Raw genomic sequence first — 82215 nt, 5'->3', positions numbered from 1 at the left:
GGTCGCCGGCCCGCGCCGCCTCGATGGCGGCGTTCAGCGCCAGCAGGTTGGTCTGCTCGGCCACGCTCTTGATCACGTCCAGCACGCTGCCGATGCGCTGGCTGTCGGCGCTCAGCGCCTCGACGCTGGCGGTGGCCGCGCGCACCGCCTCGGCCAGTCGCTCGATCCGCTCCAGGGTCTGGCGTACCACCTCCTGGCCGACGCTGACCTTGCCGTCGGCGCTTTCCGCCGCCCCCGCGGCTTCCTCGGCGTTGTGCGCCACTTCATGGACGGTGGCGGCCATCTGGTTCATCGCCGTGGCCACCTGTTCGGTTTCCGCCCGCTGGCTGTCGATTCCCAGGCGGGTGCGCGTGGTAACGCCGGACAGCGCCTCGGAAGCGCCGGCAATCCGCCCGACGCCGTCCTGCAACTGGCTGACGATACCGCGCAGGCTGCCGGTCATGGCGCGCATCGCGGCCATCAGTTGGCCAACCTCGTCGCGCCGCTCGCTGTCGACCCGTACCGCCAGGTCGCCTTCGGCGATCCGCTGCGCCACACCCATCGCCTGGCGCAGCGGACGGACGATCAGCAGGCTGATGCCGAAGGCCGCGCCCAGGCCCACCAGCAGCGCCAGCACGGCGGCGCCGACGATCAGCAGGGAGTTTGTCCGCAGGCTGTGGAGCATGGCCTGCTGCTGTGCCTCCCAGCTACGGTCGACACGCGCCATCACCTGCCCGGCGCGCTCGCCCATGGCGGCGTACATCTGCCGCTCCTGGCGCTGGCTGGCGCGGTACTCGGCGAGCTTGTCGGCGAAACCGCGGATATTGGTCAGCACGTCCTTGACCACCGACACGTAGGCATCGTCGGTGATCGCCTGCTCCAGCAGGGCTGCCAGCTCCAGCGCCTCGCGCAGCGATTTCGGCGGCCCCTCCTGCGCATCCGCGGCGCGCGCTTCGAGACGCGAGCGGGCCTCGTCCAGCCCCTGCAGGACCAGGCGATTGACCTGGGCGACCTGGGCCGCCTGCTGCAACAGCGGTTCGCCGTCGCGTCCCTGGCTCTCCTTCAGCGCATAGGCGCCATCCTCGGCCAGGCTGGACTGGAGGATATCGAGGCTGTTGGCGGCGCCGTTCAGCGACCAGCTGGCGCTTTCCCAAGCCAACTGGCGTCCCTGGATGGACTGCTCGAAGCGGCCGAACGCTTCGAGGTATGCCGCCAGCACCTGCTCCACCTCGGCCATGCCAAGCGCCTGGTCGGCGTCGCCGTCGGCCTTGAGCCGGCCCACCCGTTCAAGGGTCGCGGCCAGGCGCTGGCGCAAGCGCTCGGCGTCGCTCTTTTCCCCGTGCAGGGCAAAGTCCTTCTCGGCCTGGCGAACCTCCAGCACGTCGCGATTGATCGCGCTCATTTCCTGCAGGCGCGCGAAGCGCTGCCCCAGCGCATGCAGCGAGAGCACCGCGAGCGCGGCCACCAGCGCGGTCAATAGCAGGACCAGGGTAAAACCGATGGCCAGTTTCTTCGCCGTGCCGAGATCGGCCAGACGCCTGCGCAGCAACCCCAGCATGACTCCCCTCCCCCGTGACGCGCCGTCTGCGTGCGCATTTCCCGCTGTGTCGCGCGTTTTTCGCCGAACCTGAGCGGCCGGGCAAGGTAGTAGCACGATAATGGCCAGGAGAGATATGCGCAGGTCGTTTCCAGGATATCCGGGCTGACGTCAGTCGAGCGCGGAGCCATACTGGGCGCCCCATGGAAAAAGGAGCTTGCCATGCGTCCCGTATTGCCGCTGTTGCTGTCGCTGAGTCTGTGCGCCCCCGCCCTGGCCGACTGGAGCGGCCCGATCGAGCAGCCGCTCTGGTCGTTGCCGGCGGCGCCGGGCCTGTCGCGCTGGCTGATCGTGCACAACCTGTCGAGCGCGGCGGCCGACGGCCTGTACCACGTCGAGGTCCTGGAGCGCCGCCAGGGCCAGCAGCCCTGGCAGTTCCAGCGCCTGGCCGCGCACCTGGCGCTGACCGAACAGGCGCTGCGCGCGAGTATCGTGGCGCCGCTGAAACGCGGCGGGGTGTATCCGGAAAGCTACCAGTTCGCCTATCGCCAGTGGCAGGAACGCCAGGCCGCGGGCCAGGCGCCGGTGTGCCGGCGCACGGTCGACGAGTGCCTGCGGGCGCCGGACTGAGCCCGACTACCTGGGCCGGATCATGCTGAACGTGTCGCGGGTATAGCTGTAGTGGCTGCCGCCCAGGCGACCGACCAGGTCGAGCCTGTCGCTATCCACATGGCGCTCGTCGGCCAGCACGGCATCGTCGACATGGGCCAGCAGCACGCGGGCGAAGATCAGGTGGCAATTGGGGTTCTCCGCCGGATACGGCTTGATCTCCGCCACCTCGCACTCGAAGGCCACCGCCGCCGCGGCGATCCGCGGCGGCGCCACGCGTACGCTGGACACGGTAGGGATGCCGACCGTCTCGATCTCGCTCACGCCATGGGGCAGCCAGGCGGAGGTGGCGTTCATGGTCTCTGCCTGGGCGGCGCCGACCAGGTGGATCACCAACTGCCCGGTGGCCTGGACGTTGCGCAGGGTGTCCTTGAGGCTGCCGTCGTCGCGCAGGCTGACGTTGACCATCAGGGTCGGCGGCTCGTCGCTGATCACCTGGAAGAAGCTGAACGGGGCCAGGTTGCTGGCGCCCTCGGCGGACAGGGTCGAGACCCAGGCAATCGGTCGCGGGGTGACGGTGGAAGCCAACCAGCGATAGGCCTCGGCGGGAGCGATGGTGGTGAAGTCCAGTTGCATGGCGGTCTCGCGGAAATCGACGGAGGGGACGCCGATTATGCCGCAGCCCCGCAGCTCTCGCGACCGTCTGCGCCGCGGCCCTGCGCCACCTGGAGGCAGCGGCTAGACTTACTCTACCCTCACCCAGGAGCCCTGCCATGAACTATCGAGGAAGCTGCCACTGCGGAACCATCGCCTACGAAGTCGAAGGCGACCTCGACCAGGTGATCCAGTGCAACTGTTCACTGTGCAGCCGGCGCGGCTGGCTGCTGTGGTTCGTCCCGCGCGACCGTCTGGCGCTGAAGACGCCGGCCAGCGCGATGCACACCTACACCTTCAACACCCATCGCCTGCAGCATCACTTCTGCCCCACCTGCGGCTGCGCGCCGTTCAGCGAAGGCATAGGCCCGGACGGCCAGGCGATGGCCGCGGTCAACGCGCGCTGCCTGGAGGACATCGACGCCAGCGCGCTCCCGGTACAGCACTACGATGGCCGCAACGCCTGACGCTGGCGCAGGTAGCCGATCACCTCGGCCTGGTTGCCGCGGAACTCGACGCGGTCTTCCTTGCTCTGCCGCTGGAAGGCGTACATCGGGTCGTAGTACTCCTTGAGCAGCCCCTCGATCCAGCCGCGATGGGTATCCACCGAGCCGTCGCGGCCCTGCTCTTCCAGCGCCTGCACGAGGATCGCCGCCAGCCGCTGGTAGCGCTCGCCGCCGAGGCGCTTGACGATGCCGGCGAGGCTCTTCTGCAGGTAGGCGGAGAAGGCGGCGAAGCCCTCCTCCACGCCCACCACGCGCTCGAACTCGCTGCGCAGGTCGATCACGTAGTCCCTGAGGATACGCTCGACACGCTGCTCGAAGGCATCCTCCAGCCAGACCAGCGGGTAGCCCTGCATGCCCTGGTACAGCTCCAGCGGCAAGGAGCAGCTGCCGACGATCCGCCCCTCGTCCTCGAGGACGAACTGGCCGACGCCACGATGACGCTTCTTCAGGATGTCGATGGCCAGGCGGTTCTCGAAGTCGATCTGCGCCGGCTGCGGCGTGGCTCGCCGGCCAAAGCTGGAGCCGCGGTGGTTGGCGTGGCCTTCGAGATCGAGGCTGTTGTCCAGCGCCGCGATCACCTCGGTCTTGCCGCAACCGGTGAGGCCGCCGACCAGCACGAAATCGCACTCGTCGACCGCCGCGCGGGTGGTTTCGAAAAGGAAGTTGCGCAACGCCTTGTAGCCGCCGATCACCCGTGGGTAGTCGATGCCGGCGTCCTGCTTCAGCCACTGCTGGACGATCTGCGAGCGCAGGCCGCCGCGGAAGCAATACAGGTAGCCGTTCGGGTTGGCTTCGGCGAAGGCTTTCCAGGCCGCCAGCCGTTCGGCCTTGAGCGCCCCGCAGACCAGTTCGTGACCAAGGGCGATGGCGGCCTGCTGGCCGTGCTGCTTATAGCTGGTGCCGACCTTCTGCCGCTCGATGTCGTTCATCAGCGGCCGGTTGACCGTGTTGGGAAAGGCGCCCTTGTGGTACTCCACCGGGGCGCGCACATCCATCAGGGGGATATCGTCGAGAAACAGCTCGCGGTAGTGCTGGGTGTTGTCGCGCATTACAGCACCTGTACCGCGAGACTCTGTCGCTCGACCAGTTCGCCGATCGGCGCCAGTTGCAGGCCGAGTTCCGCCGCCACGGCGAGGAACTCCGCCTCGCCTTCCGGAGCCACCGCCACCAGCAGGCCGCCGCTGGTCTGCGGATCGCAAAGCAACAGCTTCTGCACCTCCGGCAGTGGCGCGATGCGCTCGCCATAGCTGTCGAAGTTGCGCAGGGTGCCGCCGGGCACGCAGCCCTGCTCCAGGTAATATTCGGCACTGGCCAGGCGCGGCACCGCGGCGTACTCAACGCGCGCGGTGAGCTTGCTGCCATCGGCCATTTCCACCAGGTGGCCGAGCAGGCCGAAACCGGTGACGTCGGTCATCGCCTTGACCCCGGCCAATCGACCGAAGCGCGCGCCGGGCCTGTTCAGGGTGCACATCCAGTCGCGCGCCACGCCGACGTCCTCGGCGCGCAGCCTGGCCTTCTTCTCGGCAGTGGTGAGGATGCCGATGCCCAGCGGCTTGGTCAGGTACAGCCTGCAGCCGGCCTCGGCGGTGTCGTTGCGTTTCATGAAACGCTTCTCCACCACGCCGGTCACGGCCAGGCCGAAGATCGGCTCGGGGGCGTCGATGGAGTGTCCGCCGGCCAGCGGGATGCCGGCTTCCTCGCAGACCTTGCGGCCGCCGGCGATCACCTCGCGGGCGACTTCCGCGGCCAGCACGTTGACCGGCCAGCCGAGGATGGCGATGGCCATCAGCGGGTCGCCACCCATGGCGTAGATGTCGCTGATGGCGTTGGTCGCGGCGATACGGCCGAAATCGAAGGGGTCGTCGACGATCGGCATGAAGAAATCGGTGGTGGAGACCACCCCGCGCTCCTCGTCGAGGGCGTAGACAGCCGCGTCGTCGCGCGAGGCGTTGCCGACCCAGAGCTTCGGATCGAGGTTCTGCGCGCCGCTGCCGGCGAGGATCACCTCCAGTACCTTGGGCGAAATCTTGCAGCCGCAGCCGGCGCCGTGGCTGTACTGGGTCAGGCGGATCGCCTCGCTCATCGGTGTACTCCCGTGGATGTCGGAAAAGTGCCCATTCTAGCAAAGCCGGCGCCGCCGCCAGAGGGCCGATCGCCGCGCCCGGCTCAGCGCCCGGCGCGCGACTCGCGGATATAGAAGCGCGCCTTCTCGGCCTTGCTGGTGCAGCCCTCGTAGGCTTCGAACTGCTGCTGGGTCTTGGCCCCGGTGAGCAGGGTCAGGGCCTTCGAGTAGCTGACGGTGCCAGCGAAGCCTTCGGCCTTGGCCAGGTCGAGTTCCTTCCAGGCCGCGTCCAGCTGGTCGGCACAGTTCTCCCGGTAGGCGGTCTTGCCGGCGCAGCCGGCCAGGGTCAGGGCAAGGACGGGCAGAACGATCCAGGTTTTCATCGAACGATCTCCGGACAGGGAAAGGGCCGCGCATCGCCGCGACGCACTTGGCGGCGGCCGGGCGACACGCGTATCGTTTTCGCTTCGTCACGCAGTATTGGCAAGGGGTTGCAGATGAGCAAACAGGTCGCCCTGGTATTGGGCTCCGGCGGTGCGCGCGGCTACGCGCACATCGGCGTGATCGAGGAACTCGAGGCGCGCGGCTATGAGATCACCTGCATCGCCGGTTGTTCCATGGGCTCGGTGATCGGCGGCATCTACGCCGCCGGCAAGCTGCGCGAGTACCGCGAGTGGGTGGAAAGCCTGGATTACCTCGACGTGCTGCGCCTGCTCGACGTCAGCTTCCGCCTCGGCGCGATCCGCGGCGAGCGGGTGTTCGGCAAGATCCACGAGATCCTCGGCGAGGTGAACATCGAGGACCTGTCGATTCCCTACACGGCGGTTGCCACCGACCTCACCAACCAGCAGGAAATCTGGTTCCAGGAAGGCTGCCTGCACCAGGCCATGCGCGCCTCGGCGGCGATCCCCAGCCTGTTCACCCCGGTCATGCAGGGCAGCCGCATGCTGGTCGACGGCGGCCTGCTCAACCCGTTGCCGATCGTGCCGGTGGTGTCGGCCCACAGCGACCTGATCATCGCGGTCAACCTCAACGCCACCAACCAGAAGCAGTACCACCTGCCGGTGATCGAGCGTCCGGCAGCGCTCAAGGGGCGCTTCGACAGCATGATCGAGAGCCTCGGCCACAAACTCTCGTTCTTCCGCCGCCACGGCGACGACAATACCCCGCCGGAGCTGAGCGCCGACGCCCTGCTCCATCCGGTTCCGGCGGAATCCGAGGAGCCCGCCGAGCCGCAACTGCAACAGCCGGCCGCGGCGCCGCAAGGCAAGGACTCGCCGAAGTCGGCCAGCGGCACCACGGTGGTGGAAAGCAGCGGTCCGGCATCACTGCTGGAACTGGTCAACCAGAGCTTCGAGGTGATGCAGACCTCGCTGGCGCAGTACAAGATCGCCGGCTACCCGCCGGACATCCTGATCAACGTGCCGAAGCGGGTCTGCCGCTTCTTCGAGTTCTACAAGGCGCCGGAGTTGATCGCCCTCGGCCGGCAGATCGCCAGCGACACCCTGGACCGCTACGAGGAAGACAACGCCTGAGCCTCAGCGGCTGAACTCGAGGACCTCGTAGCCGCCGCGCCGTTCCGGGAACAGCAGGAGGAAGCCGCCGGCGTGCGGGCGCAGCAGCGCGACCACGTCGGACTCAGCCGGCGCGCCGTGGGCCAGGCCACTGAAGGCCACCTGGGGCTCGTCGTTGACCGTGGCGCCGCCGAGGAACACGTAGCGCTGCGTGCCTTCGCGGAACAGGTAGCCGCTGACCCGCTGCGAACCGCTGGTCTTCTCCAGGAACAGGCCGCGGTCGGTACGCCGGATGCGGCACTGGAAGTTCGGATAGCGATAGATGCCGTACTGGTCGGCCTGGGTCGAGCGGCACTTCCAGTCGCCCAGCAGGCCTTTCTCGTCGACGGCGACGACGGGCTGCGCCAGGCTGAGTTCCAGTTGCTCCAGTTCCGGCAGGAATTCCTCGAAGGCACTGTCGTAGTAGCGCTTGTTGATGGCCTCGGCGTCCTGCTCGACGGCCAGCACGCTGCGCTGCTGCTGGTCGCTGGTGTAGCCACGCCAGTCCGGCTCGGCGGCGCCGGCGTGCGCGCAGGCGGCGAGAACGGTGAGGCAGGCGAAGACACGGGAAACGGGAATCGGGCGGGACATGGCGACCATCCTGGCGAGTGGACCGGCGCATCCGGCGCCGGCAAGCGGTAGCCGCAGAACATAGCGCAGCGGCGCCGGGAATTCGAGCGCCACCACGACGGGCGGCGGTTTCAGAAGATCGACCAGCCGATCCGCTCGCTGAGTTTCTCCAGCGCGGCGATACCCGCCAGCGAATTGCCCGCGGCGTTCAGCTCCGGCGACCAGACGCAGACCGTGAAGCGCCCCGGCACCACCGCGATGATGCCGCCGCCGACGCCGCTCTTGCCCGGCAGGCCGACCCGGTAGGCAAAGTTGCCGGCCTCGTCGTAGAGCCCGCTGGTGGCCATGATCGCGTTGACCTGCTTGGTCTGCCGCTCGTTGAGCACCTGCTCGCCGCTGTGCTTGCAGAAGCCCTTGTCGGCGAGGAAGCAGAACGCCCGCGCCAGGTCGACGCAGCTCATGCGCAACGCGCAATGATGGAAATAGCTGAGCAGCACCGCCTCGACGTCGTTGTGGAAGTTGCCGAACGATTTCATCAGGTAGGCCGCCGCCGCGTTGCGCGAGCGGTGCTGGTACTCCGAGCGCGCCACCACCGAGTCCGACACCACTTCCGGGTTGCCGCACAGGCGCCGGACGAAATCGCGCATCGATTGCGCCGGCGCGGCGAAACGCGACTGGTTGATGTCGCAGATCACCAGGGCGCCGGCATTGATGAACGGATTGCGCGGCTTGCCGCGCTCGAACTCCAGCTGCACCAGGGAGTTGAAAGGCTGGCCGGAGGGCTCGTGGCCGAGGCGTTGCCAGATGTCCTCGCCGGAATGCTGGATCGCCTGGACCAGGCTGAACACCTTGGAAATGCTCTGGATGGAAAACGGCCGCAGGGCGTCGCCGGCATGGAACAGCTCGCCGTCGCGGCTGTACACGGCGATCCCCAGTTGGTTCGGCTCGACGCCGGCGAGCGCGGGAATGTAGTCGGCGACCTTGCCGCGCCCGATCAGCGGGCGGACTTCATCGAGAATCTCGTTCAACAGTTGCTGCATGATGACCTTCGTCGTGACACCGGGGCGCCGACCCGGCGCATCCGGGCCAGCGCGAATGCGCGGCATCATAGGCGATGAACGCGCGGGAGGCATGCCCCTCGCGCAGAATTGCGCTGCGCGTCAGCTGTCGCGCAGGCGATAGCCGACGCCCGCCTCGGTCACCAGGAAGCGCGGGCTGGCCGGATCGTCGCCGAGTTTCTGCCGCAGGTGGCCGACCACGACCCGCAGGTAATGGGTGTCTTCGACGTGGGTCGGGCCCCAGATATCCTTGAGCAGTTGCTGCTGGGTCACTACCCGTCCGAGATGGCGTGCCAGCGCGGCGAGCACCGCGTACTCCTTACGCGTCAGCGCCACTTCCGCACCCTCCAGGGTGACCCGGCGATAGGCGAAGTCCACCTGCAACGGGCCGACCGCCACCGCCGCCTCCGGGCTTTCGCCCTGCGCCGCCTGGCGCAGCAGGACGCGCACGCGGGCGAGGAACTCCTGGATGCCGAACGGCTTGGTCACGTAGTCGTTGGCGCCACCGTCCAGGGCCAGCACCTTCTCGCCCTCGCTGGCGCGCACCGACAGCACCAGCACCGGCACCTGCGACCATTCGCGCAGGTCGCGGAGGATGTCCTGGCCGTCGCGGTCCGGCAGGCCGAGGTCGAGCACCACCAGGTCCGGCCGGTTCAGCGCGGCCTGGGCCAGCCCCTCTTCGCCGGTGCCGGCCTCGAGTACCCGGTAGCCCTGGGCATTGAGGCTGATACGGAGGAACTTGCGGATCTGCGGTTCGTCGTCGATCAGCAGGATGCTGTTCTGCAATTGGGTCATGGCACTCGGCACGGCAGGTGAACACGGCGACGAGCCAGCGGCGGCGTCGCGGAAACGGCAGGAATAGCGCGAGCGCGGGCGCCAGGCAAGTGCGCCGGGCTCATTCGTCGCCCTCCAGTTGCCCGAGGTCCGGCTGCGGATGCAGCGGCAGGTGCAGGACCAGCGTGGTGCCGCGACCGTCGAGGCCTTCGCCGACGCTGATGCGCCCGCCGTGGGCGCCGATCATGCCCTGGCAGATCGCCAGGCCCAGGCCGGTGCCCTGGCCACCGCGGTCGCCACGGGCAGCGGTGTAGAACATGTCGAAGATCTTCTCCCGCTCGGCCTCGGGAATCCCCGGCCCCTCGTCGCTCACCGCGAAACGCAGCTCGGCGGCATCCTGGCTGACCTCGATGCGCAACCGGCCGTGGCTCGGCGAGAAGCGCGCGGCATTTTCCAGCACGTTGATCAGCGCCTGTTCGATCAGCGCCGCATGCACGTAGAGCAACGGCAGGTCGTTGGCCACGATCGCCTGCACCCGGTACGGCGCCAGCACCGCGCGCAGGCGGTTCAGCGCGCTGCCGACGATGTCGCCCGGCGCCACCCAGTCGCGCGCCAGCTTCAGGCCACCGTGGCCGAGACGGGTCATGTCGAGCAGGTTCTGGATATAGCGGTCCAGTCGCTCGGCCTCGTCGCGGGTGCTTTCCAGCAGTTCGCGACGATCCGCCGGCGGGATCGCCTCGCCCAGCGCCAGCAGGCTGTCGATGGAACCGCGCATGGCCGTCAGCGGCGTGCGCAGGTCGTGGGACACCGAGGCGAGCAAGGCGCTGCGCAGTTGCTCGGTTTCGCCGTGCAGGCGCGCGGCCTCCAGGTCCTCGGCCAGGCGAGCCCGCGCCAGGGCCTGGGCCAGGGGCTGGCCGAGTGCGGCGAGCAGGCGCCGGCGCTGCGGGCTCAGCGGCTGGCCGTCCAGCGGCGCGACGCCGAGCAGTGCCAGCGGCCCCTCTTCCGCCGACAGCGGCCACCACCACCAGCGTCCTCCGGGCAGCGTGCCAGTACCGAGGCCGGCCGGCTGGTCGTGGGCCCAGGCCCAGTCGGCGGCGACCCGTTCCTGGTCGGCGAGTTGCCGCTGCACGCCGGCCTCGGTCTTCCACTCGCCATTGACCTGACCAAGCAGGCAGACCTCGACGTCCTTCCAGTCGTCGAACTGCTGGGCGGCGGCGGCCAGCACCGCCTGGCGGTCGGTGGCGGCGGTGAGCTTGCGCGACAGCTCCAGCAGCAGGCTGGTTTCCTCCTGGGTATCGCGCAGCGCCTCCAACTGGCGCCGCTGGCGTGCCGCCAGGTTGCCGGTGAGGCCGGCCATGAACAGGAAGAACGCCAGGCTCAGCAGGTCTTCGTGGCGATGGATGGCGAAGGAAAAATGCGGTGGGATGAACAGGAAGTCATAGGCCAGGAACGACGCCACCGCGCACAGCAGTGCCGGCATCAGGCTGCTGCGCACTGCCACCAGCAGCACCGCCATCAGGAACACCAGGGAGATGTTCGGCAGCTCCAGCAGGTGCGCCACGACCCAGGCCAGGCCGCTGGCCAGGGCGGTCGCCAGCAGCGCCAGCAGATAGTCGTTCCACACCACCGGATAGCGTGGCCGCGGTTCCGCCGGGCGCAGGTCGGCCTCGCTGTCCAGGGCACTGATCTCCAGGCCCTGGCCGTCGCGCAGCAGGCGCCCGGCGAGACCACCGCCGAAGGCCCGGCGGTACCAGCGGCGCCGCGACTGGCCAACCAGGACCAGGCTGGCGCGGCGCTCGCGGGCATGTTGCAGGAGGGTCCGCGCCACCTCGCCGGCGCGCAGCACGACGATCTCGCCGCCGAGCCGCTCGGCCAGTTGCTGCGCACCCTGCAGGCGCATCCGCGCCTGCTCGCTGCGCAAGCCGCCGGTATCGACGTGTACCACGCTCCAGGGCAGGTGCCGACGTTCGGCGACCCGGCAGGCGTGGCGCACCAGGCGTTCGGCCTGTTCGTCACCGTCGATGCCCACCAGCAGCCGCCCGCGCAACGCCGGCGCTTCCTCGCCGCGCTGGCGGTAGCGGTGGTTGAGGTCGGCGTCGACCCGCGCGGCGGCGGTCTGCATCGCCAGTTCACGCAGCGCGGTGAGGTTGGTCTGCGAGAAGAACGCATCGATCGCCGCCCGCGCCTGTTCCGGCACGTAGACCTTGCCCTCGCGCAGGCGCTCCAGCAGCTCGCGCGGCGGCAGGTCGATGAGGACGATCTCGTAGGCCTCCTGCAACACCCAGTCCGGCACCGTCTCGCGGACCTGCACGCCGGTGATGTCGCGGACCTGGTCGTTGAGGCTCTCCAGGTGCTGGACGTTGACCGTTGTGTAGACGTCGATTCCCGCCGCCAGCAACTCCTGGATGTCCTGCCAGCGCTTGGCGTGGCGGCTGCCGGGAACGTTGCTGTGGGCCAGTTCGTCGACCAGGGCCAGCGCCGGCGGGTCGGCGAGGAGACCGTCGAGGTCCATTTCCTGCAGTTTCATCCCTCGATACTCGAGGCTGCGCAGCGGCTGCTGCGGCACGCCTGCGAGGAGGGACTCGGTTTCCGCCCGCGAGTGGGTCTCGACCACCCCGGCGCGCAGTTTCACGCCCTGGCGCAACTGGGCCTGGGCGGCCTGCAGCATGGCGAAGGTCTTGCCCACCCCCGGCGCCGCGCCGAGAAAGACTTTCAGGCGGCCGCGCCCGTCAGCGGGCAGGTCGGCCAGCAGCGCGTCGGCGCGTGCGGTGTCGGTCATGGATCGGTCGTACTCCGTTGCTCTGCGCCGCGCGGGGCGGACGATCGCCGGCGATCATCCGCCGATGCGGCGATATTGCAAGCCCTTGCGTGGGTCTCTGGGGAAACCTAGCGCTTCAACCCCGCCAGCGCCATGTTCAGCGCCAGCACGTTGACCACCGCCGGCCCCACCAGCGGCCGCTCGGTGTGGCTTTCCACCAGGTCTTCCACCAGCCGCAGCGGCAGCCCGCGTGCCGTGGCCACCCGCAGCGCCTGGTAACGCGCGGCCTGCGGCGGCAGCTGCGGATCGAGTCCGCTACCGGAGGTAGTGACCAGCGCCAGCGGCACCGGCCCCTGGTCGGCGATACGCTCCTGCGCGGCGTCCCTGGCGATGCGCTCGGCCAGTGCCGGGTTGCTCGGCGCCAGGTTGCTCGCGGCACTGGAAACGGTGGCGTAGTCGCCCGCCGAAGGCCGCGAATGGAACCACTCCTCGCCGTCGAACTTCTGCGCGATCAGCCGCGAGCCGAGCACCTTGCCCTCGGCGTCGCGCAGCAGGCTGCCATTGGCCTGCTCGGGGAACGCCAGTTGGGCGATACCGGTGACCAGCAGCGGATAGGCCACGCCGGTGACCAGGCTCAGCACCAGCAGTGACGCCAGTGCCGGACGGAGTTGCTTGAACATGTGCAGATCCTCTCTTCAGTCCCAGGCCCTCGCCCGACGGCGAGGGCCGTTGTTCATGCCAGGCCGACGGCGGTCAGCAGCAGGTCGATCGCCTTGATCCCGAGGAACGGCGCCACCAGGCCGCCGACGCCATAGATCAGCAGGTTGCGCTGCAGCAGTTGCGAAGCGTCCGCCGCCTGCACCCGCACGCCGCGCAAGGCCAGTGGGATCAACGCGACGATGATCAGCGCGTTGAACACGATGGCCGACAGGATCGCGCTCTGCGGGCTTTGCAGGCGCATCACGTTGAGCACGTCGAGCTGCGGGTAGATGCCGACGAACAGCGCCGGCAGGATGGCGAAGTACTTGGCCACGTCGTTGGCGATGGAGAAGGTGGTCAGCGCGCCGCGGGTGACCAGCAACTCCTTGCCCACCTGGACCACGTCGAGCAGCTTGGTCGGGTCGCTGTCCAGGTCGACCAGGTTGGCCGCCTCGCGGGCGGCCTGGGTGCCGTCGTTCATGGCCATGCCGACGTCGGCCTGGGCCAGCGCCGGGGCGTCGTTGGCACCGTCGCCGCACATCGCCACCAGGCGACCTTCGCCCTGCTCCTGGCGAATCCGCGCCAGTTTCTTCTCCGGGGTAGCCTCGGCGATCACGTCGTCGACCCCAGCCTCGGCGGCGATGGCAGCGGCGGTCAGCGGGTTGTCGCCGGTCACCATCACAGTGCGGATGCCCAGCCGGCGCAGTTCGGCGAAGCGCTCGCGAATGCCCGGCTTGACCACGTCCTTCAGGTGAATGGCGCCGAGCAGCCGGCCGTTGGCTACCACCAGCAGCGGGGTGCCGCCGCTCTGGGCGATCTTGTCCACCTCCCGCGAAAGCACCTCGGGCATCTTCTCCCGCGGCAGGTCGATGAAGCGCAGCGCCGCATCCACCGCCCCCTTGCGGTACACCTGGCCGTTCCAGTCGACCCCGGACAAGCGGGTTTCCGCGCTGAAGGCGATCGGCGTCAGCTCCTCGCGGCGCGGCTCCTCGATCGGATGCAGGATGCGCAGGTATTCGACGATCGACTTGCCTTCCGGCGTGTCGTCGGCCAGCGAGGCCAGCAACGCGCCCTCGGCCAGTTCCTTGCCGCTCACCCCCGGCGCGGCGTACAGCGCGCTGCAGCGGCGGTTGCCGAAGGTGATGGTGCCGGTCTTGTCGAGCAGCAGCACGTGGACGTCGCCGGCCGCCTCCACCGCGCGACCGGACTTGGCGATCACGTTCAGGCGCACCAGGCGGTCCATGCCGGCGATGCCGATGGCCGAGAGCAGGCCGCCGATGGTGGTCGGGATCAGCGTCACCAGCAGCGCCACCAGGAACACCAGCGGCAGGTTGCCGCCGGCGAACAGGGCGAACGGCTTGAGGGTCACCACCACCAGCAGGAAGATCAGGGTCAGGCCGATCAGCAGGATGTCCAGCGCTACTTCGTTGGGGGTCTTCTGCCGCTTGGCGCCTTCCACCAGGGCGATCATCCGGTCCAGGGTCGACTCGCCCGGGTTGGCGCCGATCCGCACCAGCAGCCAGTCGGACACCACCTGGGTGTTGCCGGTCACCGCCGAGCGATCGCCGCCGGACTCGCGGATCACCGGCGCCGATTCGCCGGTGATGGCGGCCTCGTTGACCGCCGCCACGCCTTCGATGACTTCGCCGTCGCCGGGAATCATCTCGCCGGCCTGGACCCGTACCACGTCGCCCTTGCGCAGGCTGCTGGCAGCGACGCTCTCGAAACTGCCGTCGGCGCGCCGCTTATTGGCGGAGAGGCCCTGGCTGCCGGCCTTGAGACTGTCCGCGCGGGCCTTGCCACGCCCCTCGGCGAGCGCTTCGGCGAAATTGGCGAAGAGCACGGTGAACCACAGCCAGAGGGCGATCTGCAGCGCCACCGAGGTCGGCACCGCCTGGTCGGGGACGAAGCACAGCAAGGTGGTGAGCACGGCGGTCAGTTCGACCACCAGCATCACCGGCGAGCGCAGCAACTGGCGCGGGTCGAGCTTGACGAAGGCTTGCAGCAGCGCCGGCCGCCACAAGGCGGCGAGGCTGGTGGACGCGTTGTGGCGACGTTCGAGCGATTTGTGCAAGGCGTTCTTGGACGCCTGGGTCTGAGCGTTCATGTGCGATTCCTTCAGAAGCCGAGGCTCAGTTGTTCAGCGATCGGGCCGAGGGCCAGGGTCGGCAGGAAGGTCAGGCCGCCGACCAGCAGGATGGTCACGGTGAGCAGGCTGACGAACAGCGGACCATGGGTCGGGAAACTGTTCGGCCCCACCGGGCTGGCCTTCTTCGCCGCCAGGCTGCCGGCGATGGCGAGGATCGGCAGGATGTAGCCGAAGCGGCCAATGAGCATGGCCAGGCCGATCATCAGGTTGTGGAACGGCGTGTTGGCACCGAAACCGGCAAACGCCGAGCCGTTGTTGGCGCTCCCCGAGGTGTAGGCGTAGAGCAGTTGGCTGAAGCCGTGCGGGCCGGGGTTGGTCACCGCCGAGGCCGGTCCCGGCAGGCTGGCGGCAATGGCGCCGAGCACCAGCACGCCGACAGGCATCACCAGGAGGGTGAAGACCAGCAGGCGGACCTCCTTCGCCTCGAGCTTCTTGCCCAGGTACTCCGGCGTCCGCCCGACCATCAGGCCGGCGAGGAACACCGCGATCAGGACGAACAGCAGCATGCCGTAGAGGCCGGCGCCGACGCCGCCGAAGATCACCTCGCCGAGCATCATGTTCAGCAGCGGCAGCATGCCGCCCAGGGGGCTCAGGCTGTCGTGCATGGCGTTCACCGAGCCGTTCGAGGCGGCGGTGGTGGTGATCGCCCAGAGCATGCTGGCGGCGGTGCCGAAGCGACTCTCCTTGCCCTCCATCGGTGCGCCCTGCTCGACCGGCAACTGCGCCAGCGCCGGGTTCGGCTGGTATTCGGCCCACAGCGACAGGCCCAGGCCGAGGCAGAACAGCAGCAGCATGCAGCCGAGGATCGCGCGGCTCTGGCGCAGGTCCTTCACGTAATGGCCGAAGGTGAATACCAGCGCCGCCGGGATCAGGATGATCGAGGCCACTTCGAACAGGTTGCTCCAGGCGCTCGGGTTCTCGAACGGATGGGCCGAGTTGACGCCGAAGAAGCCGCCGCCGTTGGTGCCCAGCTGCTTGATGGCGATCTGGCTGGCCGCCGGGCCGAGCGGGATGGTCTGCTCGGCGCCTTGCAAGGTGGTGGCATGGACGTAGTCGAAGAAGGTCTGCGGCACGCCCTGCCAGACCAGCAGCAACGCCAGCAGCAGGCACAGCGGCAGCAGCACGTAGAGGGTGCCGCGGGTCAGGTCGACCCAGAAGTTGCCCAGCTGTCGTGTGGAGCGGCGGCTGATGCCGCGCGCCAGGGCCACCAGCACGCAGAGGCCGACCGCCGCGCTGACGAAGTTCTGCACCGTAAGGCCGACCATCTGGCTGAAGTAGCTCAGCGAGGCCTCGCCGCTGTAGGCCTGCCAGTTGGTGTTGGTGACGAAACTGACCGCGGTGTTGAACGCCAGGGTCCATTCCAGGCCCGGCAGGTGCTGCGGGTTCAGCGGCAGGCTGCCCTGCAGCATGAGGATCGAGAACAGCAGGACCAGGCCGGCCAGGTTGAATGCCAGCAGCGCCAGGGTGTAGGTCTTCCAGTCCTGCTCGCTCGCCGGATCGACGCCGAACAGGCGATAGCAGACGCGCTCCAGTGGCGCCAGCGGCGCGCTGAGGAGATTGCGTTGGCCTTCCATCACCTTGAAGCAGTAGCGCCCGAGGAACGGTGCAGGCACCAGGACCAGGGCGAAAAAGGCCAGGATCAAGAGAATCTCGTGGCTGTTCATGTGCCCTCCCCTAGGCACGGTCGGCGCGTAGCAGCGCCACCAGCAAATAGACGAACAGTCCCGTGGCCAGGGCCAGGGACAACCAATCCAGAACGGTCATGTGTGCGATCTCTCCTTCGAACGGCCTCTGCCGCTTGAGGGAAAGTCTCCGCAAAGGGGGCGTAAAGAAGCGATTCCGGGCCGCGCCGGACGGCATAAAGAAAGCGTAAAGAGTGGTGCGGACAGCGCCTGGGAGAGCAACCGGCCGGGGACTGCGCCACGGCCGGTGACAAGGCGAAGGATCGACGCTAGCCCTGGGCGGCGCGGATCATGTTGCGGGCGATCAGCAGTTGCTGGATCTGCGTGGTGCCCTCGTAGATGCGGAACAGTCGCACGTCGCGATAGAAGCGCTCGATCCCATAGTCGCCGATATAGCCGGCGCCGCCGAAGATCTGCACCGCGCGGTCGGCGACGCGGCCGCACATTTCCGAGGCGAACAGCTTGGCGCAGGACGCCTCGGTACCGACATCGCGGCCTTCGTCGCGCTGCCGCGCGGCGTCGATGACCATGCAGCGCGCCGCGTAGGCTTCGGCCTTGCTGTCGGCGAGCATTGCCTGGATCAACTGGAACTCGGCGATCGGCTGGCCGAACTGCTTGCGTTCCAGGGCATAGCGCAACGCATCCTCGAGCATCCGCTCGGCGACCCCCACGCAGACCGCGGCGATGTGCAGGCGGCCCTTGTCGAGCACCTTCATCGCGGTCTTGAAGCCGACGCCCTCGACCCCGCCGATCAACTGGCTGGCAGGCACCCGGCAGTCGTCGAAGATCACGTCACAGGTATGCGCGCCCTTCTGTCCCATCTTGCGATCCGGCTTGCCCAGGGACAGCCCGGGCGTACCGCGCTCGACGACGAAAGCGGAGATTCCGCCGGCGCCACGGATCGCCGGGTCGGTGCGTGCCATCACGGTGTAGATGCCGGCCTGCGGGGCGTTGGTGATGAAGCGCTTGGTACCGTTGAGCACGTAGTGCTGGCCGTCACGCACCGCCGTGGTCTTCAGCGAGGCGGCGTCGGAACCGGAGTCCGGTTCGGTGAGGCAGAACGAACTGAGCAGTTCGCCCGACGCCAGGCGCGGCAGGTAGCGCCGCTTCTGTTCTTCGGTGCCGTCGATGACGATGCCCTGGGAGCCGATGCCATTGTTGGTGCCCAGCAGCGAACGGAACGCCGGCGAGGTCCGCCCCAGTTCGAAGGCGATGCTCACCTCTTCCTCCATGGTCACCCCGAGGCCGCCGTAGGCCTCCGGGATCGACAGGCCGAACAGGCCCATCTCGCGCATGCGGGCGATGATCGCCTCGGGGATGCGGTCGGTTTCCGCCACCTCCTGCTCATGAGGCACCAGGCTTTCGCGGACGAACTGGCGGATGCTGTCCAGCAGCAGGTTCAGGGTTTCCGGATCACGAATCATGCTCACTCCAATAGGCCCTTAGGCCGGTTGCCATGATTCCGTCACCGGCCTCGGTCAGCGGGTGGCGGCCTCGATGTTGTGGACCATGTGCAGCAGGCGCGGGCCGATGTCGTCCTCCAGTTTCTCGCGCTTGAGGTGGAAACTCGGCCCGCCGCAGTTGAACGCCAGCAGCCCATGGCTCTCGTGGTGCAAGGCCACGCCCACCGCGTTGACGTCGCGTTGCCACTCGCCGAGCGACAGGCAGAAGCCGTAGTCGGCATAGTCGCGGAAGGCCCGCTCCAGCCCCTTGCGCACTTCCGGCCAGTCTTCCGGGTGGCGCTTGCGGATGTGCCCGAGGATGAACTCCCGCTCGTCCTCCGGCATCGCCGCCAGGCAGGCCCGGCCGATAGCGCTGCGGTGCAGCGAGAGGTGGCTGCCGACCTGGCGACGCATGGTCAGGTTGGCCTCGCCATGCACCACGTCGAGGTAGACCATGCTCAGCCGGTCGCGGGCCGCCATGGCCACCGCGGCCTTGGCGTAGCCGGCCATCTCTTCCATCAAAGGGCGGGCGAGCGCGCGAATCGACAGGTTCGAGAGCATCGCGTAGCCGAACGACATCACGCCCACTTCCAACTGGTACTTGCCGCTATGCGGCAGGTGACGCAGATAGCCCAGCCGGGTCAGGGTGTGGGTCAGACGCGACACCGTCGGCTTCGGCAGGCCGGTCTTCTTCGCCAGTTCCTGGTTGCCCAGCAGGCTTTCCCGTGGTGTGAAACAGCGCAGCAATTCCAACCCGCGGGCCAGCGCGGTGACGAACTGGCGGTCCTTGAGTTCCTCGTCTTTCTCCTGCATCGGGTCGATCAGCACAGCTTCGAAGGCGGACACTTCCGCTTCCGTACTGGCACCTTCCGCCGGACTCCGGCGCTCGTCGTTGCCGCGCATAGTAGGGACCTCTTTTTCAAAAAATCAATAAAACAAAATCATATTTCGCATAGCGAAACTAATAGAAGAGCCCATGCACTTTCAACAACTAAAATAAAATCCTTTTAAAACAGTAAATTGTATAAGTAGATCGTCCGAAATCCGACGCGAGTATTTACAACGCCCCGGCTGGCGCTGATTATTTTCGATAAATCATGAAACTATATTTCGTATAGCGAAATATCAATTCATCGGAGCTTCCATGTCCGCCGATCCTTCGCCCGTGGTTCTGCTCGAATTTCCCGCAGCCGATATCGCCCTGCTTCGCCTCAATCGTCCGCAAGCCAGGAACGCGCTGAACGACGAAGTGCGCCAGCGCCTCGCCAGCCACTTCCAGACGCTCGGCGCGGATCCGGCGATCCGCGTCATCGTGCTCACCGGCGACTCGCGCTGCTTTGCAGCTGGCGCCGATCTCCGCGATCTCTCGACGAGCACGGCGATCGGCCTGTACGGCCGCCACAGCGAGCGCTACTGGGAAGCCATCGCGCGCTGCCCGAAGCCGGTGATCGCCGCGGTCAACGGCTTCGCCCTGGGCGGCGGCTGCGAACTGGCGATGCACTGCGACCTGATCGTCGCCGGCGAGTCGGCACAGTTCGCCCAGCCGGAGATCAAGGTCGGGGTGATGCCGGGTGCCGGCGGCACCCAGCGCCTGGTACGGGCGGTGGGCAAGTTCCAGGCGCTGCGCATGCTGTTCACCGGCTGCCTGGTGAAGGCTCCGCAAGCGCTGGCCATGGGCCTGGTCAGCGAAGTGGTGGCGGACGAGTCGACGCTGGCGCGCGCCCTGGAACTGGCCACGGAGATCGCCCGCCTGCCCCCTCTGGCGCTGGCGCAGATCAAGGAGGTGGTCCTGGCCGGTGCCGACCTGCCGCTGGACAGTGCCCTGGCCCTGGAACGCAAGGCGTTCCAGTTGCTGTTCGACTCGCAGGACCAGAAGGAAGGCATGCACGCCTTCCTGGAGAAACGCCCGCCGAACTACCAGGGGAAATAGACGATGCCCGATATTCGTTGTATCGCCGTGGTCGGTACCGGTGCGATGGGCACCGGGATCGCCCAGATCGCCGCCCAGGCCGGCCTGACTGTGTGGCTGTTCGACAGCCGCGCCGAGGCCGCCGCCGAGGCACGCCAGCGCCTGCGGCAAACCTTCGAGAGTCTATGCGGCAAAGGCAAGCTGAGCGCCGCCGACGCCGAGGCCGCGCAAAACCGGCTGCGGGTGGCGGAACGCCTGGAACAACTGGGCGACTGCGAACTGGTGGTGGAGGCCATCGTCGAGCGCCTGGAGGCCAAGCAGGAATTGCTGCGCCGGCTGGAAGCCATAGTCGCGCCGGAGACCATCCTCGCCAGCAATACCTCGTCGTTGTCGATCACCGCCATCGCCGCCGCCTGCGAGCGGCCGCAGCGGGTCGCCGGCTTTCACTTCTTCAACCCGGTGCCGCTGATGCGCGTGGTCGAGGTAGTCGACGGCCTGGCCAGCGCTCCGGAAGTCGGCGACGCCCTGCTCGCCCTCGCCGCGCGCCTGGGCCACCGCGGCGTACGGACCAGGGACAGCCCCGGCTTCATCGTCAACCATGCCGGCCGCGCCTATGGCACCGAGGCCCTGCGCATCCTCGGCGAAGGCGTCGCCGAATGCGCCGAGATCGACCGTGTGCTGCGCGAGTGCGCCGGCTTCCGCATGGGGCCGTTCGAACTGCTCGATCTCACCGGCCTCGACGTGTCGCACCCGGTGATGGAATCGATCTACCAGCAGTACTACCAGGAACCGCGCTACCGCCCGCACCCGCTGACCCGCCAGTTGCTCGCCGCCGGCCGTCTCGGGCGCAAGAGCGGCCAGGGCTTCTATCGCTACGTCGACGGCCAGCCGCAGGACAAGCCCGGTCCGCAACCGGTGCCGCAGGCCGCCATCCGGCCCCCGGTGTGGCTGGGCTGCGAAAACGAGGACGACCGCCGCACGCTCGCCGAACTGCTGCATCGCCTCGGCGTCGAGCCGGAAACCGGCGAACGCCCTTCCGCCGCAGCGCTCTGCCTGCTGGCCGCCTGGGGTGAGGACCTGAGCAGCGCCGTGCAGCGCTTCGCCTGTCCCGCCGAGCGCAGCGTCGGCATCGACCTGCTCTGCGACCTCGAGCGCCGGCGCTGCCTGATGCTCTCGCCGCTGACTACCCCGGCCATGCGCGACGCCGCCCACGCGCTACTGGCTGGCGACGGCGCCGGGGTCACGATGCTGCGCGACAGTCCCGGCTTCGTCGTCCAGCGGATACTGGCGATGATCGTCAACCTCGCCTGCGACATCGCCCAGCAGGGCATTGCCAGCGTCGAGGATATCGACCAGGCGGTGCACCTCGGCCTCGGCTATCCCCACGGCCCGCTGGAATGGGGCGACCGCCTCGGCCCGCGGCGCCTGCTGAGCATTCTCCAGCGCTTGCAGGCGCTTACCGGTGACCCGCGCTACCGGCCCAGTCCCTGGCTGCGCCGACGAGCGCAACTGGGCATGTCCCTGCGCGCCGGCGAAACCGCCGCCGTAGACTGACGCATCGGCGACCTGGCGGCGCAGCGTCATGCGTCTCGCCGCCAGGCCAACGCTTTTTCCCCGAGCGACGCTTTCCGGGCTTGCAGCTGCCGAGGTATCCTGCGCGCAAATTCATCCGATGATTGGATGTTTCTTCCGTGACCATTCCCCTCAAGCGCTCCCTGGTGGACATCGCCCTGGAGCAGATCCGCCAGCGCATCGACGCCGGCCATTGGCCGCTCGGCCAGCGCCTGCCGCCGGAGCCGGAACTCGCCGAGCTGCTCGGCATGAGCCGCAACACCGTGCGCGAAGCGGTGCGCGTGCTGACCTTCTCCGGCGTGCTGGAAGTCCGCCAGGGCGACGGCACCTACGTGCGCGCCTGCGCCGATCCACTGGAAACCATGCTGGTGCTGGCGCGCAGCGCGGTGCAGCACTCCCTGGAGGCACGCGGGATGATCGAGATCGAGGCGGCGCGCCTGGCTGCCGTTCGCCGCGACGACAGCGACCTGAGCGCATTGCGCGAGTATCTCGACGCATCGCGCCAGCGCTACGGCAGCGACGACCTGCAGGACTACATCGAGCACGACGTCCGCTTCCACCAACGGATGGTCGATGCCGCCCACAATCCGGTGCTCAGCGAACTCTACCGCTACTTCTCGCAGGTCATCCGGACCTCGCTGGAACGCACCATGGCCGACCCACAAAGGGCCCAGCCCTGCTTCGAGCTGCACCAGCAACTGCTCGACGCCATAGAACGCGGAGACCCGGACGCTGCCGCCGCGGCCAACCGCGCACTGCTGATCTGAACCCGGGACAGACCCATGACTCACGCCTTGAATGCCCGGCCGGGAGCGCACCCCGGCCATCCTCCGGAAGAACTGCTGATCGATGCCGAAGTCGACGACGAACCAGCCCCGCCGGCGCCGCCGCTACGCCCCTGGCTGCTCCTGCTGGGCCTGGTGCTGGTGGCGCTGAACCTGCGCCCGGCGCTGTCCAGCCTCGCCCCCCTGCTCAACCAGGTACGCGACGATACCGGCCTCTCGGCCGCCGCCGCCGGCCTGCTGACCACCGCGCCGGTACTCTGCCTGGGATTGTTCGCGCCGCTCGCGCCGCGCCTGGCCCGGCGTATCGGCGCCGAACGCAGCGTGCTGCTGATCCTCTTCTGCCTGGCCGGCGGCATCGTCCTGCGCAGCCTGTTCCCGGTGTTCGGCCTGTTCGCCGGCAGCGTCCTGGCCGGCGCCAGCATCGGCATCATCGGCGTGCTCCTGCCGGGCATCGTCAAACGCGACTTCCCGCGCCAGGCCGGGGTGATGACCGGGGTCTACACCATGGCCCTGTGCCTGGGCGCAGCGCTCGCCGCCGGCGCCACCGCGCCGCTGGAGAAGCTCTTCGGCAACTGGGAACTGGCGCTGGCGTTCTGGTCGCTGCCGGCGATCCTCGCCGCCGCCTTCTGGCTGCCGCAGACCCGCCAGGGCCAGCACGCCCATCGCCAGGCCTTCCGTGTCGTCGGTCTGTGGCGCGACCCGCTGGCCTGGCAGGTCACGCTGTACATGGGCCTGCAGTCGTCCCTGGCCTACATCGTCTTCGGTTGGCTGCCGTCGATCCTGATCGACCGCGGCATGACTGCGGTGGAAGCCGGCCTGGTGCTGTCCGGCTCGGTGATGCTGCAACTGATCACCGCCCTGCTCGCGCCCTGGCTCGCCGCTCGCGCCAGGGACCAGCGCCTGGCGGTGGTGCTGGTGATGGCGACCACCCTCGCCGGCCTGCTCGGCTTCCTCTATGCGCCGCTGCCGACCATCTGGGGCTGGGCGGTCCTGCTCGGCCTCGGCCAGGGCGGCACCTTCAGCATCGCCCTGGCGCTGATCGTCCTGCGCTCGCGCGACGCCCACGTCGCCTCGCATCTGTCGGGCATGGCCCAGGGCGTCGGCTACACCCTGGCGGCCATGGGACCGTTCATGGTCGGCGTGGTCCACGACCTGACCGGCGGCTGGAACGCGGTCGGCTATATCTTCATCGGCGTCGCCATCGCCGCCACCCTGTTCGGCCTCGGCGCCGGGCGCAGCCAGTACGTGGGGGCCCGCAGCGAACACCTGTAGCCCCGCAGACGCAAAAAGCCCCGCATCGCGGGGCTTTTTCTCCTTCGTCACTCAGGCATCCGGGCCGCGCCCTTCGCCGGGCGGCGTCCGCGGCGTGCTGGCGATCCAGTCGCTGAGCAGGTTGTAGGCCACTGCCAGCAGGATCGGGCCGAGGAACAGGCCCATGAAGCCGAACGCCAGCAGGCCGCCGAACACCCCGAGCAGCACCACCACCAGCGGCAGGTTGCCGCCACGGCTGATCAGGTAGGGTTTGAGGATGTTGTCCACCCCGCTGATGATGAAGAAGCCCCACAGGCCGAGGAACACCCCGTGGCCATAGTCGCCCTTGAAGAACAGCCAGGCGGTGGCCGGGCCCCAGACCAGCGGCGGGACCATCAGCAGGCTGCAGGCGAAGGTCAGCAGGCCGAGCAGCATGGCTCCCGGTACGCCGGCGATCGTGAAGCCGATCCAGGCCAGCAGGGCTTGCGCCGCGGCGGTGCCGATCACCCCGTTGACCACCCGCTGTACGGTGCCGGCGACAAGGTCGCGATAGTGCTCCGCGCGGTTGCCGATCAGGCGTTCCAGGGCACGGTGGACGATGGACTCCAGGCGCGGCCCGTCGCGGTAGAAGAAGAAGATCAGGATCAGACTGAGGACCAGTTCCAGGATCCCTCCACCGATCTTCGCGCTGCGCGCCAGCAGCCAGTTGCCGACCTCGCCGACATAGGGCTTGAGCACGTAGAAGAACGCCACGCCCTGTTGGTCGATGGAGTTCCACCAGCCGATCAGGCGGTCGCCGATCAGCGGGACGCCGGCCATCCACGAAGGCGGCGGCGGCAGGCCCTCGACCTGGAGATTCTTCAATAGCTCCATCAGCGAACGAACGTTGTCCGCCAGGCCGAAGCCGAGCCAGATCAGCGGCAACGCCACCAGGACGATCCAGCCCAGGGTCAGCAGGCCCGCCGCCAGCGACTCGCGGCCACCGAGCAGGCGCGTGAGCATACGCATCAGCGGCCAACTGGCGAAAGCCAACACCGCGGCCCAGAACAGCGCCGACCAGAATGGCGCCAGCACCCAGAGACTGGCACCGAGCAGGCCGAACAACAGCACGCGAAGCAACAGCCGATCGTTATCGAACATCAAGGCAGGCCTTCCTCAAAGGGGGATACACCGATAGACAGCGCTCGGCGTGCGCCGTTTCCAGCCGGAGCGTGGGGCGCGGGGGAAAGGCAGTCTACTCTGGCGGGCGGCCTTGCCGAAGGCATTTTCGCCATCGCCCGGGCCCGCAGGCCCGGGCGAACGCGTTCAACGCAGCCAGTTGAGGTGCAGGCCCTCGACCTCCGACTGGCCCAGCTCCATGCGGCTGTTCAGCACGCCCTGCCCGCGCAGGGCGTCGCGCCACTCCTGGGCGTGCTTGCCGGACAGCTCGACCCGCACCCCGGTATCCAGGCGCAGGGTCCGCACCAGCAACTCAAGCCAGGAGCCGGCCGGCTCCGCCGGCACATGGCTGAGGGTCAGTTCGCCGTTGGCCTTGAGCAGGCGCAGCAGGGTCGCCGGGCTCGGCAGCAGTTCCCCCAGCGGCGCATCGGCCTTGAGTTCCTCGGCCTGCAGGTAGGCGCGGCGATTGCCGCGGGTGATCGAGTAGACCGCCACCAGGCTGTTCTCCTGTGGCGCCGCCAGGCGCACCAGCAGGTAGGCCTGCTGCTCGTCCGGGCCGTACAGCTTGGCATTGCCGAACACGGCGTTGGCCAGCAGGCTGCTGGAGCCGCAGTCGCGCCGCTCGCACCAGAACAACGGCGTGGCGTCGGCCTTGAGCAGCGCGGTGCGCGCCGCGGCGAACGCCTCCTGGCTGCTGTGCTCGGGCGGCAAGCGGTAGGTCAGCGCGGTCAGCTCGCCTTCGGCGCGCACCTCGCCCTCCATGCGCAGGCGACCGCTGATGCGGCTGATCGCCCCTAGCGGGTAGATCCGCTCCTCGCTCGGCGCCTGGCGGAAGTCGACGATCTCGGCGCGCGGGAAGCGCGGCAGGACGTCCAGGTCATGGCTGCCGGGAAGGTCGGCGGCCAGCGCCGAAAAGCTGAAAACGCCCAGGGATAGCAACAGGAACCCTCGCATACCGGCCCTCAACGGGTCAGCATCGACTGGGCGGTACGGATGGCGTCGTCGCCCTCCTTCTCCCGCCGCGGCACCAGCAGTCCGCGCTGCACCGCGGGACGCGCCTCGATGGCGGCGATCCAGCGTTGCAGGTTGTCCAGCCCGTCGACGGCGACACCGGACCAGTCGTGGATGCGCACCCAGGGATAGGTGGCGATGTCGGCAATGCTGTAGTCGCCGGCGAGGTACTCGGCCTCGCCCAGGCGACCGTCGAGAACTTCGTAGAGGCGCCGGGTCTCATGCTGGTAGCGGTCGATGGCGCCCTGCAACTTCTCCGGGAAATAACGGAAGAACACGTTGGCCTGCCCCTGCATCGGGCCGACCCCGCCCATCTGGAACATCAGCCACTGGATCACCCGCGAGCGACCCTTGACGTCGGCGGGCATCAGTTGCCCGGTCTTCTCGGCGAGGTAGATGAGGATCGCGCCCGACTCGAAGACGGCGAAGTCGTCGTTGTCGCGGTCGACGATGGCCGGGATGCGGCCGTTGGGATTGATCCTGAGGAATTCCGGAGCCTTCTGCTCCTTCTTGTCGAACGACAGCGCGTGCACCCTGTAGGGCAGGCCCATTTCCTCGAGGGCGATGGAAACCTTGTGGCCGTTCGGCGTGGCGGCGGTGTAGAGATCGATCATGCGGTGACTCTCCGTAACGATCCGTCCAGCCTTACGGCTGGACCCGGAATAGTCAAGGAAACAACGGCAAGCCGGTGTTTCAGCGCGCGAAGAAGGCCGCGAAGACCCTGGCCACCGCCTGCGCCCCGGCCTCATCGTCCAGATGCAGGTGATGCCCGCCCGGCAGGTGGTGCCGCTCGAACGGCAGGGTCTCCAGCAGCGCCCGCATGCGCGGCTCCACCGCCAGCATGCCCTGTTCGGCCAGTACCAGGCTGACCGGGCATTCCACGCTGCGCACGAAGTTCAGCGCGTGGGCCTGGGTCAGGCGCAGCGGCGACGGTAGGGTCAGGCGCGCGTCGGTGCGCCAGGTATAGCCGCCGGGCACCGGTTCCAGGCCGCGCTGGGCGAGCAGTTCGGCGGCCTCCCGGGAGATCTCGCCTACCCCGCGCATCCGCGCTTCCACGGCTTTTTCCAGCTCGGCATAGACCGGCTTGCGCTTGTGGCGTAGCGCCAGTTGCGCCTTCAGCGCTTCGCCGAGCTTCTGCGGCGCCTTGTCGGCTTCGCCAGTGTAGGGAATCAGGCCATCGATCAACGCCAGCCGCTCGATGCGCTCGGGCAAGGCCCCGGCGAGCAGCACCGAGACGATGGCGCCCATCGAGTGCCCCAACAGGGAAAACCGCTCCCAGCCCAGTTGCTCGGCCACCAGCAGCACGTCCAGCGCGTAGTCCCAGAGCAGGTAGCTGGCACCCTCGGCACGATGCGCGGAATGCCCGTGGCCGGCGAAGTCGAGGGCGACGATACGCAGCCCGGCGAGCTTCGGCGCCAGGCGCGAGAAGCTCATGGCGTTGTCCAGCCAGCCATGCAGGGCGATCACCGGCTTGCCGTCCGGCGGACCGAACAGATGCGCGGCCAGTTCGATGTGCGGCAGGCTGATGCGTACTTCCTCGACCTGCAGGCTCATGCCGAACGCTCCTCGGTCGCCCGCGACCAGCGATCGAACACGCCTTTCAGCAGTTCGGCGGTTTCCCGCGGGCGCTCCAGCGGGAACATGTGGCCGCCGGGCAGCGACATGAACTCGCCGCGCGGCATCGCCCGGATCAGCCGGGTGTGGTGCGGCAACACCACCTTGCTGTGCCGCCCGCGCACCATCGCCAGCGGCACCTGCAACTGCCGCGCACGCCCCGGACTGCTGTGCGGCACGCTGCGGTAGATGCTGATCTCGGTGGCCGGATCGAAGCGCAGGCGCAGGCCGGAACCGCCGCCGCTGTCGGCCAGCCCGTGGCGTACGTAGGCCTCCAGGCAGTCGGGGTCGAAACGGCGGAACAGCGCCTTGCCGGAGAAGTAGGCCCGCGCCTCCTCCAGGTCGGGAAACGCCTCGCGACGCCCCAGGGTGCGCCCGGCCGGAGTGATCCGGTCGATGAAGCCGAAGCGCTTGGCGGCACGGATCACCAGGCGGTCGGCGAGGGTCAGCACCGGCGAATCGAGCATCACCACGCCGCGGTAGAGTTCCGGCCGGCGCAGCGCCGCGTGGTAGTGCAGCACGCCGCCGAGGGAATGGCCGACGCCCCAGACCGGCTGTTCCAGGCTGGCGAGATGGTGCAGCAGTTCGTCCACCAGGTTGTCCCAGTTGTCGTTCACCGGGAAACGCGGGTCGTGCCCGTGCATTTCCAGGTGATCCACCCGGTACTCCGGCGCCAACGCCTCGAACAGCTTGGCGTAGGTAGCCGACGGGAAGCCGTTGGCGTGGGCGAAGAAAACCGATTGCGACATGCGCGACGTCTCGACAGGGCTGATGCCAGGGATTCTCCGGCAGCCTCGCCGAGGCGGCAATGGCTTTGCCGGCTGCCTTGCACGGCGAAGCGGCCAAAACCTCAGGCAGAGCGGACGAGATGCTCGAGGATCGCCGCCGCCACCAGCAGGAACACCACCCCGCAGGCCGCGTCCAGCCAGGGCACCGCGCGCAACAGGCGGGCCTGCAGGGCCGGGCGGGTAAGGGTCAGGCTGAGCAGGCCGAACCAGCAGGCGCCCATGCCGAACAGCAGCGCCGCCACCGCCAGCTTGCCGCCGAGCGACATCTGCGCAGGAATCAGGCTGCCGAGCAAGGCGATGAAGAACACCAGCGCCTTGGGATTGAACAGATTGGTCGCCACCCCGCGCAGCCAGGGCCCCAGGGGCGACGGCGGCAGCGCCCCGTCGAGCCGGCCCGGCTGGCCGTCGCCGCGCCGCAGCCAGGCGCGCAGCGCGCCGACGCCGAGCCAGGCCAGGTACAGCGCGCCGAGCGCCTGCAGAATGGCGAACAGCACAGGCGTACGGCTGAGCAGCAGCGACACGCCGGTCAGCACCAGGGTGGTATGCAGGAGAATCCCGCAGGCCAGCCCCAGCGCGCTGGCCAGGCCGGCCCGCCGCCCCTGGTGCAGGGACGTGCGCACCACCAGGGCGACATCGGGACCGGGGCTGACCAGGGCGACGGCGAACACCGCCGCCAGGGTCAGCAAGACAGACAATTCCTGCATGGCTACTCCACGAAAAAGGGATCGGAAAGGAAAACGCGATTCAGCGCTGGCGCAGGCGCGCCGGCGGTAACCCGTAGGTGCGACGGAACAGACGGCTGAAGTGCGCCTGGTCGTAGAAACCGAACTGCTGGGCCACCTGGCTCAACGGCTGCTCGCCGCGCAGTACCAGCGGCAAGGCGCGCTCCAGGCGCAGTTGGGTCAGCCACTGGTGGGGCGGCAGGCCACAGTGACGGCGGAAGCGCCGCAGCGCCTGCCAGGGGCTCAGGCCGCAGAAGGCGGCCAGTTCCTCCAGGCTCGGCGGGTATTCCAGGCGCGACTCCAGCCAGTCGCGCAGCCGCGTCCAGTCGCGCTGGCCGAAGCCTTCCCGGTCGCCCTCCTCCAGGCGCAGGCTGCTGCCCAGGCTGAGCAGGCAGGCCAGCGCCTGCCAGAGGTGCTCTTCCAGGGCCAGACGGTTCTCCAGCGCCGCCGCTCCGCCGAGCATGCCCAGGTGCAACTGACGCAGGCGCTGCTGCAGACGCTCGTCGCGGACCAGGCTGCTGGTCAGGCGCGGCGCCCCCCGGCGGCCGTCGCTGAAGTCGCGGCTGGCGCGCTCCAGCCAGTCGGCATCGAGCGCCAGGACGCGGATACGGTAGCCCTCCTCGCCGGCGCTGCTGCCGTCGTGGATGCTTTCCGGCGCCATCAGCAACGCGTCGCCGGCCCCGGCCAGGCGCCGTTCGCCGCCGGCGGCATAGCGATGCCGGCCCTGCAGCAGCAAGCCGATGTGGTACTCCAGGTGGAAGTGCCGGGGAAAGGAAAAGCGGTTGTGCTCGGCGTCGATCAGGCGTACGCCGGGAATCCCGCTGCTGAGATGGGTGATCTGCTCCATCCCGCTACTCTACCGCCAGCGGGACGGAACGATCTTGGACAAAATTGCGGACCGCGCTCAGCCCGCCCTGCCCGCCAGCGGCACCACCGCCATGGTCAGGCGGGCGATGCAGCTCGGCTTGCCGTCGTCGCCACTGAGGCGGATGTCCCAGACATGGGTGGTACGCCCCAGGTGGATCGCCCTGGCCACCGCAGTGACCCGGCCGCTGCGCAGGCCGCGCAGGTGGTTGGCGTTCACTTCCAGGCCGACGCAGTAGTACTGACTGGTGTCGACGCACAGGTAGCTGGCCATCGAGCCCAGGCTTTCCGCGAGGACCACCGAGGCGCCGCCATGCAGCAGGCCGAACGGCTGGTGGGTACGCGAGTCGACCGGCATGCTGGCGGTCAGCGACTCGTCGTCGAAGGCTTCGAAGCGGATGCCAAGCAGGTCGCCGATGCTGTTCTTCTGCGAGGCGTTCAGTTGCTCCAGGTCGGGCGTTTGTCGCCAGAGGCTCATGGGAATTCCTTGCGCAAGGGGGAAGCCCGGAAGGGCTTCCCGTCGGTGGGAGTCATTCGTGCCAGAGCACGGCCTCGCGGCGTTCCACCCATTCGTGGAAGCGCGAGCCATAGGCACCTTCCACCATATTGCGCTTGATCTTCAAGGTCGGCGTGAGGAAACCGTTGTCCACCGCCCAGGTTTCCTGCACCAGGACCAGGCCGACCAGGCGCTCGTGCTTGTCGAGCGCACCGTTGACCTGTTCCAGGTGCGCCCGCAGGCTGCTTTCCAGCGCCCCGCGGGTACCATTGAGGGCCTCCCGGCGACCGACCTCGGAGAGCACGCAGAGCCCCAGCGGCGCGCTGAGGCCCTCGCCGACCACGCAGACCTGCTCGATACGATCGTGCACCGCCAGGCGGTTCTCGATCGGCGCCGGCGCCACGTACTTGCCCTTGCTGGTCTTGAAGATTTCCTTCATCCGCCCGGTCAGGCGCAGGTTGCCGTCGGCGTCCTGCTCGCCCTTGTCGCCGGTGCGCAGGAAACCGTCGGCGGTGAGCACCTCGGCGGTCTTCTCCGGCTCCTTGTAGTAGCCGACCATGGTCGCGCCGCTACGCACCTGCACCTCGCCCTCGTCGCTGATGCGTACCTCGACGCCGGGGCTGTTCTGGCCGATCCAGCCGGTCTTCTGCCGGCCGGGCCGGCAGACGTGGGAGTAGCCGCTGTTCTCGGTCATCCCGTAGACCTCGAGCACGTCCAGGCCCAGGCGGCGATACCAGAGCAGCAGCGCCTCGGGTACCGGCGCCGCGCCGCAGAGCGCGTAGCGCACCGCGTCCAGGCCTAGCCCGGCGAGCACCTTGCGACCGACGATGCGGCCGAGGATCGGCAGCTTCAGCAGGCGGTCGAGCTTCTGCGCCGGCATCTTCGAATACACCCCCATCTGGAACTTGGTCCAGATGCGCGGCACGCCGAACAGCAGGGTCGGCCGCGCACGCTTCATGTCCTCGACGAAGGTGTCCAGGCTTTCGGCGAAGAACACCGTGGTTCCCCCGTAGAGCGACCCCATCTCGACGAACATCCGCTCCGCCACATGGCACAGCGGCAGGTAGGAGAGCATCCGGTCGTCTTCGCGAGTGCCGAACAGTTCCACGCCGCGGCTGGCGGCGAAGGCGAAACTGCTGAAGTTGTGCATCACCCCCTTGGGCACGCCGGTGGTTCCAGAGGTGTAGATCAGGGTGGCGAGTTGCTCGGCGGCGGTCGGCGTGTCGCCTTCGAGCGGCGCGCAGGCCTGCAGGTCGCTCCACTGGCGGTCGAAACGCCCTTCCGGGTGCAACGGCATGGCCACGGTCGGTATGCCCTCGGGGACTCCGGGCGCCATCGCCGGCCAATCGTCGAGCTTGCCGACGAAGACCACCGCCGACTCGGAATGCTCCAGCACCTGGCGCGCCGACTCGGCGGTGAGATTGGGATAGAGGGGGACGGAAACGTGCCCGGCCATCCAGATCGCCAGGTCAGTGACGATCCAGTGCGCACAGTTCTTCGAGATGATCGCGATACGGCTGCCGGCGGGGAGATCCAGGCTGCGCAACCAGGCGGCTGCACGCCGCGCCTGGTCGCCCACCTCGCCCCAGCTCAGCTCCTCGACCCGGCCGCCACCGATGGGCTGCACCAGGTAACGCCGTTGCGGATGACGCTTTTCGCGCTCGAAGAAGACTTCGAGCGGCAGACGATTTGCAGTGACCACGTACCGCCTCCGTTGTTGTTGTTCTGGGAGATCGACCAAGCACTTGCTTGGTCGAATATTCCATCACAGCCAACCGCAGGCAAGCCGGGAAATGTTTCGGTTTGTAGTCGTTGCGCCAGGCACTTCCTAGCCGTGCCGCGGGTGATGCAGCGAGACCAGGGTCATCAGCCCGGCGGCGGCGAAGTCGCCTTCCAGCTCGGCCAGCGAGGCAGTGCTCATCGGCAACGGATCACGCCGGTTGCCATGCACCAGCAGACCGCCCAGCGCTCCGACCAGGGGCTGGTGGCTGACCAGCAGGAGATTGCGCTCGCTGCGCTCGTCGAGGAAACCGAGCACCTCGCGCGGATCGTCGTCGGGGGTCAACCAGGGGGCGGTGCCGACCGGCTCGACCAGGCCCAGTGCCTCGCGCACCAGCTCGGCGGTCTGCTGGGCGCGCACGTAGGGGCTGGCGAGAATCCCGTCCAGCGGCAACCCGGCCAGCCGCGCGGCGCTCTGCAGCACTTCCTTGCGTCCATGGGCGGTCAGGCGCCGCTCGGAGTCCCGGCTGGCGTGCGATTCGGCCTCGCCGTGGCGCAACAGCCAGAGCTTCACAACTTCGGCTCTTCGTCGCGCGCCGGGTGCGCGGCGGGCGGCACGCTGTGGGCGGCCTCGCCCTCGGCGGCGCGGGCGCTCGGCCAGTCGGCGAACGGCCAGGGTTTCTCGTCGCTGTGGAAGGTACCGAAACGGCCGATCTGCGCCAGGTACTGGCTGAGGCTATCGCCGAAAGCCATCAGGCTGCCGTTCGGCGCACCGTAGATCAGTCGGTAGACCAGCTGGATCACCACCACCGCCCCGAGGAGCAGTTCGGCGACCTGCCAGACCAGGACGAACAGCAGCATCCAGAGGATGCGGATGGCGATCGATTCGCGTGCTTGCGGGTCTGCGGACATGGCGGTCTCCTCGTCAGAAGCCGGTGGTGGGAATGAAATCGACGTCGGTCTTCGGCTCGCCGCGCATCAGCAGCTGGATGACCTGCGCCAGGGTGCGGCCTTCGAAGAGGATCGCATGGAGACCGGCGACCAGCGGCATGTACACCTGCATCTCGTCGGACTTTTCCTTGAGTACCTTGAGAGTGTTCACACCCTCCGCGGTCTCGCCCATGCGCGATACCGCCTCCTCCAGGCTGAGCCCCTCGCCGAGGGCGTGGCCGACCTGGTAGTTGCGGCTCTTCGGCGAGGAACAGGTGACGATCAGGTCGCCGACGCCGGCGAGGCCGAGAAAGGTCATCGGGTTGGCACCGAGCTTGACGGCGAACCGGGTCATTTCCGCCAGCGCCCGGGTAATCAGCATGCTGCGGGTGTTCTCGCCCATGTCCATCGCCGCGGCCAGGCCGGCCATGATCGCGTAGACGTTCTTCAGCGCACCGCCGAGTTCCACGCCGAAGCGGTCGCGGCTGGCGTAGACGCGGAAGGTGCGGCCGTGCAGGGCCGCCTGGACGCGGGCGCACAGCTCGTCGTCCTCGCTGGCGACCACCGTGGCGGTCAGCTCGTGCTCTGCGATCTCGCGCGCCAGGTTCGGGCCGGAAATCACCCCGATACGGGCTTGCGGGGCGATTTCCTCGAGAATCTCACTCATCAGTTTGAAGGTGTGCGCCTCGATGCCCTTGGTCAGGCTCACCAGCAGCTTGTCCGTCAATGCCGCCTGGTGTGGTTGCAGAACCTTGCGCAGGGCGCTGGAGGGCAAGGCGACGAAGATCAGTTGGCAATCGGCCAGGGTGCGCTCCAGGTCGGTGACCGGGTCGACCCCGGGATGCACCTTGACCCCTTTCAGGTAGCGCGGGTTCTCGCGTCGTGTGCGGATCGCCTCGGCCTGTTCCGGGTCGCGCATCCACTGGCGGACCGCCTGGCCGTTCTCGGCCAGCAGGTTGGCGATGGCGGTGCCGAAACTGCCGCCGCCGAGCACGGCAATCGGTTGCTGCTCTGTCATGATTCATCCATTTCTGGCCGCCACGCGGCAATCACGCCATTATACGGTCGGCCAGCCGGCCGACCAGTCTTGACGCCGGCGCTGGCAAAAGCCCGCGCCTCGTTTACCATGCCCGGGCCAGACAATACCTATCGAGAACAAGGTCGTTCCGTGCCCATCGCTTCGCGTGCTCCCGTCTCCCTGACCCTGCTGGCCCTGCTGTTCGGCAGCAAGCTCGCGGCCGCCGACCTGTTCAACGATCCCAGCGGCGTTCCCGAAGTATTGACCGCGACACGCCTGAAACAATCCCCGGCGGAAGTTCCCGGCAGCATCAGCGTGCTCGACCGCGAGCTGATCGTCGCCAGCGGCGCCCGCGACATTCCCGAACTGATGCGCCTGGTCCCGGGCATGATGGTCGGCTACCTGTCCGGCAACCAGCCCACGGTCAACTACCACGGCACCAGCATGTCGGGGGCGCGGCGCCTGCAAGTACTGATCGACGGTCGCTCGGTGTACCGCCCGGGCCTCGCCAGCGTCGACTGGAGCGACCTGCCGCTGGCCCTCGAGGATGTCGAGCGGATCGAAGTGTTCCGCGGTCCGAATACCGTCAGCTACGGCGCCAACGCATTGATGGGGGTGATCAACATCATCACCCGGGCCCCCGGCGAGTCGCCCGGCACGCGCCTGAAATACACCGCAGGCCAGCGCGGCATCCGCGACTGGTACGCCAGCCAGAGCATCGCCCTGGAAGACAGCGACTTCCGCCTGTCGCTGTCCGGCCAGGAAGACGACGGCTTCGACCACGACCACGACGGTCACGCCCTGCGCGACGGCCGCCGGCTCAGCCGCTTCAACCTCAACGCCAGCCACAGCCTGGCGCCGAACCAGAGCCTGGAGTGGCAACTGGCGGCCAAGGAAGGCTCGAACCAGCACCCCTACGCCTACCGCTCGCCGTTTCCCCAGGTTCCCGACGACGTCGACAACTCCGATACGCTCGCCCACGACTATGCCGGTTCGCTGCGCTGGAACGTCGACCTCGACCCACGCCACAGCTTCTATATACAAGGCTACGCGCAGCACTGGGAGCGCCGGCAGGAGTGGAACGCCTGCGAGGCGGGCATCGCCTTCAGCCCGCAACTGGCGCAACTCTGGGAACTGAACCCGGACTACCTGCGCAGGTTCGCCGACGATCCGACCCGGCTGCCGCCCGGCAGCGCCCAGGAGTTGCAACTGGCGACCCAGGTCCTCGACCAGCTACGCAACGGCGGACTGCGTCCGGTCTGCGGCCGGGTCGACCGCAACATCCGGGAAAGCCGCTACGACCTGGAGATGCAGGACACCCTCAGCCTGGGCGACAACCTGCGCCTGCTGAACGGCCTGAGCTACCGCTACGACCAGGCAAACTCCGAGACCTTCTACGGCGGCAGGGTCAGCAGCCAGATCTGGCGGCTGTTCAGCCAGTTGGAGTGGCATGCCGGCGAACACTGGCTGCTGCAGGGCGGCGGGATGCTCGAAGACGTCGAGGGCTCCGGCAGCTCGTTCAGCCCGCGGCTGGCGGTGAACTACCTGTTCAACCCCCAGCACAGCCTGCGCGCGGTCTATTCGGAGGCGGTGCGGTCGCCGGGCATGTACGAAAACGACGTCGACTGGCGCTACCGGGTCCGCCACCTGACACCGGCGCCCTACGGGCAGAGCGAAGCCTACTACTTCGCCAGCGCCCACGGCCCCGGCGACCTGGGCAAGGAACACACCCGTTCGCGCGAGATCGGCTACAACGGTTTTTTCCGCGAGACCGGGCTGGCCATGGATGTGCGCCTGTTCCACGAGGAAATCACCGGACTGATCAGCGATCCGCTCAGCGTCGTCGACTTCAGCCCGGACAACGGCGATCGCATCCGCTTCTCCGGCGCGGAAGGCCAGCTCGACTGGCGCCTGGGCCTGCGCGACCGCCTGCGCGCCACCTACGCCTATCTCGACTACGACGCCACCAGTCGCTACGACCGGCGCCTGACCGCCCGCCACGGCGGCTCGGCCGGCTGGATGCACGACTGGGGCCAAGGCTGGTCCAGCGCCCTCTTCTATTACGGCGACGATTCGCTCAATGGACATCGTTTCGAACGCGTCGACCTGCGCCTGGCCAAGCGCATTCCCCTGGGCAAGGCCGCCCTGGAATTGGCCGGCGTGCTCCAACAGCGTCTCGACGACCAACCGCTGACTTTTCCCGACAACCGCTACGACAGCCGCCACCTGCTCTACTTCAGCGCCGAGGTGACGTTCTAGATGCGTCGCTTGCGCCCCGCCCGTCGGGCTTTCCAGGCGCTGCTCGCGCTCGTCGTCTGCTGTCTCGCGCATGTCGGCGAGGCCGCGCAACTGGTCCTGGTCAGCGCCAACCAGGGGGCCGCGGTGAACGCCTTTCGCGACGCCCTGTCGCAGCGACGGCCGCAGGACCAGGTGGAACTGCGCACGCCCGCGGCCCTGGCGGAGGGGATGGTCTTCACCGACGACACCCGCCTGCTCCTGCTCGGCCCCGAGGCCCTGGCCTGGCGCCTGCGCCAGCACCGGGCGCCACCGACCCTGGCGCTGCTGCTCAACCGGGTCGATGGCCAGCGCCTGCTGCCAGGCGCCAACGGGCATGGCGGACACGGCGTCGGAGGGCTCTGCGTACTCTGGAGCGACCCGCCGGCGGCCCGCCAGCTCCGCCTGGCGCGCCTGATCCTGCCGGGCATCCAGCGCATCGGCGTGCTCTACGGCAAGGACAGCGAATTCCTCCTCGACGAGCTTCGTCGCGAGGCCCGCAGCCAGGGGCTCGAGCTGTTCGTCGCCAGCAGCAGCGGCAACGACGACCCGCGCCCGCTGCAGTTCCTGCTCGGCAATAGTGACCTGCTGCTCGGCATCGACGACAAACAGCTGTACAACTCGCAGAGCATCAAGAGCCTGCTGCTCGGCAGCTACGCCAAGAACCGCGCGCTGCTCGGACCCACCGCAGCCTTCGTCAAGGCCGGCAGCCTGGCGAGCAGCTACAGCGACCAGGAGGACTGGCTGGACACCCTCGACGAACTGCTCGGCCAGGCGCCCAGGCACTGGCCCCTCAGCCTCTATCCAGGGCATTTCAAGGTGCTCGGCAATCGGCAGGTAGCCCGCTCCCTGGGTATCGACCTGGCCAGCGACGCCGACCTCGGCCGGCGCCTCGCCGAAGGAGAAGAACCATGAGCCAGCGCCACGGCTGGGACATCCGTACCCGCATGCTGGCGATCAGCCTGGGCCCGGCGCTGTTGCTGACCCTGCTGCTCACCGCCTACTTCACCTACTCGCGCCTGCAGGACCTGCGCCAGGAACTGACCCATACCGGCCAGTTGATCGCCGACCAGTTGGCGCCGGCCGCCGAATACGGCGTGATCGCCGGCAACACGCCCGTGCTGCAGAAGCTGCTGCAGGCCACCCTCGACACCCCGCATGTGCGCTTCATCGAGGTACGCGACCGCAACGACAATATCCTGGTGTACGTCGAACAGTTGTCCGGCGCGTTGCAGAACGCCGCGCCGATCGACATCTTCCACTCCACCATCCAGCGCCAGCGCATCGCCCTGGCCAGCGACCCGCTGCTGGACGGCGCCAGCGAAGGCGACGGCCAGTCCGGCGAGGACTACCTCGGTCGGGTGGTGGTCGGCATGTCCAACGACGCCTTCAGCCAGCGGCAACAGGAAATCCTCCTGAAGGCCGCCCTGCTGGCCGCCTTCGCCCTGATCCTCACCTTCCTCGTCGCGCGCCGCCTGGCGCAGCGCCTGTCGGCGCCGATCAGTACCATGGGCCAGGCGGTCGAGGCGATCCAGAGCGGCGACTACAAGACCAGCCTGCCGATCCTCGACGACGGCGAGATCGGCGACCTGGCCCGTCACATCAACAATCTCGCCAGCGGGCTGGACCGCGCGAGCCGGGAACAGGAACAGGCGATCGGCCAATTGATCAGCGCCCGCGAGGAAGCGGAGCAGGCGAACCGGGCGAAGTCCGACTTCCTGGCGATGATGAGCCACGAGCTTCGCACCCCGATGAACGGCGTGCTGGGCATGCTGCAACTGCTGGAAACCACCGAGCAGACCCGCGAACAGGCCGAGTACACGGCGCTGGCCACCGAGTCCACCGAACACCTGCTGAAGGTCATCAACGACATTCTCGATTTCTCAAGGATCGAACGCGGCGCGCTGGAACTGGAGTGCATTCCCTTCAACCTGCTGGAACTGGTGCAAGGCTCCGCCCTGGTGTTCCAGCACAGCGCCCAGCAACGCGGACTGGCGCTGGAATTGCAGATCCAGGCCGGCCTGGAGAATATCGAGGTCTGCGGCGATCCGACGCGTATCCGACAGATCCTGGTGAATCTGCTGGGTAATGCGCTGAAATTCACCGAGGAAGGCGCCATCCATCTCAGCCTGGAGTGGCAGGCGCTCGATCACGACGTACTGTGGCTGACCTGCGCGGTGCACGACAGCGGCATCGGCATCTCGCCGGAACGCCTGGAACATATGTTCGACGCCTTCCAGCAGGCGGATTCGTCGATTTCCCGGCGCTACGGCGGCACCGGGCTCGGCCTGGCGATCGCCAGGACCCTGGCGGAACGGATGGGCGGCACCCTGCAGGCAGAGAGCAAGGAAGGCTCGGGATCGACCTTCACCCTGGAGATTCCGCTGCCCTTCCAGCAGTCGCCGGCGCACCGGCAGCAGGCCGCCGGCGACGCTGCCCCGATTGCCGCCGGTCAGGAAATCCTCCTGGTCGAGGACAATCCGGTGAACCAGACAGTCATAGAAGCCATGTTGCGCAGCCTCGGCTATCGCGTCACCCTGGTCGCCGACGGTATCCAGGCGGTGCGCAGCGCCGAGCGCCAGCGCTACGACGCGATCCTGATGGACTGCCGCCTGCCGGTGCTCGACGGCTACTCGGCGACACGGGAAATCAGGGCCCAGGAGAACGGCCGGCGGGTACCGATCATCGCCCTGACCGCCAACGCCCTGCAGGGCGATCGGGAGAACTGCCTGCAGGCGGGAATGAACGATTACCTGGCCAAGCCATTCAAACGGGCGGAATTGCAACGCATACTGCAACGCTGGATCGGCTCGCAGCCGGAACTCCCCGTGACGTCGAACGAAACCGGACGAGGGGAGCCGGAATGATCTACGACAAGGGCGGCAAGCGGACGCGGGAATAAAGTGAACATCTGTTCGCCGGACACTGTGACTTTCACCGCAACGCAACAGTCTATGACTAGGCTGCCGCTGCGACGCCGATACAATAACCCGGCGCGACGGCCGCTGGACGAACCGCCACAACCCTGCAGTTCAGGGATTTTTGAGGAGCTCGCATGACCAAACAACACGCCTTCACCCGAGAAGACCTGCTGCGCTGCAGTCGCGGCGAGCTGTTCGGCCCGGGTAACGCGCAACTTCCCGCCCCCAACATGCTGATGATCGATCGCATCGTTCACATCAGCGATGTCGGCGGCAAGTATGGCAAGGGCGAGCTGGTCGCCGAGCTGGATATCAACCCGGACCTGTGGTTCTTCGCCTGTCACTTCGAAGGCGATCCGGTCATGCCCGGTTGCCTGGGCCTGGATGCCATGTGGCAGTTGGTCGGTTTCTACCTCGGCTGGCAGGGCAACCCCGGCCGCGGCCGCGCCCTGGGTTCGGGCGAAGTGAAGTTCTTCGGTCAGGTTCTGCCGACAGCGAAGAAGGTCACGTATAACATTCATATCAAGCGCACGATCAATCGTTCGCTGGTCCTGGCCATCGCCGACGGCACCGTCAGCGTCGATGGCCGCGAAATCTACAGTGCCGAAGGCCTCCGCGTCGGCCTGTTCACCTCCACTGACAGCTTCTAAGGGTTATCCGCATGCGTCGCGTCGTTATCACCGGTCTGGGCATCGTTTCCTGCCTCGGCAATGACAAAGACACCGTTTCCGCCAACCTCCGTGCGGGTCGGCCCGGCATTCGCTTCAATCCGTCCTACGCCGAGATGGGCCTGCGCAGCCACGTTTCCGGTTCGGTCGACCTGAACCTCGAAGAGCTGATCGATCGCAAGGTCTTCCGCTTCATGGGCGATGCCGCCGCCTACGCCTACCTGGCGATGGAGCAGGCGATCAAGGACTCCGGCCTGACTCCGGAACAGATTTCCAACCCCCGCACCGGCCTGATCGCCGGCTCCGGCGGCGCTTCCACCCTGAACCAGATGGAAGCCATCGATACCCTGCGCGAGAAAGGCGTCAAGCGCATCGGCCCATACCGCGTGACCCGCACCATGGGCAGCACCGTATCGGCCTGCCTGGCCACGCCGTTCCAGATCAAGGGCGTCAACTACTCGATCTCCTCCGCCTGCGCCACCAGCGCGCATTGCATCGGCCAGGCCATGGAACAAATCCAGCTGGGCAAGCAGGACGTGGTCTTCGCCGGCGGCGGCGAAGAGGAACACTGGAGCCAGAGCTGCCTGTTCGACGCCATGGGCGCCCTCTCCACCCAGTACAACGAGACGCCGGAAAAGGCCTCCCGCGCCTACGACGCCAAGCGTGACGGCTTCGTCATCGCCGGCGGCGGCGGCATGGTGGTGGTCGAGGAGCTGGAGCATGCGCTCAAGCGCGGCGCCAAGATCTACGCCGAGATCGTCGGCTACGGCGCCACCTCCGACGGCTACGACATGGTCGCCCCGAGCGGCGAAGGCGCGATCCGCTGCATGCAGCAGGCGCTGGCCACCGTCGACGCGCCGATCGACTACCTGAACACCCACGGCACCTCCACCCCGGTCGGCGACGTCGCCGAGATCCGAGGCGTGCGCGAAGTGTTCGGCGACAAGGCGCCGGCCATCAGCTCGACGAAGAGCCTGTCCGGCCACTCGCTGGGCGCCGCCGGCGTACACGAGGCGATCTATTGCCTGCTGATGATGGAAGGCGGCTTCATCGCCGGCTCCGCCAACATCGACGAACTCGACCCGGAAGTGGCCGACCTGCCGATTCTCCGCGAGACCCGCGAGAACGCCAAGCTCGATACCGTCATGAGCAACAGCTTCGGCTTCGGCGGCACCAACGCCACCCTGGTCCTCAAGCGCTGGCAGGGTTGATTCCCTCCATCGCCGCATGAAGCGCCCTTCGGGGCGCTTTTTTGTACCCAGCGTTTCTTTACCCGAACTGCATGAACGGGCTAAACCTGGCGCCCCGCCTGCCGATAGAACTGATCAGCCCCGTCTCTCTCCTGCCCCCTGGAATCCGCCATCATGTCTTTGCGCAGTATGCCCATCGCGACCCGTGCCGCCCTGAGTTTCGCCCTGATCACCGCTCTGCTGGTCATCACCGGCATCTTTTCCCTGAACCGAATGGGTTCGCTCAACGAAGCCTCTTCGGACATCAGCGACAACTGGCTGCCTAGCGTCCGCGAAAGCGCCGAGTTGAACGTTCTGCTCGCCGAACTGCGGCAGGTGCAACTGGCCCATGTGCTGGCGGCGGACGACAGCAGCAAACGCTTCCTGGAAAGCCGCATGACGGAAATCGGCAAGGAACTGACCGATCGCGAGGGCGCCTACCAACGGCTGATCAGTGGTGCCGACGAGCGCTCGATCTACGAGCGCTACCTGGCTACCCGGCAGACGCTCCTGCAAAGCCAGCAGACCCTGGTGCAGATGTCGCGCAGCAAGCCGCTGGAAGAGACCCGCCAGTACACCGAAAGCACCTTGCTCGACCAGTACCGCGCCACCCAGCAGCAACTGCAGGCGCTGATCGACTTCAACGTCAAGGGCGCCAGCCAGGCCAGCCACACGGCCGATGAGGTCTATCACAGCGCCTTCGCCGCAGTGATCGGCGTACTGCTGGTCGCCGGCCTCGCTACCGTGGTACTGGCTTGGCTGTTCACCCGCAGCATCACCCAACCGCTCGGCGAGGCGCTGCGAGTGGCCGAGGTGATCGCTTCGGGCGACCTCACCAGCCGCATCGACACCTCTGGCCGCGACGAACCGGCCAAGTTGCTGGTCGCCCTCCAGGGCATGCAGGCACAACTGCGCCAGACCATCCAGCAGATCGGCAGCTCGGCGACCCAACTGGCCTCCGCCGCGGAGGAACTCAGCGCCGTCACCGAGCAGGGCAACCGCTCGCTGACCCAGCAGAACGACGAAATCCAGATGGCCGCCACCGCGGTCAACGAGATGACCGCCGCCGTCGAGGAAGTGGCGCGCAACGCCAGCTCCACCTCGGACGCCTCGTCCGCCTCCGAGCAATCGGCGCAGAACGGACGCCAGCGGGTACTGGAGACGGTCCAGGCGATCCGCCTGATGAGCGAAGAAGTGGACAATACCTCGGCGCTGGTCGGCGGCCTGGCGGAAAAGGCCCAGGACATTTCCAAGGTCCTCGACGTGATCCGCGGTATCGCCGAACAGACCAATCTCCTGGCGCTCAACGCGGCCATCGAGGCGGCTCGCGCCGGCGAGCAGGGCCGCGGTTTCGCCGTGGTCGCCGACGAGGTTCGCGCCCTCGCCCATCGCACCCAGGAATCCACCCGCGAGATCGAGCAGATGATCGCCAACATCCAGGAAGGCACCGGCGCCGCGGTCGGCGCCATGGACAGCAGCAGCGTACGCGCCCGCAACATGCTGGAGATCGCCGAAGCCGCCGGCCTGGCGCTGAACGAGATCGCCGAGCGGGTCGGCCAGATCAACGAGCGTACCCTGGTGATCGCCAGCGCCTCCGAGCAGCAGGCCCAGGTGGCCCGCGAGGTCGACCGCAACCTGGTGAACATCCGCGACATCTCGCTGCAGACGTCCGCCGGCTCCAACCAGACCGCCGCCGCCAGCCAGGAACTGTCGCAACTGGCCATCGACCTGAACAACATGGTCACCCGCTTCGTCGTCTGACCATGCCGTGCGCCGTCTCACGGCGGCGCACTTGCTGCGGTTGCCCAGCGTGGAGCCCGGGTTTTACCATGAAACCCGATCCTCTCCCCCCCGGAGCCGCCCTGATGGTCAAGCGCACCAGCCACAAGCAAGCCAGTTGTCCAGTCGCCCGCCCGCTGGACGTGATCGGCGACGGCTGGTCGATGCTCATCGTGCGCGATGCCTTCGAAGGACTGACGCGCTTCGGCGAATTCCAGAAGAGCCTCGGCCTGGCCAAGAACATCCTGGCGGCGCGCCTGCGCAACCTGGTGGAGCACGGCGTGATGGTGGCGGTCCCGGCCGAAAGCGGCAGTCACCAGGAATACCGCCTGACTGACAAGGGACGCGCGCTCTTCCCCCTGCTGGTGGCGATTCGGCAGTGGGGCGAGGACTATTTCTTCGCCCCGGACGAATCCCATGTCCGCCTGGTCGAGCGCGACAGCGGCCAGCCGGTGCCGCGCCTGCAGGTACGCGCCGGCGACGGCAGTCCGCTCGCCGCGGAAGATACCCGGGTCAGCAGGGACTGATCGAAGGACGAACAGGCTACCATCGGCATCCGCGCGTACGCCGCCAAAACGGCGGATAACCGCGGGCGGCTATTCGCCCTGCCGCACGCAGGCAACCCTTGCCCGGTAGAGCGAATGGCGCCCCCGCGTTATCCACGCGACACAAGAAAACCAGCGCTTTGCATGGCTCGCGCTCAGCGCACGTCGAAGGATTTCTCCGCCAGCAGGCGATCGCCCTGGAACACCATCAACCGCCATTCGCCCTTCACCACTTCGTGCGGCTCGGTGAATTCGTAGGCCATGACATCGGTCGGCGCGCCCGGCACCAGCTTCTGCACCACTTCGAACTTGTCATGCCGCTGGCCATCCGGAGTGACCACGCCCGGGGTGAGGTAGAGCAGCGTCAAAGGCGTATCGCCTTCCTGCTTGCCGCTGAGTTGATAACGCATGCCGAACTTGGTGCCGAGCTTGGCCGGGACTTCGGTGGTCTGCTGGATGTTCTGCTCGCTACGGGTCAATACCCGTTCGCCGGGCTGGAAATCCTGGTAGCGGCTTTCGAACACGCCATATTCGATGGGGCCGTCGATACGCACCTCGGCCTGCGCCGCCACGGCGACGCCGGCGCCGAGCAGGAAGACGGAACGACTGATGCAAGAACGGATGAAGGACATGACTCACTCCTGGATGGGACTGGCGCGAGCCTATGACGCCGGCATGACAGACTGATGACGAATCCGGGTTATTCGCCTCGCGGATCGGCGGGCTGGCGCGGCAGCACCGCCAGGAAGTTGTCCCGCGCCACCTGGCGAGCGACCTGCTCGGGCAAGGCGTCGAGGAACGGATCGAAGCTCGCCATCAACTCGGGCAGGCTGTCGAACTGGCCGACCACATCGGAACCGAGCATGAAGCGTTGCGGAAACCGCTCGACCAGTGCCAGCCACTGCGGGTCGGGCTTGCCCTGCTCGTCCAGCAGGTACGGGCGCAACACCGACCAGGACAGGTCGATGTAGAGGTTCGGGTAGCGCTGCAGCAGACGCCCAAGGGTCGGCAGGAGGAAGTCCAGTTTCTTCTGGTGGCGATGGATCTCCATGCTGGTCCCGGCATGGGCCCAGATGAACCGCACATGCGGGTGATTGCGCAGGGGCTCCTCGATTTCCGCCAGGTACAGCGGGTTGCGTTCGCGCTTGGAAGTGACGTTGGCGTGCAGCAACACCGGCAGGTCGAATTCGGCGGCCAGGTGATAGACCCGCGCCAGCGCCTCATTGTTGGCCCTCGGCACGTCGCCGTAGGTCAGCGCGGTGAGGTCGTCGTGCCGGGTAAAGATCTCGCCGATGCCCTGCCAGAGTCCCGGGTCCAGCTCCAGCATGCGACGGATGTGCGCGTCGGCGTTCTTGTCGGTCGGGTTGAAACCGGTCAGGAACGGATGCACGCGCCGCCGCTGCTCGGCTGGCAGGGATTTCACCGCCGCCGCCACGATCACGTCGGTGGCGCTGTACCAATAGGCTCCGGCATCGTCGCCAGCGTAGTAGCGCGGCCGCTTCGGCTCGTCCTCGTGCCATTTCTTGGCGACCGCGACGCCGCTGAGCATCACATGGTCGACCCGGCCTTTGTCCATCGCCTCCAGCAGGCGCGGCATGCCTTCGCTTTCCTGGAAGAAATCCACGTAGTGCACGTGAGCGTCGCTGTAGCGATAATCCCTGGCATGGGTCAAGGATGTCACCAGGGACAGGGCGAACAATGTCGAAAACAGGGCACGCGTACGGGGGCCAGCCATGGCATTCCTCCTGATAGGCCTGAGTGAACATAGACCGCAGCCGCTCGGCCAGGGTTCGCCGCTCCGCTGGCTGGCCCTGCTGTTCGGCCTGCTGGCCTGGCATGCCGGGGCTGGCGAACGGGTGATCTATCCGCGCCATTCCGAAGGGCGCAACCCCGAACCCTACGTCGTCGAGCTGCTGCAACTGGCGCTGGCCAGGAGCGGCGGCGACTACCGCCTGGAGCCCAGCGCGCAGCCCATGCCGCAGTCCCGTGCGCAACTGCGCCTGGAGCAGGACGATCCGGGCCTGCAGGTGATGTGGGCGCAGTCCCGCGACGACCTGGAAGAGACCCTGCTGCCGATCCGCATTCCGATCTATCGCGGCCTGATCGGCTGGCGCATTCCTCTGGTCAGCGCCGCCAACAAGGACCTCCTGGCCTCGGTGCGGACCCTCGACGATCTCCGCCGCCTGCGCTTCGGCCAGCGCCAGGACTGGGCCGACACACCGATCCTGCGCGCCAACGGCCTGGAGGTGAAGACCAGCCAGAGCTACGAGAGCCTGTTCCGCATGCTCGATGCCGGCCGCTTCGAGGTCTTCCCCCGCGAGGTCGTAGTGATCGACGGAGAACTGGAGGACGCCTCCCGCGCCGGGCTGCACCTGGCGATCGACCAGCACCTGGCCCTGCACTACCCCGCGGCCTTCTATTTCTTCGTTTCGCGTCAACGCCCGGAACTGGCCGAGGCCATTCGCCAGGGCCTGGAGAAGGCGATTGCCGACGGTAGCTTCGAACGGCTGTTCGAGCGACATTTCAAGACGCGGCTGGAAAAGCTTGCCCTTCGGCAGCGGAGAATAATCGAGCTGAAAAACCCCTATCTTCCAGGAAAAACTCCTTTTCAGCGCGAGGCACTCTGGTACCGGCCGTGAGCTAGAATGAGGCCTTCACGCCACCACCGATGCCCAGCATGTCCCGTACCACCCCGTACCGCCTCGACGACCAGATCGGCTTCATCCTGCGCCAGGCCAACCAGCGCTATGCAGCGTTGTTCGCCAATGGCATCGGCAACGGCCTGACACCCACCCAGTGGGCCGCCCTGGTCCGCCTCGGCGAGACCGGACCCTGCCCGCAGAACCAGCTCGGCCGGCTCACCGCCATGGACGCCGCGACCATCAAGGGCGTCGTCGAGCGCCTGGACAAACGGGGACTGATCCAGCGCAGCGCCGATCCGGACGACGGCCGGCGCCTGCTGGTCAGCCTCAGTCCTGCCGGACGCGCCGAACTCGAGGCCGGCCTGGCGGCCGCCCGCGAGATCAACCGGCAGGCCTTGGCTCCCCTCTCCCCGCAAGAACAGGAAACCCTGCGCGGGTTGCTCGCTCGCCTGATCTGAGGCCATTGCGGTCTATCTTTTTTTCCGCGTTACGTCGTCCGGAGCTGCGCCTTTCGTCGTAGCGGCCTGCCATTGACAGTTCGCCGCAGGCATCCATAACATGTTTGTATACAAACAAATTCCCGCAGAGCCGCACGCTACCAGGCACGGCCGACGGGACATCCGCCTGATGAACAGCCATGCCCCCGGCATGGGGAGAAACCGCCATGAGCGATGCCCTTGCCCTGACCGTCAACGGTCAGTCCCTGCGCCTCGATGTCGCCCCCGATACCCCCCTGCTCTATGTCCTGCGCAACGACCTGCAACTGAACGGTCCCAAGTTCGGCTGCGGCCTCGGCGAGTGCGGGGCCTGCACCGTGCTGATGGATGGCGTCGCCACCCGCTCCTGCATCACCCCGGTGGAGGCCGCCGTGGGCCGCCAGGTGGTTACCCTCGAAGGACTCGGCGATGCCGCCCATCCGCATCCGCTGCAACAGGCCTTCATCGACGAACAGGCCGCCCAATGCGGCTACTGCATCAACGGCATGGTGATGACCGCCAAGGCGTTGCTGGATCGCAACCCGAACCCCAGCGACGGCGAGATCCGCCAGGAATTGGCCTACAACCTGTGTCGCTGCGGCACCCATGTGGAGATTCTCAAGGCCGTGCGGCGTGCCGCCGAGAGCCTGAAGGAGCGTCAGGAGGAGCACCCGGCATGAGCCTGGCCAATCCCTCGCGACGCGGCTTCCTCAAGGCCGGCGGCCTGCTGCTGGTCACCGTCAACCTGCCCGCCCCGCTACTCGCCCTCGCCGAGCAGGGCGCCACCGACCTGCCGCTGGACCAGGTCGACTCGTTCATCGCCATCGCCGCGGACGGCAAGGTCACCGCCTTCTGCGGCCACGTCGACCTTGGTACCGGCATCCGCACGGCACTGGCGCAGATCGTCGCCGAAGAGTTGGACGTCGCGTTCGAGCAGGTCGAGATGATCCTCGGCGACACCCGTCGCACACCGGACCAGGGGCCGACCATCGCCAGCGCCAGCATCCAGGTCAGCGCCGTGCCGCTGCGCCAGGCCGCCGCCGAAGCCCGGCGCTTCCTCCTGCGCCAGGCCGGAAGCCATTTTCCGGTGCATCCGGACAGCCTGCGCAGCGAAAACGGCCAGGTCTTCGCCGCCGCCAATCCGCAGCGACGGATCGGCTACGGCGAGTTGCTGCGAGGCCAGCGCTTCAACCTGAACATCGACGGCAAGGCGCCGCTCAAGCCGCGCAGCGAGTACCGTCTGGTCGGCAAGCCGGTGCGTCGGGTGGACATCCCGGCGAAGCTGACCGGTCAACTGACCTATGTCCATGACATGCGCCTGCCCGGCATGCTGCATGGGCGAGTGGTACGCCCGCCCTATACCGGCGCGGATGTCAGCGCCCCGCTCGGCAGCGGCCTGCTGGCGGTGGACGAAAGCTCGGTCGCCGGGCTGCCGGGGCTGGTCAAGGTGGTCGTGATCGGCGACTTCGTCGGCGTGGTCTGCGAACGCGAGGAGCAGGCGATCCGCGCCGCGCGCCAGCTCAAGGTGCGCTGGAAGGACTGGCAGGGCCTGCCGCCGCTGGAACCCGACCAGCTCGAGGACACGCTTCGCCGGCATCCGAAGAAGCCACGCACGCTGCACGACTCGCCCGGTCTCGAGCAGCACCTCGCGGGCATCGCCCGGCCGCTGTCGGCCACCTATGTCTGGCCCTACCAGTTGCACGCCTCCATCGGCCCTTCCTGCGCCCTCGCCGAGGTCGATGCGCAGCGCGCTCGCGTCTGGTCCGGCACGCAGAACCCGCACGACCTGCGCAACGACCTGGCCAGGCTGCTGCAGCGCGAGACCGGGGACATCGAGGTGATCCGCATGGAAGCCGCCGGCTGCTACGGACGCAACGGCGCCGACGACGTCAGCGCCGACGCCGTGCTTCTGGCGCAGGCGGTGGGCCGGCCGGTGCGGGTACAACTGATGCGCGAACAGGAACATGGCTGGGAACCGAAAGGCACCGCGCAACTGATCGAGGTCCGCGGCGGTCTCGACGAGCAAGGCCGGGTGGCGGCCTACGACTTCGCCACCTGCTACCCCTCCAACGGTGCGCCGACCCTGGCCCTGCTCCTCACCAGGCGGATCCCGGCCACCCCGCAGGTGGCCGACATGGGCGACCGCACCGCGATCCCGCAATACCGCTACCCGCGGATGCGGGTGGTGGCCAACGACGCCGCCCCCATCGTCCGCGCGTCCTGGATGCGCGGCGTCTCGGCGCTGCCGAACGTGTTCGCCCATGAGTCCTACGCCGACGAACTGGCGCACCTGGCCGGCATCGACCCCATCGCCTTCCGCCGCCGCTACCTGGACGACCAGCGCGCCCTGGCGCTGATCGACGCCCTGGTCGCCCGCGCCGGCTGGCAGCCACGCACCTCCCCCAACCCAGAGGCGCGCCGGGACGGCTTGCTGAAGGGACGCGGCTTCGCCTATGCGCGCTACTTCCACAGCAAGTTTCCCGGTTTCGGCGCCGCCTGGGCCGCCTGGATCGTCGACGTCGAGGTGAACCCGGAGAACGGCGCGGTGCGCGTCGCCAAGGTCTGGGTCGCCCATGACTGCGGGCAGACGGTCAATCCCGATGGGGTCAGGCACCAGGTCCACGGCAACGTCATCCAGTCCACCAGCCGGGTACTCAAGGAGTTCGCCACCTTCGACCGCCGCGGCGTCACCAGCCTGGAATGGGGCGGCTACCCGATCCTCGGCTTCCCCGAACTGCCGGAGATCGACGTGCTGCTGCTCGACCGCCCCGAGCAGCCACCGATGGGCGCTGGCGAGTCAGCCTCGGTGCCCAGCGCCGCGGCCATCGCCAATGCGATCTTCGACGCTACCGGAGCGCGCCTGCGACAGGTGCCGTTCACTCCGGAACGCGTACTCGCGGCGCTGCGCAGCGCGCAGGCCTGATCCTTTTCCCCGGGGCGCCGCGGCGCCCCGCGCAGTGGATGACTGACAGATGAAGAAGGCAACACGCATCGGCCTCTGGGCCTCCGGCAGCCTCGTCGCGCTCGCCGCCATCGCCCTCGGCTACGCCTGGCAACCGGCCATCGCGCCACTGGAAGGCACACCCGGTCCCTTCAGCGCCGAGCAGATCGCCCGCGGCGAACGCCTCGCCGCCCTCGGCGACTGCGCGGTCTGCCACACTCGCGAAGACGGCCCGCGCAACGCCGGCGGACGGGCCTTGCCGACGCCGTTCGGGACGATCTACAGCAGCAACCTCACGCCGGATCGCGCGAGCGGCATCGGTGGCTGGTCCTACCCCGCCTTCGAGCGGGCCATGCGGCATGGCGTGGCCCGCGACGGCAGCTATCTGTATCCGGCGTTCCCTTACACCGCCTTCACCAGGACTCGCGACGAAGACCTGAAGGCCCTGTACGCCTACCTGATGAGCCAGCCGGCGGTGCACAGCGAAACGCCTGCCAACCAGTTGCCGTTCCCCTTCGACCAACGCCAGCTGATGGCCGGCTGGAACCTGCTGTTCCTGGAGCCCGGCGCCTACCGCGACGAGCCGACGCGCAACCAGCAATGGAACCGCGGCGCCTATCTCGCCGAAGGCCTCGGCCATTGCAGCGCCTGCCACTCGCCGCGCAACGCGCTCGGCGCGGAAAAGTCCGGCAGCGCGCACTTCGCCGGCGGCGAGGCGGAGGGCTGGACCGCGCCAGCCTTGAACGCCAGTTCGCCGGCGCCCATCGCCTGGAGCGAGGAGGCCCTCTACGCCTACCTCCGCCATGGCTATTCGGCCTACCACGGGGTCGCCAGCGGGCCGATGGCGCCAGTGGTCGGCGAAGGCCTGGCCAAGCAGTCGGACGAGGACCTGCGGGCCCTGGCCCATTACCTTGCGTCCTACGCCGCTGCCCCGGCCGGGGAAACCGATCAGCAACAGGCGCAACGCCTCGACCGGCAGGGCTACGGCCGCGTGCAACCGCCCAGCGGCAGCGGCGCGCGCCTGTTCGCCGGGGCCTGCCTGGCCTGCCATCATGACGGCGACGGGCCGCGCTTCTTCGGCGTGCGTCCATCCCTGGCGCTGAACAGCAATGTGCATGCGGACAGCCCGGACAACCTGCTGCGGATCATCCTCGACGGCATCCACAGCCCGGCCACCGGCGACCTCGGCTATATGCCCGGCTTCCGCCATAGCCTCGACGACCGGCAAGTCGCCGCCCTGGCCAACTACCTGCGCGAGCGTTTCGCCGGCAAGCCCGCCTGGCCGGACCTCGCGGCCAAGGCGGCAAGCCTGCGCCAACAGGCGGCGCCCTGAAGCATGCGGCTCAGTTGGGCAAGCGCAGGGAGCGGGCGAAGCAACCGGGGGTCTGGCCGAAATGACGCTGGAACAGGCTGATGAACGCCGAGGTGGAGTCGTAGCCAAGGTCGCTGGCCACCCGCGTCACGCTGGCGCCCTCCTCCAGCGCGGCGACCGCGTTGAGCAGACGCAGGCGCTGGCGCCACTCGCGAAACGACAACTGGGTCTGCTCGCGGAACAGCCGCGCCAGGGTCCGTCGGGAAGCCCCCACCAGTCCCGCCCAATCCGAGATGCCGCGCGGATCGGCGGGATCCGCCTGTAGCGCGTCGGTGATCCGGCGCAAGCGCGGGTCGCCAGGCAACGGCAGGTTCAGCGGCGCCTCGCGAAGGCGCCCGACCTCATCGGCGACCACCTGCATGAGACGCTCGGCCTCGCCACCCGGCGGATATTCACGGGGAAATTCCGCCGCCCGCAGTAACAGTTCGCGCAGCAGGCCGGACACCTCCAGTACCCGGCAACCGCCGGGCAGCGAACGATCCAGGTAGAGACTGCGGAACAGCACAGGGTTGCAAGCCTCCGCGGCGTGCCGGACGCCCGGCGGAATCCACAGCGCCCGCTGCGCCGGCACCAGATAGCTGTGCCGCTCGGTGCTGGCGCGCAAGGTGCCGCTGGCGGCGTACATCAGTTGGCCCCAGGGGTGGTCGTGCATCTCCACCCGGTGCCCGGCGGGCATCTCGAAGGCGCGCAGGTACACCGCGCAGGGCAGGCTGCGGAATCGCGGCAGCTCGCGTTCTTGTCCCGTTTGCGGCATCGGTTGTCCCCATCCGTCGAGTGAGCGGTGCGTGGCCGATGGTAGCGTGTGGCTCCCCATAGACAAACCGGAGCCACGCCATGAGCAGTCATCGCCCGCAACATCGCCTGTCCGTTCCCGATATCCAGCGCCGCAAGGGTGCCGGCAGCCTGGTGGCGCTGACCGCCTACAGCACGCCCATGGCCCGCCTCCTCGATCCGCACGCCGACCTGCTGCTGGTCGGCGATTCGCTGGGCATGGTGCTCTATGGCATGCCCAGTACCCTGGGAGTGAGCCTGGAGATGATGGTCGCCCACACCCTGGCGGTGATGCGCGGCAGCCGGCGCGCCTGCGTGGTGGCCGACTTGCCGTTCGCCAGCTACCAGGAATCGCCCCGACAGGCGTTCCGCAACGCCGCACGCCTGCTGGCCGACAGCGGCGCCCAGGCGGTGAAGCTGGAAGGCGGTGAGGAAATGGAAGAAACCGTGGACTTCCTGGTACGCCGTGGCATACCGGTGCTCGCCCATATCGGCCTGATGCCGCAGCAGGTCAACGCCATGGGCGGCTTCAAGGCCCAGGGGCGTGACCCGGAAAGCGCCGAACGGGTACGCCGCGACGGCCTCGCCATGCAGCGCGGCGGCGCCTTCGCGGTGGTCATCGAAGGCGTAGGCGAGCCGCTGGCCCGTCGCCTTAGCGAAGAACTGGCGATCCCCTGCATCGGTATCGGCGCCTCGCCGGCCTGCGACGGCCAGGTACTGGTCAGCGAGGACCTGCTCGGGCTAAGCGGCGAACAGGTACCGCGCTTCGTCGAACGCTACGCGCGCCTCGACCGGGAAATCGACGAGGCGGCCCGGCGCTTCGCCGAGGACGTGCGCGAAAGGCGCTTCCCCGAGGCCAGGCATTGCTTCGCCATGCGCGAGTGAGCCGGCGGTCTCAGGCGAAGACTTCCGCCAGCAGGTCATCCATCGCCTGGAAGGCACGCCGGGAGGTCCTGGCGTCATAGTGCATCTTGCCCGGCACCTTGGCGTTCGGATCGGTGAAGGAATGCACCGCGCCGCCGTAGCTGGTGAGCTGCCAGTCGACGCCGGCATCGGTCATCTCCCTGGCGAAGGCCGGCAACTGCTCGCGCGGCACCAGCGGATCGGAGGCGCCGTCGAGGACCAGTACCGCGCCCTTGATATTCCTGGCATGCGCCGGGTCCGGCGTATCCAGGGTGCCATGGAAGGACACGAAGGCCTTCAGCTCGGCGCCGTCGCGAGCCAGCTCCAGCGCGCAGCAACCGCCGAAGCAGAAACCGAAGGCGGCCTGGCGGGTCGTATCGACAGCCGCGAGCGCCTGTCCGCGCAAGGCCGCCAGCGCTGCCTGCATGCGCTTGCGCAGCAGGGCCCGGTCGTTCTTCAGCGGCATCATCGCCGCGCCCGCCTCGTCGCCGTTCTGCGGACGCACGTCCCTGCCGTAGAGGTCCGCCACCAGCACCACGTGCCCACGGCCGGCGACCTGCCGGGCGATGTCCAGCGCGGCGGCGCTCACGCCCATCCAGTTCGGCGCCATCAGCAGGCCCGGGCGCGGCCCCGCGTGGCTGGCGTCGTACACCAGTTGACCTTCGTACGGCTGCCCATCGATGTCGTAGGCGACCGGCTCTACACGAATCTCACTCATGGGTACTGCTCCTGCGAGAGTTGGAAAAGACAAAGCCCGCCGAAGCGGGCTTTGTCGGGGCTACTGCTTAAGCGGACAGCTCCACCAGCAGCTTGTTCAGTCGGCGTACGTAGGCGCCCGGATCCTTGAGGCTGTCCCCCGCGGCCAGGGCGGCCTGGTCGAAGAGAATATGCGACAGCTCGCCGAAGCGGTCCTCGTCCGGCTCCGCATCCAGCTTCTCGATCAGCGGATGCTGCGGGTTGATCTCGAAGATCGGCTTCGAGTCCGGCACTTTCTGCCCGCTGGCCTCGAGGATCTGGCGCATCTGCAGGCCAAGGTCCTGTTCGCCGATGGCGAGGATCGCCGGCGAGTCGGTCAGGCGGTGGGAGACGCGGACTTCGCTGACCTGCTCGTCGAGCACCTTCTTCAGGCGCTCGATCAGGCCTTCCTTGCTCTTGGCGACTTCTTCCTGGGCCTTCTTGTCCTCTTCCGAGTCCAGGCTGCCCAGGTCCAGGTCGCCGCGGGCGACATCGACGAACTGCTTGCCGTCGAACTCCGGCAGGTAGCTCATCAGCCACTCGTCGATGCGATCGGTGAGCAGCAGCACCTCGATGCCCTTCTTGCGGAAGACTTCCAGGTGCGGGCTGTTCTTCACCTGCGAGTAGCTCTCGCCGGTGAGGTAGTAGATCTTGTCCTGGCCTTCCTTCATCCGACCGATGTAGTCGGCCAGCGCTACGCTCTGCTCGCCCGAATCGTCGCCGGTGGAGGCGAAGCGCAGCAGGCCGGCGATCTTCTCCTTGTTGCCGAAGTCTTCCGCGGGGCCTTCCTTGAGGACCTGGCCGAAGTTCTTCCAGAAGGTCTTGTACTGCTCCGGCTCGTTCTTCGCCAGCTTCTCCAGCATGTCCAGCACGCGCTTGGTCAACGCCGACTTCATCGAGTCGATCACCGGATCCTTCTGCAGGATTTCCCGGGAGACGTTCAGCGACAGGTCGTTGGAGTCGACCACACCCTTGATGAAGCGCAGGTACAGCGGCAGGAACTCGTCGGCCTGGTCCATGATGAACACGCGCTGTACGTACAGCTTCAGGCCTCGCGGCGCCTCGCGATGGTACAGGTCGAACGGCGCGCGGCCCGGCACGTAGAGCAGCGAGGTGTATTCCAGCTTGCCTTCGACCTTGTTGTGGCTCCAGCTCAGCGGGTTCTCGAAGTCATGGGCGACGTGCTTGTAGAACTCCTGGTATTCCTCGTCCTTCACCTCGGCGCGCGGACGGGTCCACAGCGCGCTGGCGCGGTTGACCGTTTCCCATTCCGGCTCGGCCGGCTTGTCGGCCTCTTCGCCGTGGAATTCCTTGGGTAGCTCGATCGGCAAAGCGATGTGATCGGAGTATTTCTTGATCACGTTGCGCAGGCGCCAGCCATCGGCGAACTCCTCCTCGCCCTTTTTCAGGTGGAGGACGATGCGGGTGCCGCGTTCGGGCTTGTCGATGGTGGCGACGTCGAACTCGCCCTCGCCCTTCGACGACCAGTGCACGCCTTCGCTGGCCGGCTGGCCGGCGCGACGGGAGTAGACATCGACCTTGTCGGCGACGATGAAGGCGCTGTAGAAACCGACGCCGAACTGGCCGATCAGGTGCGAATCCTTCTTCTGGTCGCCAGACAAGTTCTTCAGGAAGTCGGCGGTCCCGGACTTGGCGATGGTGCCCAGGTGAGTCACCACATCCTCGCGGCTCATGCCGATGCCGTTGTCTTCCAGGGTGACGGTGTTGGCTTCCTTGTCGAAGCTGACGCGGATCTTCAGCTCGGCGCCGCCCTCGAGCAGCTCGGGATTGGCCAGGGCTTCGAAACGCAGCTTGTCGGCGGCGTCCGAGGCGTTGGAAATCAGTTCGCGGAGGAAGATTTCCTTGTTCGAATAGAGAGAATGAATCATCAGGTGAAGCAGTTGCTTCACTTCAGTCTGAAAGCCCAGTGTCTCTTTTTGGGTTTCCACGCTCATCGCTCCAAGCTCCATCAATGACATAAGCCGCGTACCACGGCGGATGTCCCCTAGGTGGGGCCTTCTTCCGGCTTTTCAAGCGCTTATGCGAAAAAACCGCGCACCGTCGTGCGACGACTAGCGTTCGAGCAGTTCGAGACGGGCGATCTCCGCCGGGCGCAACAGGTAGCTCGCCTCCCCCGCACCGGGCATTTCCCGGCGGATCACCAGGCGCCCCTCGCTGTCGAGGCCGGTGAAACGGCCCTCGGCGATACGCCCGCGTACCGTAGTGGCCTTGACCAGGCGCTGGCTGTAGCGCTGCGGTTCGACCTGGACCAGCTCCAGGTCGAGGGTGGCGTTGCCCGGCGCCGGCAGCGCCTGCGGCTCGGGCGGCGCCGCCGCGGCCACGGTCGCAGGCTCCGCCGGCAAGGCGGGGAACGCGTCGCCGCGCACCGTCCACTCCCGCCGGGCGTTCTTCTCCAGCGTCAGCTCCAGCACCTGAGTCTGGCCGGCCACCAGGGCCTCGATACGCAGCGGCCGCGCATGGCTGGCCGCGCGCCAGGACGGCGCCCGCACGAGGCTGACGTCGCGGCTGGCGAAGCGCCGCTGCAGATAGTCGCGCAAGACCAGGGCCAGGGTATCGTCGGAGTCGTAGCCCAGGTCGACCTTGCCGTGCCGATAGCGCAGCCGGTCGGTATACAGCTCGACGTGGCCGCTGAGGGTGGTCCGGTAGTCGCTCGGCAGGCTCAGGTGGAACTCGCCCTCCAGGCGGTTCGGCGCCTTGGGCCGCAGGTCCAGGTGCAAGGTATAGCCACGCAGGAGACGACGCGCCTCGGGCAGGTCCTGCTCCGGTTGCAGCCAGCTCAGCTCGACTTCTGGCAACGCGCCGCCGTCCTCGGGCAGCACGTCCAGGCGCAGCGCCCCGAGCGGCTGTGCCGGAAGGCGGATCTGCAGCTCGCGCTGGGCGTAGAAATCGTGCCCCTGGCGCAGGCTCAGCACGCCGCCGATCAACTCGCCGCTCTGCGGCGCGAAAGGCTTGCCGTTGAACTCCCCGCTGAGCGCGATGGCCAGTTCCGCCGGCGGCCTGGCCTCCGGCTTCAGCCAGCGCAGGCTGAGGATCGCCTCCAGTCGCGCAGCGTCGTGACTGGCCAGCAGCGCCAGGCCGACCACCAGCGGGATGCTACCCAGCGCGGCCAGCCCGACGCCCTTGCGCGCCGTACGCCAGTGCACGCCGATATAGGCCAGTGCCACCGGCGGGAAAAGGCTGCCGTAACCCCACAGCAGACCGGTACCGAAGGCCAGGACGATGACCCAGATATAGCCGGCGACCATCAGCAGCAGGCCGCCCAGAATCAGCAAGGCATCCATCGCGATATCCTCAGCCCACTTTCCGCAGCGTACGGCTCACGGCTCGTCCACCTTGAAATGCGCCCGCGCGGTGGCGATGGGCTCGCCCTGGGTGGTCTGCCAGGCGTTGATCGCGACGTTCGCCACCCGTCGCCCCTGGCGCCAGACCTGGCATTGCGCGTAGGTATCGCGGAAGTGCCCGGCACGCAGGTAATCGATGGAGAAATCGATGATCTTCGGCAGGTGCGGAATGCTCATGAAGGTCAGCAGGTGCAACATCGCCGCATGCTCCATGAAGCCGGCGATCACGCCGCCATGGATGGCCGGCAGGGTCGGGTTGCCGATGTTGTCCTTGTTCGCCGGCAGGCGGAAGACCATGTCGTCGCCCAGGCGCAGGCATTCGATGCCGAGCAGCTTGGCGTACGGGATCAGCTCCACCAGCGGGCTGTAGTCGTTGTTCCGGCGCGCGTCGCGGACCAGTTGCTCGAGGCTGGTCGGGCTCATGCCGCACCTCCCTGCGCGGCCGGCCTGGCCGCCCCGGAGCGAGCCGAACCGCCCATGCGCATGAAGGCGCCGACGACATGGGCGATGGGCTGGCCCGGATCGTCCTGGTAGGCGAAGCCGCGGGTGAAGATCACGTTCGGCGTGACCCGGTAGCACTCGGCGAAGCCATAGACATCCTTGTGCGGTTCGGCGGGATGCATATAGTCGATGCGCAGGTCGAGCGTCGGGCAGATCTCGAAGTCCGGCAGCACGCAGACCGTGGAAATACCGCAGGTGGTGTCCATCAGGGTGGTGATCGCGCCGCCGTGAACGACCCCGCTTTCCGGGTTGCCGATGATCGCCTGGCTGTAGGGCAGGCGCAGGGTCAGTCCTTTCTCGTCGGCGGCCTCGACCGTCAACCCCAGCACCTGGCAATGACGCAAGGCCGAGAGAAAGCGCCGGGCGCGCTCGAGGAGAGGATTTTCCGACATGACGGCGACCTTGCTGGGAGTTTTCTGGAGGGCGAATCATACCCTGCCGCCAAAGCCCCGGCAGCCGGGGTTTTGGACATAACGATCGAAATAGTCGAAGTGTGTGGAACTTCACGCCAGCGCAAATGTTCAAAGGGCTACAACGAGGAAAGCCGCACATGGAGGCTAAACGATGAAAAAGACCGTAACTCTTGCCCTGCTGCTCGCTGCCAGCCTTGGCCTGGCCGCTTGCGACAAGAAAGAGGAAGACAAGGCAGCGGCCCCGGCAGCTCCGGCTACCGAGACCCAGCCGAGCGCTCCGGCTACTCCCCCTGCCGAGCCCAGCGCCCCGGCGCCGTCGAGCGACACTCCGGCAACCCCGCAGACTCCGGCACCGACTCCGGAGCAACCGCAACAGAACCAGCAATAAGTTCTCGTTGACGTACCCTGAAAGAGCCCGCGCAAGCGGGCTCTTTCATGCCCGGGATTCAGCCCCTGGGCACCTCGCCCTCGCCTTCCCGCGGGCTTTCGGCGATTGCGGTCTCGGTGCAGACCATCACCTCCAGCACGTCCGAATGGAATTCGCGGCGATACAGGACCAGCACCACGCCGGCCGTCACCAGCATGAAGAACCAGGAGTTGATGAACCAGGCGAGCATGGCCAGGCCGAAATAGTACGAGCGCAAGCCGAAGTTGAACTGGTTGGCCGCCAGCGAGATGACCCGGGCGGCACGCTCGGCAAAGGATTTGCGCTCCAGCTCGCCGACGTTGCGCTCGCCGATCATCGGTGCCGAGCCGACCAGGATCGCCGCGAAGTTGTACTGGCGCATGCACCAGCTGAAGGTGAAGAAGGCATAGACGAAGACCACTGCCAGGCACAGCAGCTTCAGTTCCGACAGTCCCCGGCTGGCCTCCTCCACGAACGGCAGGTCGGCCAGTACCGAGACGGCGCGGTCGGTGGAGCCCAGCAGGGTGAGGATGCCGGCGAGGATGATCAGCGTGCTGGAAGCGAAGAACGACGCGTTGCGCTCCAGGTTGCCGATCACGCTGGCGTCGGCGATACGGTTGTCACGCAGCAGCAGCCGGCGCATCCAGTCCTCCCGGTAGAGGTGCAGGACGCTGGCCAGGCAAGCGGTGTCGCGGCCCTTCCAGGTGGCGTAGCGGGTGTAGCCCACCCAGCAGAACAGGAACCAGAGCGCCGCCAGCAGGTGTTGCGGCAGGTGCCCGTTGAAAATGCCGAGTTCGGCGGTCATGAAAACTCCCTCTTGAGCCGGCCGGGAATCGCCCCGCCGTTGTTTCGCGCCGTTGGGACGCCGCTCGCCGCGGCCAGGACACGACTTTCGTCGGCTCATGAAAAAGGCCGCCCGGAGGCGGCCTTCCTGGGGTTCGCCTGACGTCTCAGGCGACCGCTTCGCGCGGCTTGCCCAGCAGCCGATCGCAAACGACTGCCAGGACCAGCGCAATGGATACCGGCAGCAGCCAGCCAAGGCTCTGATCGGCGAGCGGGAGCTTGGCGAAGACGTCCGGCACCCACCCGTTCAGCTTGGCCGCCCCCAGCCCGTCGACGATGCCGAAGAGCAGCGCGACGATCATCACCGGCACGAACACCCGCGGGGCCGACACCCAGAGCCGGTCGAACAGGCTCAGGGCGATCAGCACGATGGCGAGCGGATAGAGTCCCACCAGAACCGGTACCGAAAGGCTGATCAACTGGGTCAGTCCCTGGTTGGCGACCAGCAGGCTGAACAGCGAGAACACGATCACCACCGTCTTGTACGAAACCGGCAGCAGGTCGCTGAAGAACTCGCCGCACGCCGTGATCAGCCCTACCGCCGTGGTCAGGCAGGCCAGGGTGATGACCACCGCCAGCAACAGGCTGCCGGAAACGCCAAAGGTCTGCTGCACATAGGCGGTGAGGATCTGTACGCCATTCTGGGCGTCGCCGGCGATGCCCTGGCTGGTGGCGCCAAGATAGAACAGCGCCAGGTAGACCAGGGACAGGCCGGTGGCGGCGATGACCCCGGCGATCATGGAATAGCGCGTGACCAGCCGGCTGTCGCTGATGCCGCGGTCGCGAATGGCGGTGGCGATGACGATACCGAAGACCAGGGCACCGAGGGTATCCATGGTCAGGTAGCCCTGCAGGAAACCCTGCACCAGGGGCGCGCTCTGGTACTCGCCGGAACTGCTGCCGATCTCTCCCGCCGGCGCGAAGATCGCCGCGCCGCCAAGGACCAGCAGGGCCGACAGCAGCACCGGCGTGATGACCTTTCCGACCCGGTCGACAAGGCGACCCGGGTTCAGCACCAGGAACAGAACCACGGAGAAGTAAGCGACGGTATAGACGAGCAATGGCGCGCCGCCGTCCCCGGTGAAGGGCGCGACGCCCATCTCGAAGGACACCACGGCTGTACGCGGGGTGGCGAACAGCGGGCCGATGGCAAGATAGACGGCGATGGCGAACGCCACTCCCGCGCGCCGCCCGATCGGCTGGGTCAGGCGGCCAATACCGCCTCCGACCCGGGCCAGGGCGACCACCGTCAGCAACGGCAGGCCGACACCGGTAAGGAGGAAGCCGAAAGCCGCGCTCCATACGTGTTCGCCCGCCGCCATGCCGGCACTGGGAGGAAAGATGATGTTACCCGCGCCGAGAAAAAGCGCGAACGTCATGAAGCCAAGGGCGAGCAGGTCGAACCCTTTCAAATGAGTCATAGGAGGATGTACCACTGGCAGAAGTCTCGGTTGTTCGGGGTTTCCCTTTGGGGGTGTTAGGAAACATCGTCCTTCCGGATGAGGAGGACCGGTCAAGCCGCCCGACCCCTTTTGAGGGCCATGTGGCGCTATAGCTGCAGGCGCGCTGGCCTGCGGGATGATGCGTGGCGCGCCCGGGGTTTTGTCGGACACGAACCGTTGGCAATGATAGCGCATCGCGGCAACATTCGTTTGACGGATGCGATAGAACGACGAAGGCCACCGCTGTGAGGCGGTGGCCTTCGTCCTGGAACTCAGAAAACCCGGGAAATCAGGCCTTCTTCACTTCCCAACCGGTCAGCTCGGCCAGGGCCTTGCCGATGTCGGCCAGGGAACGCACGGTCTTCACACCGGCGTCCTGCAAGGCGGCGAACTTCTCGTCCGCGGTGCCCTTGCCGCCGGAGATGATGGCGCCGGCGTGGCCCATGCGCTTGCCCGGAGGGGCAGTCACGCCAGCGATGTAGGACACCACCGGCTTGGTCACGTTGGCCTTGATGAAGGCCGCGGCTTCTTCTTCGGCGGAACCACCGATCTCGCCGATCATGACGATGGCTTCGGTCTGCGGATCTTCCTGGAACAGCTTCAGGATGTCGATGAAGTTGGAGCCCGGGATCGGGTCGCCGCCGATGCCCACGCAGGTGGACTGGCCGAAGCCGGCGTCGGTGGTCTGCTTCACGGCTTCGTAGGTCAGGGTGCCGGAACGCGACACGATGCCTACCTTGCCCGGCAGGTGGATGTGACCCGGCATGATGCCGATCTTGCACTCGCCGGGAGTGATCACGCCCGGGCAGTTCGGGCCGATCAGGCGTACGCCCAGCTCGTCGCACTTGACCTTGGCGTCCAGCATGTCGAGGGTCGGGATGCCTTCGGTGATGCAGACGATCAGCTTGATGCCGCCGAATGCCGCTTCCAGGATCGAGTCCTTGCAGAACGGAGCCGGAACGTAGATGACCGAGGCTTCGGCGCCGGTGGCTTCCACGGCTTCCTTGACAGTGTTGAACACCGGCAGGCCGAGGTGGGTGGTGCCGCCCTTGCCGGGGGTCACGCCGCCGACCATCTTGGTGCCGTAGGCGATGGCCTGTTCGGAGTGGAAGGTGCCCTGGCTACCGGTGAAGCCTTGGCAGATGACTTTGGTGTCTTTGTTGATCAGGACGCTCATTACTTACCCTCCGCGGCCTTGACGACTTGCTGGGCAGCGTCGGTCAGGCTGGTTGCCGCGATGATGTTCAGGCCGCTTTCGGCCAGGACCTTGGCACCCAGTTCAGCGTTGTTGCCTTCCAGGCGGACGACAACCGGAACCTTCACGCCGACTTCTTTGACGGCGCCGATGATGCCTTCGGCGATCATGTCGCAACGCACGATGCCGCCGAAGATGTTCACCAGGACAGCCTTCACGTTGCTGTCGGACAGGATGATCTTGAACGCTTCGGTCACGCGCTCCTTGGTCGCACCGCCGCCAACGTCGAGGAAGTTGGCCGGCTTGCCGCCGTGCAGGTTGACGATGTCCATGGTACCCATGGCCAGGCCGGCGCCGTTGACCATGCAGCCGATGTTGCCTTCCAGCGCGACGTAGTTCAGCTCCCACTTCTGCGCATGGGCTTCACGGGCATCGTCCTGGGACGGGTCGTGCATGGCGCGCAGCTTCGGCTGACGGTACAGGGCGTTGCTGTCGATGTTGATCTTGGCATCCAGGCAGTGCAGGTTGCCGTCTTTCTTGATCACCAGCGGGTTCACTTCCAGCAGGGCCAGGTCGTAGTCCTGGAACAGCTTCGCCAGGCCGACGAAGATATGGGTGAACTGCTTGATCTGGTCGCCCTTCAGGCCCAGCTGGAAGGCCAGCTCGCGGCCCTGGTACGGCTGCGCGCCGACCAGCGGGTCGATGGTGGCCTTGAGGATCTTCTCGGGAGTGTCGTGGGCGACCTTCTCGATGTCCACGCCACCTTCGGTGGAAGCCATGAACACGATGCGGCGGCTGGAACGATCGACGACGGCGCCGAGGTACAGCTCCTTGTCGATGTCGGTGCAGGACTCCACCAGGATCTTGCTGACCGGCTGGCCGTTGGCGTCGGTCTGGTAGGTCACCAGGTTCTTGCCCAGCCACTGCTGGGCGAACGCCTTGGCGTCCTCTTTGCTCTTCACCAGCTTCACACCGCCCGCTTTACCGCGGCCGCCGGCGTGCACCTGAGCTTTGACGACCCACTCGCTGCCGCCGATCTTGTCGCAGGCTTCTGCGGCCTCTTCGGGGGTGTCTACGGCAAAGCCCTTGGATACAGGCAGGCCGTATTCAGCGAACAGCTGCTTACCCTGATATTCGTGGAGATTCATGCTTGTCTACCGTTATTCGTCTAGGTATTGCGCATTTCGGCGGAGCGCTCGTGGCACCCCACCACCTGTGACCGTCGCTTCGCGAACCACCCGGCTCGCGAAAAAACAGTCCGGCGGCATACGCCCGCGGCCACCTCGCAACGGTCGCCGGCGCTCACCCGCCGTGGTTCTTCTGAAAGTCTGCCGCCTGCGTCATCCCGACGCAGGCGGCAAACCGTGGATTCTACAGAACCCGGACCCGACAAGGCCAGGAACCTGTCCTGGCCTGACGGACGACGCGTCCCGCGTCGCTGTGACGCCCCTGGCGTGAACCGGGGCGTCGGATCACTCAGCGCTTCTTGCGGTTGGCGATGTGGATGGCATGGCCATTCACCGCCAGGGCAGCTTCGTGCAGGGCCTCAGACAGCGTCGGGTGGGAGAAGACCATCATGCCCAGGTCTTCGGCGCTGGTGCCGAATTCCATGCCGATCGCGCCTTGCTGTACCAGCTCGGCGGCGCTCGGGCCGATCACGTGGACGCCCAGGACGCGGTCGGTCTTCGCATCGGCGATGACCTTGACCAGGCCGGTGGTGTCGTTGGCAGCCATCGCGCGACCGCTGGCGGCGAACGGGAAGGTGCCGACGTTGACTTCGACGCCCTCGGCCTTGAGGGTCTGCTCGGTCTTGCCGACCCAAGCGATTTCCGGGTGGGTGTAGATGACCGACGGGATCAGGTCGTAGTTCATCTGCGCCTTGTGGCCGGCGATGCGCTCGGCGACCATCACGCCCTCTTCCGAGGCCTTGTGCGCGAGCATCGCGCCGCGAACCACGTCACCGATGGCGAAGACGCCCGGAACGCTGGTCTTGCAGTGGTCGTCGACGTAGATGAAGCCACGCTCGTCCAGGGTCACGCCGCTGTCGGCGGCCAGCAGGTCGGTGGTCACCGGGCGACGGCCGACCGCGACGATCAGCTTGTCGAAGGTTTCCTTCTGCTCGCCGTTGGCATCGGTGAAGGTCACGGTGACCTGCTTCTTCTTCACTTCCGAAGCGGTCACGCGGGCGCCCAGGCGAATGTTCAGGCCTTGCTTGGTCAGGACCTTCAGGGCTTCCTTGGCGATCTGCTCGTCGGCAGCCGGGAGGAACTTGTCCAGGGCTTCCAGCACGGTCACCTCGGCACCCAGGCGGGCCCATACCGAACCCAGCTCCAGGCCAATGACGCCGGCGCCGATCACACCCAGCTTCTTCGGCACGGCCTGGAATTCCAGGGCGCCGGTGGAGTCGACGATGATGTCGTCGGTCAGCGGGGCCGGGGGGATCTCCACCGGGCGGGAGCCGGAAGCGATGATCACGTTCTCGGCTTCCAGGACCTGGGTCTTGCCGTCCAGACCGGTCACTTCCACCTGCTTGTTGGCCAGCAGCTTGCCGTGGCCTTCGAAGGAGGTCACGCCGTTGGCCTTGAACAGGGTAGCGATGCCGCCGGTCAGGTTCTTGACGATGTTGGCCTTGCGCGCAACCATCGCCGGAACGTCGATGGTGACGCCCTTGGCTTCGATACCATGGACTTTGAAGGCCTCTTTGGCCTCATGGTACTTGTAGGAGCTGTCCAGCAGCGCCTTGGACGGGATGCAGCCAACGTTCAGGCAGGTACCGCCGAGCGCCACCTTGCCTTCCTTGCCGATGTACTTCTCGATGCAGGCGGTCTTCAGACCCAACTGGGCAGCGCGGATGGCGGCAACGTAACCGCCGGGGCCGGCACCAATCACTACCACGTCGAATTTCTGGCTCATATCTCAATCCTTATTCGGGTGAAACCGGACGGCCCCACGAGGGGGCCGCCGTGAAGAGAAACGCTAAATCAGACGTCCAGCAGCAGGCGAGCCGGATCTTCCAGCAGGTCCTTGATCGCCACCAGGAAGCTCACCGCTTCCTTGCCGTCGATCAGACGGTGGTCGTAGGACAGCGCCAGGTACATCATCGGCAGGATCACCACCTGGCCGTTCACGGCCATCGGGCGCTCCTGGATCTTGTGCATGCCGAGGATGGCGGTCTGCGGCGGGTTGACGATCGGGGTCGACAGCAGGGAACCGAACACGCCACCGTTGGAGATGGTGAAGGTGCCGCCGGTCATGTCTTCGATGGTCAGTTTGCCTTCCTTCGCCTTCTTGCCGAAGTTGGCGATGCCGCCCTCGATCTCGGCCAGGCTCATGAACTCGGCGTTACGCAGTACCGGAACCACCAGGCCGCGGTCGCTGGAAACGGCAACGCCGATGTCCTGGTAGCCGTGGTAGACGATGTCGTTGCCGTCGATGGAAGCGTTGACCCCCGGGAAGCGCTTCAGCGCCTCGGTGGCGGCCTTGACGAAGAAGGACATGAAGCCCAGGCGCACGCCGTTGTGCTTCTTCTCGAACAGGTCCTTGTACTTCGAACGCAGGTCCATGATCGGCTTCATGTTGACCTCGTTGAAGGTGGTCAGCATGGCCATGGCGGACTGCGCCTCGACCAGGCGCTCGGCGACCTTGGCCCGCAGGCGGGTCATCGGCACACGCTTCTCGACACGGTCGCCGGCGGCGAAGATCGGCGCCTCGGCAGCCGGGGCAGCAGGCTTGGCCGGGGCGGCCGGGGCGTTCTTCTTCGCTTCGACCGCAGCGACCACGTCTTCCTTGGTCACGCGACCGCCCTTGCCGGTGCCGGCGATGCTGTTCGGATCGATACCGGCCTCCTCGGCCAGCTTGCGCGCGGCCGGGGACAGGATGGCGTCGTCGCCGCCAGCGGCGGCCGGAGCGGCGTCCTGGGCAGCCGGAGCGGCGGCGGGCGCAGCGGCAGCCGGAGCGGCCGGAGCGGCGGCGCCGCCTTCGTTCAGCTTGCCAAGCAGCTCGTTGCTCAGAACGGTGTCGCCTTCGTTCTTGATGATCTCGGCCAGCACGCCGTCAGCCTCGGCGAGAACCTCGATGACCACCTTGTCGGTCTCGATGTCGACGATCAGTTCGTCGCGCTTGACCGCTTCGCCCGGCTTCTTGTGCCAGGTGGCGACGGTGCCGTCGGCGACCGATTCCGGGAAGGTTGGGGCTTTGATTTCGATAGCCATTGTGTGCGTTTCCTTAAATTCGGTTTCTTCAGCGCGTAGGCGTTAAACAGTAAAGGCGTCTTGCAGCAGTTTTTCCTGCTGCTCGGCGTGCATCGAGGCGTAGCCGCAAGCCGGAGCAGCGGAGCCTTCGCGGCCGGCGTACTCGAGATTGAGGCCCTTCTTGTGCGCGGCGATGACACGACGCATGTGATGCTGGCTGCAGAACCAGGCGCCCTGGTTCATCGGCTCTTCCTGGCACCAGACGATGTGCTTGAGATTCTTGTAGGGAGCCAGAACTTCCGCCAGGTCGTCTTCCGGGAACGGATACAGCTGCTCGATACGGACGATCGCGGTATCTTCGCGGCCTTCCGCGCGACGCTTCTCCAGCAGGTCGTAGTACACCTTGCCGCTGCACAGCACGACGCGGTCGACCTTCTTCGGATCCAGGCTGTCGATTTCCGGGATCACGGTCTGGAAGGAACCGTTGGCCAGATCTTCCAGGGTCGAGATGGCGAGCTTGTGACGCAGCAGGGACTTCGGCGTCATCACCACCAGCGGCTTGCGCAGCGGGCGGATCACCTGACGGCGGAGCATGTGGTAGACCTGAGCCGGGGTGGTCGGCACGCAGACCTGGATGTTCTGCTCGGCGCAGAGCTGCAGGTAGCGCTCCAGGCGCGCGGAGGAGTGCTCCGGACCCTGCCCCTCATAGCCGTGCGGCAGCAGCATGGTCAGGCCGCAGAGTCGGCCCCATTTGCTTTCGCCACTGGTGATGAACTGGTCGATGACCACCTGGGCGCCGTTGGCGAAGTCGCCGAACTGGGCTTCCCAGATCACCAGCGAATTCGGCGTGGTGGTGGCGAAACCGTATTCGAACGCCAGCACGGCCTCTTCCGAAAGGAAGGAATCGTAGATATCCAGGCGCGGCTGGCCGTCGAACAGATTGGCCAGCGGTACGTAGACCGAGTCGTCCTTCTGGTTGTGCAGCACCGCGTGACGGTGCGAGAAGGTGCCACGGCCGACGTCCTGGCCGGTCATCCGTACCGGATGGCCTTCGAACAGCAGGGTCGCGTAGGCCAGGGTCTCGGCGAAGCCCCAGTTGATCGGCAGGCCACCGGCCGCCATCTTCTGGCGATCTTCGTAGATCTTCGAAACCTGGCGCTGAACCACGAAGCCTTCCGGCACTTCCAGCATCTTGCTGGACAGTTCCTGCAGGGTCTTCAGGTCGAAGCGGGTGTCGTGACGCGCGGTCCAGGCATGGCCCAGGTACGGACGCCAGTCGACGAACAGTTCCTTGTTGGGCTCCTTGACCAGGCTCTTCACCACGTGCAGGCCGTTGTCCAGGGCGTCGCGGTAGTCGTCGATCTTCGACTGAACCTGCTCGGCGCTGAGCACGCCGGCATTCACCAGGGCATCGGCGTACAGCTCGCGGGTAGTACGCTGCTTGGCGATCTGCTGGTACATCAGCGGCTGGGTGCCGCTCGGCTCGTCCGCCTCGTTGTGGCCGCGGCGACGGTAGCAGACCAGGTCGATGACCACGTCACGCTTGAACTGCATGCGATAGTCGACGGCCAGCTGGGTGACGAACAGCACGGCTTCGGGATCGTCGCCGTTGACGTGGAAGATCGGCGCCTGAATCATCTTCGCCACGTCGGTGGCGTACTCGGTGGAACGCGCATCGTCCTGGCGGCTGGTGGTGAAACCGACCTGGTTGTTGATCACCAGATGGATGGTGCCACCGGTCTTGTAGGCGCGGGTCTGCGACATCTGGAAGGTTTCCATGACCACGCCCTGCCCCGCGAAGGCGGCATCACCGTGGATGGAAATCGGTACCACCTTGTCGCCGGAGCTGTCCTTGCGGCGGTCCTGGCGGGCACGAACGGAACCCTCGACCACCGGGGAAACGATTTCCAGGTGGGACGGGTTGAACGCCAGCGCCAGGTGGACTTCGCCGCCGCTGGTCATCACGTTCGAGGAGAAGCCCTGGTGGTACTTCACGTCACCGGAGCCCAGCTCGACGATCTTCTTGCCTTCGAACTCGTCGAACAGGTCGCGCGGGTTCTTGCCCAGGGTGTTGACCAGGACGTTCAGGCGACCGCGGTGGGCCATGCCGATGACGATTTCCTTGGCGCCGTAGGAACCGCAGCGCTGGATGATCTCGTCGACCATCGGGATCAGGCTTTCGCCGCCTTCCAGGCCGAAACGCTTGGTGCCCGGGTACTTGGTGCCCAGGTACTTCTCCAGGCCTTCGGCCGCGGTCAGGCGCTCGAGCAGGTGCGCACGCGCCTCGGCGGAGAAGCCGGGACGGCCACGCACGCTTTCCAGGCGCTGGAGGAACCACTTGCGCTGCTCGGAATCGACGATGTGCATGAACTCGGCGCCGAAGGTACCGCAATAGGTACTCTTCAGGCTGTCGACGATTTCACGCAGGGTCGCCTCTTCCTTGCCGATGTAAAGCTCACCGGTGCGGAAAGTGGTGTCCAGATCGGCACCCGTCAGACCGTAGTGGTCGATCGACAGGTCGGCAGGCGCGGGACGCTGCCACAGGCCGAGCGGGTCGAGGGTGGAAGCCTGGTGGCCGCGGAGACGGTAAGCGTGAATGAGACGAAGGACTTCGACCTGTTTCTTCTCGTGCTCGCTGCTCACGCTACCGGCGGAAACCGGCTGGGCACGGCGCTGGTTCTTGGCCAGCAGGACGAAATGATCGCGCACTGTGGAGTGCGAGACGTCGGGGGCGGGATTGCCATCGGCGGGAAGCTTCTGGAAATACGTGCGCCACTCTTCTGGCACAGCGTTAGGGTCGTGCAGGTAGAGCTCGTAGAGCTCTTCGACGTAGGCAGCGTTACCACCGGATAGATGGGCACTGTTCCACATCCGCTGCATTACGCTTTCGTGCATGCTAGGTCACCCTCGGTAAGGGGACAACCACCTGGCGAAACCTTGAAGGCTCCGAAGTCCTCAGGCAGCGACATCGGTATGGCCACTACAGATCCCGCAGATAGTCCGGGTACCAGCCCGGATGCCCCTGCTGGTCATATTTTTCAAATCTGGGCCATGGCTTTGTGAGCTTGGCCCGCTTAGTTGCTGCGACGCCGGAAGAACTCCGGCGCCACAGGTGTTGCTAGGTACAACTCATATAACAACTGCGAGAGGATCAGGTTCCGCTCTGCAGCAGCATATTACGCACGTGGCCGATCGCCTTGGTCGGGTTCAGACCCTTCGGGCAAACGTTCACGCAGTTCATGATTCCGCGGCAGCGGAACACACTGAACGGGTCGTCCAGCGAAGCCAGGCGCTCTTCGGTCTTGGTGTCACGGCTGTCGGCCAGGAAACGATAGGCTTGCAGCAGTGCGGCCGGACCGAGGAACTTGTCGGGGTTCCACCAGAAGGACGGGCAGGAGGTCGAGCAGCAGGCGCACAGGATGCACTCGTACAGACCGTCCAGCTTCTCGCGCTCTTCCGGGGTCTGCAGACGCTCGATGGCCGGGGCCGGCGTATCGTTCTGCAGGAACGGCTTCACCTTCTCGTATTGCTTGTAGAAGATGCTCATGTCCACGACCAGGTCACGAATGACCGGCAGGCCAGGCAGCGGACGGATCACCAGCTTGCCGCCCTTCAGGCCGGCGGCCGACAGCGGGGTGATGCAGGCCAGGCCGTTCTTGCCGTTGATGTTCATGCCATCGGAGCCGCAGACGCCTTCACGGCAGGAACGACGGTAGGAGAAGCCCTCGTCCTGTTCCTTGATCAGCGCCAGCACGTCGAGGACCATCACGTCCTTGCCGTTGGTGTCGACCTGGAAATCCTGCATGTACGGCGCAGCATCTTTGTCGGGGTTGTAACGATAAACACTCACTTGCAACATGGCGGGCACCCTTAGTAAGTCCGAACCTTGGGTTCGAATGCCGGAACGGTCTTCGGCGCGAAGTTGACGGAACGCTTGGATACGCGCTTCTCACCCGGGAAGTACAGGGTGTGGCACAGCCAGTTCTCGTCGTCGCGCTCCTCGAAGTCTTCACGGGCGTGGGCGCCACGGGACTCCTTGCGGTGCTCGGCCGCGATCGCGGTGGCCTCGGCCACCTCGAGGAGGTTTTGCAGTTCCAGCGCTTCGATGCGCGCGGTGTTGAATGCCTGGCTCTTGTCGTTGATCTTGACGTTGGCGATACGCTCGCGCAGGTCGGCCAGCTGGGCGATGCCCTTCTGCATGTACTCGCCGGTGCGGAACACACCGAAGTAGTTCTGCATGCAGCTTTGCAGCTCGCGCTTGAGCGGAGCGACTTCTTCGCCGCTGGTGCGCTCGTTCACGCCGTTCAGGCGCTTGAAGGAGGCTTCCAGGTCGCTCTCGGAAGCGCCGCGGGCGTCGATGCCCTCTTTCAGCGCTTTTTCCAGGTGCAGACCGGCGGCACGGCCGAATACCACCAGATCGAGCAGCGAGTTGCCGCCCAGGCGGTTGGCGCCGTGTACCGATACGCAGGCCACTTCGCCCACGGCGAACAGGCCTTCGACGATCTGGTCGTTGCCGTTGGCGTCCTGGGTGATGGCCTGGCCATGGATGTTGGTGGCAACGCCGCCCATCATGTAGTGGCAGGTCGGGATCACCGGGATCGGCGCGACGACCGGGTCGACGTGGGCGAAGGTCTTGGACAGTTCGCAGATGCCGGGCAGGCGGCTGTGCAGGACTTCCTCGCCGAGGTGGTCGAGCTTCAGCAGCACGTGGTCCTTGTTCGGGCCCACGCCGTTGCCGGCCAGGACTTCCTTGACCATGGAACGGGCGACCACGTCGCGACCGGCCAGGTCCTTCGCGTTCGGCGCATAACGCTCCATGAAGCGCTCGCCGTGGGCGTTGATCAGGTAACCGCCTTCGCCGCGGCAACCTTCGGTGACCAGTACACCGGCGCCGGCGATGCCGGTCGGGTGGAACTGCCACATCTCGATGTCCTGCACCGGCACGCCGGCACGCAGGGCCATGCCCACGCCGTCACCGGTGTTGATCAGCGCGTTGGTGGTGGAGGCGTAGATACGGCCGGCACCACCAGTGGCCAGGACCACGGCCTTGGAACGGATGTAGACGGTCTCGCCGGTCTCGATGCAGATGGCGATGATGCCGACCACCGCGCCGTCCTGGTTCTTCACCAGGTCGACCGCGTACCACTCGTTGAGGAACGAGGTGCCATTCTTCAGGTTGGCCTGGTACAGGGTGTGCAGCAGCGCGTGGCCGGTACGGTCGGCGGCGGCGCAGGTACGGGCGGCCTGGCCACCCTTGCCGAAGTCCTTGGACTGGCCGCCGAACGGACGCTGGTAGATGCGGCCGGTTTCGGTACGGGAGAACGGCAGGCCCATGTGCTCGAGCTCGAACACGGCCTCGGGACCGACGGAACACATGTATTCGATCGCGTCCTGGTCACCGATGTAGTCGGAACCCTTGACGGTGTCGTACATGTGCCAACGCCAATCGTCGTTCGGGTCGGCCGAAGCGATCGCGCAGGTGATGCCGCCCTGTGCGGATACGGTGTGGGAACGGGTCGGGAAGACCTTGGTCACCACGGCGGTCTTGTGGCCGCCCTGGGCCAGTTGCAGCGCGGCACGCATGCCGGCGCCACCGCCACCGACGATGATGGCGTCAAAGGAAAGTGTACGAATGCTAGCCATGGATCACATACCCCAAAGAATCTGCACACCCCAGACGAAGAATGCGAACATCGCCATGCCGCAAACCGCCTGGAAGAGGAAACGCACGACTGTCGCCGCCTTGCCGAGAGCCATCGAAGTCAGGTAGTCGGTGGAGATGGTCCACATACCGACCCACGCATGGACGCTCAGGGCAACCAGGGTCAACAGGCTGAAGATGCGCATCCAACCCTGCGAGAACAGGCCGTGCCAGTCCGCGTAGGAAATGTTGGGGTGAGCAATGAGGTAGCCCAGCAGGAAAATGACATAAGCCGCGAGAACGACCGCGGAAACGCGCTGGGCCATCCAGTCGTAGAGGCCGGAGCGCGAGAAGTTTGTGACGTTAGTTACCATACCCATACCCCCGCCAGAACGATCAGCACCACCGCGATGGCGATGACGATTTTGGAGCCACGCTTACCGCCTTCCAGCGTCTCGCCGACGCCAGCGTCCATGACCAGGTGGCGAACACCGGCCACCAGGTGGTACAGCAGCGCAGACAGCAGGCCCCAGATCACCAGCTTGGCCAGGGGACTGGTCAGGCACGCCTTCACCTGCTCGAAGCCTTCTTCCGAACTCAGCGACTTGTCGAGCGCGAACAGCAGCACGGCAATACCGAGGAACAGGATGACGCCAGAGATACGGTGGAGAATGGACGTGTAAGCGGTGACAGGGAGTTTGATGGTCCTTAGGTCTAGGTTTACAGGTCGTTTGCTATTCACGGCTTTTTTCACACTGAGAGCCCTAACGAACAGGGCTAGTTGTCGGGAAGTGCACTTGTCAGGTACCCATCACCAGGGAGTGGCGACCGTCTATGAAAGCGGGCCAGGAATACCCCTTGCGGTCGGACGCCGAGTATAGACAGTTAGGCTACTAATGACAACGAAAACACCCATCGCCAAATGGTTGATTGCGGGCCTTTTATAAAAGGCGTAAATAGCCCCCTTTTTCTGCGAAAACCCCGCAACGAAAGGCTCTACGGCATGGATTCGCGCAAATTGACTTTCGAATTTATCCCTCTATAGTGGTGCGGGCCCTGCGTGGGGGGTACTGATGATTTCAAGCATAAATAGGAGGCCATCATGGCTGACAAAAAAGCGCAGTTGATCATCGAGGGCTCAGCCCCCGTCGAACTGCCCGTCCTATCCGGTACCATGGGTCCCGATGTAGTGGATGTACGGGGCCTCACCGCCACGGGCCACTTCACCTTCGATCCTGGCTTCATGTCGACCGCCTCCTGCGAGTCGAAGATCACCTATATCGACGGCGACAAAGGCGTCCTCCTCCATCGCGGCTACCCCATCGAGCAACTGGCGGAGAAATCCGACTACCTGGAAACCTGCTACCTGCTGCTGAACGGCGAGCTGCCCACCGCCGCGCAGAAGGAACAGTTCGTCGGCACCATCAAGAACCACACCATGGTTCACGAGCAGCTGAAGACCTTCTTCAACGGCTTCCGCCGCGACGCCCATCCGATGGCCGTGATGTGCGGCGTGATCGGCGCCCTCTCGGCCTTCTACCACGACTCCCTGGACATCAATAACCCGAAGCATCGCGAAGTCTCCGCGCATCGCCTGATCGCCAAGATGCCGACCATCGCCGCCATGGTGTACAAGTACTCCAAGGGCGAGCCGATGATGTATCCGCGTAACGACCTGAACTACGCGGAAAACTTCCTGCACATGATGTTCAACACCCCCTGCGAGACCAAGCCGATCAGCCCCGTGCTGGCCAAGGCCATGGACCGCATCTTCATTCTCCACGCCGACCACGAGCAGAACGCCTCCACCTCCACGGTGCGTCTGGCCGGCTCCTCCGGCGCCAATCCGTTCGCCTGCATCGCCTCCGGCATCGCCGCCCTGTGGGGACCGGCCCATGGCGGCGCGAACGAAGCGGTGCTGCGCATGCTCGACGAGATCGGCGACGTGTCCAACATCGACAAGTTCGTCGAGAAGGCCAAGGACAAGAACGATCCGTTCAAGCTGATGGGCTTCGGCCATCGTGTCTACAAGAACTTCGACCCGCGCGCCAAGGTCATGAAGCAGACCTGCGACGAGGTCCTCCAGGAACTGGGCATCAACGACCCGCAACTGGAACTGGCGATGAAGCTGGAAGAAATCGCCCGCCACGACCCCTACTTCGTGGAACGCAACCTGTACCCGAACGTCGACTTCTACTCGGGGATCATCCTCAAGGCGATCGGCATTCCGACCAGCATGTTCACCGTGATCTTCGCCCTGGCGCGTACCGTCGGCTGGATCTCGCACTGGCAGGAAATGCTCTCCGGTCCCTACAAGATCGGCCGCCCGCGCCAGCTCTATACCGGCCACACCCAGCGCGACTTCACCGCCCTCAAGGATCGCGGCTGAAACCCGTCACGCCTGGCGAGAAAGGCTGCTTCGGCAGCCTTTTTTGTGCCCGCCCCTTTCCTCCGGACACAAAAAAACCGCCCCGGAGGCGGTCTTTTTGCAAGGAAGGCGCGCTCAGCGCTTCTCGGCGGCGCTACGCAGGCCCTTGAGGGTGTTCAGCGGCGCGTCGACCACGAAGCTGTTGGCCAACCAGGAAGGAATGCTGCCACCCGGCTCGGTTTCCACCTGGTAGGTCACTTCCGTCACGCCCTGCCCCTTCGGCTGCAACTTCCACTCGCCGACCAGCTTGGGCACGCGGATCTGGCCCTTTTCCTCGGGGATATAGGTCGGATCGGCCTTAAGGTGACGGATCACGGTGCCATCCGCAGTCTTCTCGGTGGTGACATGGATGACCACGTCGCGACCGGTGACCGGCCAGGGCATGTCGATCTTCGAGTAGGTCCAGGCGTCGGCGCCTTCCTGCTTCAGGAGTTTCATCTCGGCGCAGGCATGGATCCACTTGCAGGAACCCTTGACGTCCTCCTGCAGCGCCTCGATGGTCGCCACGTCGGCCTTGATGTCGGTAACGCCGCGATAAGCCTTGTACTTGGAGCCCTGGACACTGCTGAGGTAGACCTTCACGCCGTCCTCGTCCTTGGCCAGCTTCCAGTCTTCGGCCAGCGCATTGCCGGCCACCCCGAACACTGCGGCAGCCAGCACGGTCATACGCAAAATGCCACGCATCGTTCCTGTTCCTCTCTTTATGGTTATTTTCGGTTCGCCGGCCGGGCGGTCGACGCCCTGCAAGCCGCGATCCTGAGCCTTCGGCGCAGGATGCGCAGCAGTATGGCGTGAGACAGCCAGACTTCCAACCCGTTCACGCGGCAGTGATGACTTCCCACTCCGCGATCAGGGCCAGCGCCTGCTCACGGCTGTCGCCGCAGATTTCCGGATCGGCGCCGAACTGGCCGCACACAGCCGGTCGCTCCGGTCGGCCGAACAGCCCGCAGAGATGGTTTTCGTCCAGGTGCAGGCAGCGTACGCCCGCGGGCTTGCCGGCCGGCATGCCCGGCAGCGGAGAGGAAATCGACGGTGCTATGCAGCAGGCGCCGCAGCCGGCTCTACATTGCATGGGAAGGATCTCGCCCGAAAGTTGGCAGAGGAGCGGCCAGGACAGCCGTCCGGAACGGGCGCAAAGAATACGGACCGGCCAGGCCGCCGCCAAGCCCGGCGGATCAGCGGCGCGTTTCCGCCTCGAGACGCGCGCTGCGAAGCTGCCACTGCTCGCGGTTGCCGGCAGCGAACAGCCAGGCCCTGGCCGACTCGGTCGCAGCCCGCCATTGCACCCGGCCCGGCTCGCGCAGGTCGAGGGATTGCGCCGCCGTCGAGTGGCCGAGGAAGGCGTTGCCAGCGGAACTCCAGTAGCCGGCGACCCCGGCCGGCAAGACCCAGGAGCGACCTTCCGCCTCGTCATCGACGATACCGGACAAGCGCTCCCCCGCTCCACGCCGCCAGGACAGGGCGACCCGGTTCAGCTCGCTGTCCGCCAGGGCGACGCGCACCTCCACGCCGCCCTGGCGCGGCTCGAACGACAGCTCGTAGGCGCTGAGCCGACCATCGGCGCAGCGCAGGTGGCCCTTCAGGGACAAGCGTCGACCGACCAGTTCGAAGCTCTCCAGGCTCTGCTCCTGGCAGCGCAACTGCAGACGACCGGCGCTTTCCCGCCCGGCCCCGAGAAAACCGCCCTCGCTCTCCCACAACGGCGGCCGGGCGCTACCCGCCACTGACAGGGCGAGGCTCTTGCCGCCCCAGCTCAAGCGGTATTCGCCCAGGTCGAAATCGCGCGGGATGGCAAACGCCGGCGGCACCCGCAGCTCGCTCCACAGAGCCGGCTCCCGCGACGCCTGGCTCGCCCACCAGGCGGCCGCCAGCACGACGGCCAGCCCGCTCAAGGCGAGGCCCCAGACCAGCGAGCGCTTGTGCAACCGCATACCTTTCATCCTTTTCCGAGCACCAACCCCTACCGACCGATGCCTGCCCACTTGGTTTTATCGCCGCAGCCAATTAGGCTGCGCCGTCCCAGCCCTCCGGAGCCCATCCATCATGCCTGTCTGGCTGCAAACCGCCTTGTTGCTAGCCTGCTCCAACCTGTTCATGACCTTCGCCTGGTATGGCCACCTGAAGACCCTCAACAGCAAGCCCTGGATCATCGCCGCCCTGATCAGCTGGGGTATCGCGCTGTTCGAATACCTGCTGCAGGTGCCGGCCAACCGCATCGGCTACACCGAACTCTCGGTCGGCCAACTGAAGATCATGCAGGAAGTCATCACCCTGGCGGTCTTCGTCCCGTTCAGCGTCTACTTCATGCAGCAGCCGCTGAAACTGGACTACCTCTGGGCCGGCCTGTGCCTGCTCGGCGCGGTGTACTTCATCTTCCGCGCCTGAGCCGCGTCACGAACGTAGCCGGGCGATCAGGCTGGAGGTATCCCAACGACCGCCGCCCATCGCCTGCACTTCGGCGTAGAACTGGTCGACCAGCGCCGTGACCGGCAACTGCGCGCCGTTGCGTCGCGCCTCGGCGAGCAGGATCGACAGGTCCTTGCGCATCCAATCCACGGCGAAGCCGAAGTCGAACTCTCCGGCCAGCATGCTCTGGTGGCGGTTTTCCAGTTGCCAGGACTGGGCCGCGCCCTTGCCGATCACCTGCATCGCCGCCTCGCCGTCGAGACCGGCGCACTGGGCGAAGTGCAGCGCCTCGGCCAAGCCCTGGAGCAGCCCCGCGACGCAGATCTGGTTGACCATCTTGGTCAATTGCCCGCTACCCACGTCGCCCATTCGCCGGACCATCCGCGCATAGCTGCGCAGCAGCGGTTCGGCGCGTCGATAGAAGGCCTCCTCGCCACCGACCATCACCGTCAGGGCGCCGTTGACCGCGCCCGCCTGGCCGCCGGAGACCGGCGCGTCGAGAAAGCCCAGCTCACGCTCGGCAGCCAGCAGCGACAGCTCGCGGGCGACTTCCGCCGAAGCGGTGGTGTGGTCGACGAACAGGCTGCCCGGCGCCATTCCGGCGAAGGCGCCCTGCTCGCCCAGCGCCACGGCACGCAGGTCGTCGTCGTTACCGACGCAGCAGAACACCAGTTCGGCGCCGGCACAGGCCTCGCGCGGCGTATCGGCGTATCGTCCGGCGTACTCCTCGACCCAGCGCAGCGCCTTGGCCGACGAGCGATTATAGACGCAGACGTGATAGCCCTCGCGCTGCAGGTGCCCGGCCATCGGGTAGCCCATCGTGCCCAGGCCGAGAAATGCGACCGCAGTCATTCCGTCATCTCCTCGAAATCCGATCCCGCAGCCTAGCACAGCGGTTTGCCGAGGTCCGGAAGCCCCGCCATACTCAGCGCGGACCCTGGTATGGATAGCTCCGATGCCTCACTGGCTGGTAATCGATCTGGAGGCCACTACCGCGGAAGGCGGCTGGCCCCTGGAGGAAATGGAAATCATCGAGATCGGCGCCACCCTGGTCGCCGCCGCGGACGCCCGCGAACTGGACCACTTCCAGCGTTTCGTACGACCGGTCAGGCGGCCGCTGCTGACCCACTTCTGCCGCGACCTCACGCATATCAGCCAGGCCAACGTCGATGGCGCCGCCCATCTCGACACGGTCTGGGAAGCCTTCGAGCGCTGGCTCGCCCAGCATCGTCCGCGACTGGCCGGCTGGGCCAGCTGGGGCGACTACGACCGCCGCCAGCTGGAGCAGGAATGGCGCCAGCACGGGCTGACCAGCCAGCTCAGCGAAGTGCCGCACGTCAATCTCAAGCAACGCTTCGGCGAAGTCCGCCAGCTGCCCCGCCCGGTCGGCCTGAACGCGGCCCTGCAACTGGCCGGGATGAGTTTCCAGGGCCAGCAGCACCGCGCCCTGGAGGATGCCCGCAATACCGCACGGCTGCTGCCGCTGGTATTGCCGGTGGAGCATTGAACGAGGCCCGCGCCGCCTAGTGACGCCTTTCCGAGGCTTGGGCATACTGGCGGGCCTTTTCAAACCCGCCTGTTCACCCCTTCAGGAGAAGCCCATGTTCAAGGTCAACGAATACTTCGACGGCACCGTCAAATCCATCGCCTTCGACATGACCGCCGGCCCGGCCACCATCGGCGTGATGGCGGCAGGCGAATACGAATTCGGCACCAGCCAGCTGGAGATCATGCATGTGGTCGCCGGCGCGCTGACGGTCAAGCTGCAGGGCAGCGACGAGTGGCAGGAATACGCCAGCGGCAGCCAGTTCACCGTCCCGGCGAACAGCAAGTTCCAGCTCAAGGTCGCCCAGGACACCGCCTACCTCTGCGAATACCGCTGAGCCCGGGCAGACAGGAAAACCGGCCGCAGGCCGGTTTTTTCTTGGCCGCCGTCCAGCGGCGGCGGAGGGATCGGTACGCTCATCCGCCGCTGGAGCGGCTTGCCTAGCCCATTCAGCCCTGCGGGAAGCGGTAGTGGCCGATGACCTGGTAGCGGAACAGCAGGTCCTCTTCCCGCACGCCGGCACCGATGTTGTGCAACACCAGCGGCCTGCCCTCCAGCCTGCGATCGGAAAGCACGCCGATATGCAGCAGGCCGTTGTCCAGGCGCCAGGCGACTATGTCTCCGGCCCGGTAGGCGGAGGCGTCGCGGCTCGGCGTCAGTGCCAGGCCCTGGCGGCTGAACCAGGTCATCAGGTTCGGTACGCGGCGGTGATCGATGTTGCGGTCGGTGCCTTTCATCCCCCATTGCTGCGGGTAGGCCGCGAAGTGGCGACGCATGTCCTCGTGCACCGCCTTCTGCAGGTCCAGCCCCTGTCCACGCAGCGCACGGACCACCACGTCGGTGCAGACCCCGGTCTGCAGCGGCACGTCGCCGCCCGGATAGTCCAGTTGCCGGTAGGCCGGGTCGTAGCCCAGGGTCACGCCCACCTGGGCACGCGCCGCATCCACCAGTCGCTGCGGTTCGACCGCAGCGGCCGCCGCCAGTGGCAGTCCGAGCATGGCGAGCAGCAACAGGCGGCGCAGCGCGCCGGATACGTCCTTGTCCATCCTTTTCCTCCTAGGCGCCCGCGGGCGCGTCCTGGTCCTTCCCGTATCCCAGCGGATACAGCAGTTCTTCCTTGTAGCCGGCCCAGACCCGGATGGCGTCCGGGAAGCTGTCGTCCAGCGCCGGGTCGCCGCTGTCGACCAGCAACGGGCGGCCCCCGAGGGTCCCCAGCTTGCGCTTGGTGGCGACCACCCGCATGCGCTCCAGGCCGATGGCGCGCAACACCCGGGGACTGATCTGCTGGTTGCCGCGACCGATCACGTGGCCCTGGCCGCCGATGGCGGTGACCAGCAGGAACGCCGGATGACCGTCCACCAGTTCGAACAGCCGCGCCTCGTCGACGTCGCGGGCGAGCACCGCGCCATTCTCCAGCACGTCGACGCCCAGCAGGGTGGTTTCCAGGCCGAGATTGCGCGCCAGGCCATGCAGGGTCGAGCCCGGTCCGAGCACATAGCGCACACCGTCTTCCCAGCTTTCCGCCAGCCAGTCGGCGAGGTCCACCAGCACCAGCTCCTCGGACTCCATCCCTGCCTGCTTCACGTGCTGCATGAAGTGGCCCTCCTCCGGCACCGTCATCTCGCCGTACCAACGCGCGGCGACGCGGCCGGCGCGCAGCGCCTCTTCGTCGAGGTCGCGCACCTCGCCGCTGGCCAGGCGCACCAGGCCGCCCTCGACCAGGCGCCTGGCCAATTCGCCGGCCGCGCGCGGACTGATGGCATAGACCCCGGAGTGGATCTTCACCCCGGCCGGAATGCCGAGCACCGGCTGTTGCTCGCGCACCACCCCGGCAACATCCCGTGCTGTGCCATCACCACCGGCGAACAGGATCAGGGCGACGCCGGCCTCCTGCAAACGCTCGACCGCCAACCGGGTATCCGCCGCGCTGCTGACCGCTCCCTGCCACTCGCCGAGCAGGCGATGGCGGAAGCCCATGCGCTCGAGCAACTCGCCGCCCATGGCCCCGGGAAAGGTCAGGAACTCGATCTTCTCGACCAGCGGCAACAGGCACTCCAGGGCTATCCGGGTGCGCTCCAGCGCACGTGGTTCGGCGCCTCTGGCCAGGGCCTCGGCGGCCACCCCGTCGCTGCCCTTCAAGGCGACCGGGCCACCCAGCCCGGCCAAGGGATTGACCACCAACCCCAGGCGAAACATGTCCATACTCATCCTCGGGCGAACTCCAGGACGCCCACACCGGTCGGACCACTATAACCAGAAAAACCCAGCGGTAGCCGGCAAGCTGGCACGCCGGCTGCAAGATTGCTATGGTCCATGGCTTTCGCGTTGGAGCGGCACGACATCCGCCGTTTGTCACGGCGGTTTCATCTGCGCTCCCTAGACTGCCGATAAACCTGATGAGGAGACGGGCAATGAATTCGCAACACACCGATACCGCCAAGCGCCGCGTGATCCCCTTCAATACGCAGCAGCACAGCGGTGGCGCCATCATCGACGCCCAGGGCCGGGAAATCCCGATCACCGAGGTGATGATCCAGCGCGCCTGCCGCGAGCTGGACAGGTCCCTGGAGCAGGAACAGAAGCAGGCCTGAGTGCCCGCCAGCACGACTTCGAAGCCCGGCATCCGCCGGGCTTTTTTTCGCTTGCGCGAAGCCGCGCCCTAGCTCGGCGCCGACAGGTCCTCGCCGACCAGGTCGAGGAAGGTCTCGACGATCCGCCGCGAGCGCTGTTCGCGCAGGCACACCAGGGTCTCGGTCAGGCGTCGCTGGCAATCGACGATGGGCAGCGCATGGACCCGCGTGTCGGCGCCGAACTCCGCGGCCGACACCACCCCCACGCCGATCCCCGCCACCACCGCCTCGCGCGAGGCCTCGCGGCCCTCGACCTGGATCGCCGGGCGGATCCGCAGGCCGGCGCGGCTCATCTCCTCCTCCAGGGTCTGGCGGGTCACCGAGCCCTGCTCGCGCAGCACCAGCGGCATGTCGTCGAGATCGGCGAGGCGGATCGACTCGCGCCCGGCCCACGGATGGCTGAGCGAAACGAAGGCGACGATCGGATCGTTGCGCAGGGTCAGCGAAAGCAACCGCTCGTCGCTGACGTCCCGGCCCAACAGGGCCAGGTCGGCCTGGTAGCTGAACAGTCGCTGCAGAGACTCGTCGGTATTGCCGGTCTCCACCCGCACCGCGATACCCGGATAGCGCTCGCAGAAACGCGCGATCTGCGGCAATACGTGCACCGGCGCATCCACCGCCAGGGTCAGGGTGCCGGTCCGCAGGGCGCTGGAGGCGGACAACAGCTCCTCCGCCTCGGCCTCGATCGCGAACAGCCGCTGGGTCACCGCGAGCAGGCGCTCGCCCAGTTCGCTCAGGCGCACCGAGCGCTTGTTACGGTGGAACAGCAGAACGCCGTAACGCTCCTCCAGCTTGCGCACCTGGTCGGAAACCGCCGGCTGGGTGAGAAACAGGCGCTCGGCGGCGCGCGTGAAGCTGCCGTACACGGCGACCGCATGGAAAGCCTTCAACTGCGCATGGGATACCGACATGGACCTTCACCACTCCAGGCAGGACAAGGGGTTCCGCGCCATGGGCGGCGCACACGGGGATGACCGTTCGGTCAACTTCCTCGACCCACGCCGCGCCAGGCCTACGGATAAACAAGTAAAACTTATATTTAAAATTTGATAAATCGATTTCATTTATTTATCCGGAATTGTTTCCATCCCTTCACCACAGCGCGCCAGCGCCTCGGCAGCCAGCCCCTGCCTGGGCATCCGCAACCCTTACCCAGGAGGTGAAGCCGACTCCAGATCCCTCTGACCAGGCACCGCGACATGGCGGTGCGGAAGTGCTCATCAGAACAACAACAAGGCGTGTTCCCCTCACACCTGCCGGCACCGATAACAAGATCGAGGTCAGAACCATGAATCAACGTCCCGGGACGGCGCTGCCGTCCTATCCCGTGTCCAGCTTCCAGCGCTGGCGCCTGCAGATATTCGCGATCACCTGGCTGGCCTACGCCGCCTTCTATTTCACCCGCAAGGCCTTTTCCGTCGCCAAGCTCGGCATCGCCGAAGATCCGGGCTTCCAGTTGGACAAGATGGCGATGGCCGATCTCGACGCCATCTACCTCGCCGCCTATGCCGTCGGCCAGTTCACCTGGGGCGTGCTGGCCGACCGCTTCGGCCCGCGCATCGTGGTGTTCGGCGGCCTGCTGATCTCCGCACTGGCCGCGCTGGTCATGGGCACCTTCGCCACCCTGCCGATCTTCGCCACTTGCATGGTGGTCCAGGGACTGGCGCAGTCCACCGGCTGGTCGGGGCTGTGCAAGAACATCGGCAGTTTCTTCGCCACTCACGAACGCGGTCGGGTGCTCGGCCTGTGGAGCACCTGCTACGCCTTCGGCGGCCTGGTCGCCTCGCCGTTCGCCGGCTGGTGGGCGTACAGCGTGTTCGGTACCTGGCACGCGGCGTTCTACTCCAGCGCCGCGGTGGTCGGCGGCGTGGCCCTGCTGTTCCTGTTGTTGCAGCGCAACCGCCCGGAGGACGTCGGCCATCCACCCGTCGAACCGCAGGTCGCGAGCGAGGCCGTGCGCTATGCCGGCTTCAGGCCGGAAGGCGGCAACGGCGGCAGCCTGCAGGTACTCGCCAAGGTGGTGCGCAACCGCACGGTGCTCTGCCTCGGCCTGGCCTACTTCCTGCTCAAGCCGGCGCGCTACGCGA

At 66.8% G+C, this 82215-nt stretch carries 80 protein-coding genes; 27 read left to right on the top strand and 53 right to left on the bottom strand.

Annotated elements, in window-relative coordinates:
* The coding region (locus HMPREF2914_RS23390; RefSeq protein WP_070702862.1) for a methyl-accepting chemotaxis protein at nt 1-1537 on the bottom strand (1537 nt) is incomplete at its 3' end.
* A 201-nt stretch (nt 1538-1738) separates the two neighbouring features.
* On the opposite strand from HMPREF2914_RS23390, the gene HMPREF2914_RS23385 reads away from it, so the two are divergent.
* Nucleotides 1739-2146, top strand: a complete 408-nt coding sequence (locus tag HMPREF2914_RS23385) for a DUF5086 domain-containing protein (RefSeq protein ID WP_003087555.1) — start codon at nt 1739-1741, stop codon at nt 2144-2146.
* A 6-nt stretch (nt 2147-2152) separates the two neighbouring features.
* Here the strand turns inward: HMPREF2914_RS23385 and HMPREF2914_RS23380 are convergent, their stop codons facing one another.
* Nucleotides 2153-2761, bottom strand: a complete 609-nt coding sequence (locus HMPREF2914_RS23380) for a flavin reductase family protein (RefSeq protein WP_003087553.1) — start codon at nt 2759-2761, stop codon at nt 2153-2155.
* 137 nt (nt 2762-2898) lie between these two features.
* Between HMPREF2914_RS23380 and HMPREF2914_RS23375 the strand changes: the two genes are divergently transcribed.
* Nucleotides 2899-3246: a GFA family protein gene (locus tag HMPREF2914_RS23375; RefSeq protein WP_003087550.1), complete on the top strand. Its 348-nt coding sequence runs from the start codon at nt 2899-2901 to the stop codon at nt 3244-3246.
* On the opposite strand, the gene mnmH is transcribed toward HMPREF2914_RS23375, so the two are convergent.
* The 3 genes from mnmH to HMPREF2914_RS23360 all read right to left on the bottom strand — a co-directional run bounded on the left by mnmH (nt 3225) and on the right by HMPREF2914_RS23360 (nt 5730).
* Complete coding sequence (mnmH, locus tag HMPREF2914_RS23370) at nt 3225-4334, bottom strand: tRNA 2-selenouridine(34) synthase MnmH (RefSeq protein ID WP_003087548.1); 1110 nt, start codon at nt 4332-4334, stop codon at nt 3225-3227. The genes HMPREF2914_RS23375 and mnmH overlap by 22 nt on opposite strands.
* Nucleotides 4334-5368 carry a selenide, water dikinase SelD gene (selD, locus tag HMPREF2914_RS23365; protein ID WP_003087546.1) on the bottom strand — a complete coding sequence of 345 codons (1035 nt, stop codon included), beginning with the start codon at nt 5366-5368 and terminating at the stop codon, nt 4334-4336. Before selD ends, mnmH begins: the two co-directional genes overlap by 1 nt.
* Nucleotides 5369-5451: 83 nt before the next feature.
* The gene (locus HMPREF2914_RS23360; protein WP_003097836.1) at nt 5452-5730 is read right to left on the bottom strand and encodes a hypothetical protein; all 279 of its coding nucleotides are present in this window, start codon (nt 5728-5730) and stop codon (nt 5452-5454) included.
* Nucleotides 5731-5844: 114 nt separating this feature from the next.
* Here HMPREF2914_RS23360 and HMPREF2914_RS23355 point away from each other — a divergent pair, with 114 nt between their 5' ends.
* Nucleotides 5845-6882, top strand: coding sequence for a patatin-like phospholipase family protein (locus HMPREF2914_RS23355; protein WP_003087542.1), 1038 nt, complete (start codon nt 5845-5847; stop codon nt 6880-6882).
* Nucleotides 6883-6885: 3 nt separating this feature from the next.
* Here the strand turns inward: HMPREF2914_RS23355 and HMPREF2914_RS23350 are convergent, their stop codons facing one another.
* The 10 genes from HMPREF2914_RS23350 to HMPREF2914_RS23305 all read right to left on the bottom strand — a co-directional run bounded on the left by HMPREF2914_RS23350 (nt 6886) and on the right by HMPREF2914_RS23305 (nt 18935).
* Nucleotides 6886-7491, bottom strand: coding sequence for a DUF4893 domain-containing protein (locus tag HMPREF2914_RS23350; RefSeq protein WP_003110632.1), 606 nt, complete (start codon nt 7489-7491; stop codon nt 6886-6888).
* A gap of 110 nt (nt 7492-7601) precedes the next feature.
* Nucleotides 7602-8510: a glutaminase B gene (gene glsB / locus HMPREF2914_RS23345; protein ID WP_003087537.1), complete on the bottom strand. Its 909-nt coding sequence runs from the start codon at nt 8508-8510 to the stop codon at nt 7602-7604.
* Between the two features lie 120 nt (nt 8511-8630).
* Nucleotides 8631-9323 carry a response regulator gene (locus tag HMPREF2914_RS23340; protein WP_003087534.1) on the bottom strand — a complete coding sequence of 231 codons (693 nt, stop codon included), beginning with the start codon at nt 9321-9323 and terminating at the stop codon, nt 8631-8633.
* Nucleotides 9324-9423: 100 nt separating this feature from the next.
* On the bottom strand, nt 9424-12081 hold the full coding sequence (locus tag HMPREF2914_RS23335; RefSeq protein WP_022580601.1) for a sensor histidine kinase: 2658 nt from the start codon (nt 12079-12081) through the stop codon (nt 9424-9426).
* Nucleotides 12082-12188: 107 nt separating this feature from the next.
* A complete protein-coding gene (gene kdpC, locus HMPREF2914_RS23330) occupies nt 12189-12740 on the bottom strand; it encodes a potassium-transporting ATPase subunit KdpC (protein ID WP_003087529.1) in 552 nt (183 codons plus the stop codon).
* A 53-nt stretch (nt 12741-12793) separates the two neighbouring features.
* Nucleotides 12794-14866, bottom strand: a complete 2073-nt coding sequence (gene kdpB, locus HMPREF2914_RS23325; protein ID WP_003087527.1) for a potassium-transporting ATPase subunit KdpB — start codon at nt 14864-14866, stop codon at nt 12794-12796.
* A gap of 11 nt (nt 14867-14877) precedes the next feature.
* The gene (gene kdpA / locus HMPREF2914_RS23320; protein WP_023091989.1) at nt 14878-16572 is read right to left on the bottom strand and encodes a potassium-transporting ATPase subunit KdpA; all 1695 of its coding nucleotides are present in this window, start codon (nt 16570-16572) and stop codon (nt 14878-14880) included.
* 10 nt (nt 16573-16582) lie between these two features.
* On the bottom strand, nt 16583-16672 hold the full coding sequence (locus tag HMPREF2914_RS23315) for a K(+)-transporting ATPase subunit F (RefSeq protein ID WP_003097848.1): 90 nt from the start codon (nt 16670-16672) through the stop codon (nt 16583-16585).
* A gap of 187 nt (nt 16673-16859) precedes the next feature.
* Nucleotides 16860-18014, bottom strand: a complete 1155-nt coding sequence (locus HMPREF2914_RS23310) for an acyl-CoA dehydrogenase family protein (RefSeq protein WP_003109952.1) — start codon at nt 18012-18014, stop codon at nt 16860-16862.
* Between the two features lie 54 nt (nt 18015-18068).
* Nucleotides 18069-18935 carry an IclR family transcriptional regulator gene (locus HMPREF2914_RS23305; protein WP_003097851.1) on the bottom strand — a complete coding sequence of 289 codons (867 nt, stop codon included), beginning with the start codon at nt 18933-18935 and terminating at the stop codon, nt 18069-18071.
* A gap of 241 nt (nt 18936-19176) precedes the next feature.
* On the opposite strand from HMPREF2914_RS23305, the gene HMPREF2914_RS23300 reads away from it, so the two are divergent.
* The 4 genes from HMPREF2914_RS23300 to HMPREF2914_RS23285 all read left to right on the top strand — a co-directional run bounded on the left by HMPREF2914_RS23300 (nt 19177) and on the right by HMPREF2914_RS23285 (nt 23570).
* Nucleotides 19177-19962, top strand: a complete 786-nt coding sequence (locus tag HMPREF2914_RS23300; protein WP_003087516.1) for an enoyl-CoA hydratase — start codon at nt 19177-19179, stop codon at nt 19960-19962.
* Between the two features lie 3 nt (nt 19963-19965).
* Nucleotides 19966-21495, top strand: coding sequence for a 3-hydroxyacyl-CoA dehydrogenase (locus HMPREF2914_RS23295; protein ID WP_023091990.1), 1530 nt, complete (start codon nt 19966-19968; stop codon nt 21493-21495).
* Between the two features lie 137 nt (nt 21496-21632).
* Complete coding sequence (locus HMPREF2914_RS23290) at nt 21633-22280, top strand: FadR/GntR family transcriptional regulator (protein ID WP_003087512.1); 648 nt, start codon at nt 21633-21635, stop codon at nt 22278-22280.
* A 15-nt stretch (nt 22281-22295) separates the two neighbouring features.
* The gene (locus tag HMPREF2914_RS23285) at nt 22296-23570 is read left to right on the top strand and encodes a CynX/NimT family MFS transporter (protein WP_003140135.1); all 1275 of its coding nucleotides are present in this window, start codon (nt 22296-22298) and stop codon (nt 23568-23570) included.
* A 51-nt stretch (nt 23571-23621) separates the two neighbouring features.
* Here the strand turns inward: HMPREF2914_RS23285 and HMPREF2914_RS23280 are convergent, their stop codons facing one another.
* The 12 genes from HMPREF2914_RS23280 to HMPREF2914_RS23225 all read right to left on the bottom strand — a co-directional run bounded on the left by HMPREF2914_RS23280 (nt 23622) and on the right by HMPREF2914_RS23225 (nt 33869).
* On the bottom strand, nt 23622-24689 hold the full coding sequence (locus tag HMPREF2914_RS23280; RefSeq protein ID WP_003087507.1) for an AI-2E family transporter: 1068 nt from the start codon (nt 24687-24689) through the stop codon (nt 23622-23624).
* A gap of 165 nt (nt 24690-24854) precedes the next feature.
* Nucleotides 24855-25661 carry a DUF4892 domain-containing protein gene (locus HMPREF2914_RS23275; RefSeq protein WP_003087504.1) on the bottom strand — a complete coding sequence of 269 codons (807 nt, stop codon included), beginning with the start codon at nt 25659-25661 and terminating at the stop codon, nt 24855-24857.
* An 8-nt stretch (nt 25662-25669) separates the two neighbouring features.
* Entirely contained in the window at nt 25670-26332 is a 663-nt protein-coding gene (locus HMPREF2914_RS23270; RefSeq protein WP_003087500.1) for a glutathione S-transferase family protein, read from the bottom strand.
* Between the two features lie 79 nt (nt 26333-26411).
* Nucleotides 26412-27272: an alpha/beta fold hydrolase gene (locus tag HMPREF2914_RS23265; RefSeq protein ID WP_023091991.1), complete on the bottom strand. Its 861-nt coding sequence runs from the start codon at nt 27270-27272 to the stop codon at nt 26412-26414.
* Nucleotides 27269-28081: an alpha/beta fold hydrolase gene (locus tag HMPREF2914_RS23260; RefSeq protein WP_003087496.1), complete on the bottom strand. Its 813-nt coding sequence runs from the start codon at nt 28079-28081 to the stop codon at nt 27269-27271. The genes HMPREF2914_RS23265 and HMPREF2914_RS23260 overlap by 4 nt, the downstream gene beginning before the upstream one ends.
* Nucleotides 28082-28182: 101 nt before the next feature.
* Complete coding sequence (locus tag HMPREF2914_RS23255; protein WP_003120430.1) at nt 28183-28824, bottom strand: LysE family translocator; 642 nt, start codon at nt 28822-28824, stop codon at nt 28183-28185.
* A gap of 40 nt (nt 28825-28864) precedes the next feature.
* Nucleotides 28865-29689, bottom strand: a complete 825-nt coding sequence (locus tag HMPREF2914_RS23250; RefSeq protein WP_023091992.1) for an AraC family transcriptional regulator — start codon at nt 29687-29689, stop codon at nt 28865-28867.
* Between the two features lie 57 nt (nt 29690-29746).
* Nucleotides 29747-30184 (bottom strand): hotdog fold thioesterase, encoded by a 438-nt coding sequence (locus tag HMPREF2914_RS23245; protein ID WP_003087490.1) that lies wholly within the window; start codon nt 30182-30184, stop codon nt 29747-29749.
* 52 nt (nt 30185-30236) lie between these two features.
* A complete protein-coding gene (locus HMPREF2914_RS23240) occupies nt 30237-31904 on the bottom strand; it encodes an AMP-binding protein (RefSeq protein WP_003087486.1) in 1668 nt (555 codons plus the stop codon).
* A gap of 126 nt (nt 31905-32030) precedes the next feature.
* The gene (sixA, locus tag HMPREF2914_RS23235) at nt 32031-32495 is read right to left on the bottom strand and encodes a phosphohistidine phosphatase SixA (RefSeq protein ID WP_003087483.1); all 465 of its coding nucleotides are present in this window, start codon (nt 32493-32495) and stop codon (nt 32031-32033) included.
* Nucleotides 32492-32833, bottom strand: a complete 342-nt coding sequence (locus HMPREF2914_RS23230; RefSeq protein ID WP_003097882.1) for a DUF4389 domain-containing protein — start codon at nt 32831-32833, stop codon at nt 32492-32494. Before HMPREF2914_RS23230 ends, sixA begins: the two co-directional genes overlap by 4 nt.
* Before the next feature lie 13 nt (nt 32834-32846).
* Nucleotides 32847-33869 (bottom strand): NAD(P)H-dependent glycerol-3-phosphate dehydrogenase, encoded by a 1023-nt coding sequence (locus HMPREF2914_RS23225; RefSeq protein WP_003109958.1) that lies wholly within the window; start codon nt 33867-33869, stop codon nt 32847-32849.
* Nucleotides 33870-34019: 150 nt separating this feature from the next.
* Between HMPREF2914_RS23225 and HMPREF2914_RS23220 the strand changes: the two genes are divergently transcribed.
* The 7 genes from HMPREF2914_RS23220 (at nt 34020) to HMPREF2914_RS23190 (ending at nt 43267) form a co-directional block, all read left to right on the top strand.
* The gene (locus tag HMPREF2914_RS23220) at nt 34020-36128 is read left to right on the top strand and encodes a TonB-dependent receptor plug domain-containing protein (protein ID WP_003109959.1); all 2109 of its coding nucleotides are present in this window, start codon (nt 34020-34022) and stop codon (nt 36126-36128) included.
* 171 nt (nt 36129-36299) lie between these two features.
* Complete coding sequence (locus HMPREF2914_RS23215) at nt 36300-37058, top strand: hypothetical protein (protein WP_003140145.1); 759 nt, start codon at nt 36300-36302, stop codon at nt 37056-37058.
* On the top strand, nt 37055-39010 hold the full coding sequence (locus HMPREF2914_RS23210) for an ATP-binding protein (RefSeq protein ID WP_003109961.1): 1956 nt from the start codon (nt 37055-37057) through the stop codon (nt 39008-39010). Before HMPREF2914_RS23215 ends, HMPREF2914_RS23210 begins: the two co-directional genes overlap by 4 nt.
* Nucleotides 39011-39198: 188 nt before the next feature.
* Entirely contained in the window at nt 39199-39714 is a 516-nt protein-coding gene (gene fabA, locus HMPREF2914_RS23205) for a 3-hydroxyacyl-[acyl-carrier-protein] dehydratase FabA (protein WP_003087475.1), read from the top strand.
* Between the two features lie 11 nt (nt 39715-39725).
* Complete coding sequence (gene fabB / locus HMPREF2914_RS23200; RefSeq protein WP_003087471.1) at nt 39726-40943, top strand: beta-ketoacyl-ACP synthase I; 1218 nt, start codon at nt 39726-39728, stop codon at nt 40941-40943.
* A 153-nt stretch (nt 40944-41096) separates the two neighbouring features.
* Entirely contained in the window at nt 41097-42722 is a 1626-nt protein-coding gene (locus tag HMPREF2914_RS23195) for a methyl-accepting chemotaxis protein (RefSeq protein WP_003109962.1), read from the top strand.
* 104 nt (nt 42723-42826) lie between these two features.
* Nucleotides 42827-43267: a biofilm oxidative stress transcriptional regulator BosR gene (locus HMPREF2914_RS23190; RefSeq protein WP_003087468.1), complete on the top strand. Its 441-nt coding sequence runs from the start codon at nt 42827-42829 to the stop codon at nt 43265-43267.
* Nucleotides 43268-43440: 173 nt separating this feature from the next.
* Here HMPREF2914_RS23190 and HMPREF2914_RS23185 read toward each other — a convergent pair whose 3' ends face one another.
* Both HMPREF2914_RS23185 and HMPREF2914_RS23180 read right to left on the bottom strand, forming a co-directional pair.
* Nucleotides 43441-43917 carry a DUF3859 domain-containing protein gene (locus HMPREF2914_RS23185; protein ID WP_003087466.1) on the bottom strand — a complete coding sequence of 159 codons (477 nt, stop codon included), beginning with the start codon at nt 43915-43917 and terminating at the stop codon, nt 43441-43443.
* A gap of 68 nt (nt 43918-43985) precedes the next feature.
* Complete coding sequence (locus HMPREF2914_RS23180) at nt 43986-45020, bottom strand: amidohydrolase family protein (protein WP_003140148.1); 1035 nt, start codon at nt 45018-45020, stop codon at nt 43986-43988.
* On the opposite strand from HMPREF2914_RS23180, the gene HMPREF2914_RS23175 reads away from it, so the two are divergent.
* The 5 genes from HMPREF2914_RS23175 (at nt 45019) to HMPREF2914_RS23155 (ending at nt 50677) form a co-directional block, all read left to right on the top strand.
* Nucleotides 45019-45924, top strand: a complete 906-nt coding sequence (locus tag HMPREF2914_RS23175; RefSeq protein ID WP_003140149.1) for a substrate-binding periplasmic protein — start codon at nt 45019-45021, stop codon at nt 45922-45924. The two genes, HMPREF2914_RS23180 and HMPREF2914_RS23175, sit on opposite strands and share 2 nt — an antisense overlap.
* A 38-nt stretch (nt 45925-45962) precedes the next feature.
* On the top strand, nt 45963-46385 hold the full coding sequence (locus HMPREF2914_RS23170) for a MarR family winged helix-turn-helix transcriptional regulator (protein WP_020751151.1): 423 nt from the start codon (nt 45963-45965) through the stop codon (nt 46383-46385).
* Nucleotides 46386-46591: 206 nt separating this feature from the next.
* Nucleotides 46592-47083: a (2Fe-2S)-binding protein gene (locus HMPREF2914_RS23165; RefSeq protein WP_003140151.1), complete on the top strand. Its 492-nt coding sequence runs from the start codon at nt 46592-46594 to the stop codon at nt 47081-47083.
* Complete coding sequence (locus HMPREF2914_RS23160) at nt 47080-49326, top strand: xanthine dehydrogenase family protein molybdopterin-binding subunit (protein WP_023091994.1); 2247 nt, start codon at nt 47080-47082, stop codon at nt 49324-49326. Before HMPREF2914_RS23165 ends, HMPREF2914_RS23160 begins: the two co-directional genes overlap by 4 nt.
* A gap of 49 nt (nt 49327-49375) precedes the next feature.
* Nucleotides 49376-50677, top strand: coding sequence for a c-type cytochrome (locus HMPREF2914_RS23155; protein ID WP_023091995.1), 1302 nt, complete (start codon nt 49376-49378; stop codon nt 50675-50677).
* Nucleotides 50678-50687: 10 nt separating this feature from the next.
* Here the strand turns inward: HMPREF2914_RS23155 and HMPREF2914_RS23150 are convergent, their stop codons facing one another.
* Nucleotides 50688-51470, bottom strand: a complete 783-nt coding sequence (locus HMPREF2914_RS23150) for an AraC family transcriptional regulator (protein WP_003087451.1) — start codon at nt 51468-51470, stop codon at nt 50688-50690.
* A gap of 80 nt (nt 51471-51550) precedes the next feature.
* Between HMPREF2914_RS23150 and panB the strand changes: the two genes are divergently transcribed.
* The gene (panB, locus tag HMPREF2914_RS23145; RefSeq protein ID WP_003087450.1) at nt 51551-52372 is read left to right on the top strand and encodes a 3-methyl-2-oxobutanoate hydroxymethyltransferase; all 822 of its coding nucleotides are present in this window, start codon (nt 51551-51553) and stop codon (nt 52370-52372) included.
* Between the two features lie 10 nt (nt 52373-52382).
* Here panB and HMPREF2914_RS23140 read toward each other — a convergent pair whose 3' ends face one another.
* From HMPREF2914_RS23140 to HMPREF2914_RS23120, 5 genes are all read right to left on the bottom strand, one after another.
* Complete coding sequence (locus tag HMPREF2914_RS23140) at nt 52383-53108, bottom strand: dienelactone hydrolase family protein (RefSeq protein WP_003087448.1); 726 nt, start codon at nt 53106-53108, stop codon at nt 52383-52385.
* 67 nt (nt 53109-53175) lie between these two features.
* Nucleotides 53176-55080 carry a molecular chaperone HtpG gene (gene htpG / locus HMPREF2914_RS23135; protein ID WP_003087446.1) on the bottom strand — a complete coding sequence of 635 codons (1905 nt, stop codon included), beginning with the start codon at nt 55078-55080 and terminating at the stop codon, nt 53176-53178.
* Between the two features lie 117 nt (nt 55081-55197).
* The gene (locus HMPREF2914_RS23130; protein WP_023091996.1) at nt 55198-56427 is read right to left on the bottom strand and encodes a hypothetical protein; all 1230 of its coding nucleotides are present in this window, start codon (nt 56425-56427) and stop codon (nt 55198-55200) included.
* Between the two features lie 36 nt (nt 56428-56463).
* A complete protein-coding gene (locus HMPREF2914_RS23125) occupies nt 56464-56910 on the bottom strand; it encodes a PaaI family thioesterase (RefSeq protein WP_003087441.1) in 447 nt (148 codons plus the stop codon).
* Nucleotides 56907-57380, bottom strand: a complete 474-nt coding sequence (locus HMPREF2914_RS23120; RefSeq protein WP_003087438.1) for a PaaI family thioesterase — start codon at nt 57378-57380, stop codon at nt 56907-56909. The genes HMPREF2914_RS23125 and HMPREF2914_RS23120 overlap by 4 nt, the downstream gene beginning before the upstream one ends.
* Before the next feature lie 172 nt (nt 57381-57552).
* Between HMPREF2914_RS23120 and HMPREF2914_RS23115 the strand changes: the two genes are divergently transcribed.
* Nucleotides 57553-57789: a hypothetical protein gene (locus HMPREF2914_RS23115; protein WP_003087435.1), complete on the top strand. Its 237-nt coding sequence runs from the start codon at nt 57553-57555 to the stop codon at nt 57787-57789.
* Nucleotides 57790-57847: 58 nt separating this feature from the next.
* Here the strand turns inward: HMPREF2914_RS23115 and HMPREF2914_RS23110 are convergent, their stop codons facing one another.
* From HMPREF2914_RS23110 to sdhC, 11 genes are all read right to left on the bottom strand, one after another.
* Nucleotides 57848-58612: a DUF599 domain-containing protein gene (locus HMPREF2914_RS23110; protein ID WP_023091997.1), complete on the bottom strand. Its 765-nt coding sequence runs from the start codon at nt 58610-58612 to the stop codon at nt 57848-57850.
* A gap of 145 nt (nt 58613-58757) precedes the next feature.
* Complete coding sequence (gene brnQ / locus HMPREF2914_RS23105; RefSeq protein WP_003087430.1) at nt 58758-60071, bottom strand: branched-chain amino acid transport system II carrier protein; 1314 nt, start codon at nt 60069-60071, stop codon at nt 58758-58760.
* A 310-nt stretch (nt 60072-60381) separates the two neighbouring features.
* Entirely contained in the window at nt 60382-61269 is an 888-nt protein-coding gene (sucD, locus tag HMPREF2914_RS23100; RefSeq protein WP_003087428.1) for a succinate--CoA ligase subunit alpha, read from the bottom strand.
* Nucleotides 61269-62435 carry an ADP-forming succinate--CoA ligase subunit beta gene (gene sucC, locus HMPREF2914_RS23095; RefSeq protein WP_003087425.1) on the bottom strand — a complete coding sequence of 389 codons (1167 nt, stop codon included), beginning with the start codon at nt 62433-62435 and terminating at the stop codon, nt 61269-61271. The genes sucD and sucC overlap by 1 nt, the downstream gene beginning before the upstream one ends.
* A 328-nt stretch (nt 62436-62763) precedes the next feature.
* A complete protein-coding gene (lpdA, locus tag HMPREF2914_RS23090; RefSeq protein WP_003087422.1) occupies nt 62764-64200 on the bottom strand; it encodes a dihydrolipoyl dehydrogenase in 1437 nt (478 codons plus the stop codon).
* A 68-nt stretch (nt 64201-64268) separates the two neighbouring features.
* Nucleotides 64269-65498 (bottom strand): 2-oxoglutarate dehydrogenase complex dihydrolipoyllysine-residue succinyltransferase, encoded by a 1230-nt coding sequence (gene odhB, locus HMPREF2914_RS23085; RefSeq protein ID WP_023091998.1) that lies wholly within the window; start codon nt 65496-65498, stop codon nt 64269-64271.
* Nucleotides 65499-65540: 42 nt separating this feature from the next.
* Nucleotides 65541-68372: a 2-oxoglutarate dehydrogenase E1 component gene (locus tag HMPREF2914_RS23080; protein ID WP_003087413.1), complete on the bottom strand. Its 2832-nt coding sequence runs from the start codon at nt 68370-68372 to the stop codon at nt 65541-65543.
* Between the two features lie 256 nt (nt 68373-68628).
* Entirely contained in the window at nt 68629-69336 is a 708-nt protein-coding gene (locus HMPREF2914_RS23075) for a succinate dehydrogenase iron-sulfur subunit (protein ID WP_003087410.1), read from the bottom strand.
* Nucleotides 69337-69347: 11 nt separating this feature from the next.
* Nucleotides 69348-71120 carry a succinate dehydrogenase flavoprotein subunit gene (gene sdhA / locus HMPREF2914_RS23070; RefSeq protein ID WP_003087407.1) on the bottom strand — a complete coding sequence of 591 codons (1773 nt, stop codon included), beginning with the start codon at nt 71118-71120 and terminating at the stop codon, nt 69348-69350.
* Between the two features lie 3 nt (nt 71121-71123).
* Nucleotides 71124-71492, bottom strand: a complete 369-nt coding sequence (sdhD, locus tag HMPREF2914_RS23065) for a succinate dehydrogenase, hydrophobic membrane anchor protein (protein WP_003104386.1) — start codon at nt 71490-71492, stop codon at nt 71124-71126.
* Nucleotides 71486-71872, bottom strand: a complete 387-nt coding sequence (gene sdhC, locus HMPREF2914_RS23060; protein ID WP_003104388.1) for a succinate dehydrogenase, cytochrome b556 subunit — start codon at nt 71870-71872, stop codon at nt 71486-71488. Before sdhC ends, sdhD begins: the two co-directional genes overlap by 7 nt.
* A 348-nt stretch (nt 71873-72220) precedes the next feature.
* On the opposite strand from sdhC, the gene gltA reads away from it, so the two are divergent.
* The gene (gene gltA / locus HMPREF2914_RS23055; RefSeq protein ID WP_003087400.1) at nt 72221-73507 is read left to right on the top strand and encodes a citrate synthase; all 1287 of its coding nucleotides are present in this window, start codon (nt 72221-72223) and stop codon (nt 73505-73507) included.
* Between the two features lie 114 nt (nt 73508-73621).
* Here gltA and HMPREF2914_RS23050 read toward each other — a convergent pair whose 3' ends face one another.
* From HMPREF2914_RS23050 to HMPREF2914_RS23040, 3 genes are all read right to left on the bottom strand, one after another.
* Nucleotides 73622-74230, bottom strand: a complete 609-nt coding sequence (locus tag HMPREF2914_RS23050) for an START domain-containing protein (RefSeq protein WP_003104390.1) — start codon at nt 74228-74230, stop codon at nt 73622-73624.
* Between the two features lie 133 nt (nt 74231-74363).
* Entirely contained in the window at nt 74364-74618 is a 255-nt protein-coding gene (locus HMPREF2914_RS23045; RefSeq protein WP_003087397.1) for a YkgJ family cysteine cluster protein, read from the bottom strand.
* Between the two features lie 103 nt (nt 74619-74721).
* On the bottom strand, nt 74722-75477 hold the full coding sequence (locus tag HMPREF2914_RS23040) for a hypothetical protein (RefSeq protein ID WP_003104393.1): 756 nt from the start codon (nt 75475-75477) through the stop codon (nt 74722-74724).
* 112 nt (nt 75478-75589) lie between these two features.
* On the opposite strand from HMPREF2914_RS23040, the gene HMPREF2914_RS23035 reads away from it, so the two are divergent.
* On the top strand, nt 75590-75931 hold the full coding sequence (locus HMPREF2914_RS23035; protein ID WP_003087393.1) for a DMT family protein: 342 nt from the start codon (nt 75590-75592) through the stop codon (nt 75929-75931).
* A gap of 6 nt (nt 75932-75937) precedes the next feature.
* Here HMPREF2914_RS23035 and HMPREF2914_RS23030 read toward each other — a convergent pair whose 3' ends face one another.
* Nucleotides 75938-76804: an NAD(P)-dependent oxidoreductase gene (locus tag HMPREF2914_RS23030; protein WP_003110964.1), complete on the bottom strand. Its 867-nt coding sequence runs from the start codon at nt 76802-76804 to the stop codon at nt 75938-75940.
* Between the two features lie 103 nt (nt 76805-76907).
* Here HMPREF2914_RS23030 and HMPREF2914_RS23025 point away from each other — a divergent pair, with 103 nt between their 5' ends.
* Both HMPREF2914_RS23025 and HMPREF2914_RS23020 read left to right on the top strand, forming a co-directional pair.
* Nucleotides 76908-77459, top strand: a complete 552-nt coding sequence (locus tag HMPREF2914_RS23025; RefSeq protein ID WP_003087377.1) for a 3'-5' exonuclease — start codon at nt 76908-76910, stop codon at nt 77457-77459.
* Nucleotides 77460-77553: 94 nt separating this feature from the next.
* Nucleotides 77554-77835, top strand: coding sequence for a pyrimidine/purine nucleoside phosphorylase (locus HMPREF2914_RS23020; protein ID WP_023091999.1), 282 nt, complete (start codon nt 77554-77556; stop codon nt 77833-77835).
* Between the two features lie 112 nt (nt 77836-77947).
* On the opposite strand, the gene HMPREF2914_RS23015 is transcribed toward HMPREF2914_RS23020, so the two are convergent.
* Both HMPREF2914_RS23015 and HMPREF2914_RS23010 read right to left on the bottom strand, forming a co-directional pair.
* On the bottom strand, nt 77948-78544 hold the full coding sequence (locus HMPREF2914_RS23015) for a DUF1287 domain-containing protein (RefSeq protein ID WP_003087371.1): 597 nt from the start codon (nt 78542-78544) through the stop codon (nt 77948-77950).
* Between the two features lie 10 nt (nt 78545-78554).
* A complete protein-coding gene (locus HMPREF2914_RS23010) occupies nt 78555-79700 on the bottom strand; it encodes an ATP-NAD kinase family protein (RefSeq protein ID WP_023092000.1) in 1146 nt (381 codons plus the stop codon).
* Between the two features lie 209 nt (nt 79701-79909).
* On the opposite strand from HMPREF2914_RS23010, the gene HMPREF2914_RS23005 reads away from it, so the two are divergent.
* Nucleotides 79910-80089 carry a PA1571 family protein gene (locus HMPREF2914_RS23005; protein WP_003087367.1) on the top strand — a complete coding sequence of 60 codons (180 nt, stop codon included), beginning with the start codon at nt 79910-79912 and terminating at the stop codon, nt 80087-80089.
* A gap of 68 nt (nt 80090-80157) precedes the next feature.
* Here HMPREF2914_RS23005 and HMPREF2914_RS23000 read toward each other — a convergent pair whose 3' ends face one another.
* Nucleotides 80158-81039, bottom strand: coding sequence for a LysR substrate-binding domain-containing protein (locus HMPREF2914_RS23000; protein ID WP_003140168.1), 882 nt, complete (start codon nt 81037-81039; stop codon nt 80158-80160).
* A 377-nt stretch (nt 81040-81416) separates the two neighbouring features.
* On the opposite strand from HMPREF2914_RS23000, the gene HMPREF2914_RS22995 reads away from it, so the two are divergent.
* Nucleotides 81417-82215, top strand: a 799-nt coding sequence (locus HMPREF2914_RS22995) for an MFS transporter (RefSeq protein ID WP_139148223.1), incomplete at its 3' end; no start/stop codon positions are given.

The sequence above is a fragment of the Pseudomonas sp. HMSC067G02 genome (assembly GCF_001813485.1).
In the GTDB taxonomy this organism is placed as follows: domain Bacteria; phylum Pseudomonadota; class Gammaproteobacteria; order Pseudomonadales; family Pseudomonadaceae; genus Pseudomonas; species Pseudomonas aeruginosa.
This window is presented reverse-complemented; position numbering and strand designations above follow the sequence as displayed.

Coding starts and splice junctions, on each gene's coding strand:
- HMPREF2914_RS23185 (WP_003087466.1), bottom strand. CDS start 43,917: ATGTCCTTCATCCGTTCTTGCATCAGTCGTTCCGTCTTCCTGCTCGGC.
- HMPREF2914_RS23265 (WP_023091991.1), bottom strand. CDS start 27,272: ATGAGCCTGCAGGTCGAGGAAGTACGCATCAGCCTGCCGCACATCGAA.
- panB (WP_003087450.1), top strand. CDS start 51,551: ATGAGCAGTCATCGCCCGCAACATCGCCTGTCCGTTCCCGATATCCAG.
- kdpB (WP_003087527.1), bottom strand. CDS start 14,866: ATGAACGCTCAGACCCAGGCGTCCAAGAACGCCTTGCACAAATCGCTC.
- odhB (WP_023091998.1), bottom strand. CDS start 65,498: ATGGCTATCGAAATCAAAGCCCCAACCTTCCCGGAATCGGTCGCCGAC.
- HMPREF2914_RS23335 (WP_022580601.1), bottom strand. CDS start 12,081: ATGACCGACACCGCACGCGCCGACGCGCTGCTGGCCGACCTGCCCGCT.
- HMPREF2914_RS23230 (WP_003097882.1), bottom strand. CDS start 32,833: ATGTCCGCAGACCCGCAAGCACGCGAATCGATCGCCATCCGCATCCTC.
- HMPREF2914_RS23195 (WP_003109962.1), top strand. CDS start 41,097: ATGTCTTTGCGCAGTATGCCCATCGCGACCCGTGCCGCCCTGAGTTTC.
- HMPREF2914_RS23165 (WP_003140151.1), top strand. CDS start 46,592: ATGAGCGATGCCCTTGCCCTGACCGTCAACGGTCAGTCCCTGCGCCTC.
- HMPREF2914_RS23110 (WP_023091997.1), bottom strand. CDS start 58,612: ATGACCGCCGAACTCGGCATTTTCAACGGGCACCTGCCGCAACACCTG.
- selD (WP_003087546.1), bottom strand. CDS start 5,368: ATGAGCGAGGCGATCCGCCTGACCCAGTACAGCCACGGCGCCGGCTGC.
- HMPREF2914_RS23285 (WP_003140135.1), top strand. CDS start 22,296: ATGACTCACGCCTTGAATGCCCGGCCGGGAGCGCACCCCGGCCATCCT.
- glsB (WP_003087537.1), bottom strand. CDS start 8,510: ATGCAGCAACTGTTGAACGAGATTCTCGATGAAGTCCGCCCGCTGATC.
- HMPREF2914_RS23180 (WP_003140148.1), bottom strand. CDS start 45,020: ATGGCTGGCCCCCGTACGCGTGCCCTGTTTTCGACATTGTTCGCCCTG.
- HMPREF2914_RS23280 (WP_003087507.1), bottom strand. CDS start 24,689: ATGTTCGATAACGATCGGCTGTTGCTTCGCGTGCTGTTGTTCGGCCTG.
- HMPREF2914_RS23040 (WP_003104393.1), bottom strand. CDS start 75,477: ATGCGGTTGCACAAGCGCTCGCTGGTCTGGGGCCTCGCCTTGAGCGGG.
- HMPREF2914_RS23225 (WP_003109958.1), bottom strand. CDS start 33,869: ATGACAGAGCAGCAACCGATTGCCGTGCTCGGCGGCGGCAGTTTCGGC.
- HMPREF2914_RS23020 (WP_023091999.1), top strand. CDS start 77,554: ATGTTCAAGGTCAACGAATACTTCGACGGCACCGTCAAATCCATCGCC.
- HMPREF2914_RS23355 (WP_003087542.1), top strand. CDS start 5,845: ATGAGCAAACAGGTCGCCCTGGTATTGGGCTCCGGCGGTGCGCGCGGC.
- HMPREF2914_RS23375 (WP_003087550.1), top strand. CDS start 2,899: ATGAACTATCGAGGAAGCTGCCACTGCGGAACCATCGCCTACGAAGTC.
- HMPREF2914_RS23380 (WP_003087553.1), bottom strand. CDS start 2,761: ATGCAACTGGACTTCACCACCATCGCTCCCGCCGAGGCCTATCGCTGG.
- HMPREF2914_RS23210 (WP_003109961.1), top strand. CDS start 37,055: ATGAGCCAGCGCCACGGCTGGGACATCCGTACCCGCATGCTGGCGATC.
- HMPREF2914_RS23360 (WP_003097836.1), bottom strand. CDS start 5,730: ATGAAAACCTGGATCGTTCTGCCCGTCCTTGCCCTGACCCTGGCCGGC.
- HMPREF2914_RS23035 (WP_003087393.1), top strand. CDS start 75,590: ATGCCTGTCTGGCTGCAAACCGCCTTGTTGCTAGCCTGCTCCAACCTG.
- HMPREF2914_RS23275 (WP_003087504.1), bottom strand. CDS start 25,661: ATGCGAGGGTTCCTGTTGCTATCCCTGGGCGTTTTCAGCTTTTCGGCG.
- HMPREF2914_RS23155 (WP_023091995.1), top strand. CDS start 49,376: ATGAAGAAGGCAACACGCATCGGCCTCTGGGCCTCCGGCAGCCTCGTC.
- HMPREF2914_RS23300 (WP_003087516.1), top strand. CDS start 19,177: ATGTCCGCCGATCCTTCGCCCGTGGTTCTGCTCGAATTTCCCGCAGCC.
- HMPREF2914_RS23130 (WP_023091996.1), bottom strand. CDS start 56,427: ATGGATGCCTTGCTGATTCTGGGCGGCCTGCTGCTGATGGTCGCCGGC.
- HMPREF2914_RS23010 (WP_023092000.1), bottom strand. CDS start 79,700: ATGGACATGTTTCGCCTGGGGTTGGTGGTCAATCCCTTGGCCGGGCTG.
- HMPREF2914_RS23005 (WP_003087367.1), top strand. CDS start 79,910: ATGAATTCGCAACACACCGATACCGCCAAGCGCCGCGTGATCCCCTTC.
- HMPREF2914_RS23075 (WP_003087410.1), bottom strand. CDS start 69,336: ATGTTGCAAGTGAGTGTTTATCGTTACAACCCCGACAAAGATGCTGCG.
- HMPREF2914_RS23045 (WP_003087397.1), bottom strand. CDS start 74,618: ATGCAATGTAGAGCCGGCTGCGGCGCCTGCTGCATAGCACCGTCGATT.
- HMPREF2914_RS23175 (WP_003140149.1), top strand. CDS start 45,019: ATGGCATTCCTCCTGATAGGCCTGAGTGAACATAGACCGCAGCCGCTC.
- HMPREF2914_RS23000 (WP_003140168.1), bottom strand. CDS start 81,039: ATGTCGGTATCCCATGCGCAGTTGAAGGCTTTCCATGCGGTCGCCGTG.
- HMPREF2914_RS23140 (WP_003087448.1), bottom strand. CDS start 53,108: ATGAGTGAGATTCGTGTAGAGCCGGTCGCCTACGACATCGATGGGCAG.
- HMPREF2914_RS23115 (WP_003087435.1), top strand. CDS start 57,553: ATGAAAAAGACCGTAACTCTTGCCCTGCTGCTCGCTGCCAGCCTTGGC.
- HMPREF2914_RS23025 (WP_003087377.1), top strand. CDS start 76,908: ATGCCTCACTGGCTGGTAATCGATCTGGAGGCCACTACCGCGGAAGGC.
- HMPREF2914_RS23255 (WP_003120430.1), bottom strand. CDS start 28,824: ATGCAGGAATTGTCTGTCTTGCTGACCCTGGCGGCGGTGTTCGCCGTC.
- brnQ (WP_003087430.1), bottom strand. CDS start 60,071: ATGACTCATTTGAAAGGGTTCGACCTGCTCGCCCTTGGCTTCATGACG.
- HMPREF2914_RS23125 (WP_003087441.1), bottom strand. CDS start 56,910: ATGAGCCCGACCAGCCTCGAGCAACTGGTCCGCGACGCGCGCCGGAAC.
- HMPREF2914_RS23080 (WP_003087413.1), bottom strand. CDS start 68,372: ATGCACGAAAGCGTAATGCAGCGGATGTGGAACAGTGCCCATCTATCC.
- HMPREF2914_RS23260 (WP_003087496.1), bottom strand. CDS start 28,081: ATGTCGCAATCGGTTTTCTTCGCCCACGCCAACGGCTTCCCGTCGGCT.
- kdpA (WP_023091989.1), bottom strand. CDS start 16,572: ATGAACAGCCACGAGATTCTCTTGATCCTGGCCTTTTTCGCCCTGGTC.
- HMPREF2914_RS23245 (WP_003087490.1), bottom strand. CDS start 30,184: ATGAGCCTCTGGCGACAAACGCCCGACCTGGAGCAACTGAACGCCTCG.
- HMPREF2914_RS23310 (WP_003109952.1), bottom strand. CDS start 18,014: ATGATTCGTGATCCGGAAACCCTGAACCTGCTGCTGGACAGCATCCGC.
- HMPREF2914_RS23050 (WP_003104390.1), bottom strand. CDS start 74,230: ATGCGTGGCATTTTGCGTATGACCGTGCTGGCTGCCGCAGTGTTCGGG.
- HMPREF2914_RS23350 (WP_003110632.1), bottom strand. CDS start 7,491: ATGTCCCGCCCGATTCCCGTTTCCCGTGTCTTCGCCTGCCTCACCGTT.
- HMPREF2914_RS23250 (WP_023091992.1), bottom strand. CDS start 29,689: ATGGAGCAGATCACCCATCTCAGCAGCGGGATTCCCGGCGTACGCCTG.
- HMPREF2914_RS23315 (WP_003097848.1), bottom strand. CDS start 16,672: ATGACCGTTCTGGATTGGTTGTCCCTGGCCCTGGCCACGGGACTGTTC.
- HMPREF2914_RS23015 (WP_003087371.1), bottom strand. CDS start 78,544: ATGGACAAGGACGTATCCGGCGCGCTGCGCCGCCTGTTGCTGCTCGCC.
- fabA (WP_003087475.1), top strand. CDS start 39,199: ATGACCAAACAACACGCCTTCACCCGAGAAGACCTGCTGCGCTGCAGT.
- HMPREF2914_RS23030 (WP_003110964.1), bottom strand. CDS start 76,804: ATGACTGCGGTCGCATTTCTCGGCCTGGGCACGATGGGCTACCCGATG.
- HMPREF2914_RS23190 (WP_003087468.1), top strand. CDS start 42,827: ATGGTCAAGCGCACCAGCCACAAGCAAGCCAGTTGTCCAGTCGCCCGC.
- sucD (WP_003087428.1), bottom strand. CDS start 61,269: ATGAGCGTCCTGATCAACAAAGACACCAAAGTCATCTGCCAAGGCTTC.
- HMPREF2914_RS23270 (WP_003087500.1), bottom strand. CDS start 26,332: ATGATCGATCTCTACACCGCCGCCACGCCGAACGGCCACAAGGTTTCC.
- lpdA (WP_003087422.1), bottom strand. CDS start 64,200: ATGAGCCAGAAATTCGACGTGGTAGTGATTGGTGCCGGCCCCGGCGGT.
- HMPREF2914_RS23340 (WP_003087534.1), bottom strand. CDS start 9,323: ATGACCCAATTGCAGAACAGCATCCTGCTGATCGACGACGAACCGCAG.
- HMPREF2914_RS23150 (WP_003087451.1), bottom strand. CDS start 51,470: ATGCCGCAAACGGGACAAGAACGCGAGCTGCCGCGATTCCGCAGCCTG.
- HMPREF2914_RS23170 (WP_020751151.1), top strand. CDS start 45,963: ATGTCCCGTACCACCCCGTACCGCCTCGACGACCAGATCGGCTTCATC.
- HMPREF2914_RS23385 (WP_003087555.1), top strand. CDS start 1,739: ATGCGTCCCGTATTGCCGCTGTTGCTGTCGCTGAGTCTGTGCGCCCCC.
- gltA (WP_003087400.1), top strand. CDS start 72,221: ATGGCTGACAAAAAAGCGCAGTTGATCATCGAGGGCTCAGCCCCCGTC.
- HMPREF2914_RS23295 (WP_023091990.1), top strand. CDS start 19,966: ATGCCCGATATTCGTTGTATCGCCGTGGTCGGTACCGGTGCGATGGGC.
- fabB (WP_003087471.1), top strand. CDS start 39,726: ATGCGTCGCGTCGTTATCACCGGTCTGGGCATCGTTTCCTGCCTCGGC.
- HMPREF2914_RS23160 (WP_023091994.1), top strand. CDS start 47,080: ATGAGCCTGGCCAATCCCTCGCGACGCGGCTTCCTCAAGGCCGGCGGC.
- sucC (WP_003087425.1), bottom strand. CDS start 62,435: ATGAATCTCCACGAATATCAGGGTAAGCAGCTGTTCGCTGAATACGGC.
- HMPREF2914_RS23120 (WP_003087438.1), bottom strand. CDS start 57,380: ATGTCGGAAAATCCTCTCCTCGAGCGCGCCCGGCGCTTTCTCTCGGCC.
- mnmH (WP_003087548.1), bottom strand. CDS start 4,334: ATGCGCGACAACACCCAGCACTACCGCGAGCTGTTTCTCGACGATATC.
- HMPREF2914_RS23305 (WP_003097851.1), bottom strand. CDS start 18,935: ATGCGCGGCAACGACGAGCGCCGGAGTCCGGCGGAAGGTGCCAGTACG.
- sdhA (WP_003087407.1), bottom strand. CDS start 71,120: ATGGCTAGCATTCGTACACTTTCCTTTGACGCCATCATCGTCGGTGGC.
- sdhD (WP_003104386.1), bottom strand. CDS start 71,492: ATGGTAACTAACGTCACAAACTTCTCGCGCTCCGGCCTCTACGACTGG.
- kdpC (WP_003087529.1), bottom strand. CDS start 12,740: ATGTTCAAGCAACTCCGTCCGGCACTGGCGTCACTGCTGGTGCTGAGC.
- htpG (WP_003087446.1), bottom strand. CDS start 55,080: ATGAGCGTGGAAACCCAAAAAGAGACACTGGGCTTTCAGACTGAAGTG.